This is a genomic window from Pseudomonas trutticola BRTCR10 (assembly GCF_056155105.1).
Genome location: NZ_CM149552.1, coordinates 1 through 112,127 on the forward strand (window position 1 = coordinate 1; position 112,127 = coordinate 112,127).

General features: G+C 59.4%; 104 protein-coding genes and 1 pseudogene (1 of these 105 running past the window's edge). 50 read left to right on the forward strand and 55 right to left on the reverse strand.

Going from position 1 to position 112,127, the window contains the following annotated elements; translation table 11 throughout:
• Positions 1-200: 200 nt before the first annotated feature.
• From dnaA to ACVVH8_RS00025, 5 genes are all read left to right on the forward strand, one after another.
• Positions 201-1,724 (forward strand): chromosomal replication initiator protein DnaA, encoded by a 1,524-nt coding sequence (dnaA, locus tag ACVVH8_RS00005; RefSeq protein WP_103302870.1) that lies wholly within the window; start codon positions 201-203, stop codon positions 1,722-1,724.
• A 39-nt stretch (positions 1,725-1,763) separates the two neighbouring features.
• Positions 1,764-2,867: a DNA polymerase III subunit beta gene (dnaN, locus tag ACVVH8_RS00010; RefSeq protein WP_007911887.1), complete on the forward strand. Its 1,104-nt coding sequence runs from the start codon at positions 1,764-1,766 to the stop codon at positions 2,865-2,867.
• A 14-nt stretch (positions 2,868-2,881) separates the two neighbouring features.
• Entirely contained in the window at positions 2,882-3,985 is a 1,104-nt protein-coding gene (recF, locus tag ACVVH8_RS00015; RefSeq protein WP_007911886.1) for a DNA replication/repair protein RecF, read from the forward strand.
• A gap of 5 nt (positions 3,986-3,990) precedes the next feature.
• The gene (gene gyrB, locus ACVVH8_RS00020; protein WP_103302957.1) at positions 3,991-6,408 is read left to right on the forward strand and encodes a DNA topoisomerase (ATP-hydrolyzing) subunit B; all 2,418 of its coding nucleotides are present in this window, start codon (positions 3,991-3,993) and stop codon (positions 6,406-6,408) included.
• Positions 6,409-6,554: 146 nt separating this feature from the next.
• The gene (locus ACVVH8_RS00025; protein WP_475227866.1) at positions 6,555-8,666 is read left to right on the forward strand and encodes a DUF6311 domain-containing protein; all 2,112 of its coding nucleotides are present in this window, start codon (positions 6,555-6,557) and stop codon (positions 8,664-8,666) included.
• 72 nt (positions 8,667-8,738) lie between these two features.
• On the opposite strand, the gene ACVVH8_RS00030 is transcribed toward ACVVH8_RS00025, so the two are convergent.
• Positions 8,739-9,458, reverse strand: a complete 720-nt coding sequence (locus ACVVH8_RS00030) for a response regulator transcription factor (protein WP_103302872.1) — start codon at positions 9,456-9,458, stop codon at positions 8,739-8,741.
• 167 nt (positions 9,459-9,625) lie between these two features.
• On the opposite strand from ACVVH8_RS00030, the gene ACVVH8_RS00035 reads away from it, so the two are divergent.
• Positions 9,626-11,158, forward strand: coding sequence for a sensor histidine kinase (locus ACVVH8_RS00035; protein WP_475227869.1), 1,533 nt, complete (start codon positions 9,626-9,628; stop codon positions 11,156-11,158).
• A 168-nt stretch (positions 11,159-11,326) separates the two neighbouring features.
• Here ACVVH8_RS00035 and ACVVH8_RS00040 read toward each other — a convergent pair whose 3' ends face one another.
• The 4 genes from ACVVH8_RS00040 to glyQ all read right to left on the reverse strand — a co-directional run bounded on the left by ACVVH8_RS00040 (position 11,327) and on the right by glyQ (position 15,737).
• Entirely contained in the window at positions 11,327-12,106 is a 780-nt protein-coding gene (locus ACVVH8_RS00040; RefSeq protein WP_475227871.1) for a lysophospholipid acyltransferase family protein, read from the reverse strand.
• An 82-nt stretch (positions 12,107-12,188) separates the two neighbouring features.
• Positions 12,189-12,728 carry a D-glycero-beta-D-manno-heptose 1,7-bisphosphate 7-phosphatase gene (gene gmhB / locus ACVVH8_RS00045; protein ID WP_177431363.1) on the reverse strand — a complete coding sequence of 180 codons (540 nt, stop codon included), beginning with the start codon at positions 12,726-12,728 and terminating at the stop codon, positions 12,189-12,191.
• Positions 12,729-12,732: 4 nt separating this feature from the next.
• The gene (gene glyS, locus ACVVH8_RS00050) at positions 12,733-14,787 is read right to left on the reverse strand and encodes a glycine--tRNA ligase subunit beta (protein ID WP_315444905.1); all 2,055 of its coding nucleotides are present in this window, start codon (positions 14,785-14,787) and stop codon (positions 12,733-12,735) included.
• Positions 14,784-15,737, reverse strand: coding sequence for a glycine--tRNA ligase subunit alpha (glyQ, locus tag ACVVH8_RS00055; protein WP_025112261.1), 954 nt, complete (start codon positions 15,735-15,737; stop codon positions 14,784-14,786). Before glyQ ends, glyS begins: the two co-directional genes overlap by 4 nt.
• Positions 15,738-15,818: 81 nt before the next feature.
• Between glyQ and ACVVH8_RS00060 the strand changes: the two genes are divergently transcribed.
• From ACVVH8_RS00060 to ACVVH8_RS00070, 3 genes are all read left to right on the forward strand, one after another.
• Positions 15,819-16,376 carry a DNA-3-methyladenine glycosylase I gene (locus ACVVH8_RS00060; RefSeq protein WP_475227874.1) on the forward strand — a complete coding sequence of 186 codons (558 nt, stop codon included), beginning with the start codon at positions 15,819-15,821 and terminating at the stop codon, positions 16,374-16,376.
• A gap of 40 nt (positions 16,377-16,416) precedes the next feature.
• A complete protein-coding gene (locus ACVVH8_RS00065) occupies positions 16,417-17,304 on the forward strand; it encodes a lysophospholipid acyltransferase (RefSeq protein ID WP_213027097.1) in 888 nt (295 codons plus the stop codon).
• Between the two features lie 107 nt (positions 17,305-17,411).
• Positions 17,412-17,651 (forward strand): PilZ domain-containing protein, encoded by a 240-nt coding sequence (locus ACVVH8_RS00070; protein WP_475227876.1) that lies wholly within the window; start codon positions 17,412-17,414, stop codon positions 17,649-17,651.
• 224 nt (positions 17,652-17,875) lie between these two features.
• Here ACVVH8_RS00070 and ACVVH8_RS00075 read toward each other — a convergent pair whose 3' ends face one another.
• From ACVVH8_RS00075 to def, 8 genes and pseudogenes are all read right to left on the reverse strand, one after another.
• Entirely contained in the window at positions 17,876-18,460 is a 585-nt protein-coding gene (locus tag ACVVH8_RS00075; protein WP_475231252.1) for a restriction endonuclease subunit S, read from the reverse strand.
• Between the two features lie 96 nt (positions 18,461-18,556).
• Positions 18,557-19,273, reverse strand: a pseudogene (locus tag ACVVH8_RS00080) (HsdM family class I SAM-dependent methyltransferase); the annotation flags it as partial.
• A gap of 24 nt (positions 19,274-19,297) precedes the next feature.
• Entirely contained in the window at positions 19,298-20,263 is a 966-nt protein-coding gene (locus ACVVH8_RS00085) for a hypothetical protein (protein WP_475227878.1), read from the reverse strand.
• Between the two features lie 391 nt (positions 20,264-20,654).
• Entirely contained in the window at positions 20,655-20,969 is a 315-nt protein-coding gene (locus tag ACVVH8_RS00090) for a tetratricopeptide repeat protein (protein ID WP_475227881.1), read from the reverse strand.
• Between the two features lie 97 nt (positions 20,970-21,066).
• Positions 21,067-22,443 (reverse strand): Trk system potassium transporter TrkA, encoded by a 1,377-nt coding sequence (gene trkA / locus ACVVH8_RS00095; protein WP_103302880.1) that lies wholly within the window; start codon positions 22,441-22,443, stop codon positions 21,067-21,069.
• A gap of 22 nt (positions 22,444-22,465) precedes the next feature.
• Complete coding sequence (gene rsmB, locus ACVVH8_RS00100) at positions 22,466-23,776, reverse strand: 16S rRNA (cytosine(967)-C(5))-methyltransferase RsmB (RefSeq protein WP_475227883.1); 1,311 nt, start codon at positions 23,774-23,776, stop codon at positions 22,466-22,468.
• Entirely contained in the window at positions 23,773-24,732 is a 960-nt protein-coding gene (gene fmt / locus ACVVH8_RS00105) for a methionyl-tRNA formyltransferase (RefSeq protein WP_475227886.1), read from the reverse strand. The genes rsmB and fmt overlap by 4 nt, the downstream gene beginning before the upstream one ends.
• Before the next feature lie 56 nt (positions 24,733-24,788).
• Positions 24,789-25,295 (reverse strand): peptide deformylase, encoded by a 507-nt coding sequence (gene def / locus ACVVH8_RS00110; protein WP_095191107.1) that lies wholly within the window; start codon positions 25,293-25,295, stop codon positions 24,789-24,791.
• Positions 25,296-25,453: 158 nt separating this feature from the next.
• Between def and ACVVH8_RS00115 the strand changes: the two genes are divergently transcribed.
• From ACVVH8_RS00115 to ACVVH8_RS00150, 8 genes are all read left to right on the forward strand, one after another.
• On the forward strand, positions 25,454-26,479 hold the full coding sequence (locus tag ACVVH8_RS00115) for a LysM peptidoglycan-binding domain-containing protein (RefSeq protein ID WP_103302883.1): 1,026 nt from the start codon (positions 25,454-25,456) through the stop codon (positions 26,477-26,479).
• A gap of 80 nt (positions 26,480-26,559) precedes the next feature.
• Positions 26,560-27,660, forward strand: a complete 1,101-nt coding sequence (gene dprA / locus ACVVH8_RS00120; protein ID WP_475227889.1) for a DNA-processing protein DprA — start codon at positions 26,560-26,562, stop codon at positions 27,658-27,660.
• A 55-nt stretch (positions 27,661-27,715) separates the two neighbouring features.
• Entirely contained in the window at positions 27,716-28,273 is a 558-nt protein-coding gene (gene tsaC, locus ACVVH8_RS00125) for an L-threonylcarbamoyladenylate synthase type 1 TsaC (protein ID WP_103302885.1), read from the forward strand.
• 297 nt (positions 28,274-28,570) lie between these two features.
• Entirely contained in the window at positions 28,571-29,215 is a 645-nt protein-coding gene (locus tag ACVVH8_RS00130; protein ID WP_475227892.1) for a hypothetical protein, read from the forward strand.
• Entirely contained in the window at positions 29,193-29,927 is a 735-nt protein-coding gene (locus tag ACVVH8_RS00135; RefSeq protein WP_475227894.1) for an iron-containing redox enzyme family protein, read from the forward strand. Before ACVVH8_RS00130 ends, ACVVH8_RS00135 begins: the two co-directional genes overlap by 23 nt.
• Positions 29,928-29,969: 42 nt before the next feature.
• Positions 29,970-31,064 carry a DUF3419 family protein gene (locus tag ACVVH8_RS00140; protein WP_475227897.1) on the forward strand — a complete coding sequence of 365 codons (1,095 nt, stop codon included), beginning with the start codon at positions 29,970-29,972 and terminating at the stop codon, positions 31,062-31,064.
• Positions 31,061-32,329, forward strand: a complete 1,269-nt coding sequence (locus tag ACVVH8_RS00145) for an aminotransferase class I/II-fold pyridoxal phosphate-dependent enzyme (protein WP_213027103.1) — start codon at positions 31,061-31,063, stop codon at positions 32,327-32,329. Before ACVVH8_RS00140 ends, ACVVH8_RS00145 begins: the two co-directional genes overlap by 4 nt.
• A complete protein-coding gene (locus tag ACVVH8_RS00150; protein ID WP_475227900.1) occupies positions 32,286-33,617 on the forward strand; it encodes a phenylacetate--CoA ligase family protein in 1,332 nt (443 codons plus the stop codon). Before ACVVH8_RS00145 ends, ACVVH8_RS00150 begins: the two co-directional genes overlap by 44 nt.
• A gap of 7 nt (positions 33,618-33,624) precedes the next feature.
• On the opposite strand, the gene ACVVH8_RS00155 is transcribed toward ACVVH8_RS00150, so the two are convergent.
• Positions 33,625-34,602 (reverse strand): NADPH:quinone reductase, encoded by a 978-nt coding sequence (locus tag ACVVH8_RS00155; RefSeq protein ID WP_475227902.1) that lies wholly within the window; start codon positions 34,600-34,602, stop codon positions 33,625-33,627.
• Positions 34,603-34,764: 162 nt separating this feature from the next.
• On the opposite strand from ACVVH8_RS00155, the gene hemF reads away from it, so the two are divergent.
• Complete coding sequence (hemF, locus tag ACVVH8_RS00160) at positions 34,765-35,679, forward strand: oxygen-dependent coproporphyrinogen oxidase (RefSeq protein ID WP_475227904.1); 915 nt, start codon at positions 34,765-34,767, stop codon at positions 35,677-35,679.
• A 9-nt stretch (positions 35,680-35,688) separates the two neighbouring features.
• The gene (gene aroE, locus ACVVH8_RS00165; RefSeq protein WP_475227907.1) at positions 35,689-36,510 is read left to right on the forward strand and encodes a shikimate dehydrogenase; all 822 of its coding nucleotides are present in this window, start codon (positions 35,689-35,691) and stop codon (positions 36,508-36,510) included.
• Between the two features lie 91 nt (positions 36,511-36,601).
• On the opposite strand, the gene ACVVH8_RS00170 is transcribed toward aroE, so the two are convergent.
• The 3 genes from ACVVH8_RS00170 to betC all read right to left on the reverse strand — a co-directional run bounded on the left by ACVVH8_RS00170 (position 36,602) and on the right by betC (position 40,792).
• Complete coding sequence (locus tag ACVVH8_RS00170) at positions 36,602-38,170, reverse strand: SulP family inorganic anion transporter (protein ID WP_475227908.1); 1,569 nt, start codon at positions 38,168-38,170, stop codon at positions 36,602-36,604.
• A 170-nt stretch (positions 38,171-38,340) separates the two neighbouring features.
• A complete protein-coding gene (gene choX, locus ACVVH8_RS00175) occupies positions 38,341-39,261 on the reverse strand; it encodes a choline ABC transporter substrate-binding protein (RefSeq protein WP_475227910.1) in 921 nt (306 codons plus the stop codon).
• Between the two features lie 16 nt (positions 39,262-39,277).
• Positions 39,278-40,792, reverse strand: coding sequence for a choline-sulfatase (betC, locus tag ACVVH8_RS00180; RefSeq protein ID WP_475227913.1), 1,515 nt, complete (start codon positions 40,790-40,792; stop codon positions 39,278-39,280).
• Between the two features lie 114 nt (positions 40,793-40,906).
• On the opposite strand from betC, the gene ACVVH8_RS00185 reads away from it, so the two are divergent.
• A complete protein-coding gene (locus ACVVH8_RS00185) occupies positions 40,907-41,857 on the forward strand; it encodes a choline sulfate utilization transcriptional regulator (RefSeq protein WP_103302896.1) in 951 nt (316 codons plus the stop codon).
• A gap of 4 nt (positions 41,858-41,861) precedes the next feature.
• Here ACVVH8_RS00185 and ACVVH8_RS00190 read toward each other — a convergent pair whose 3' ends face one another.
• Positions 41,862-42,524 carry an NAD(P)-dependent oxidoreductase gene (locus tag ACVVH8_RS00190; protein ID WP_103302897.1) on the reverse strand — a complete coding sequence of 221 codons (663 nt, stop codon included), beginning with the start codon at positions 42,522-42,524 and terminating at the stop codon, positions 41,862-41,864.
• 84 nt (positions 42,525-42,608) lie between these two features.
• On the opposite strand from ACVVH8_RS00190, the gene ACVVH8_RS00195 reads away from it, so the two are divergent.
• Positions 42,609-42,935: a DOPA 4,5-dioxygenase family protein gene (locus ACVVH8_RS00195; protein WP_103302898.1), complete on the forward strand. Its 327-nt coding sequence runs from the start codon at positions 42,609-42,611 to the stop codon at positions 42,933-42,935.
• A 16-nt stretch (positions 42,936-42,951) separates the two neighbouring features.
• On the opposite strand, the gene ACVVH8_RS00200 is transcribed toward ACVVH8_RS00195, so the two are convergent.
• A complete protein-coding gene (locus tag ACVVH8_RS00200; RefSeq protein ID WP_475227915.1) occupies positions 42,952-43,353 on the reverse strand; it encodes a GFA family protein in 402 nt (133 codons plus the stop codon).
• 319 nt (positions 43,354-43,672) lie between these two features.
• On the opposite strand from ACVVH8_RS00200, the gene ACVVH8_RS00205 reads away from it, so the two are divergent.
• From ACVVH8_RS00205 to ACVVH8_RS00245, 9 genes are all read left to right on the forward strand, one after another.
• Complete coding sequence (locus ACVVH8_RS00205) at positions 43,673-44,980, forward strand: CitMHS family transporter (RefSeq protein ID WP_103302900.1); 1,308 nt, start codon at positions 43,673-43,675, stop codon at positions 44,978-44,980.
• Between the two features lie 85 nt (positions 44,981-45,065).
• Entirely contained in the window at positions 45,066-45,833 is a 768-nt protein-coding gene (locus tag ACVVH8_RS00210) for a TerC family protein (protein WP_103302901.1), read from the forward strand.
• A 564-nt stretch (positions 45,834-46,397) separates the two neighbouring features.
• On the forward strand, positions 46,398-48,056 hold the full coding sequence (locus tag ACVVH8_RS00215) for a Na/Pi cotransporter family protein (protein ID WP_475227917.1): 1,659 nt from the start codon (positions 46,398-46,400) through the stop codon (positions 48,054-48,056).
• A 177-nt stretch (positions 48,057-48,233) separates the two neighbouring features.
• Entirely contained in the window at positions 48,234-49,643 is a 1,410-nt protein-coding gene (locus ACVVH8_RS00220; protein ID WP_475227920.1) for a M16 family metallopeptidase, read from the forward strand.
• A 225-nt stretch (positions 49,644-49,868) separates the two neighbouring features.
• Positions 49,869-50,897, forward strand: a complete 1,029-nt coding sequence (locus tag ACVVH8_RS00225; RefSeq protein ID WP_103302905.1) for a DUF5924 family protein — start codon at positions 49,869-49,871, stop codon at positions 50,895-50,897.
• A 55-nt stretch (positions 50,898-50,952) separates the two neighbouring features.
• Positions 50,953-52,101, forward strand: coding sequence for an ABC transporter permease (locus ACVVH8_RS00230; protein WP_475227922.1), 1,149 nt, complete (start codon positions 50,953-50,955; stop codon positions 52,099-52,101).
• Complete coding sequence (locus ACVVH8_RS00235; RefSeq protein ID WP_103302907.1) at positions 52,098-52,901, forward strand: ABC transporter ATP-binding protein; 804 nt, start codon at positions 52,098-52,100, stop codon at positions 52,899-52,901. The genes ACVVH8_RS00230 and ACVVH8_RS00235 overlap by 4 nt, the downstream gene beginning before the upstream one ends.
• A gap of 1 nt (position 52,902) precedes the next feature.
• Positions 52,903-53,841, forward strand: coding sequence for an MlaD family protein (locus tag ACVVH8_RS00240; RefSeq protein WP_103302908.1), 939 nt, complete (start codon positions 52,903-52,905; stop codon positions 53,839-53,841).
• The gene (locus ACVVH8_RS00245; RefSeq protein WP_475227924.1) at positions 53,838-54,461 is read left to right on the forward strand and encodes an ABC-type transport auxiliary lipoprotein family protein; all 624 of its coding nucleotides are present in this window, start codon (positions 53,838-53,840) and stop codon (positions 54,459-54,461) included. The genes ACVVH8_RS00240 and ACVVH8_RS00245 overlap by 4 nt, the downstream gene beginning before the upstream one ends.
• A 115-nt stretch (positions 54,462-54,576) precedes the next feature.
• On the opposite strand, the gene ACVVH8_RS00250 is transcribed toward ACVVH8_RS00245, so the two are convergent.
• From ACVVH8_RS00250 to ACVVH8_RS00270, 5 genes are all read right to left on the reverse strand, one after another.
• Positions 54,577-55,806, reverse strand: coding sequence for a nucleoside recognition domain-containing protein (locus ACVVH8_RS00250; RefSeq protein WP_103302910.1), 1,230 nt, complete (start codon positions 55,804-55,806; stop codon positions 54,577-54,579).
• A gap of 203 nt (positions 55,807-56,009) precedes the next feature.
• Complete coding sequence (gene gltP / locus ACVVH8_RS00255; protein ID WP_103302911.1) at positions 56,010-57,341, reverse strand: glutamate/aspartate:proton symporter GltP; 1,332 nt, start codon at positions 57,339-57,341, stop codon at positions 56,010-56,012.
• Positions 57,342-58,044: 703 nt separating this feature from the next.
• Positions 58,045-58,509: an inhibitor of vertebrate lysozyme family protein gene (locus ACVVH8_RS00260; RefSeq protein ID WP_103302912.1), complete on the reverse strand. Its 465-nt coding sequence runs from the start codon at positions 58,507-58,509 to the stop codon at positions 58,045-58,047.
• Positions 58,510-58,511: 2 nt separating this feature from the next.
• Entirely contained in the window at positions 58,512-58,676 is a 165-nt protein-coding gene (locus ACVVH8_RS00265) for a DUF1328 domain-containing protein (protein WP_003177151.1), read from the reverse strand.
• 73 nt (positions 58,677-58,749) lie between these two features.
• Complete coding sequence (locus ACVVH8_RS00270; RefSeq protein ID WP_103302913.1) at positions 58,750-59,034, reverse strand: hypothetical protein; 285 nt, start codon at positions 59,032-59,034, stop codon at positions 58,750-58,752.
• A gap of 427 nt (positions 59,035-59,461) precedes the next feature.
• On the opposite strand from ACVVH8_RS00270, the gene algB reads away from it, so the two are divergent.
• The gene (gene algB, locus ACVVH8_RS00275) at positions 59,462-60,808 is read left to right on the forward strand and encodes a sigma-54-dependent response regulator transcription factor AlgB (RefSeq protein ID WP_025112294.1); all 1,347 of its coding nucleotides are present in this window, start codon (positions 59,462-59,464) and stop codon (positions 60,806-60,808) included.
• Between the two features lie 10 nt (positions 60,809-60,818).
• Positions 60,819-62,609: a KinB sensor domain-containing domain gene (locus ACVVH8_RS00280; RefSeq protein WP_475227927.1), complete on the forward strand. Its 1,791-nt coding sequence runs from the start codon at positions 60,819-60,821 to the stop codon at positions 62,607-62,609.
• On the opposite strand, the gene ACVVH8_RS00285 is transcribed toward ACVVH8_RS00280, so the two are convergent.
• The 7 genes from ACVVH8_RS00285 to ACVVH8_RS00315 form a co-directional block, all read right to left on the reverse strand.
• Positions 62,606-64,222, reverse strand: coding sequence for an EAL domain-containing protein (locus ACVVH8_RS00285; RefSeq protein ID WP_315444882.1), 1,617 nt, complete (start codon positions 64,220-64,222; stop codon positions 62,606-62,608). The genes ACVVH8_RS00280 and ACVVH8_RS00285 overlap by 4 nt on opposite strands.
• Before the next feature lie 73 nt (positions 64,223-64,295).
• Positions 64,296-65,078 carry an N-acetylmuramoyl-L-alanine amidase gene (locus ACVVH8_RS00290; RefSeq protein ID WP_103302916.1) on the reverse strand — a complete coding sequence of 261 codons (783 nt, stop codon included), beginning with the start codon at positions 65,076-65,078 and terminating at the stop codon, positions 64,296-64,298.
• Between the two features lie 101 nt (positions 65,079-65,179).
• Positions 65,180-67,255 (reverse strand): GGDEF domain-containing protein, encoded by a 2,076-nt coding sequence (locus ACVVH8_RS00295; protein ID WP_475227929.1) that lies wholly within the window; start codon positions 67,253-67,255, stop codon positions 65,180-65,182.
• On the reverse strand, positions 67,252-68,130 hold the full coding sequence (locus ACVVH8_RS00300; RefSeq protein WP_103302918.1) for an endonuclease/exonuclease/phosphatase family protein: 879 nt from the start codon (positions 68,128-68,130) through the stop codon (positions 67,252-67,254). Before ACVVH8_RS00300 ends, ACVVH8_RS00295 begins: the two co-directional genes overlap by 4 nt.
• 14 nt (positions 68,131-68,144) lie before the next feature.
• Positions 68,145-68,786 carry a thiol:disulfide interchange protein DsbA/DsbL gene (locus ACVVH8_RS00305; RefSeq protein WP_103302919.1) on the reverse strand — a complete coding sequence of 214 codons (642 nt, stop codon included), beginning with the start codon at positions 68,784-68,786 and terminating at the stop codon, positions 68,145-68,147.
• Between the two features lie 200 nt (positions 68,787-68,986).
• Positions 68,987-69,598, reverse strand: coding sequence for a c-type cytochrome (locus ACVVH8_RS00310; RefSeq protein ID WP_103302921.1), 612 nt, complete (start codon positions 69,596-69,598; stop codon positions 68,987-68,989).
• Between the two features lie 32 nt (positions 69,599-69,630).
• Entirely contained in the window at positions 69,631-69,936 is a 306-nt protein-coding gene (locus ACVVH8_RS00315; protein ID WP_103302922.1) for a c-type cytochrome, read from the reverse strand.
• 191 nt (positions 69,937-70,127) lie between these two features.
• On the opposite strand from ACVVH8_RS00315, the gene yihA reads away from it, so the two are divergent.
• Positions 70,128-70,772, forward strand: a complete 645-nt coding sequence (gene yihA, locus ACVVH8_RS00320) for a ribosome biogenesis GTP-binding protein YihA/YsxC (protein ID WP_103302923.1) — start codon at positions 70,128-70,130, stop codon at positions 70,770-70,772.
• Between the two features lie 408 nt (positions 70,773-71,180).
• On the opposite strand, the gene polA is transcribed toward yihA, so the two are convergent.
• On the reverse strand, positions 71,181-73,985 hold the full coding sequence (gene polA, locus ACVVH8_RS00325) for a DNA polymerase I (protein ID WP_475227931.1): 2,805 nt from the start codon (positions 73,983-73,985) through the stop codon (positions 71,181-71,183).
• 74 nt (positions 73,986-74,059) lie between these two features.
• Here polA and ACVVH8_RS00330 point away from each other — a divergent pair, with 74 nt between their 5' ends.
• Positions 74,060-74,356, forward strand: a complete 297-nt coding sequence (locus ACVVH8_RS00330; protein WP_213027124.1) for a DUF2782 domain-containing protein — start codon at positions 74,060-74,062, stop codon at positions 74,354-74,356.
• A 61-nt stretch (positions 74,357-74,417) separates the two neighbouring features.
• Entirely contained in the window at positions 74,418-75,371 is a 954-nt protein-coding gene (locus ACVVH8_RS00335; RefSeq protein ID WP_475227934.1) for a homoserine kinase, read from the forward strand.
• Positions 75,372-75,498: 127 nt separating this feature from the next.
• Here ACVVH8_RS00335 and ACVVH8_RS00340 read toward each other — a convergent pair whose 3' ends face one another.
• Positions 75,499-76,419: a zinc ABC transporter substrate-binding protein gene (locus ACVVH8_RS00340; RefSeq protein WP_475227937.1), complete on the reverse strand. Its 921-nt coding sequence runs from the start codon at positions 76,417-76,419 to the stop codon at positions 75,499-75,501.
• Between the two features lie 66 nt (positions 76,420-76,485).
• Here ACVVH8_RS00340 and ACVVH8_RS00345 point away from each other — a divergent pair, with 66 nt between their 5' ends.
• From ACVVH8_RS00345 to ACVVH8_RS00360, 4 genes are read left to right on the forward strand one after another with little or no spacing between them, the layout of a single operon-like run.
• Positions 76,486-76,968, forward strand: coding sequence for a Fur family transcriptional regulator (locus ACVVH8_RS00345; protein ID WP_007911760.1), 483 nt, complete (start codon positions 76,486-76,488; stop codon positions 76,966-76,968).
• Positions 76,968-77,753, forward strand: coding sequence for a zinc ABC transporter ATP-binding protein ZnuC (gene znuC, locus ACVVH8_RS00350; protein ID WP_103302927.1), 786 nt, complete (start codon positions 76,968-76,970; stop codon positions 77,751-77,753). Before ACVVH8_RS00345 ends, znuC begins: the two co-directional genes overlap by 1 nt.
• Positions 77,746-78,534, forward strand: a complete 789-nt coding sequence (gene znuB / locus ACVVH8_RS00355) for a zinc ABC transporter permease subunit ZnuB (RefSeq protein WP_103302928.1) — start codon at positions 77,746-77,748, stop codon at positions 78,532-78,534. The genes znuC and znuB overlap by 8 nt, the downstream gene beginning before the upstream one ends.
• A 37-nt stretch (positions 78,535-78,571) precedes the next feature.
• Complete coding sequence (locus tag ACVVH8_RS00360) at positions 78,572-79,285, forward strand: PA5502 family lipoprotein (protein WP_103302929.1); 714 nt, start codon at positions 78,572-78,574, stop codon at positions 79,283-79,285.
• A 92-nt stretch (positions 79,286-79,377) separates the two neighbouring features.
• Here ACVVH8_RS00360 and katE read toward each other — a convergent pair whose 3' ends face one another.
• Positions 79,378-81,519 carry a catalase HPII gene (katE, locus tag ACVVH8_RS00365; protein WP_475227940.1) on the reverse strand — a complete coding sequence of 714 codons (2,142 nt, stop codon included), beginning with the start codon at positions 81,517-81,519 and terminating at the stop codon, positions 79,378-79,380.
• A gap of 260 nt (positions 81,520-81,779) precedes the next feature.
• On the opposite strand from katE, the gene ACVVH8_RS00370 reads away from it, so the two are divergent.
• The 3 genes from ACVVH8_RS00370 (at position 81,780) to ACVVH8_RS00380 (ending at position 84,309) form a co-directional block, all read left to right on the forward strand.
• Positions 81,780-82,787, forward strand: coding sequence for a methionine ABC transporter ATP-binding protein (locus ACVVH8_RS00370; RefSeq protein ID WP_103302931.1), 1,008 nt, complete (start codon positions 81,780-81,782; stop codon positions 82,785-82,787).
• On the forward strand, positions 82,787-83,461 hold the full coding sequence (locus ACVVH8_RS00375) for a methionine ABC transporter permease (protein WP_103302932.1): 675 nt from the start codon (positions 82,787-82,789) through the stop codon (positions 83,459-83,461). The genes ACVVH8_RS00370 and ACVVH8_RS00375 overlap by 1 nt, the downstream gene beginning before the upstream one ends.
• Positions 83,462-83,538: 77 nt before the next feature.
• The gene (locus tag ACVVH8_RS00380; RefSeq protein ID WP_475227942.1) at positions 83,539-84,309 is read left to right on the forward strand and encodes a MetQ/NlpA family ABC transporter substrate-binding protein; all 771 of its coding nucleotides are present in this window, start codon (positions 83,539-83,541) and stop codon (positions 84,307-84,309) included.
• Positions 84,310-84,588: 279 nt separating this feature from the next.
• On the opposite strand, the gene ACVVH8_RS00385 is transcribed toward ACVVH8_RS00380, so the two are convergent.
• From ACVVH8_RS00385 to ACVVH8_RS00405, 5 genes are read right to left on the reverse strand one after another with little or no spacing between them, the layout of a single operon-like run.
• Positions 84,589-85,224 carry an SCO family protein gene (locus ACVVH8_RS00385; RefSeq protein WP_213027129.1) on the reverse strand — a complete coding sequence of 212 codons (636 nt, stop codon included), beginning with the start codon at positions 85,222-85,224 and terminating at the stop codon, positions 84,589-84,591.
• Entirely contained in the window at positions 85,221-86,120 is a 900-nt protein-coding gene (cyoE, locus tag ACVVH8_RS00390; RefSeq protein ID WP_475227944.1) for a heme o synthase, read from the reverse strand. The genes ACVVH8_RS00385 and cyoE overlap by 4 nt, the downstream gene beginning before the upstream one ends.
• A complete protein-coding gene (locus ACVVH8_RS00395) occupies positions 86,108-87,187 on the reverse strand; it encodes a COX15/CtaA family protein (protein WP_103302937.1) in 1,080 nt (359 codons plus the stop codon). The genes cyoE and ACVVH8_RS00395 overlap by 13 nt, the downstream gene beginning before the upstream one ends.
• A 10-nt stretch (positions 87,188-87,197) precedes the next feature.
• Positions 87,198-87,791, reverse strand: a complete 594-nt coding sequence (locus ACVVH8_RS00400) for a hypothetical protein (RefSeq protein ID WP_103302938.1) — start codon at positions 87,789-87,791, stop codon at positions 87,198-87,200.
• A complete protein-coding gene (locus tag ACVVH8_RS00405) occupies positions 87,757-88,497 on the reverse strand; it encodes an SURF1 family protein (RefSeq protein WP_475227947.1) in 741 nt (246 codons plus the stop codon). Before ACVVH8_RS00405 ends, ACVVH8_RS00400 begins: the two co-directional genes overlap by 35 nt.
• Before the next feature lie 70 nt (positions 88,498-88,567).
• Between ACVVH8_RS00405 and ACVVH8_RS00410 the strand changes: the two genes are divergently transcribed.
• Positions 88,568-88,771 (forward strand): twin transmembrane helix small protein, encoded by a 204-nt coding sequence (locus ACVVH8_RS00410; RefSeq protein WP_041073718.1) that lies wholly within the window; start codon positions 88,568-88,570, stop codon positions 88,769-88,771.
• Positions 88,772-88,780: 9 nt separating this feature from the next.
• Here the strand turns inward: ACVVH8_RS00410 and ACVVH8_RS00415 are convergent, their stop codons facing one another.
• The 4 genes from ACVVH8_RS00415 to coxB all read right to left on the reverse strand — a co-directional run bounded on the left by ACVVH8_RS00415 (position 88,781) and on the right by coxB (position 93,171).
• The gene (locus ACVVH8_RS00415) at positions 88,781-89,668 is read right to left on the reverse strand and encodes a cytochrome c oxidase subunit 3 (protein ID WP_213027132.1); all 888 of its coding nucleotides are present in this window, start codon (positions 89,666-89,668) and stop codon (positions 88,781-88,783) included.
• Positions 89,669-89,693: 25 nt separating this feature from the next.
• Entirely contained in the window at positions 89,694-90,245 is a 552-nt protein-coding gene (locus ACVVH8_RS00420; protein ID WP_475227949.1) for a cytochrome c oxidase assembly protein, read from the reverse strand.
• 129 nt (positions 90,246-90,374) lie between these two features.
• The gene (gene ctaD / locus ACVVH8_RS00425; protein WP_315448762.1) at positions 90,375-91,961 is read right to left on the reverse strand and encodes a cytochrome c oxidase subunit I; all 1,587 of its coding nucleotides are present in this window, start codon (positions 91,959-91,961) and stop codon (positions 90,375-90,377) included.
• Positions 91,962-92,043: 82 nt separating this feature from the next.
• Positions 92,044-93,171 carry a cytochrome c oxidase subunit II gene (gene coxB, locus ACVVH8_RS00430; protein WP_475227951.1) on the reverse strand — a complete coding sequence of 376 codons (1,128 nt, stop codon included), beginning with the start codon at positions 93,169-93,171 and terminating at the stop codon, positions 92,044-92,046.
• A gap of 369 nt (positions 93,172-93,540) precedes the next feature.
• Between coxB and ACVVH8_RS00435 the strand changes: the two genes are divergently transcribed.
• On the forward strand, positions 93,541-94,173 hold the full coding sequence (locus ACVVH8_RS00435) for a hypothetical protein (RefSeq protein ID WP_103302944.1): 633 nt from the start codon (positions 93,541-93,543) through the stop codon (positions 94,171-94,173).
• A 119-nt stretch (positions 94,174-94,292) separates the two neighbouring features.
• Here ACVVH8_RS00435 and ACVVH8_RS00440 read toward each other — a convergent pair whose 3' ends face one another.
• The 3 genes from ACVVH8_RS00440 to ACVVH8_RS00450 form a co-directional block, all read right to left on the reverse strand.
• The gene (locus ACVVH8_RS00440; protein WP_103306456.1) at positions 94,293-95,819 is read right to left on the reverse strand and encodes a SulP family inorganic anion transporter; all 1,527 of its coding nucleotides are present in this window, start codon (positions 95,817-95,819) and stop codon (positions 94,293-94,295) included.
• Between the two features lie 90 nt (positions 95,820-95,909).
• Entirely contained in the window at positions 95,910-96,638 is a 729-nt protein-coding gene (locus ACVVH8_RS00445; protein WP_064116616.1) for a carbonic anhydrase, read from the reverse strand.
• A gap of 236 nt (positions 96,639-96,874) precedes the next feature.
• Positions 96,875-97,933: a PA0069 family radical SAM protein gene (locus ACVVH8_RS00450; RefSeq protein ID WP_475227953.1), complete on the reverse strand. Its 1,059-nt coding sequence runs from the start codon at positions 97,931-97,933 to the stop codon at positions 96,875-96,877.
• A gap of 220 nt (positions 97,934-98,153) precedes the next feature.
• On the opposite strand from ACVVH8_RS00450, the gene ACVVH8_RS00455 reads away from it, so the two are divergent.
• Positions 98,154-98,456 (forward strand): hypothetical protein, encoded by a 303-nt coding sequence (locus ACVVH8_RS00455; RefSeq protein WP_475227956.1) that lies wholly within the window; start codon positions 98,154-98,156, stop codon positions 98,454-98,456.
• Positions 98,457-98,524: 68 nt separating this feature from the next.
• Here the strand turns inward: ACVVH8_RS00455 and ACVVH8_RS00460 are convergent, their stop codons facing one another.
• The 3 genes from ACVVH8_RS00460 to ACVVH8_RS00470 are packed head-to-tail and all read right to left on the reverse strand — an operon-like array spanning position 98,525 to position 102,372.
• Positions 98,525-99,826, reverse strand: a complete 1,302-nt coding sequence (locus tag ACVVH8_RS00460; RefSeq protein ID WP_475227958.1) for a c-type cytochrome — start codon at positions 99,824-99,826, stop codon at positions 98,525-98,527.
• A 12-nt stretch (positions 99,827-99,838) separates the two neighbouring features.
• A complete protein-coding gene (locus ACVVH8_RS00465) occupies positions 99,839-101,623 on the reverse strand; it encodes a GMC family oxidoreductase (RefSeq protein ID WP_016983441.1) in 1,785 nt (594 codons plus the stop codon).
• Between the two features lie 2 nt (positions 101,624-101,625).
• On the reverse strand, positions 101,626-102,372 hold the full coding sequence (locus ACVVH8_RS00470) for a gluconate 2-dehydrogenase subunit 3 family protein (protein ID WP_475227961.1): 747 nt from the start codon (positions 102,370-102,372) through the stop codon (positions 101,626-101,628).
• Between the two features lie 305 nt (positions 102,373-102,677).
• Between ACVVH8_RS00470 and ACVVH8_RS00475 the strand changes: the two genes are divergently transcribed.
• Positions 102,678-103,322, forward strand: coding sequence for a phosphatase domain-containing protein (locus ACVVH8_RS00475; RefSeq protein WP_475227963.1), 645 nt, complete (start codon positions 102,678-102,680; stop codon positions 103,320-103,322).
• Between the two features lie 9 nt (positions 103,323-103,331).
• Here the strand turns inward: ACVVH8_RS00475 and ACVVH8_RS00480 are convergent, their stop codons facing one another.
• From ACVVH8_RS00480 to prlC, 3 genes are all read right to left on the reverse strand, one after another.
• Positions 103,332-105,362: a M3 family metallopeptidase gene (locus ACVVH8_RS00480; protein ID WP_475227965.1), complete on the reverse strand. Its 2,031-nt coding sequence runs from the start codon at positions 105,360-105,362 to the stop codon at positions 103,332-103,334.
• A gap of 112 nt (positions 105,363-105,474) precedes the next feature.
• The gene (locus ACVVH8_RS00485; RefSeq protein WP_103306464.1) at positions 105,475-105,765 is read right to left on the reverse strand and encodes a YheV family putative zinc ribbon protein; all 291 of its coding nucleotides are present in this window, start codon (positions 105,763-105,765) and stop codon (positions 105,475-105,477) included.
• Entirely contained in the window at positions 105,762-107,840 is a 2,079-nt protein-coding gene (gene prlC, locus ACVVH8_RS00490; RefSeq protein WP_475227968.1) for an oligopeptidase A, read from the reverse strand. Before prlC ends, ACVVH8_RS00485 begins: the two co-directional genes overlap by 4 nt.
• A gap of 62 nt (positions 107,841-107,902) precedes the next feature.
• Between prlC and ACVVH8_RS00495 the strand changes: the two genes are divergently transcribed.
• On the forward strand, positions 107,903-108,448 hold the full coding sequence (locus ACVVH8_RS00495) for a gamma carbonic anhydrase family protein (RefSeq protein WP_103306465.1): 546 nt from the start codon (positions 107,903-107,905) through the stop codon (positions 108,446-108,448).
• Between the two features lie 28 nt (positions 108,449-108,476).
• Positions 108,477-109,127, forward strand: a complete 651-nt coding sequence (locus ACVVH8_RS00500; protein ID WP_103306466.1) for an HAD family hydrolase — start codon at positions 108,477-108,479, stop codon at positions 109,125-109,127.
• A 100-nt stretch (positions 109,128-109,227) separates the two neighbouring features.
• Here ACVVH8_RS00500 and ACVVH8_RS00505 read toward each other — a convergent pair whose 3' ends face one another.
• Positions 109,228-110,319: an aminopeptidase gene (locus tag ACVVH8_RS00505; RefSeq protein ID WP_475227970.1), complete on the reverse strand. Its 1,092-nt coding sequence runs from the start codon at positions 110,317-110,319 to the stop codon at positions 109,228-109,230.
• A gap of 58 nt (positions 110,320-110,377) precedes the next feature.
• Here ACVVH8_RS00505 and ACVVH8_RS00510 point away from each other — a divergent pair, with 58 nt between their 5' ends.
• Positions 110,378-110,800, forward strand: coding sequence for a PA0061/PA0062 family lipoprotein (locus ACVVH8_RS00510; RefSeq protein WP_103306468.1), 423 nt, complete (start codon positions 110,378-110,380; stop codon positions 110,798-110,800).
• Between the two features lie 40 nt (positions 110,801-110,840).
• Positions 110,841-111,260, forward strand: coding sequence for a PA0061/PA0062 family lipoprotein (locus ACVVH8_RS00515; protein WP_103306469.1), 420 nt, complete (start codon positions 110,841-110,843; stop codon positions 111,258-111,260).
• Between the two features lie 6 nt (positions 111,261-111,266).
• Here the strand turns inward: ACVVH8_RS00515 and ACVVH8_RS00520 are convergent, their stop codons facing one another.
• Both ACVVH8_RS00520 and ACVVH8_RS00525 read right to left on the reverse strand, forming a co-directional pair.
• Positions 111,267-111,506: a DUF1161 domain-containing protein gene (locus ACVVH8_RS00520; RefSeq protein WP_213027143.1), complete on the reverse strand. Its 240-nt coding sequence runs from the start codon at positions 111,504-111,506 to the stop codon at positions 111,267-111,269.
• A gap of 267 nt (positions 111,507-111,773) precedes the next feature.
• A protein-coding gene (locus ACVVH8_RS00525; protein WP_213027144.1) for an OsmC family protein crosses the window boundary here: on the reverse strand, positions 111,774-112,127 show its 3' portion. It continues 78 nt past the right edge of the window; the window shows 354 of its 432 coding nt (coding positions 79-432); the start codon falls outside the window, past its right edge — the gene reads right to left on this strand; the stop codon is at positions 111,774-111,776.

Here is a 112,127-nt window from a genome sequence, read left to right on the forward strand (position 1 = left end):
CGAGTTTCGCCCCCAGTTGTCCAGTGCCCTCAGAGGCGGTTATCCACAGAGCTTATTCACACACCGTTGGTCGCCTTTTTCCCGGTTAACGCATTGATAAATCATGGTGACCGCACAACCTGCATGTGGATAAGTGGGCGGCTCGCCGCTACAATGGCCGCTTGTTTTTGCCTCACCGGCTTTCAACTTAGGGGATATCCGTGTCAGTGGAACTTTGGCAGCAGTGCGTGGAGCTTTTGCGCGAGGAGCTGCCTGCCCAACAATTCAACACCTGGATCCGTCCACTACAGGTCGAAGCCGAAGGCGACGAGTTGCGCGTCTACGCACCGAACCGTTTTGTGCTGGACTGGGTCAACGAAAAGTACCTGGGCCGTGTCCTTGAACTGCTGGATGAGCACGGCAACGGCATGGCGCCGGCGCTTTCCTTATTAATAGGCAGCAAACGCAGTTCGGCTCCGCGTGCTGCACCGAACGCGCCGCTGGCTGCTGCGCAGGTGTCCCAGGCCCAGGCAAATGCCGCGCCTGTGAGTACGCCATCCGTTCAGTCGCCAGCACCGGCGGCCAAGCGCTCGACGCAGAAAAGCCCCGAAATCAGCGATGAACCGTCTCGCGACAGTTTCGACCCGATGTCCGGTGCCGCTTCGCAACAGGCACCGGTTCGCGCCGAACAGCGCACTGTTCAGGTTGAAGGCGCGCTCAAGCACACCAGTTACCTGAACCGCACTTTTACCTTTGAAAACTTCGTCGAAGGTAAATCCAACCAGCTCGCCCGCGCGGCGGCCTGGCAAGTGGCGGATAACCCCAAGCACGGCTACAACCCCCTCTTCCTTTATGGCGGCGTCGGCCTGGGTAAAACCCACTTGATGCACGCGGTGGGTAACCATCTATTAAAGAAGAACCCGAATGCCAAGGTCGTGTACCTGCATTCCGAGCGTTTCGTGGCCGACATGGTCAAGGCGCTGCAACTGAACGCGATCAATGAGTTCAAGCGTTTCTACCGTTCGGTGGATGCATTGCTCATCGACGATATTCAGTTCTTCGCCCGCAAGGAGCGTTCGCAGGAGGAGTTTTTCCACACCTTCAACGCCCTGCTTGAAGGTGGTCAGCAGGTCATTCTCACCAGTGACCGCTACCCGAAAGAAATTGAAGGCCTGGAAGAACGCCTCAAATCGCGTTTTGGCTGGGGTCTGACGGTTGCCGTCGAACCGCCGGAACTGGAAACCCGTGTCGCGATTCTGATGAAGAAGGCCGATCAGGCCAAAGTCGAGTTGCCACACGACGCCGCATTCTTCATTGCCCAGCGAATTCGCTCCAATGTCCGTGAGCTGGAAGGTGCGCTGAAACGCGTGATCGCCCACTCGCACTTCATGGGTCGCGACATCACCATCGAGTTGATTCGCGAATCCCTGAAAGACTTGTTGGCATTGCAGGACAAACTGGTCTCTGTGGATAACATTCAGCGAACCGTCGCCGAGTACTACAAGATCAAGATCTCGGACCTGTTGTCCAAGCGCCGTTCGCGCTCGGTGGCGCGTCCGCGTCAAGTGGCCATGGCCTTGTCCAAGGAACTGACCAACCACAGCCTGCCGGAAATCGGCGATGTGTTTGGCGGTCGCGACCACACGACGGTTTTGCACGCCTGCCGCAAGATCAACGAACTTAAGGAATCCGACGCGGACATCCGCGAGGACTACAAGAACCTGCTGCGTACACTGACCACTTGATGAACACCAGCGCAGCTTATTAAGGCAAGGGACTAGACCATGCATTTCACCATTCAACGCGAAGCCCTGTTGAAACCCCTGCAACTGGTCGCAGGCGTCGTCGAGCGCCGACAGACCTTGCCGGTACTCTCCAACGTGCTGTTGGTTGTCGAAGGCCAGCAATTGTCGCTGACCGGTACCGACCTGGAAGTCGAGCTGGTCGGTCGTGTGCAACTCGAAGAGCCGGCTGAAACAGGCTCCATCACCGTGCCTGCGCGCAAGCTGATGGACATCTGCAAAAGCCTGCCCAACGATGCGCTGATCGATATCAAGGTCGACGAGCAGAAGCTGGTCGTGAAGGCCGGTCGTAGCCGTTTCACCCTGTCCACTCTGCCGGCCAACGACTTCCCGACTGTCGAAGAAGGTCCGGGTTCGCTGACTTGCAGCCTGGAACAAAGCAAACTGCGTCGCCTGATCGAACGCACCAGCTTCGCCATGGCTCAGCAGGACGTGCGTTATTACCTCAACGGTATGCTGCTCGAAGTTTCCGAAGGCATTATCCGCGCTGTGGCTACCGACGGGCACCGTCTGGCCATGTGCTCGATGAAAGCCGATATCGGTCAGCCGGATCGTCACCAGGTCATTGTGCCGCGCAAAGGTATTCTCGAACTGGCGCGTCTGCTCACCGAGCCAGACGGTAACGTCAGCATCGTTCTGGGCCAGCACCACATCCGCGCTACCACCGGCGAATTCACCTTTACCTCGAAACTTGTCGACGGCAAGTTCCCGGATTACGAGCGCGTTCTGCCGAAGGGCGGCGACAAGCTGGTGCTCGGCGATCGTCAGGCTCTGCGTGAAGCGTTCAGCCGTACAGCGATTCTGTCCAACGAGAAGTACCGTGGTATTCGTCTGCAACTGGCCAGCGGTCAGTTGAAGATCCAGGCCAATAACCCGGAGCAGGAAGAAGCGGAAGAGGAAGTGGGCGTTGAATACAACGGCGGCTCCCTGGAAATCGGCTTCAACGTGAGCTACTTGCTCGACGTGCTGGGCGTGATGACCACCGAGCAGGTTCGCCTGATCCTGTCCGACTCCAACAGCAGTGCGCTGGTGCAAGAGTCCGACAATGACGACTCGGCTTACGTTGTCATGCCGATGCGTCTGTAATCAGCTGACCCTGGATGTCCTTAAGTCGTGTTTCGGTCACCGCGGTGCGCAATCTGCACCCGGTGACCTTCTCCCCCTCCCCCCGCATCAACATCCTTTACGGCGCCAACGGCAGCGGCAAAACCAGTGTTCTGGAAGCCATTCATCTGCTGGGGCTTGCCCGTTCGTTTCGTAGCACGCGCCTGTTGCCGGTCATCCAGTACGAGCAACTCGCCTGTACCGTGTTCGGTCAGGTCGAGCTGGCCGAGGGTGGCCACAGTGCATTGGGGATATCACGTGACCGTCAGGGCGAGTTTCAGATCCGCATCGACGGCCAGAATGCCCGCAGTGCTGCGCAGTTGGCGGAGATCCTGCCGCTGCAGTTGATAAACCCCGACAGCTTCCGCCTGCTGGAAGGTGCGCCGAAGATTCGCCGGCAGTTTCTCGATTGGGGCGTGTTCCACGTCGAACCGCGTTTTATGGCGACCTGGCAGCGTTTGCAGAAGGCCTTGCGCCAGAGAAACTCCTGGCTGCGGCATGGTACACTTGACGCCGTTTCGCAAGCGGTTTGGGACAGGGAACTGTGCCAGGCCAGCGCTGAAATCGATGAATACCGCCGCGCTTACATCAAAGCCTTGAAACCAGTCTTTGAACAAACCTTGAGCGAACTGGTTGAGCTTGAAGGTTTGACGCTCAGCTATTACCGAGGCTGGGACAAAGACCGGGAATTGAGCGCCGTATTGGCCGGGTCCCTGCAACGGGATCAGCAAATGGGTCATACCCAGGCCGGACCGCAACGGGCTGATTTGCGTCTTAGATTGGGCGCACACAACGCCGCGGACATCTTGTCCCGGGGTCAGCAGAAGTTGGTGGTCTGTGCATTGCGGATTGCCCAGGGGCATCTGGTCAGCCAGGCCCGACGCGGTCAGTGTATTTATCTGGTGGATGACTTGCCGTCCGAACTGGACGAGAGCCACCGTCGCGCGCTGTGCCGCTTGCTGGAAGACTTACGCTGCCAGGTGTTCATCACCTGTGTAGATCACGAATTATTGAGGGAAGGCTGGCAGACGGAAACGCCAGTCGCTCTGTTCCACGTGGAACAGGGCCGTATCACCCAGACCCACGACCATCGGGAGTGAAGGCATTGAGCGAAGAAAATACGTACGACTCAACGAGCATTAAAGTGCTGAAAGGCCTGGATGCCGTACGCAAACGTCCCGGTATGTACATTGGTGACACCGACGATGGCAGCGGTCTGCACCACATGGTGTTCGAGGTGGTCGACAACTCGATCGACGAAGCCCTCGCCGGCCATTGCGACGACATCAGCATCATCATCCACCCGGACGAGTCCATCACCGTTAAAGACAACGGTCGTGGCATCCCGGTAGACGTGCACAAAGAGGAAGGCGTTTCCGCCGCCGAGGTCATCATGACCGTCCTCCACGCTGGCGGTAAGTTCGACGACAACTCCTACAAAGTATCCGGCGGTCTGCACGGTGTAGGTGTGTCGGTAGTGAACGCACTGTCTGAAGAACTGGTACTGACCGTTCGCCGCAGCGGCAAGATCTGGGAACAGACCTACGTCCACGGCGTACCTCAGGCACCGATGGCGATCGTTGGCGACAGCGAAACCACCGGCACTCAGATTCACTTCAAGGCTTCCAGCGAAACCTTCAAGAACATTCACTTCAGCTGGGACATCCTCGCCAAACGCATTCGTGAACTGTCCTTCCTCAACTCCGGTGTTGGCATCGTCCTCAAGGATGAGCGCAGCGGCAAGGAAGAACTGTTCAAGTACGAAGGCGGCCTGCGGGCGTTCGTTGAATACCTGAACACCAACAAGACTCCGGTCAACCAGGTGTTCCACTTCAACATCCAGCGTGAAGACGGCATCGGCGTGGAAATCGCCCTGCAGTGGAACGACAGCTTCAACGAGAACCTGTTGTGTTTCACCAACAACATTCCGCAGCGCGACGGCGGTACTCACCTGGTGGGCTTCCGTTCGGCACTGACACGTAACCTGAACAACTACATCGAGCAGGAAGGTCTGGCGAAGAAGCACAAAGTCGCCACCACCGGTGACGATGCCCGTGAAGGCCTGACCGCGATCATCTCGGTGAAAGTACCGGACCCGAAGTTCAGCTCGCAGACCAAAGACAAGCTGGTGTCTTCCGAAGTGAAGACCGCGGTCGAGCAGGAGATGGGCAAGTACTTCTCCGACTTCCTGCTGGAAAACCCGAACGAAGCCAAACTGGTTGTCGGCAAGATGATCGACGCGGCCCGTGCCCGTGAAGCGGCGCGCAAGGCCCGTGAGATGACCCGCCGTAAAGGCGCGCTGGACATCGCCGGCCTGCCGGGCAAGCTCGCTGACTGCCAGGAAAAAGATCCTGCGCTGTCCGAACTGTACCTCGTGGAAGGTGACTCCGCGGGCGGCTCTGCCAAGCAGGGACGTAACCGCAAGACCCAGGCGATCCTGCCGCTGAAAGGCAAGATCCTCAACGTCGAGAAAGCACGCTTCGACAAGATGATCTCGTCCCAGGAAGTGGGCACGCTGATCACTGCACTGGGCTGCGGCATTGGTCGCGAAGAGTACAACATCGACAAGCTGCGTTATCACAACATCATCATCATGACCGATGCTGACGTCGACGGTTCGCACATCCGTACCCTGCTGCTGACCTTCTTCTTCCGTCAGTTGCCGGAGCTGATCGAGCGCGGCTACATCTACATCGCCCAGCCGCCGTTGTACAAGGTCAAGAAAGGCAAGCAAGAGCAATACATCAAAGACGACGACGCCATGGAAGAGTACATGACGCAGTCGGCCCTGGAAGATGCGAGCCTGCACCTGAACGAAGAGGCCCCGGGCATTTCCGGTGAGGCGCTGGAACGTCTGGTGAACGACTTCCGCATGGTGATGAAGACCCTCAAGCGCCTGTCGCGCCTGTACCCGCAGGAGTTGACCGAACACTTCATCTATCTGCCGGCCGTGAGCCTGGAAATGCTTGGCGACCACGCCAAGATGCAGGACTGGCTGGCCCAGTACGAAGTCCGCCTGCGCACCAACGAGAAGTCCGGCCTGGTCTACAAAGCCAGCCTGCGTGAAGATCGTGAACGTGGCGTGTGGCTGCCAGAAGTCGAACTGATCTCCCACGGCCTGTCGAACTACGTGACGTTCAACCGTGACTTCTTCGGCAGCAACGACTACAAAACCGTCGTCACCCTCGGCGCTCAACTGAGCACCCTGCTCGACGAAGGCGCGTACATCCAGCGTGGCGAGCGCAAGAAAGCGGTCACCGAGTTCAAGGAAGCTTTGGACTGGCTGATGGCCGAAAGCACCAAGCGTCACACCATCCAGCGATACAAAGGTCTGGGCGAAATGAACCCGGATCAGCTGTGGGAAACCACCATGGACCCAAGCGTGCGCCGCATGCTGAAAGTCACCATCGAAGACGCCATTGGCGCAGACCAGATCTTCAACACCCTGATGGGTGATGCGGTCGAACCTCGCCGTGACTTCATCGAGAGCAATGCCCTGGCGGTGTCCAATCTGGATTTCTGATCCGGTACACCCGTGACGGTTCGGCCACCCCAAAGGGTTGGCCGGCCAAGCCAGAAGAAGGCCCGCGCAAGCGGGCTTTTTTTTGCGTACGATGCAGCCTCGATTCCAGCCTCTGATGTTGGCGCATGACGAATGGACGTGTATCGATGAAGGATCTGCTTAAACGCTTGCCGGTTAATCTCTTGCCTTTGCTGATGGGCGTTCTGGCATTTTTTATCGTCGTGGGGCCAAGGGCGCTAAACCCGGAAAACATTGCATGGCTGGGCCACAGTGATCCGGCGACGCATTACCTGGGGTGGGCGTTTTTCAGGCATGCACCCTGGTCGATTCCGCTGGGGCTCAATCCTTCCTATGGATTGGAGCTGGGCAGCGCGATCATCTTCTCGGATTCCAATCCGCTGTTTGCCTTTATCTTCAAACCGTTCGCTTCGCTGCTTCCCGAGCCGTTCCAGTACTTCGGGCTTTGGTTGCTGACGTGTTTTGTGCTGCAGAGCTGGTTTGCCTGGAAACTGATGGGGCTGGCCACAAGCAATGTGACAGTGCGTCTGTTGGGCGCGGCATTGTTTCTCTTCAACCCGGCGATGATTGCGCGCATGGGTGTCCATTTATCCCTTTCCGGACATTTCCTGATCCTCGCCGCGTTATACCTGACGCTACGCCGTGGAAATGACAAGCGCGTTCTGGCCTGGGGAGCCCTGCTGGCTGCATCGGCTCTGGTCCATGCTTATCTGCTGGTCATGATTGCGTTGATCTGGTTCGCCGATCTTCTGTACCGAACCCTCAAAAACCAACTGAGATCGGGCAAGGCAGTTGCCGAGTTGTTCGGCCTCTTGTTGTTGACGGGATTGTGCTGCTGGCAGGCGGGCTACTTCACGATCAAGGGAGCTGGTCTGGCCTCCGTCGGGTTTGGGCTGTTCCGGGCGAATGCGTTGACCTTCTTCAACCCTGGCGGGTGGTCGTATGTTCTGAGGGATTTCCCCGGAGTGCCCGGCGATGGAGATGGCATGGCCTTCCCGGGGCTGGGGGTGATGTTACTCCTCGTTTGCGCGTTGCCGCTCATGTTGTCCGGCAAGAACAACGGAGTGATGGCCGCCATACACGAGCGCTGGATATTGATGCTCGCGCTGGTCGGGTTGATGATTTTTGCGCTCTCCAACAAGGTCGGGATCGCGTCATACGAATTCGACTATTGGTTGCCGGACGCCTTCATTGAAATGGCGGGTATCTTCCGCGCATCGGGTCGGATGATCTGGCCGGTCATGTACGTGGCGATTTTCGCGGTGGTTTTCTTGGTGGCCCGAGGAACCAGACCGCATGCGGCGATCGTATTGTTGGCGCTGGCGGTGGTCGCTCAAGTGGCCGATACCCGTGCAGGCTGGGCAAACACGCGCAGCCATCTGATGATGGCTTCGCCGAGCAAGGAATGGAAAACCCCGTTAGTCGATCCTTTCTGGCGCAGCGCGGCGTCGCATTATCAGAACGTGCGATGGGTGAGTCCGCAAAACTTTTCCGTCCATTGGATGACACTGGCCGACTATGCAGGCAAATATCATCTGGCAACGGATGCCGTTTATCTGGGACGGGTCAGCGCGGTGGCGCAGGAAGCTGCTCAGCGTGCCGCAGAAAGGACCGTCGAGTCCGGAAAGTATGATGCCGACACCCTGTATGTACTGGACCAGCGGTCGGCGCTGCAAGCAACGGTCAAGCTGGATCGCACTGCCGATATCCTGGCCAGAATTGACGATTTTTATGTTTTGGCACCGGGTTGGAAGCGTTGTGCCGACTGTCCCGCCATCAAGGCAGTACAACCTCAAGAGCTGATCCCGACTTTCCAGCCGGGTGAAAAAATTCAGTTCACCGACAGCAGTTCGGGGGCCGCCGGTCTGGGTACAGGCTGGTGGGTTTCTGATGCCTGGGGTACCGGGTCTGTGGGTTCAGATGCGGAAATCATTCTGAGACCCGCCGGTCGTGTGACCTCGCTGTCGCTGGAAGCCAACGCCTTCCTGGCGCAATCACATCCGCGCCAGGTGGTGGATATCCGCATCAATGATGTTGCGGTGCTCTCCACCAGCCTGACCCAAGCCAGCGCGAACAAGATCGATGTCGTGCTCCCGCCGCAGGTGCAGCAGCTCGTTGCGCAGCAAGGTGTCTTGCGCATCCAGTTTCATTTTCCATTGGCGATCAGCCCACACGAACTGGGGATGAGTGTGGATGAACGAAAGCTGGCGATCGGGTTGCTCGGGTTGACGTTTCATTGATCAGTAAAAAGAGATAGCAGCGCCTGCATTGATCTCGTGCAGGAGCTGCCGGAGGCTGCGATCTTTTGATCTTCATTCTTGTGCAGTCGCCACACTCTCCAACCGATACCCGTACCCATAAATTGTCAGCAACTGCCATCCGCGATCGGCCGTCAGCCCCAGCTTGTTACGCAGCCGGTAGATATGCGTATCCAGTGGCCGTGACGAGGCCATCTCTTCATGGGGCCAGAAGCGCTCATACAAGTAATCCCGTGATAACGGTCGGCCAAGATTGCTGAACAGGCAGCGCGCCAGTCGATATTCACGCTCGGTCATCACGATGGGTTTGCCCTCGCGGGTGACCGTCAGTTCGGCGTCGTCGAACGTCAGGTCATTGAAGCTCAGCACCTCGGTCGCGGCGCTGCGTGACAGATTGTGCCGACGCAATACTGCAGCGACTCGCGCTTTCAGCTCATTGGGCCGGAACGGTTTGCTCACGTAGTCGTCGGCGCCGGCATTCAGCGCCTGGACGATATCGCTTTCGCCATCGCGGCTGGTGAGCATGATCGCTGCGGGAGGCGCTTCCATGTGTTCGCGGGTCCAGCGCAGCAACGCCAGACCGGTGAGATCAGGCAATTGCCAGTCGAGGATCAGCAGGTCGAAGGTTTCCCGGCGCAGTTGTCGCAGCAGGTCTTCACCGCGCTCGAAGCTGTGCAGCGACCATGGCTGTTCGGAGGCTTCGACCATTTGCTGCAGAGTCTGCTCGACCCGGCGCAGTTCGGCGGGTTCGTCGTCCAGTATCGCAACGCGCATACGCGGTGGTTCCTTGTTGCTGGGGCATCTGGCCGTAAACCTTAGTCGCTCGGGCCTAGCCATGAAAGTAAGCGGCCCGCCGTTGGTCGACGTCCGCTATGATTCTTCGGGTCATGTCTCAGACCAGTGACCCATGAAACCATTCACATTGCCCTGCCCTTTTTCCCATGAATGACCGCAGACGGCACGAAAGCCGCGAACCAAGCCAGGTGCAGCGACTGTTCCGCCAGTTGGTGCGCGAGTGGTTGTGGATAAGTCTAGTGCTGTTACCGCTGACTGCGCTGTTGTCGTACCGGGCGCAGGTCAATCTGCATGACGCGTCACCGGGGTTGGGCGCCGTGCTTTCCGTGGGTTTGGTGACGTGCGTTCTCGGGCTATTGTTATGGCGCCCGCGTCTGGCACTTTGGGTGACGCTGATCGGTATGGCTTGTGTGCTGATGACCAGTGCTGGATTGGCGGAGATGCGGCGGTGGTGGTCACCGACGCCAGCCGTGCTGGGCATGCTGTTCGGCTACCTGATCTGGAACTGGCGACGCCTCAGCGTGGTGCTGACCTACTTTGGCTGGGAGTTGGCACGGCTGGACAATGAACCGAAAGTCTTCCCGGAACGCCGTCGCGCGCAGTTCACGGGCGCTGATCGCCTGCAGGGACAGATCATGGCGCTTGAACAAGCGATGAGCCGCACCCGTGATACGCGGCGTTTTATCGCTGACGGTCTGGAATACCTGCCGGTCGCCACGCTGATCAGCGACCCCAAAGGGCAGATTCTGTTAGGCAATCGCAAGGCGCGAAACCTGTTTGATAACCCTCTGGTGGGCGACGATGTGCTCGATCAGTTGGCGCAACTCGGCTACCCCGAATTGTCCACTGCCGCCCGCCCGTCGTTATCCGCCCTGCCCCTGCTGGAGTTCCGCGATCACAAGGAACGCAGCCTGCGCCTGGAGCGCGCGGCGTTGTTGCCGGTGGACGGCGATACGCCCATCGGCTGGTTGCTGAGTCTGACCGACCTCAGTGCCGAGCGTGCGGCCGAAGAGCAACGCAGCGTTTTGCTGCGCTTTCTTTCCCATGATCTGCGCGCCCCCCATTCGGCCATCCTCGCGTTGCTCGATGTCCATCGCCATCAGGCTGGCGCGGATGCGCCGCTGTTCGAACAGATCGAACGCCAGGTGCGCCGCGCACTGTCGCTGACCGATGGCTTCGTATTGCTGGCGCGGGCGGAGTCCGAGACTTACCAGTTTCAGCCAAGCCTGTTTGCGATGCTGGTACTCGATGTGCTGGATCAGGCGTTGCCGATTGCCCAACAGAAAAGCATCGAGCTGCTGCACGACATGGATGAACCTTCTCAAGAGCGCCTAGTGCTGGCTGATCAAGGACTGCTGACCCGGGCGCTGTTCAATCTGCTGGAAAACGCGATCAAGTACAGCGGACCTCACACCACGATTCACCTGCAGGTCCGCTGCGATGGCAACGTGTTGCGCGTTGAACTGAGTGATCAGGGCAAAGGCATTGCCGCCGAAGAGCTGCCCGATCTGTTTATTCAATACCGGCGGTTTTCCTCAGCCCAAGGCATCGATGGCGTCGGCTTGGGCCTGTCGATGGTCAAAGCTGTGGTCGATCACCATGGCGGCCGGATCGAGTGCCGCAGCGTGGTCGATCAAGGCACAACGTTCGTGCTTGAGCTGCCGTTGATTGCCGAGTAAGCAGGCACAAAAAAACCGGCTATATCAGCCGGTTTTTTTACTTCCGAAAAAAACTTATGCACCTTTTACGGTGTTTTATGAGCTTGAGAAATATATAAGCAATTCAATCACTTAATTTCAATATTCAAGCCTTTTCAACAAAACCGTACACAGGTTATCCACAAAATCTCAGACAGCGATCTGATCATTTGCGGCCGGTGCCTGCGGGGCTGGTGGCAGCGAACCCATTTCGCGCTGAGTCTTCTCGTTCCAGGCTTGCACCCGGTCATTCAGCTCGGCGATAGCGCGAGGCCCAGTGCCTTCGGCGTACATCGGTTCACCGATGACCACGGTGATCACACCGGACTTCTTGCCCCAGCCGATTTTCGGCCAGAACTTGCCGGCATTGTGTGCAATCGGCAGTACCGGAAGCGCCGCATTCACCGCCAAAGCGCTACCACTGCGGGAGAACTTGCCGACAGTGCCGTAGGGCACGCGTGTACCTTCGGGGAAGATCAGTACCCAAACGTTATCCTTGAGCAGCTCATCACCCTTGGCCGCGACCTGTTTCAGCGCAGCTTTCGGGTTATCGCGGTCAATGGCAATCGGCCGCAGCATGGCCATGGCCCAGCCGAAGAACGGCACATAGAGCAATTCGCGCTTGAGCACCTGGCTCAACGGCGAGAAATAAGCGGAGAGAAAAAATGTCTCCCAAGTGCTCTGGTGGTTCGACTGAATCACGCAGGGCCGGTCAGGCACGTTTTGCGCGCCTTTGATTTCGTAACGGATACCCAGAAACACCTTGGTCAACCACAAGGCGCAACGGCACCAGTACACGTTGATAAAACGATATCGCGCCTTGAACGGCAGAAAGGGCGCGATGAAAAAGCTCAGGCTGCACCACAGCAAGGACGTGGTGCCCAGCAGCAGGTAAAAAAGGAAAATTCTGAAGGCCCGCAGTATCGACATGGCGACGTTTACCGTTACGGGGCAATGCCCGACTGTTCAAGCGCACTCCCGATCAATCCTGGTCAGGAATGTCAGAAGTACTCTAGTTGTGGATAAGTTCTGCGGCAATCGCCGCCAGATCGTCAAAAATCAGAGTGCCAACCGGCAGGGTTTTGCCCTGAGTCTTTTCGCCTTTCCCGGTCTTTACCAAAACTGGCTGTGAATCGACGGCTTTGGCGGCCTCCAGGTCACCAAGGCTGTCGCCGACGAACCAGACATTCTCAAGCGTCACGTTGTAATGCGCCGCGATGGTTTTCAACATGCCCGGTTTCGGTTTGCGGCAATCGCAACCTTCATCCGGCCCATGCGGGCAATACACGATCAGCCCGACTTCACCGCCCTGCTCCGCCACCAGCTCGCGCAGGCGCGCGTGCATGGCATCGAGGGTGGCGAGGTCGTAGTAGCCGCGAGCAATGCCCGACTGGTTGGTAGCCACTGCCACCGTCCAGCCGGCCTTGCTCAACTGCGCAATCGCCTCGATCGAGCCGGGCAACGGAATCCACTCCGACACTGACTTGATGTAAGCGTCGGAGTCGTAATTGATCACTCCGTCCCGATCGAGAATCAGCAGTTTCAACAGCAATCCCTCAACCCAGCAGCGAAATGTCGGCAACGCCGAGGAACAAGCCACGCAGACGCGCCAGCAGCGCGTAACGGTTGGCTCGAACCTTGGCATCTTCGGCATTGACCATCACCGCGTCGAAGAACGCATCGACCGGCTCACGCAATGCCGCCAGGCGTGCCAGCGATTCGTTGTACTGACGCGCTGCGGCCATAGGCTGCACTGCCTGATCCGCTTGCTGGATCGCCGAGTACAGCGAGAACTCGTTGGCGTTGTCGAAGTATTTGGCTTCAACCACAGTCGGCACCGAGCCTTCAACTTTGCTCAACAGGTTCGAAACACGCTTGTTCACCGCCGCCAGCGCTGCCGCTTCCGGCAGTTTGCGGAAGGCCTGAACCGCTTGCACACGCTGGTCGAAGTCCAGCGCCGAACCTGGTTTCAGGGCACGAACCGACAGGTAAGTGGCGACATCGACGCCTTCATCTTCGTAACGCGCACGCAGACGGTCGAAGATGAATTCCAGTACTGCTTCGTTGAGACCGGCCGCCTTGACCTTGGCACCGAACGCATTCACGGCGAAAGCCACGGCGTCGTTCAGGTCCAGATCCAGTTTCTTCTCGATCAGGATGCGCAGCACGCCCAGTGCCGCACGGCGCAGGGCATACGGGTCTTTGCTGCCGGTTGGCAGCATGCCGATACCGAAGATCCCGACCAACGTGTCGAGCTTGTCAGCGATCGCAACGGCTGCACCGGTCAGGGTCGCTGGCAGTTCGGCGCCGGCACCACGAGGCATGTACTGCTCGTTGAGCGCCAGCGCGACGTCTTCCGGCTCGCCGTCATTGAGGGCGTAGTAGTAACCGGCAACACCTTGCATCTCCGGGAACTCGCCAACCATTTCGGTGGCCAGGTCGCACTTCGACAGCAGGCCTGCGCGGGCAGCCCACGAGGCGTTGCCGCCGATGCGTGCGGCGATGTACGCAGCCAGTCGGGAAACGCGTTCGGCCTTGTCGTAGACGCTGCCGAGTTTTTCCTGGAACACCACGTTCTGCAGGCGATCGTTGAAGGCTTCGAGCTTCTGCTTCTTGTCTTGCTTGAAGAAGAACTCGGCGTCGGTCAGACGTGGGCGAACCACTTTCTCGTTACCGGCGATGATCTGCTGCGGATCTTTGCTTTCGATGTTGGCCACAGTGATGAAACGTGGCAGCAACTTGCCGTCGGCATCCAGCAGGCAGAAGTACTTCTGGTTGTCCTGCATGGTGGTGATCAGCGCTTCCTGCGGTACGTCGAGGAAACGTTCCTCGAACGAGCACACCAGCGGCACCGGCCATTCGACCAGCGCGGTCACTTCGTCGAGCAGCGCTGGCGGAACGATTGCCGTGCCTTCCTGACGGGTGGCCAGCTCTTCGGTGCGCTTGCTGATGATCTCGCGACGCTCGTTGGCATCGGCCAGTACATAAGCGGCACGCAGGTCAGCCAGGTAGCTCGACGGCGAACCGATGCGTACGCTTTGCGGGTGATGGAAGCGGTGACCGCGCGAATCACGGCCAGCCTTCTGCGCGAGGATGGTGCAATCGATGACCTGGTCACCGAGCAACATCACCAGCCACTGGGTCGGACGCACGAACTCTTCCTTGCGCGCACCCCAACGCATGCGTTTCGGGATCGGCAGGTCGTTCAGCGAATCTTCGACGATGGTCGGCAGCAGACTTGCGGTCGGCTTGCCGGCGATGCTTTGGCTGTAGCGCAGTTTCGGACCGCTCTGGTCGATTTCGCTCAGCTCGACGCCGCACTTCTTGGCGAAACCCAATGCAGCTTGAGTCGGGTTGCCGTCAGCGTCGAACGCCGCCTGACGTGGCGGGCCGTCGAGGTTGATGCTGCGATCCGGTTGCTGGGTAGCCAGCGCAGTGATCAGCACAGCCAGACGACGCGGTGCGGCGTAGACGGTTTTAGTCTCGTAGCTCAGGCCAGCCGCTTGCAGGCCCTTGTCGATACCGGCGAGGAACGCTTCAGCCAGAGTGTTCAAGGCTTTGGGTGGCAGTTCTTCAGTGCCCAGTTCAACCAGAAAATCTTGCGCACTCATTGTGCAGCCTCCAGCTTGGCCAGTACTTCGTCACGCAGGTCCGGGGTCGCCATCGGGAAGCCCAGCTTGGCGCGGGCCAGCAGGTAGGCTTGCGCAACGGAACGCGCCAGAGTGCGCACGCGCAGAATGTATTGCTGACGCGCAGTCACCGAGATCGCCCGGCGCGCATCCAGCAGGTTGAAGGTGTGCGACGCCTTCAGGACCATTTCGTAGCTTGGCAACGGCAGCGGCTGGTCGAGTTCGATCAGACGCTTGGCTTCGCTTTCATAGAAGTCGAACAGTTCGAACAGCTTGTCGACGTTGGCGTGTTCGAAGTTGTAAGTGGACTGCTCCACTTCGTTCTGGTGGAACACGTCGCCGTAGGTGACTTTGCCCATCGGGCCGTCAGCCCAGACCAGGTCGTAGACCGAGTCCACGCCTTGCAGGTACATCGCCAGACGCTCGAGACCGTAGGTGATCTCGCCGGTTACCGGGTAGCACTCGATGCCGCCGGCCTGCTGGAAGTAAGTGAACTGCGTCACTTCCATGCCGTTGAGCCAGACTTCCCAGCCCAGACCCCAGGCGCCGAGGGTCGGCGATTCCCAGTTGTCTTCGACGAAGCGAATGTCGTGGACCAGCGGGTCGAGGCCGACATGCTTGAGGGAGCCCAGATACAGTTCCTGGAAGTTGTCCGGGTTCGGCTTCAGGACTACCTGGAACTGATAGTAGTGCTGCAGACGGTTCGGGTTCTCGCCGTAACGGCCGTCAGTCGGACGGCGGCTTGGCTGCACGTAGGCGGCGTTCCAGGTTTCCGGGCCGATGGCGCGCAGGAATGTCGCGGTGTGGAAAGTGCCGGCGCCTACTTCCATATCGTAGGGCTGAAGTACCACACAACCTTGCTCGGCCCAGTATTGCTGGAGCGCGAGGATCAAGTCTTGGAAGGTACGCACGGCTGGCGTAGGCTGGCTCACGAAATTCACCTGTTTCTTGGGCTGCGATTTAAAGAGCGGGAGTATACCCGATTCAGTCGCACCTCCACCCCCTGGAGCCTTATGCCACGCTGCTTTTGGTGTACCGAAGATCCGCTGTACATGGCTTATCACGATCAGGAGTGGGGCACGCCGCTACGCGATGCGCAGGGTTTGTTCGAGTTGCTTTTGCTCGAAGGGTTCCAGGCCGGGCTGTCGTGGATCACCGTGTTGCGTAAACGCGAGCGCTATCGCGAGGTGTTGTTCGGCTTCGACGTACAGCGCGTGGCGCAGATGAGCGACGCCGAAATCGACGAATTGATGCTCGATCCGGGGATCATCCGCAACCGTCTCAAACTCAACGCCGCCCGGCGCAATGCCCAGGCCTGGCTGGCGCTGGAGGATCCGGTGGCGTTCCTCTGGTCGTTCGTCGGCGACCGACCGATCATCAATCATTTCAAGGATCGCAGCGAAGTCCCGGCGATCACCCCCGAAGCGCTGGCGATGAGCAAATCCCTGAAAAAGGTCGGTTTCACCTTCGTCGGCCCGACCATTTGCTACGCGTTGATGCAGGCCTCGGGCATGGTCATGGATCACACGCAGGATTGCGACCGCTACGCGCAGCTCGCCAACGGCGGTTAGAATGGCCGCCTCGCGCACAGCACAAGATCAGGAGTGACCTGTGGAAAAGTTTAAAGGCGCCTTGCTGGTAGGCGCTCTGCGGCTGTTTGCCCTGCTGCCATGGCGGGCTGTACAGGCCGTGGGTTCGGCGATCGGCTGGATCATGTGGAAAACCCCCAACCGTTCCCGCGACGTGGTGCGGATCAACCTCGCCAAATGTTTTCCACAGATGGACCCGGTCGAGCGTGAACGTCTGGTCGGGCAGAGCCTGAAAGACATCGGCAAGTCGCTGACCGAAAGCGCCTGCGCGTGGATCTGGCCGGCACAGCGCTCGATCGATCTGGTGCGCGAAGTCGAAGGCCTCGACATCCTCAAGGATGCGCTGGCCTCGGGCAAAGGCGTGGTCGGCATCACCAGCCACCTGGGTAACTGGGAAGTGCTCAACCACTTCTATTGCAGCCAGTGCAAACCGATCATTTTCTATCGCCCGCCAAAGTTGAAGGCTGTGGATGAATTGCTGCGCAAACAGCGCGTGCAACTGGGCAACAAAGTCGCTGCCTCCACCAAGGAAGGCATCCTCAGCGTCATCAAGGAAGTGCGCAAAGGTGGTGCAGTGGGCATTCCCGCTGACCCGGAACCGGCCGAATCCGCCGGGATCTTCGTGCCGTTCTTCGCCACTCAGGCACTGACCAGCAAATTCGTGCCGAACATGTTGGCCGGTGGCAAAGCCGTCGGCGTGTTCCTCCACGCACTGCGCCTGCCCGATGGTTCCGGCTACAAAGTGATCCTCGAAGCGGCGCCCGAGGCCATGTACAGCACCGATACCGCCGAGTCATGCGCCGCGATGAGTAAAGTCGTCGAGCGCTATGTGGCGGCGTATCCGAGCCAGTACATGTGGAGCATGAAGCGCTTCAAGAAACGTCCGCCGGGCGAAGAGCGCTGGTACTGACCCACTTGGCACACTCTGTGGATAACCTGTAAGAGCTGCCGCAGGCGCGATCTCTTGATCTGGATTCTGCGGTTATCCACACCCCGTTCATCGAAGGGCGCAGAAAGATGTCCGAACAACGCAAATCCTTCCGCATCAAGATCAGCCACGACAGCTTCGGCGAATGTCTCGGGCAGACGCGCAATCTGACGCCTGTCGGGGTATATGTGCAGCACCCGCGTCTGGCGGCGTTGCCCAAGGGCGCAGTGGTTTATGGCCAGGTGCAGGGTTTACCCACAGGTGCGCCACGGGTGCGGATGGAAGTGGTGACGGTGGATGCCGACGGCATCGGTCTTCAGTTTTTGTGAAAAACCCACAGGACTGAATTGCTGAAATTTTTAAGTTTGTACACAGAGGCCAACGCGCTTAAGTTGTAATAAACCATACATTGTTTAAAGCTAGATTTCACAGATTTTTTAGAGAAAAATCACTAAAAAGTTTGATAGTAAACAGACGGAGAGTTGAGATTAATAAATGCTTCCAAGCACCATTTAGTTAGTGCTTGGAATTAATAAATAAATTCTTGTCGTTTTTAGGTTATCTGATCGCTAAACGGCATGCCTTCGATATATTCCTGCATAAACAAAAAGTCCGGATCGCCATTAGCATCTGTTGGTAAGTATATTTCTGATTCACGCATGCGTTCTAAGTGCCACTTTCGACCATAGCTGAATCTGTATTTTTCTCGTCTGATCAATGTCGAGATAAATATACCTACAGCCGGCGACATTTCAAAATTAGGATACAAAACATTTACATCATCTGATGCGCAAAATGGTTCCGGTTGGTAAAAAGCTTCCGCTACCGACCCATTATAGTTAACAGTTATTGTACCGGCAGGATGTAGTGCTGTTTGACCTATGTAATTCGATACGCCATTATTAGATTCAATTGCTCCAATAAACGGTGTATCGCCATCTGTCATATTGGCCTTTGTTAATCTTTTTCCTTTCTTTAGCTCGAAGAGACTACCCAGTTTGAACGGAATCCAACCTGATTCTTCAGGGAATAAATCGTGTCCTGTGTGCTGAACGATTCTAGATAATTTGTAGGAAGCAAGCTCGCGCACGGCATTCGAAAAATCAGTTGATTTTATGGTGCCGTAATCCGTTGCCATATATGCTTCCGCACACCATTCGTCGTCCGCAGTGACTTTTTGAAGCACACTTTCGCCAGGATGCACTTCACGGTTCCTGAATGACTCTACCCAATGATCCCGAATTTCCGGCCAGACTTCATTTAGATCTATTCGACCTTTATGTTTAGTTTTAATAAAACCGTCATTTTTCCAGTACCCGAACCAGGTTTTTCTATTTTCACTGGCATGAGGCTTATGAGCTGTAAAAACCATGATACATGTAACAGTTCCAACCGGATAGAAAAGCTGGTCTGGCATTGACATAACAGCTTCTAGTGTATGGAACTTCAGTATTTCTGCTCTCAGTTTGTTTGAGCCAAGCGCACAGCCCATAGGTACAATAGCGATCCCCGTTCCACCAGTAGTTAAACAGTCGAGCATGTTTTTTATAAAGCGTAATTCGTGTAGGTCGCTATCGCTTTGGCTATAGGGTGGATTTATCATCCCTACATCGCAGCGATGTTTTTTAATGGCTGTTACTATCGCGCTGTCAAAGCAACTACCTTGATACAGGTTAGCCTTACCGTCACCGCGTAAAATCATGTTTGATGCAGCCAGCGCAAACATGCTTGGTTGTTGCTCTACTCCAACCAAACCTTTACTTCTAATTTTATTACGTTCAGCGTCAGTCGTCGCACTTTTAAACATATGATGCATCGCGGAAATTAAGAATCCGCCCGTGCCAGCACAAATATCTAAGACCTTACTGTTCTTATTCACGTTTGCTAACAGCGCAAAAATCTCAGTGATGTGCCTAGGTGTTAGCACTATACCAAGCGCTTTTTTATCTCCACCGGTATATTTTAGGAATTCCCCTTAAAACTGCCCAACCACATCGAAATCATGATAAACACTAATAAATGGCCAAACTTTTTTGTTAAGTCTATCAATGAGTTCGTGTAATACACCTTTCGGATATACCTTATTTGACTTGCCTAGTTCGGGATGGACTCCTATGCTTGAATAAGGTTGAACCATATTGTCTTTTTTGGCTTGAGGAATATCAGCCGCCTGAATTTCTTCGTGGATGACCCGCATCCAATCTCTTTGCAGCTGTAATGGGGTTTGAACATCATAAGATGCTACAAAAGCTTTATTTCTCAGCGCGATCAATGTTCCGCTAACAAGTAAAGGTTTTTCGCTTTCTGTAAGTTTTGCATGGTCTCGCATGAACTCATGTAAGTCCGCAGCAAACGCCATCAATTCATCAAATCTTAATCGCTGTACAGCAGGATCAAAAGTCGCTGTCTCAATGTAATCATTCCAAGGAATAAAATGATTTAATGGTGCTCCAGCTTTCGCAGTTAACTCTTTGGGTTTTGTGCTATTTTTTGGCCAGAGATAAGTGGATATTAATGATGAGTCAAGAGTTTCGCCACTTATTCCAACGGCAATGACGTTAAATTTTTTTGAAAGAAAACGAGCATAGTGTAATACGCCATCAACAGCATACTTCTGTATTCTCTTGAATTTTATGTCTTCTGACTCTTTAATGGTTTCTCCGTTCAAGATAGATTTTACAAAATTGCTATGGTGGTCTTTAAGACTCGCTTTGCATTCAACTATCAAAATAAAATCAGGGGATTTAGCCGAGCTAATTATAAACTCTGGCGACCCTCGTCCTGCTCCCCCAGATTTGCTTGCGTTCTTCATTAGTTGACGGACAGAGTCAATCTCACTATTTTGCTCTTCAATAGTTAGTTCTGATTCGATGTCATAATATTTAAGGTCTCTCAATATATTACGAGCTATGTTTTCTGTTTTCTTTTCGTTCTTGAACATTGTCACACCGCGATAAAATTATGGCGCATTGTAACCGCTGGTTGTTTTTTTTTCTATGGGGGGGCGAAATATATAGTTTCTAATTCTATTAATGATTTTTGAAAAGTTTTGTTTTGATGTTAATGGGTTTTTTTGCACGACAGCATTGCGTATGCTTTTTAATGAAGCTTTAGAGTTGGATGCAATTAATAGTTGGTTTGTGAATGAAGCTCTATATTTTAGGCGTGGCGAGTGGTTAGCTTTAAGTAAAAAGCTATTCATCTATTTTGATCTTAACTAGTTTTTGTAAATAAGGTAGATATCCAATAGATCTTTTTTAAATAGTGACCTAGTGCTACGAATAAAGATGGATGGAATGGACAGACAGGGGGTGTATTGTTGTTAGTGAAGATCACTGCGCCTGACGCTCGAGCTTCTTCAGAAACACCGTCATTTCCTTTTCGGCCTGCTTGTCGCCATGGGCGCGCGCGGCTTCCAGACCGTGTTCCCATGCCTGCCGTGCGGCAGCGTGATCGCCCAGCGCGAGTTGCGCCTTGCCCAACAATTTCCACGCCGCTGAATACTTCGGATCAAAACCGACACAGCGTTCGAAGTGCTCGGCGGCCTTGGCGTTTTCGCCCAGATTTAGATAACCCTTGCCGAGGCCGAAGCGCAGCAGGGAGTTATCCACACCCTTGGCGAGCATTTTTTCCAGGGATTCGAGCATCGGTGGATTCCTTTTCTGGTGTTCCAGGGAAAATCTGTGGCGCCGCCATCGCTGGCTTGCCAGCGATGGGGCCAGTGCAGGCACTGAAAAATCCGGATCAGAAGAAGCTCAACCCAACATGGAACAGCTTCTCCACATCGCGAATATGCTTTTTATCCACAAGGAACAGAATCACATGGTCGCCCGCTTCGATCACCGTGTCGTCATGGGCGATGATCACTTGTGCATTGCGGATCACCGCGCCAATCGTGGTGCCCGGCGGCAAACCGATCTTCTCGATCGGCTTGCCGATGACCTTGCTCGATTTCGCATCACCGTGGGCAATCGCCTCGATGGCCTCCGCTGCGCCGCGGCGCAGTGAGTGCACGCTGACGATATCGCCACGACGTACGTGGGCCAGCAGCGTGCCGATGGTCGCCAGTTGCGGGCTGATGGCGATGTCGATGTCGCCGCCCTGGATCAGGTCGACGTAGGCCGGGTTGTTGATGATCGTCATGACCTTCTTCGCCCCCAGCCGTTTCGCCAGCAGCGACGACATGATGTTGGCTTCGTCATCGTTGGTCAGGGCGAGGAAGATGTCGGCATCGGCGATGTTCTCTTCCAGCAGCAGATCGCGATCCGAAGCGCTGCCCTGCAACACCACGGTGCTGTCGAGGGTATCGGAGAGATAGCGGCAACGTGCCGGGTTCATCTCGATGATCTTCACCTGGTAGCGGCTTTCGATGGCCTCGGCCAGACGTTCGCCGATCTGCCCGCCGCCGGCAATGACGATGCGCTTGTAGGTCTCGTCGAGACGACGCATTTCGCTCATCACCGCGCGAATATTCTCACGGGCAGCGATGAAGAAGACTTCGTCATCAGCCTCGATCACCGTGTCGCCCTGCGGCAGGATCGGCCGGTCGCGGCGGAAAATCGCGGCGACGCGGGTCTCGACATTCGGCATGTGCTCGCGTAGCTGGCGCAGTTGCTGGCCTACCAGTGGCCCGCCGTAATAGGCGCGCACTGCCACCAGTTGCGCCGCACCGTCGGCGAAGTCGATCACCTGCAAGGCGCCGGGATGCTGGATAAGGCGCTTGATGTAGTTGGTAACAACCTGCTCGGGACTGATCAGCACGTCGACCGGAATCGCTTCGTTCTGGAACAGCTGCTCTTCGCGATTGAGGTAGGACGCTTCGCGCACGCGGGCGATCTTGGTCGGCGTGTGGAAAAGCGTGTGGGCAACCTGGCAGGCGACCATGTTGGTTTCGTCGCTGTTGGTCACCGCGACCAGCATGTCGGCGTCGTCGGCGCCGGCCTGACGCAGCACCGATGGCAGCGAGCCACGGCCCTGCACGGTGCGGATATCGAGGCGGTCGCCGAGGTCGCGCAGGCGCTCGCCGTCGGTGTCGACCACGGTGATGTCGTTGGCTTCGCTGGCCAGATGTTCCGCCAGCGAACCGCCGACCTGCCCTGCACCGAGGATGATGATTTTCATCCAGTCACTCCATTGAATCCGTTTAGCCGCGCGCGGCAGCGATCTTGATCAGCTTGGCGTAGTAGAAACCGTCATGCCCGCCCTGCTGGGCCAGCAATTGGCGACCGTGGAGCTGTTTGATCCCGGCAGTCGTGGCCAGATCCAGCTCCCGGGCTCCTGGCGTGCGCTCAAGGAACGCGGCAATCACCTCGGTGTTCTCGGTCGGCAGCGTCGAGCAGGTGGCGTAAAGCAGGATGCCGCCCACTTCGAGGGTTTTCCACATGGCGTCGAGCAGCTCGCCTTGCAGTTGTGCGAGGGCGACGATGTCGTCTGGCTGACGGGTCAGCTTGATGTCCGGATGGCGACGGATCACGCCAGTGGCCGAGCATGGCGCGTCAAGCAGGATGCGCTGGAACGGTTTGCCGTCCCACCACTTTTCAGTATCGCGACCGTCGGCGGCGATCAGTTCGGCGTTGAGGCCGAGGCGCTCGAGGTTTTCCTTCACGCGCACCAGACGCTTGGCTTCCAGATCTACTGCCACCACACCGGCCAGCGCCGTTTCGGCTTCGAGGATGTGGCAGGTCTTGCCACCCGGCGCGCAGCAGGCGTCGAGCACGCGTTGCCCTGGCGCCAGATCGAGCAGGTCGGCGGCCAACTGCGCGGCCTCGTCCTGCACGCTGATCCAGCCCTCGGCGAAACCCGGCAGGCTGCGCACATCGGCAGCCGCTTCGAGAATGATGCCGTCGCGGCTGTAGACACATGGCGTTGCGGCGATTCCGGCGTCGGTCAGCAGACCGAGGTAGGCGTCGCGGCTGTGATGGCGGCGGTTGACCCGCAGGATCATCGGTGGATGCGCGTTATTCGCTGCACAAATCGCTTCCCACTGTTCCGGCCAAAACGCTTTGAGGGATTTTTGCAGCCAGCGCGGGTGGGCGGTGCGCACTACCGGATCGCGCTCCAGCTCGGCGAAAATCGTTTCGCTTTCGCGCTGGGCGTTGCGCAGCACGGCATTGAGCAGACCCTTGGCCCAAGGCTTTTTAAGCTTGTCGGCGCAACCCACGGTTTCGCCGATGGCGGCGTGGGCTGGCACACGGGTGTAGAGCAACTGGTAGAGGCCGACCAGCAGCAGCGCTTCGACGTCAGCATCTGCGGCTTTGAACGGCTTTTGCAGCAGCTTTTCCGCAAGTGCCGACAGGCGTGGCTGCCAGCGGGCGGTGCCGAAGGCAAGATCCTGAGTGAAGCCGCGATCGCGGTCCTCGACCTTGTCCAGTTGCGTCGGCAGGGAGCTGTTCAGCGAGGCTTTGCCGCTGAGCACGGCGGCGAGTGCCTTGGCGGCGGCCAGACGCGGATTCATTGCGCGTCCACCACTGCGCCGAGGACGGTGCCAACAGCGAATTTCTCGCGACGGCTGTTGAACAAGTCGCTGAAGTTCAGCGCCTTGCCGCCGGGCAATTGCAGGCGAGTCAGGCAAAGTGCTTGTTCGCCGCAGGCGACGATCAGGCCGTCCTTGCTGGCGCTGAGGATGGTGCCCGGCGCGCCTTTACCGTCGGCGATTGTCGCCGCCAGCACTTTCAGCGCCTCACCGTTGAGGGTGCTGTGGGTAATCGGCCATGGATTGAAGGCGCGGACCAGGCGTTCCAGCTCAACCGCCGGACGGCTCCAGTCGATGCGTGCTTCGTCTTTATTCAATTTGTGCGCGTAGGTCGCGAGTTCGTCATTCTGCACTTCGCCTTCCAGCGTCCCGGCTGCGAGGCCCGCAATCGCTTGCACCACGGCTGGCGGACCCATCTCGGCGAGACGGTCATGCAGGCTTCCGCCGGTATCTTCGGCACTGATTGGCGTAACGACTTTGAGCAGCATCGGCCCGGTGTCGAGACCGGCTTCCATGCGCATCACGGTCACGCCGCTTTCGGCGTCGCCCGCTTCCACGGCGCGCTGGATCGGCGCCGCACCGCGCCAGCGCGGCAGCAATGAGGCGTGACTGTTGATGCAGCCCAGACGCGGAATATCCAGCACCACTTGCGGCAGGATCAAGCCGTAGGCGACCACCACCATCAAATCCGGCTTCAGCGCAGCGAGCTCGGCTTGAGCGTCAGCGTTGCGCAGCGTCGGTGGCTGCAACACCTGGATATTATTTTCCAGCGCCAGTTGTTTAACCGGGCTCGGCATCAGTTTTTGCCCGCGCCCGGCCGGACGATCCGGTTGGGTATAGACCGCAACGATCTCGTAAGGGCTGTTCAGCAGGGCCTTGAGGTGTTCGGCGGCGAATTCCGGGGTGCCGGCAAAAACGATGCGCAGTGGCTCAGTCATGAAGGGGTCTCATAAAAAGAAAAAGGCTTGCCGCAGCAAGCCTTTGAAGGAGGGCATCAAGCGTTCTGGCGATGCAGCTTTTCCAGTTTCTTCTTGATCCGGTCGCGTTTGAGCGTGGACAGGTAATCGACGAACAGTTTGCCGTTGAGGTGGTCGCATTCATGCTGGATGCACACCGCGAGCAGGCCTTCGGCAATCAGTTCATAGGGCTTGCCGTCGCGGTCCAGCGCCTTGATCCTGACCTTCTGCGGGCGGTCGACGTTTTCGTAGAAACCCGGCACCGAGAGGCAGCCTTCCTGGTACTGATCCATCTCGTCGGTCAGCGATTCGAACTCGGGGTTGATGAACACACGGGGTTCGGTGCGGTCTTCGGAAAGGTCCATCACGACGATACGTTTGTGCACGTTGACCTGGGTCGCGGCGAGGCCGATGCCCGGCGCTTCATACATTGTTTCAAACATGTCATCGACCAACTGACGCACTTCGTCGTCCACTACAGCCACAGGCTTGGCGATAGTACGCAGACGCGGGTCCGGGAATTCGAGGATGTTTAAAATGGCCATAGGCTGATTGCTGCACGTATTGAGTAAAGTCGGGTCGATGGCCTGGCAGGTCCGAAGATGCAGGCTACCGTTGTGAAGCGTCGCTGCTGCAATTGCAGGAGCGAGCCACGGGGGCTCTGACGATTCACGCGAGTGCACATGATAAAGGGATTCACTGCATGAGGAAAACACTACTCGCCCTGCTGCTGTTGGCCTCGGCCGGCGCTGCGCAAGGGCAAGTGCAACTCAGGGATGGTTTTCCACAGCAATACACGGTGGTTTCGGGGGACACGCTCTGGGACATTTCCGGCAAATACCTGCGCGAGCCATGGCAGTGGCCACAACTGTGGCGGGCCAACCCGCAGATCGAAAACCCCAATCTGATCTATCCCGGCGACACGCTGACGCTCAGTTACGTCGATGGCCAGCCGCGCCTGACCGTCAATCGCGGCGAGTCACGCGGCACCATCAAGCTGTCGCCGCGTATTCGCACCAGCCCGGTGGCCGAGGCGATTCCGAGCATTCCGCTGAAATCGATCAACAGCTTTCTGCTGAGCAATCGCATCGTCGACAAGGTCGAGGATTTCGACAAGGCGCCGTACATCGTCGCCGGCGATGCCGAACGCGTGCTCAGCGGCACCGGCGACCGGATCTTCGCGCGTGGCCATTTCGACCCGAATCAGCCGGTCTACGGCATCTTCCGCCAGGGCAAGGTCTACACCGATCCGCAGACCAAGGAGTTCCTGGGGATCAACGCCGATGACATCGGTGGCGGTGAGATCGTTGCCACTGAAGGCGATGTCGCCACCCTCGCCCTGCAACGCACCACTCAGGAAGTGCGCCTCGGTGACCGCTTGTTCAGCGGCGAGGAGCGCTCGATCAATTCGACCTTCATGCCCAGCGCACCGACCAGCAATATCAACGGCGTGATCATCGACGTGCCACGCGGCGTCACCCAGATCGGCGTGATGGACGTAGTCACCCTGAACAAGGGCAAACGCGACGGGCTCGCCGAGGGCAATGTGCTGGTGGTCATGAAAACCGGCGAAACCGTCCGCGACCGGGTCACCGGCCAACCGCTGAAAATCCCCGACGAACGGGCAGGATTGCTGATGGTGTTCCGCACCTACGACAAACTCAGTTACGGCCTCGTGCTCAATGCATCGCGCTCGCTGGCGGTGCTCGACAAGGTGCGAAATCCGTAAGCATGCTTCACAAGTTACCAACAGAGTTATCCACAGCTTGTTCCGAATAGTTCGGGGCTTATAACGATCAAGGATGATCCATGACGCTGTCTGTCTGTACGCCGGTTTCCCCTGCGGAACTGGAAGCGCGCCTGCGCCTGCATCGCTTGCCGGAAATCGGTCCGAAGCGATTTGCCAAATTGCTCGAAGCCTTCGGCTCGGCGTCAAAAGCCATCAGCGCGCCGGCGAGCGCCTGGCGCTCACTGGGTTTACCGGCGGTGTCAGCCGAAGCGCGGCGCAGCCCCGAGGTGCGCGACGGCGCCAGCCATGCAATGCGCTGGCTAGAGCGGCCGGGACAACATTTGCTGATGTGGGATCAGGCGGATTATCCGGCGCTGCTGGCGCAGATTGCCGATCCGCCACCGCTGCTGTTCGTGGCCGGAGATCCGCTGATTCTGGAAAAGCCGCAACTGGCAATGGTCGGCAGCCGCAGTGCTTCGCGTCCGGGAATGGACACCGCCGCAGCGTTTTCCCGCAGCCTGGCAGGGGCCGGTTTTGTCATCACCAGCGGCCTGGCCTTGGGGATTGATGCGGCGGCGCACCAGGCGGCGCTGGATGTCGGCGGGCTCACGGTCGGAGTGTTGGGCACCGGTCTGGAAAAGTTTTATCCACAGCGCAATCGGCGGCTGGCTGACGCGATGATCGCCTCCGGCAGCGCGGTGCTTTCAGAGTTTCCGCTGGACGCCGGGCCGAGCGCGAGCAACTTTCCGCGACGCAACCGGATCATCAGTGGTTTGTCCCTTGGTGTGCTGGTGGTTGAGGCGAGTGTTGCCAGTGGCTCGTTGATCACCGCACGGCTGGCGGCCGAACAGGGGCGAGAGGTTTACGCCATTCCCGGGTCGATCCATCACCCCGGCGCGCGAGGTTGCCACCAGTTGATCCGCGACGGCGCGGTGCTGGTGGAAACCATCGAACATATCCTCGAAGCCCTGCGTGGCTGGCAGCATCTGCCACACTGCGCAGAAACTTCGAAACCCGATCATCCGTTGCTTGCTCTGCTTCACGCGGCGCCGCACACCAGTGAGGCATTGGCCGACAGCAGTGGCTGGTCTTTGCCCAAAGTCCTGGCGGCCCTTACCGAACTGGAAATGGATGGCCGCGCCGCGAGTGAAAACGGCCGCTGGTTTGCGCGGGTGAGCTAGGTTTTACAAGGAAGATCGGTAAACTGCGCGAAACCTGTTTGTGGAGAGTTTTTTCATGGTCAACAGTTGGCGTGTGCAACAAGCCGCACGAGAGATTCGCGCCGGGGCGGTGATTGCCTATCCAACCGAAGCCGTCTGGGGGCTGGGTTGCGACCCGTGGAACGAAGACGCGGTGGATCGGCTGCTGGCGATCAAGAATCGCTCGGTCGACAAGGGACTGATTCTGGTCGCCGACAACATTCGCCAGTTCGACTTCCTGTTCGAAGACTTCCCGCAAGAGTGGATCGACCGCATGGCCAGCACCTGGCCGGGGCCGAATACCTGGCTGGTGCCCCATCAGAACCTGCTGCCGGAGTGGGTCACCGGAGTGCACGATACCGTGGCGCTGCGAGTCAGTGATCACCCGCAGGTGCGAGATTTGTGCTCGATGGTCGGGCCGTTGATCTCCACGTCGGCCAACCCGCAGGGGCGGCCGGCGGCGCGTACGCGCTTGCGGGTCGAGCAGTATTTCCGTGGACAGATCGATTTGATCCTGGGTGGCCAGTTGGGCGGTCGCAAGAATCCCAGTGTCATCCGTGATCTGGCCACCGGTAATGTCATTCGTCCCGACTGACATCACTTAGAACTTCATATATTGAGTGCTCTTCGGCTTTTATAGCGAGGAGTACTACGCATGTCTGCGATTTATCCTTCAAGTAATTAACCGAGTTAAACAACTTCGTTGTTTTGTTCTTCTCTATGCGCGTAAGAATAATCGGTAAGTATTCATTTTCAGTAACTTTTCCCACGTCATTATCAGAAGTCGCGCAGTGGCGATATTTCTAAAAGCATCCATTATTCCAATGCGCCAAGGAAACTTCGATAAGTCAACGTCTGCGGAGAAGGAATGGATACTACGGATTTGCAACTCATGGATTATCTGCAGTCACTTCAGGCAACCTTGAGCAGTCGCCATGAAGATTGTCGCGTCGTTACTTTTGATGCGGGTTCAGACACGCAAGAGTTTGAACGATTCATTGGTCGGCAGTTTCGCCTGCGATTGCAACATTACATGCTGACCTCCCGGGCCCGGATGCTTGAAAAGCGGCTCGGGATCACGTCGCGCAGTACGCACTTCCTGCTTTATCAGCATGACCACCTTGTGGCGGTATTAAGGGTAACGCCTGCGCCGTTCGAGTGGGCGTCACTGGCGCATCGGCATGTTTCTCCCACCGTGGCGTTGTCGCGCCATGTCGAGTTCAGCCGCTTGATTACTCACTCGCGAACCCATCTGCCCGTGCCGATCAACTGCCTGCTGGCAGCCGCCACAGCGTGGGCAATCAACCATGGATATCAAGGCGTCACTGCCTTGTGCCGAACGCCGCAACGGCGACTGTTCCAGCGATTCGGCCTGACACCGATCACCTCCGACGCCCTGCGAATCGAGCAACGCGCTCGCGGTGGCTACTGGCTGCTGTCCGCGCAATGGCAGCAGATCCTTGCGGCTGTACAACAACCCGACCACGCCACCGTAGACCAACCGGAGCACCACGATGAATGCGCCACTAAGCTTTGAACAACAGTTGATCCAGCTTGATAACCGAATCGAAAAAGCATGGGCCGAGATACTCAATGGTTCTCGCTTGGTGAAAGCCATACGTGAGGGTCGTGTGTCCAAAGCCTTATATGCGATTTACATGATCGAAACCTTTCACTACACCGCGCACAATGCGCGAAACCAGGGACTGGTCGGTGTGCGTCATGCCGATAACCCGGTCTATGCAAAGTTCTGTTTTGAGCACGCAGCGCAAGAAGTAGGTCATGAAAAAATGGCCCTGCATGATGTCATGAGTCTTGGACTCAAGAATGAGAGTTTCGATATACCCCCGGCACTTCCGGCAACCGAAGTATTGATTGCCTATTTGTACTGGATATCGTTCACCGGTAATCCACTACAACGCCTCGGATACAGTTATTGGGCGGAAAATGCCTATCAATTCATCACGCCGCTAATCAATAAACTGAGCGAAACGCTGTCATTGAAAGCGGCGCAATTGACGTTCTTCGTTGCTCACTCCGATATTGATGTCGAACACTTCAACGAAATAAAAGTCATCCTGCAACGTACGTGCAAGCGCCAGTGCGACTGGGACGCCATTGCCAATGTGATGGAAACCAGCTTGCGCCTGACCGGCAATATGCTTGAAGCCGTTTATGAGCAATATGAGGCCTGGCAAAACGACCTCGCGCCGCGTTATGACTTTCTCCATGCACTGGCCGACTCATGAGGCTCCTGCGGCGATTTCCCCGATGGGTGCCGGGAGGCAGGCATGGCTGACTACTTCCAGCAACTGAACTACGCACTGGGGGATGAAGACTCCGCGCTGGAATACGCGATCCTGCCCGCACGTGCCAGGCACGTGATGGGCATCGCCGGGAGTGGCGGACGGCTGTTGCCGCTGTTGGCCCGCAGTCCGGCGCGCATGACCTGTACCGATATCAGCGCGCCGCAGCTGGCGTTCACGCGGTTACGATTTGCCCTGCTGGAACAGACCGATCACGAAACGTTCATGGATTTCATGGGCTACCGGGCGGGGACGCTGGTGTCACGACGCCAATCCATCCTGCAGCAACTCAACGTACCGCGAGCCGATCGGCGCTGGCTGGCGGAGTTGTTCCAGGCCCGACAATGGCAAGCGCCGATCTACATGGGGGCGTTCGAGCAAACCCTACAGCGGTTGGCGAAGATCAACCGGCTATTTACTGGCAAGGCGGGTCGGGAGATTTTTCAGTGCCGGGACCTCGACGAGCAAACGAACTATTACCGAACCCGTTTCCCCCTGAAGCGCTGGCGGGCGGTGATTGCGTTGTTGGGCAACGCAGCGGTGCTCAACTCGCTCCTGTACAAGGGCTCGTTTCCCCGCAACAACCTGGGTATCAGTTCTCGTGAGGTGTACCTGGGGATTTTCCATGCCCTGTTCACCACGCAAGTCGTGCGTGAGAGCTTTTTCCTGCAAATGCTGTTTTTCGGTGAACTGCGCGACCCGCAAGGTTTCCCGCTGGAGTGCGAGCCGGAAATTTTCCACAAGGCCCGTGAAGCTCTTCAACAGTGCGAGTTGCGGGTGGTGCAGGCCGACATCCTCGATTGCGCCGCCAACCACACGGATATCGATTTCGTCTCGCTCTCGGACGTGCCTTCCTTCATGCCCAAGGCCACCGGTGCCAGCGTCTTGCAGCGCTTGCGCCCGTCATTGGCCGAGGAAGCGCTGACGGTCATCCGTGCCCATTTGCATGTTGTCCGGCCCGATTGTGCAGGTTTCTGCGATACCACCGCCGAATACCAGGCAGCAATCGCACGAGAGAAAACCCAGCTCTGGCGTGTGCAAGTCTATCGCCGGACGACATCTTTGCAGGCATCCCGATGAATACTCAGCAACCGACCGTCAATTGGGTAAAAAACCGTGTCAGACAGGCGCGCGCCGATCAGCAGCAGTTGTTCGATTCCGGGCTCAACGGCTTGGAGCTGGTCAGGCGCGAGGGCAAGGACATTGAGTTGAGCAGCGGAGAACGGCTGACCGAGTTCCTCTCATGCTCTTACCTGGGACTGGAGTGTGATCCACGCCTGATTCACAGTGCGGTGAGCGCCGTGAAATCCTTTGGTGTGCAGTTTGCCGCCGCACGCACCCGAGCCCTGCTGCCGCCCATGCTTGAGCTGGATGAGCAGTTGAACCAGATATTTCAGGGGCACACGGTCACCTTCAACTCGGTGGGCAGTGCGCATCTGGGCTGTCTGCCTTTGCTGGGTTCTGGCGAGTTGCCGTCCTACCCGTTACGGCGTGGTCCTTGCTGGATCGTCGACCGGGCGGCGCATGCCTCGATGCAAGTGCTGCAAGGGATTCTGTGGCAGTTCGGGCCCGTCCAGCGTTGCGATTGCAGTGATGTGGAGCAAGTCGAGCAGGCCTGCTCCACTGCGGTAGCCGCTGGCAATACCCCGATCATCCTGACCGACAGCATTGGCTCGATGCGGGGTGTGTATCCGATCAATCGACTGCTGCAACTGGCTGAGCGCTTTGAGGGATATCTGTATGCGGATGATGCTCACGGCACCTCGATCCACGGCACGTCAGGGGGTGGTTATGCACTCGCCGCGGCCGATGCGCGACTGCGTCATCGCTTGATCCTTCTGTCCTCGCTGTCCAAGGCGTTTGGTGCGACGGGCGGGGCGATTACCGTGCTGACCGCCGCCGATGCCGAGATGATCAGACGCCATGCGTCGACCTATACCTTCGGCGGGCCACTGTCGATGGGCGGCGTTGGCGCGGCGGTCGCCTCCGGGGACATTCACCTGTCGCCTGAGCTGGGGCTGTTACAGGCGGCCCTGTGGCGAAATGTGGCCGTGATCGACGCTTTGCTAGGCCCGGTGCTGGGTAACCATGAAGTCGCCTCGCCTATTCGTTTTGTCCGTGTCGGCGCCGAGCGCGATGCGATCAATCTGGCGCTGCACCTGCGGCGGCAGGGCATTGCGGTCACCACCGCACTGTTTCCGGTGGTAGCCAAAGGTGAGGCGATTCTGCGTCTGGCCATCAGTGCGATCCACAGTCAGACCCAGTTGGAATGTCTGGCCAATGCCATCACGGACGGATTCGATGAGTTGGGCATTCGTCAGGGAGGGCGCGGCGATGAACATTGATCCGACAGTCCCGCCCGATCAGGCCTTTGCGCGCAAACTTGCCGATGCGCGGTCACTGCCGTGGTTCTGTAAATTGTGTCCGCAGATCCTGCAGGTGCAGACCCGGGAAGACCTGCATCGCCTGCCGATCCAAGCCGTGGAAGATGAACACGGTGGTGTGTTGTTTTCCGCGCTGGGCGAGGCTTCGCACCGTGCGCCGGGTGGCGGGCTGACCCTGACGTCGGGAGGCAGCACCGGCAACCGTAAACACATCACCCATTCCTGGGCATTCAACGCGAGCATCGTGCCTTTGGGTGCGAGGATGTTCGGTGTGGCGGATGAACGCCCCGGAGTGGTCATCAACTGCCTGACCGCCGGCGAGATGCAGGGCGCTTTTCAGTACGCCGCAGCCATCGTCGAGCACATCGGTGCGCGCCTGTTGCCCGCTGGAGCATTGATGGGCGTTCAGCGGATTGCCGAGCTGATTCAGTCGCAAGCGGCCGATGCGTTGATGTGCACCCCTTCCTTTGCGGCGGCTCTTTTCAACCGCGACGATATTGATACAGAGCAATTGGCCAGTCTGCGATGGCTCTACTACATCGGGGAGCCATGCAGTCAGCGGCTGCGCGATCAATTGGCGCGGGACTGGCCCACCATAAAGGTACGGTCGCTGGGCTACAGCTCGACGGAGACCGGCCCCATCGGCTTTCAGTGCGCTCATCTTGAGCACGGGTTCTATCATCTGCACGCCGACGCCATGCTGCTCGAAGTGGTTGATCCACTGACCCTGCAAGCAGTGGCCGAAGGTGAGCGCGGCGAGTTTTTGCTGACATCCCTGCTGCCAGATCACGTGCCGCTGTTGCGGTATCGGATTGGTGATCGTGGGCGGGTGCTGCGTAATGTGGCGAAGTGTGCCTGTGGCAGCACACTGCCCGTGCTGCAACTCGAGGGGAGGGTCGAAACCACGATCAAACTGGGCGGCGCGATCGTCACGCAGCGGCAGGTCATGAGCGTACTCGCCCGGGCTCTGCCTGACCTGGACACTAGCGACGTTCAGGTACAGATCAATCGGCAGGCCAATGGTGCCCGCATGCGACTGGTGATCGCTCAGGACAAACTGCCTGCCCGTGCAGAAGTCGCCCTCGAACAGGCGTTGCAAAGCGAAGCGCAAGCCAGCGCTCTGCTCAGATTGCCTGGCGTGTTGGGATTGCGGGTACAGCGTCTTGACCGCAGTGGTTTCGAAACAACCTCTGCCGGCAAGACGCCGTTTTTTGTCGAGCTGGGCATTACCCCGGACTCAACGGGGTAGCGTGGTGTCACGGCAGCAGGACGGTCGAGCCGGTGGTGCGCCGAGCCGACAACTCGGTCTGCGCCTTCGCTGCGTCAGCCAGTGGATAACGCTGGCTGATATCAACCTTGAGTTTGCCGCTGATGATCATTTCGAACAGCTCATCGGCCATGCGCTGCAGGTTTTCGGCGTTGTTGGCGTAGGTCGCCAGGGTCGGACGGGTCACGTAGAGCGAGCCCTTCGCCGAAAGGATGCCCAGATTCACGCCGTCCACTGCGCCAGAGGCATTACCGAAACTCACGACCAGACCGCGCGGCGACACGCTGTCCAGCGACGTCAGCCAGGTGTCTTTGCCGACGCCGTCGTAGACCACCGGGACTTTCTTGCCGTCGGTCAACTCCAGTACGCGTTCGGCAACATTTTCGTGGCTGTAGTCGATGGTTGCCCAGGCCCCGTTGGCCTTGGCCAAGTCGGCTTTTTCTTTCGAACTCACGGTGCCGATCAGCTTCACGCCCAACGCCTTGGCCCATTGGCAGGCCAACGAGCCGACGCCCCCGGCAGCGGCGTGGAACAGGATGGTTTCGCCACCCTTGAGTTCGTAGGTCTGGCGCAGCAGGTATTGTACGGTCAGGCCCTTGAGCATCACCCCGGCGGCGGTTTCAAAACTGATCTCGTCCGGCAGCTTCACCAGATTGGCTTCAGGCAAGACGTGCAATTCGCTGTAGGCGCCCAACGGGCCACTGCCGTACGCCACACGATCACCGACCTTGAAACGGGTGACGTCGCTGCCGACCGCATCAACGATGCCGGCGCCTTCAGCGCCCAGGCCAGACGGCAGGGCTGGCGGTGCATAGAGGCCGCTGCGGAAATAGGTGTCGATGAAGTTCAGGCCGATGGCCTTGTTGGCCACACGTACTTGATTGGGGCCGGGTACCGCGGGTTGGTAGTCAACATATTCGAGCACTTCGGGACCGCCGTGGGCGCGGAACTGGATACGCTTTGCCATCTGCCTGCTCTCCTTGGGTCTTTTGCGAGGTCCCTATCCAACTCTCATGCTTGATCTTCGTCAACTGCGGCGCGCTTGCCTGCGGTGGTATGCTACGCGCCCATTTGCGCCGACCCCCGCCTGCGGGGCGCCGCGTAGTTATGCCCCGTTCAAGGTGAAGCCATGACGACCCGCACCGACGCCGTAAAGGCCTATCTGCTCGACCTGCAAGACCGCATCTGCGCCGCACTCGAAAACGAGGACGGCGGCACGCGTTTCGTCGAAGACACCTGGACCCGGCCTGCCGGCGGTGGTGGTCGCACCCGCGTGATCGAGAACGGCACGCTGATCGAAAAGGGCGGCGTCAACTTTTCCCACGTCTTTGGCAGCGGTCTGCCACCCTCGGCCAGCGCCCATCGTCCGGAACTGGCCGGCCGTGGCTTCGAAGCCCTGGGTGTGTCGCTGGTGATTCACCCGCACAACCCACACGTGCCAACGTCCCACGCCAACGTGCGCTTTTTCATCGCCGAGAAGGAGGGCGAAGAGCCGGTCTGGTGGTTTGGCGGCGGCTTCGACCTGACCCCGTATTACGGCAATGAAGAAGACTGCATTCACTGGCACCGCGTCGCCGAGCAAGCCTGCGCGCCGTTCGGCCCGGACGTGTATCCGCGCTACAAGGCGTGGTGCGATACCTACTTCCACATCAAGCATCGCCACGAACCGCGCGGCATCGGCGGCCTGTTTTTCGATGACCTGAACGAGTGGGATTTCGACACCAGTTTCGCTTTCATGCGTGCCATCGGTGATGCCTACATCGACGCTTATCTGCCGATTGTGCAGCGCCGCAAGAACGATGCGTTCACCGCCCAGCAGCGCGAGTTCCAGGAATTCCGCCGTGGCCGTTACGTCGAGTTCAACCTGGTTTACGACCGTGGCACGCTGTTCGGTCTGCAATCGGGCGGGCGCACCGAGTCGATCCTCATGTCGCTGCCGCCGCAAGTGCGTTGGGGCTACGACTGGAAGGCCGAGCCTGGTAGCGAAGAGGCGCGCCTGACTGAATATTTCCTGCAAGACCGCGACTGGCTGGCCCAGGCCTGAGGACATCTGATGGATCGTTACGTCGTTTTCGGTAACCCGATCGGTCACAGCAAGTCGCCGATGATTCACAAACTGTTCGCTGAACAAACCGGGCAGAGCCTCGACTACAGCACCTTGCTGGCGCCGCTCGACGACTTCGCCGGTTGCGCCACGGCGTTTTTCCAGGAAGGTCGCGGCGCCAACGTCACCGTGCCGTTCAAGGAAGACGCTTACCGCCTGGCCAACAGCCTGACGGCCCGGGCGCAACGCGCCGGCGCGGTGAACACCTTGAGCAAACTGGCTGACGGCTCGCTGCTCGGCGACAACACCGATGGCGCCGGACTGGTGCGTGATCTGACGGTGAATGCCGGGTTCAGTCTGACCGGTAAACGCATCTTGCTGCTCGGTGCTGGTGGCGCGGTGCGTGGGGCGCTGGAGCCGTTGCTCGCGGAGAAACCGGCGTCGGTGATCATCGCCAATCGCACGGTGGATAAAGCCGAGCTGCTGGCGGAACTGTTCTGCGATCTGGGCCCGGTGTCGGCCAGCGGCTTCGACTGGTTGCAGGAGCCGGTGGACGTGATCATCAACGCCACCTCCGCCAGCCTCACCGGTGAGGTGCCGCCGATTTCACCGAGCCTGATCGAGCCGGGCAAGACTCTGTGCTACGACATGATGTACGGCAAGGAACCGACTGCGTTCTGCCGCTGGGCCAGCGAGCATGGCGCGGCGGTGTCGATGGATGGTTTGGGGATGTTGGCTGAGCAGGCTGCCGAGGCGTTTTATCTGTGGCGCGGTGTGCGTCCGGACACTGCGCCGGTACTCGCCGAGTTACGCCGCCAGTTGGCCCTTTAAGAGCATCGCTGGCAAGCCAGCTCCCACAAGGATCACCTGAATCCCTGTGGGAGCTGGCTTGCCAGCGATTGAGGTCGACACGGATATCAGATCAATCCTCAAACCTGATCGGACATTTCTCTGGCCCTTCAAGCTTCCTCAACTCCTCCACCACCTGCGGCCGCGCCCGGCGCAAGGTAAGGCTGCGATCCTGGCTCAGCAAGCGCCGCGCTTCCTGGTGCAGCATCTCAACGCCTGAATAGTCGATGAAGTTGATCTGCTGCGCCTCGATCACCACCCGCGCGCCGTGCAGGCGTTGCAGGCGCACTTGCAGGTAATGGCTGGCGCCGAAAAAGATCGAGCCGCCGACGCGCAACACATCGTCCTCGCCATCGCGCCAATGCTGCACCCGTGGCTGCGAAGTGCGCTTGAGGTAAAAGAACAACGACGCCAGCACCCCGGCATAAATCGCCGTCTGCAATTCCAGCAGCAATGTGGCCAGACACGTCAGGGCCATCACCACGAACTCGGCGCGGCTGACACGCAACAGTGCACGGATGCCGCGATGATCCACCAGCCCCCAGGCGATCAACAGAATGCTGCCGGCCATGGCCGGGATCGGGATGTGCGCGATCAACCCGGCGCCGAAAATTGCGAACAGCGCGACCCAGATCGCCGAAAACATCCCGGCCAGCGGCGAGCACGCACCCGCCTCGTAACTCAACCCCGAGCGGGTAAATGATCCGGCGGACAACGATCCGGAAAAAAACGCCCCGACGATATTCGAGAAACCTTGCGCGCGAACTTCCTGATTGGCATCGAGCAACTGCTGCGATCGCACAGCAATCGAACGGGCAATCGACAGACTGGTGACCAGTCCGAGCATGCCCACCGCGATCGCACTCGGCAGCAGGCGCAGAATCATGTCGAGATCCAGCGGCAATCCACTGAACGGCGGCAACCGCCCCACAAAAGCACTGACCAGATGCACATGGCCGAACATCGCCGGCCATAGCCACACCACCAGACTGGCCAGCACTAACGTGATCAGCAGGGTCGGCCAGCGTGGCAGCAATTGTTTCAGCACCACACCGACGAACACAGTTGCCACGCCCAGCAGCAATGAAGGTTTATCCACAGCCCGCCAATGCCCCAGCAGATCCATCAGGCTGGCGAGCGCCGTGGCTTTCGATGGCAACTCAAGCCCCAGCAGATTCGGCAACTGCCCGATGGCAATCACCACTGCCGCGCCAAGGGTGAAACCGAGCACCACTGAATGCGAGACGAAATTCACCAGTGCGCCGAAGCGCAGCAAGCCGAGCAACCACTGGAAAATCCCGGCGAGAAAGGTCAGCAGCAGAATCAGGGTGATGTAGTCCTGGGAGGCCGGCACGGCCAACGGACTGACGCTGGCATACAGCACAATCGAAATCGCCGCCGTCGGGCCGCAGATCAGGTGCCACGAGGAGCCCCACAGACAGGCGATCAGCACCGGAATGATGGCGGCGTAGAGGCCGTATTCGGGTGGGAGACCGGCGATCAAGGCGTAGGCAATCGACTGCGGTAACGCGAGAATCGCACCGCTGAGGCCGACGATCAGATCCCGTCCGACGCTGGCGCGGGTTTGCCGGGGCAGCCAGGTCAGGAAGGGAAGCAGTGAGCGGCGACTGGGGAAGGCCATGGGTCCTCGCGGTTGAAATTTTAAACAGGGTATCAGCCCTTACGCCGATCATTCCCACGCTCTGCGTGGGAATGCAGCCCGGGACGCTCCGCGTCCCATTCAAAGCCGAACGCGGAGCGTCCGTTGAGGCATTCCCACGCGGAGCGTGGGAACGATCTGTGCGCGCTAAATTAAAGCTTCGCTTTCACAGCAGGCAACGCATCCTTGCCATCAGCCGTCTTCACTCCATCCAGCCATTTGTCCAGCACCGCCGGATTCGCCTTGATCCACGCCTTCGCCGCATCTGCATTGCTGACCTTCTTGTTCACCACCTCGGCCATGATGCTGTTCTCCATCTCCTGAGTGAACGAAAGATTGGTCAGCAATTTACCCACGTTCGGGCAGGCCTCGGCGTAACCCTTGCGCGTGAGAGTAAACACGCTACCGGTGTCACCGAAGTATTTCTCGCCGCCCTTCAGGTAATGCATTTTCAGCTGCACGTTCATCGGGTGCGGCGTCCAGCCGAGGAAGGTCACGAATTTCTGTTTCTTCACCGCCCGCGACACCTCGGCGAGCATCGCCTGTTCGCTGGACTCGATCAGCTTCCATTGACCCAGGTCGAAGTCGTTCTTCTTGATGATTTCCTGCAACGAGATGTTTGCCGGCGCGCCCGAACCGATGCCGTAGATCTTGCGTTCGAACTTGTCGGCGTATTTGTTCAGGTCGGCAAAGTCATGCACACCCGCGTCCCATACGTAGTCCGGCACCGCCAGGGTGAACTCGGTGCCGTCGAGGTTTTTCGCGAGTTGCGTGACATCCCCGGTCGCGACGAACTTGTCGTAGAAGCCCTGCTGCGCCGGCATCCAGTTGCCGAGGAACACATCGACCTGGCCATCCTTCAAACCGCCGAAGGTGATCGGCACCGCGAGGGTGTCGACCTTGGCCTTGTAACCCATGCCTTCCAGCAGAAACCCGGTGATGGCGTTGGTCGCGGCGATGTCGCTCCAGCCGGGGTCGGCCATTTTCACCGTCTCGCAGCTTTGCTCGGCGAATACCGATCCGCTGGCCAACGCCAATAAGCTGATCGTCATTGCTGTGGATAACTTGCGCATGGACTTCCCCTTAACATTATTGGTTTTGGCAGGGTTGTGGATAACGGGCCTTTCGTTCCAGATCGTCGAGGTCGATGTGGTTGCGCATGTACTGCTGACTGGCGTCGACCAGCGGCTGGTGATCCCAGCTCTTCAGCTTGCCGATGGTCAACGCATCGGCGACAAATCGGCGTCGGCGCTGGCTGGCGAGCACATCGCGGTGAATGGCCGGGATGTCCCACTTGGCTCGTGCTTCGGCGAGAAAATCGTCGAACAGCGAACGATGCTGCGGCGAATGGCTGAGTTCTTCCAGTTCACGCGGATCGTTGTGCACATCGAAGAGCAGGCAAGGGTCGCTTTCACTGTAGATAAATTTGTAGGCGCCGCGACGGATCATCATCAGCGGGCTGATCGTGCCTTCGGCCATGTATTCGCCGAAAACTTCGTCGTGGCCGCCCTGCCCTTGCAGATGCGGCATCAGCGAACGGCCATCCAGCGGCAAGCCCGGTTCCAGCGTGCCGCCGGCCAGTTCGACGAACGTGGGTAATAGATCGGCGGTGGATACGGCGGCGCTGATGCGGCCCGCTCCGAACTGCCCCGGCGCACTTATCAACAGGGGCACGCGGGCCGCCATTTCAAACCAGTGCATTTTGTACCAGAGACCTTTTTCGCCAAGCATGTCGCCGTGATCGCCGGAGAAAACGATGACGGTGTCGTCAATCAGCCCGGTTTCTTCGAGAGTTTGCAGAAGTTTGCCGACGTTGGCGTCGATGTAGCTGCACGCACCGAAGTACGCACGGCGCGCGTCGCGGATCTTATCCACAGGCAGCGGCTTGTCCCATAGGTCGTAGACTTTGAGCAAACGCTGGGAATGCGGATCGAGTTCGTGTTGATCCGGCGTCGTAGGCAAGGGGATATCGGCGTCGTCGTACAAATCCCAGAAAGCCTTGGGAATCGTGTACGGGTCGTGTGGGTGCGTCATCGACACCGTCAGGCAGAACGGTTGATCGCCGTCCTCGCGGATGTGATCGAACAGGTATTGCTGAGCCTTGAACACCACCTCCTCATCGAAGTCGAGCTGGTTGGTGCGTACGCACGGCCCGGCTTGCAGTACCGAAGACATGTTGTGATACCAGCTCGGCCGCACATCGGGCTCATCCCAGTTCACTGCCCAGCCGTAATCGGCCGGGTAGATGTCGCTGGTCAGGCGTTCCTCATAGCCGTGCAATTGATCCGGGCCGCAGAAATGCATCTTGCCCGACAGCGCGGTGCGGTAGCCGAGGCGGCGCAAGTAATGGGCATAGGTGGGAATGTCGGCGGGGAAATCGGCGGCATTGTCGTAGGCGCCGATCTTGCTCGGCAGCTGGCCGCTGACCAGGGTGAAGCGCGACGGTGCGCACAACGGGCTGTTGCAGTAAGCGGCGTCAAACACCACGCCTTGGGCGGCGAGGCGGGAAAGATTGGGCAGTTTGATCGGCGAAGGGCCGTAGATCGGCAACATTGGCGCGGCCATCTGATCGGCCATGATGAAAAGAATATTCTTGCGCTTCATGTGATCGCGGCATTCCATAGTGAATATTTATGCGACATTGCTGCGATCGAGCATGGAGCCCATGCTGTATCCGGTAAAGCCCGCGCCGAACAATGACTAGGATAAGCACAGCTTATGTATGAGGCACTTGGTGATCTGTCGCTCGACCTGCTACGCGCCTTCGAGGCCGCCGCTCGGCATCGCAGCTTTACTGCTGCGTCGGTAGAGCTTGGCACCACGCAACCGGCGATCAGTCAGCAGATCAAACGGTTGGAGGAACAGCTCGGCACTCGACTGTTTGATCGCATCTACAGAGGTATCGAGCTGACTGAAGTCGGGATAATCCTGTTCGAGCAAGTTACCCTCGGGTTGCAGAATATCGACGCAGGCTTGAGCGCAATCAGCGCACAGCAGCAACATGAGGTGCTGCAAGTCGCCACCGATTTCGCTTTCGCGGCCTACTGGCTGATGCCGCGCCTGCACCGCTTCCACGAAGCTAATCCTCACGTCGATGTCAGCCTGGTCACCAGTGAGCGCAACCACAATATGCTGCGCACCGATATCGATGTGGCGATTCTGTTTGGTGACGGGCGCTTCAAGCAGGGCGAAAGCCATTGGCTGTTCAGCGAGGAAGTGTTCCCGGTGTGCAGCCCGCAATTGCTCAAAAATCGCTCACTACCTCTGCCCGCTCAGGCCTTGCTGGAGTTTCCGCTACTGCACCTGCGCGGTGAAAACAGCAGCAACTGGTTCGACTGGAGTGGATTGTTTCGCGAACTCGGCATCACTACCCCGCCCGCCCCGGGTCAATTGCGTTTCGACAATTACACGCTGTTGATTCAAGCGGCGATTGGCGGCCAAGGCGTGGCGATTGGTTGGCGGCACCTTGTGGATAACTTATTGACCCAGGGTTTGTTATGTCGACCGATTGCCGAAACCACGTTGTCGCGGTTGGGCTATTACGTGGTGTTGCCCCAGCGCAAACGCCGGGGAGCATTGATCCAGCAGTTTGTCGATTGGTTGATGATGGAGCAGGCGAGCAGTGCCGAATCACTCAATGGACTCGCACTGCCTTCCATCGCCGTGTAGCGACCTATTCGCTAGCCGCGACGAAATTCACATGTTGGCCTACATGCAGATTCAGCCGCAGCTCATCGGCAATCCCCACAGCCACCCGATTCAAACGCTCCAGCGGCTCTGCCAGACCCGGTTCGAGATTGCTGCCGACTTGGCTGAAATGTTCAATCGTCAAACCTGCAACGCCGCGTGGTGCGTTGACCAGCGTCCAGTGCAGCGGGCTGCTTTGCAGTGCTTCGCGAATTTCCTCGGCGGCGTGGCGTTGCAGACGATCATCCAGATCCTGCTCGTCGAGCACGGCAAAATCACCCACCAGAAACAACCGCGAGACGTTGGCTGCCTGCAAACCATCGACCAATGAATCAACGGCCAATACCTGCTCCACGGGGCCCAGCAACACGGATCGTTCTATATGCTCGCTACTGAATGGCAGGCCCGGCGCATCAAGCAGACAGATCACTGCCGAACTGCCGGCCACGCTTTGATTGACCCGTTCGGAATCGAACAGATCGCCGCTTTTGGTACGTAAACCCGGACGCGGTGCGAGGGCGGTGAGGTCGTCGAGTATTGCGATCACTTCGTGCTGACGGCGCAGCAGTTCAGCCATCAACGCAGCGCCGAGGCTACTCATGGCACCATAGAGCACCACTTTTACCACCGGGGTTTCGGCATTTTTCATGGCTGATCCCTTTTTGTTTTCCCTTGTATGGCGTGTGACACACGCTCAACGTCGAGGGTTCGAACCGATTTGCGAGGCTTTCAGATGCAAGCGATCAAGGGCTATCACGCCCACGTTTATTTCGATGCCGGCACGCTTGAGCAGGCGCGGGCCTTGTGTGAGCAGGCAGCACAATTGTTTGCGTTGAAAATGGGCCGCGTTCACGAGCGCCCGGTCGGCCCGCACCCGGACTGGAGCTGCCAACTGGCCTTTGGCCCGGAGCTGATCGGCGAGGTGTTGCCGTGGCTGGCGCTCAATCGCAACGGCCTGGTGGTGTTCCTGCACCCGGACACCGGCGATGACTTGCTCGACCACACCGAGCACGCGATCTGGATGGGGGCGATGCGGCCGCTGGATCTGTCTATTTTTTGAGCACTCTTTAGTCCGGCTAAAGCGTTTCTTCCGGCTCGCCCGGCAGGTGTTCGTCCAGATGCAGCCAAGGCAGTTGGCTGTCGGTCCAGATATGCCGCTCGGCCGCTGCCTGCTCCGGGTGATCCAGCGTGGCAATGGTCACGTCGATGCTCGCAGGACTGAGCAACGTCACCAGCGCCAGTTGCGCGCCACAGTCCGGGCAGAAGAACCGCGCACAGCTACTCGACGAGTCATAGCGCGACGGCGTCCCGGCCAGCCATTGGAAATTCGCCGCCGGTACGGTGATCCACGTCGTGACGATACCGCCGCTGACCTTGCGGCAGATCGAACAGTGGCAGTGCGCGATGTCGTGCAGCGCACCGCTGAACTGATAACGAATGTGTCCGCAATGGCAGCCACCGCTGTGCAATTCGCTCATCCTCAAAGCCCTCCTCCCCGTGTTCATTGACTCTAGTTCGCATCCGACGATCGGTTGACCGTTCATTCAAAGCTTTCATCAGCGAAAGCTGGCTGAAAGCTTGCCCCATTAGGATCGCCTCACTTCCGGCAAAAGACCGGTTGGCCAACGCATGTGATTGCTCGCACGCCAGGCCCAATTAACAACAACAATGGTGATTCTGATGTCCTCTGTAGCCCGCCTCCTCGCTCCCACTCCGCCCGTACGTCTCGTGCTTCCCGTTCTGCGCTGATCGCCCGATCTGCTCATTCCCTAGCCGCGCTACGCCTGGAGTATTCCCATGCTGACTTTCCTTGGCTTCGCCATGGTCATCACGTTCATGTTCCTGATCATGACCAAGCGCCTGTCCGCGCTGATCGCCCTGATCATCATTCCGATCATCTTCGCCCTGTTTGGCGGTTTCGCGCCGAAGATCGGCCCGATGATGCTCGAAGGTATTACCAAGCTCGCGCCGACCGGCGTGATGTTGATGTTCGCCATTCTCTACTTTGCCTTGATGATCGACTCCGGCCTGTTCGACCCGGCCGTGCGCAAGATCCTCAAACTGGTCAAGGGCGATCCGCTGAAGGTGTCGGTCGGTACCGCTGTACTGGCGCTGGTGGTTTCCCTCGACGGTGACGGCGCGACCACTTACATGATCTGCGTCGCCGCCATGCTGCCGCTGTACAGCCGTATCGGCATGAGCCCGCGAATCATGGCCGGCCTGATCATTCTGGCCGGTGGCGTGATGAACATGACCCCATGGGGCGGCCCGACTGCCCGTGCGGCGAGTGCGCTGCATGTCGATCCGTCGGATATCTTCGTACCGATGATCCCGGCCATGGCCGCCGGTGTGGTGGCGATCCTGGTGATTGCCTACTTCTACGGCAAGCGTGAGCGTGCGCGTCTGGGTGAGTTGCACCTGGCGGGCGACGAGATCGATCACAGCGAAATCAGCGTCTCGCAATTCCCGGATGCACGTCGTCCGAAACTGATCTGGTTCAACGGCGCGTTGACCTTCGGCCTGATGTGCACGCTGATCGCCGGCCTGCTGCCGCTGCCGGTGCTGTTCATGGTCGCGTTCAGTATCGCGATGATCGTCAACTACCCGTGCCTGCAAATGCAGAAGGATCGCGTCGCCGCCCACGCCGGTAGCGTGCTGGCAGTGGTCGGGCTGATCTTTGCCGCCGGTATCTTCACCGGTATCCTGTCGGGCACCGGCATGGTTGATGCGATGTCGAAAAGCCTGTTGGCGGTGATCCCGGATTTCCTCGGCCCGTACCTGGCCGTGATCACGGCGCTGGTGAGCATGCCGTTCACCTTCTTCATGTCCAACGACGCTTTTTACTATGGCGTGTTGCCGGTGTTGGCCGAGGCTGCCAGCCACTACGGAATCACTGCAGTGGAAATGGCCCGTGCCTCGATCGTCGGTCAGCCCGTCCACTTGCTGAGCCCATTGGTGCCATCGACCTATCTGTTGGTGGCCCTGGCCGGCATCGATTTCGGTGACCACCAGCGTTTCACCCTGAAATGGGCGATTCTGGTTTGTATCTGCATCCTGATTGCTGCACTGCTGTTGGGGACTTTCCCGGTGTTCAGCACTCTATAACCCCAAGACTCACCGTTTCGGGTCCTGGCTTCGCGGTTTGAAGCCCGGACCTTTTTCGGTTTAACACTCGTACAAAGGAATACACATGGATTGGCTGACCAACCCCGAAATCTGGGTTGCCTTCTTTACCCTGACTGCCCTGGAGATCGTCCTCGGCATCGATAACATCATCATGATTTCGATCCTGGTCAGCCGCATGCCCAAGCACATGCAGCAGCGCACCCGGATCTTCGGTCTTGGCCTGGCCATGATCACGCGAATCCTGTTGCTGCTGTCGATCACTTGGGTCATGCGCCTCACCGCCGACCTCTTCGAGGTGTTCGGCCAGGGCATTTCCGGCCGCGACCTGATCCTGTTCTTCGGTGGTCTGTTCCTGCTGTGGAAGAGCTCGCAAGAGATGTACCACGCGCTGGAAGGCGAAGACGAAAGCGACGACACGCCTGGCGGCAAGGGCGGCAACTTCCTCTACACCATCATCCAGATCGCGATCATCGACATCGTCTTCTCGCTGGACTCGGTGATCACCGCGGTTGGCATGGTCTCCCATGTGCCAGTGATGATTGCAGCGATCATCGTTGCCGTGCTGGTGATGATGCTGGCGTCGGGCAAGATCAGCGAGTTCATCGACAAGCATCCGTCGCTGAAAATGTTGGCGCTGTCGTTCCTGCTGGTGGTCGGCACGGTGCTGATTGCCGAGTCGTTCGACGTGCATGTACCGAAAGGCTACGTCTACTTCGCGATGGCGTTCTCGCTGGCGGTTGAAGCGATCAACATCAAGCTGCGCGGCGCAATGGCCAAGAAGAAAAAGCAGCAGGATCCGGTAAAACTGCGCAAGGACATCCCGGGCCAGTAATCGGGATTTTCAGCAGCGAGTACAAAACCTGTGGGAGCTGGCTTGCCAGCGATAGCGCAGTGTCAGCGACATCGATGTCTGCTGAACGGACGCCATCGCTGGCAAGCCAGACTCCCACAGGTTTTTTCATGCACCGATAAATTTGCGTCAGTGCGCAAAACCTGTAGGAGTGAGCCTGCTCGCGATAGCGGTCTGTCAGTCAACAGCAATGTTGAGGCTGATGGCCCTATCGCGAGCAGGCTCACTCCTACATTTGTTTTGGGCAACATTCAAACACCGCGATCCCTGTGGGAGCTGGCTTGCCAGCGATAGTGGAGTGTCAGCGACGTCAATGTTTGCTGGACGGACGCCATCGCTGGCAAGCCAGCTCCCACAAGTGGCGGCGTTGATTTGGAAGGGGATGCATGAAGCTGTTTTCATGACACTTTTGTTTCAATCGGCACTTTAGCTGTGCAATGCTGGCGCCCAGTCCGTTCGCCAACTACAGCTTAAGTATCAGAACGTAGAAACCGTGCGGTACCGTCAACTTGCTCCTCTGGAGCGCTGCTATTACAGGGGGTCTGCATGCTCACCCTGCTCAATCTGCTTTCCGCCGTCGCCCTGCTGATCTGGGGCACGCACATTGTCCGAACCGGCATCCTGCGCGTGTACGGCACCAATCTGCGCCATGTGATTGGCCAGAACATGTCCAAACGCTGGCTGGCCTTTGTCGCCGGCATCGTCGTCACGGCGATGGTGCAGAGCAGCAACGCCACCGCCATGCTCGTTACTTCTTTTGTCGGCCAGGGCCTGATGGCGCTGACACCGGCGCTGGCAACCATGCTTGGTGCCGACGTCGGCACGGCGCTGATGGCGCGGGTGCTGACGTTTGACTTGTCGTGGCTGTCGCCGCTGCTGATTTTCCTCGGGGTGATTTTCTTTCTGTCGCGCAAACAGACGCGGCTCGGGCAGATGGGTCGGGTCAGCATCGGTCTGGGGCTGATCATTCTCGCGTTGCAGCTGATCGTCGAAGCCGCTGCGCCGATCACCCATGCACAGGGCGTGAAAGTGATTTTCGCCTCGCTCACCGGTGACATCCTTCTCGACGCCCTGGTCGGCGCGTTGTTCGCGATGATTTCCTACTCCAGCCTCGCTGCCGTGTTGCTCACCGCCACACTGGCCGGGGCCGCCGTGATCAGCCTGCCAGTGGCGATCGGTCTGGTCATCGGTGCCAACATCGGCAGCGGCGTGCTGGCGTTCATGAGCACCAGCATGCAGAACGCCGCCGGCCGGCAAGTGGCGTTGGGCAGCCTGTTGTACAAACTGATCGGCCTGCTGCTGATCATTCCGGTGCTCGATCCGTTGGTGCACTGGATCGACAGCCTCGATTTCAGCCCGCAGGAAATGGTCATCGGCTTCCATCTGCTCTACAACACCGCGCGCTGTCTGATTCTGCTGCCGAGTGTCGGGCCGATGGCGCGGCTCTGCGCCTGGCTGCTGCCGGAGCGACCGGAGGTCAACGGCACCGCCAAACCGCGCCACCTCGACGCCACCGCATTGGTCACGCCGAGCCTGGCCTTGGCCAACGCCGCGCGGGAAACCCTGCGCATGGGCGATCTGCTCGACAACATGCTCAATGCGACGCTTGATGTGCTGCGCGGCAAGCAGACCGCCGTCACCCAGGAAATGCGCCGGCTGACCGACGACGTCGAAGCGCTGTACAGCGCGATCAAGCTGTATCTGGCGCAGATGCCTCGCGAGGACCTCGGCGAGCACGACAGTCGACGCTGGGCCGAGATCATCGAACTGGCGATCAACCTGAAACTGGCCGCCGATCTCATCGAACGCATGCTGCGCAAGATCCAGCAGCAGAAGACTTCGCAGCGCCGCTCGTTTTCCGAAGAAGGCCTGGAGGATCTGGCCGGGCTGCAGCAGCAACTGATCGCCAACCTGCGTCTGGGCTTGTCGTTGTTTCTCAGCGGTGATCGCGAAAGTGCCCGGCAATTGCTCCGGGAGAAACGTCGCTTTCGCGCCCAGGAACGCCGTTTGGCCCATGCGCATGTCAGTCGTCTGCAACGCAAGATCGTGCAGAGTATCGAGACCAGTTCGCTGCATCTGGAGTTGATTGCGGACATGAAGCGGCTTAACTCGCTGTTTTGCGGCAGCGCGTATGTGGTGCTGGAAACGACGGATACCGGCGCACTGGCAGCGGATGATATTGCTGACATCACGCATTCGCCTTGAACGTCTGGGGCCAGGGTCAGTCAGTAACACAGAGTTCAGCCTCAAAGGCCCCATCGCTGGCAAGCCAGCTGCCACAGGGTTTTGTGAGCGCCGCAAATCCTTGTGGGAGCTGGCTTGCCAGCGATGGGGCCCTGACTGACGACACGGATCTCCAAATCAGCCGTATGGAAGCCTGTTATGCGTTGCCTGTTGTTCGCTTGTCTGTTGCTTGGTTCCCTGCCCGCCTTCGCCCTGGATCGTTTCCAGGTCGAAGGCTATGCGCTGCCCAACGGTTTGCAGTTGCTGCTCAAACCCGGCACGGAACGCGGGCATGTGGCGATCCGACTGGTGGTCGGCGTCGGTCTCGACGATTTCGATTGCGATGAAAAAGAGCTGCCGCACCTGCTTGAGCACTTGCTGTTCAGCGGCATCGACGCCACTGGCGAAGGTGGCCTCGAAGAACGCATGCAGGCGCTGGGCGGCGAGTGGAATGCCTTCACCAGCAACGCCGACACCACATTCGTGATCGAAGCGCCGGCGAAAAACCAGCGCAAGGTGCTCGACCTGTTGCTTGATCTGTTGACCCAGACCCGCATCGACGACAATGCCATCAACGCCGCCAAACGCGTGGTCGAGCGCGAGGACGGCGGCCATTACACCAAGTTGCAACGTTTTCTCGACCGTCAGGACCTGGGCCACACCGCGAGCAATCAACTGGCGGTGGAACTGGGCCTGAAATGCCCGCAGCGGGCTGAAGTCGGCCACCTGACTCAGGCGCAACTGGAGAAGGTACGCAAGGCCTGGTACGCGCCAAACAACATGACCCTGATCGTCGTCGGCGAACTCGACAAGCTGCTGCCGGCTTATCTGGAACGCACCTGGGGCGCCCTCGAAGCGGTTGACCCGAGCGAACACCGACCTTTGCCGGACATCCGCATCAGTGCCGCCCATGAACGCACCCTCACCCGTGGTTTTATCGGCGACAGCGCCAAGCTGCACTGGCTGGTGCCGGAGCCGGTGCTGGATGATCAATATGACGAGACCTTCGACATCCTCAAGGACTACCTCGACTGGGCGCTGTACCGGCAAATCCGCCTGAACCACGGTTTGTCGTACGGGCCATGGGCCGAACGTGAAGTGTTTGGTGGCGTCGGTTTCATGAGCCTGAATGCCGATCTGGATCGCGATGACGTCGACGAAGCCATCCAGGTGCTGGAAGACCTCAAGGCCGACCTGCTGAAAAACGGCCTCGACGCCGACACCTTCGCCCGGATCAAACAGGCCGCCATCGCCCATCAGGCCTGGGCGGTGCAAGGCAACAGCGCGCTGGCCGATTATTACTGGAGCGCGCTGGGGGATTACGAGGATGGCCGCTTCGCCAATCCGGCGCGGGAGCTGCAAGGCGTGACGCTGGAAACGGCGAACAAAGCCATGCGCGAGTTGCTGCTGCAACCGGGGTATCTGCGGATCGAGAAGCCGTTGATCAGTGATGATCAGGTGTTGTGGCTGGTGGCGGGCGGGCTCGGTGTAGTGCTGCTGATCCTGATCGGCTGGCGGTTGCGCCGCCGCTACAAATCTGCCCCGAGATCCAGACCCAGTGATGAATGAAACCTGTGAGGAAAATCTAGGATGAGAAGGTTCGTGTGGTGAGGGGATTTATCCCCGATGGGCTGCGCAGCGGCCCCTACCCCGATAAACCCATTCCTCCAGACAAAACGCATTCGCCGGATTTGCGACGGCTGCGCCGCCGATCGGGGATAAATCCCCTCGCCACAGGGGTTATGTGGCGGTAACCTTTCCGGGTTTTTTCCTACAGTGTCGTGACCCCCCAAAATGCCAAAACTGACCCTGCTGATCCAGCGCATTCTCGAACTGATGAAGCGCTACCCCGGGGTCATTGCGCTGGGTGGTTTCATCTCCGGGGTCGGCAGTTTCATTCTGGTCGACCGCCAGCAGGGTCTGGCGAGCTGGATCACCATCATCATGCTGCTGAGCTGGATCTGGCTGATGCTGGAAAACACCCTTACCGGCCTGTTCACCCGCGTGTTCAAACGGGAAATTCCCCAGCCGCTGCTGCGTTACGCGACGCAGATGATTCATCAGGAAAGCCTGTTTTTCGTTCTGCCGTTCTTCTTCATCACCACGACGTGGAACAGCGGCCAGTTGATTTTCACCGGCCTGCTCAGCGTCGCGGCGTTGATCTCGATCGTCGATCCGCTCTATTACAAATGGCTGGCGCCACGGCGCTGGGCGTTTCTCGCGTTGCACACGCTGACCCTGTTCGCCGCCCTGCTCACCGCGCTGCCGGTGATCATGCACCTGACCACCTCGCAGAGCTTCAAATGGGCGCTGGGCATTTCCGTGTTGTTGTCGTTCCCGAGTCTGGCGTCGATCTTCCCGATCCGCACTGTGCGTAACGCCCTGGCGATTCTGTGCATCACCGTCGGCATCGGCGGCGTCGGTTGGGTGCTGCGTTCGTGGGTGCCACCGGCGACGCTGTGGATGACCGACGTGGCGATCAGCACGCAATTGCAGGATCGCACCCCCGGCGCCAGCCTCGACGAGGTCAGCGCCGAGCAGATCCGCAACGGCGGGCTCTACGCCTACACCGCAATCAATGCGCCGCGTGGGCTCGATGAGCGGATTTATCACGTCTGGCAGTTCAACGGCAAAGAGGTCGACCGCATCGCCCTCGACATCCACGGTGGGCGCAAGGAAGGCTACCGGGCGTGGACGCACAAGCAGAATTTCCCAGGCAACCCGGCGGGCAAATGGCAAGTCCGGGTGCTCACCGAGGACGGCCAAGTGATCGGCGTGCTGCGTTTCGAAGTGACGGACAGCACAGCGACCAAAGAAAAGTAATCGGGTTCGTGCTATTACGTATGCCAGCGTATTTAGCCGATAAAGCACGGAGCTTATGACCAGCAGCTCGATGACAGGCAGTGCCCAACTGGACACGTCGATCAGCCCTGCCCGCCTGCGGGTGTCCGGGGACTGGACGCTTGCCCATTACGCCGAGCTCAAGCAACTGACCGAAAAGCTCCACGGCCAGTACGACACCGCTACCGCGATCGACCTCAACGATCTCGGCGCCCTCGACACCGCTGGCGCCTCCTTGCTGGTCGAGCTGCTCGGTTCCGAGCGCCTCGGCAAATCCGCCGAACACCCCGATTGCACGATTTCCCAGGCTGACCGCGCCCTGCTGCAAACCGTGTATCAGTCGATGACCGACTTCTGTGTGCCGATCAAAGAGCCGGAAGTCAGCGTCAGCGTGCAACTGCTGACGCGCATCGGCCGCGCCGTGGACACGGTCTGGCAGGACACCCTGCAAGTGCTGGGCTTCATCGGCCTGATCCTCGAAACCATCGCCCGTGGACTGTTCCGGCCCAAGCGCTGGCGGATCACGCCGATGATTGCCCACATTGAACAGACCGGCCTCGATGCCGCACCGATTGTGGCGTTGCTGACCTTTTTGGTCGGCGCCGTGGTGGCCTTCCTCGGCGCGACGGTGCTGGCCAGTTTCGGCGCGACGATTTTCACCGTGGACCTGGTGGGATTTTCGTTTTTACGCGAGTTCGGCGTGTTGCTGACGGCGATCCTGATGGCCGGGCGCACCGCCAGTGCCTTTACCGCGCAGATCGGCTCGATGAAGGCCAACGAAGAGATCGACGCGATTCGCACGCTGGGCCTCGACCCCGTCGAGTTGCTGGTGGTGCCACGGGTGCTGGCGATGCTGGTGGCGCTGCCGATGCTGACGTTCCTGGCGATGCTCTGCGGGATTATTGGCGGCGGCGTGGTCTGCGCGGTGTCGCTGGGAATTTCCCCGGCGATGTTCCTCTCGGTGCTGCAAGCCGACATCGGCATTCAGCACTTTCTGGTGGGTCTGGTGAAAGCCCCGGTCTTCGCCTTCCTTATCGCGACGATTGGCTGTCTGGAAGGCTTCAAGGTCAGCGGCAGCGCCGAATCGGTCGGTGCTCACACCACCTCGGCGGTGGTGCAGTCGATTTTCGTGGTGATCGTGCTTGATGCGGTGGCCGCGCTGTTCTTCATGGAGATGGGCTGGTGAGTCGTCTACCCCGCGCGCCCTCGGAGGCGGTGATTGAAGTCCGTGGCCTGTGCAATCGCTTCGGCAGCCAGAGCGTCCACGAGAACCTCGATCTGGATTTGTACAAAGGCGAGATTCTCGCCGTGGTCGGCGGCTCCGGCAGCGGCAAGTCGGTGCTGCTGCGCAGCATCGTCGGCCTGCGCCGGCCCAGCGAAGGTCTGGTCAAAGTGTTCGGGCAAAACCTGCCGAGCCTGTCCGAGCATGAGCGTTCGCTGGTCGAACGGCGTTTTGGCGTGCTGTTCCAGAAAGGCGCGCTGTTCTCTTCGCTGACCGTTACCGAGAACGTCGCCCTGCCCCTCATCGAACACGCCGGCCTCAGCCGCGAAGACGCCGAACATCTTGCGGCAGTCAAACTGGCGCTGGCCGGGCTGCCGCTGTCGGCGGCGGACAAGTACCCGGCCTCGCTGTCCGGCGGCATGATCAAACGTGCGGCGCTGGCCCGGGCGCTGGCGCTGGATCCGGACATCCTGTTTCTCGATGAACCCACCGCCGGCCTCGATCCGATCGGCGCGGCGCAGTTCGATCAACTGATCCTGACCCTGCGCGATGCGCTGGGCCTCAGCGTGTTTCTGGTGACCCACGACCTCGACACGCTCTACACCATCACCGACCGCGTGGCGGTGCTGGCGCAGAAGAAAGTACTGGTTGCCGGCCCGATCGACGTTGTTTCCGAAACCAACGACGCGTGGATTCACGAATACTTCCACGGCCCGCGCGGCCGCTCGGCGCTGGACGCCGCCAAATTGCTCAACGAGGTCTGACATGGAAACCCGAGCCCATCATGTGTTGATCGGCCTGTTCTCGGTTATTGTCGTGGCGGGCGCCCTGCTCTTCGGCCTGTGGCTGGCCAAGTCCAGCGTCGACACTGAGTTCAAGGATTACGAAATCGTCTTCAACGAGGCGGTCAGCGGCCTGTCCAAGGGCAGCCCGGTGCAGTACAGCGGGATCAAGGTCGGCGACGTGGTCAGCCTGCGCCTCGACCCCAAGGACCCGCGCCGGGTGCTGGCGCGGATTCGGCTGGGCGGCGACACGCCGGTCAAGGAAGACACCCAGGCCAAACTGGCGCTGGCCGGGATCACCGGCACCTCGATCATCCAGCTCAGCGGCGGCACGCCAGACAGTCCGCAACTACGTGGGCATGACGGCAAGCTGCCGATCATCGTCGCCTCGCCCTCGCCTATTTCGCGGCTGCTCAACGACAGCAACGACTTGATGAGCGGGATCAGTTCTTTGCTGGGCAACGCCAATCAGATGTTCTCCGCCGAGAACGTCGAGCGCGTGAGCAAAACCCTGGCGCATCTGGAGCAGACCACCGGCTCGATCAATGATCAGCGCGGCGATCTGCGTCAGGCCATGCAGCAACTGGCGGCAGTCGGCAAACAGGCCGGCAGCATGCTCGAACAGACCTCGGCGTTGATGCGCAACGCCAACGGCTTGCTCAACGATCAGGGCAAACAAGCGCTGGGCAGCGCCGAGCAGGCGATGAAATCGCTGGAACAGAGCAGCGCCACGATCAACACCTTGCTGAGCAAAAACCAGAACTCCCTCGACAACGGCATGCAGGGCCTCAATGGCCTGGCTCCGGCGATTCGCGAATTGCGCGAAACCCTGACCTCGCTGCGCGCCATCTCTCAACGCCTGGAGGCCAACCCGAGCGGTTACCTGCTGGGCAGTGACAAGAACAAGGAGTTCACGCCATGAAGCTGACTCGCCTCGCCCTCCTCGCCGGTTTTACGCTGATCGCGGCGTGCTCGATCCTGCCCAAGTCGGAACCAGCGGATGTTTATCGCCTGCCGATCACTCAGACGCCCGCCTCGACCAGTGCGGCGGCCACGCAACACTGGTCGCTGCGTTTGAACAAGTTGCAGGCCAGCGAAGCGCTGAACCGAGCGAACATCGCCGTCATCCCGCAAGGCGATGTGATCAGCAGCTACAAGGCTTCGCGCTGGAGCGATCCGGCACCGGTGCTGCTGCGCAATCGCTTGCTGGACGGCTTTGCCCGTGATGGTCGGGTGACGTTGCTGAGTACCGATGACAGCAATTTTGCGGCGGATCTGGAACTGGGCGGGAATTTGCAGGCGTTTCAGACGGAATATCAGGGGAATCAGGCCAGCGTGGTGGTGCGCCTTGATGCGTTGATCGTGCGTGGCTATGACCAGCGAATTCTCGCCAGTCGCCGCTTTGAAGAGCGTCAGCCACTGAGTGATGTGCAGGTGCCAGCGGTGGTCGCCGGGTTTGGTCAGGCCAGTGATCGCCTGACCGCGAAAGTCGTGGCGTGGGCCGTGGGCCAAGGCCAAAAATTGGCCCCGCAAAAGCCTTAAGACCAACACAATCCCTGTGGGAGCGGGCTTGCCCGCGATGGCGGTGTGTCAGTCACCAGAGGTTCTGGCTGTGCTGTCCTCATCGCTGGCAAGCCAGCTCCCACAGGGTTTTCTATTAGCCGAAGAACCAGTAGCAGACTGCAATGGCGCCAATTACGCCGGCAAGCTCCGCCAGCAACGCACACCCCACGGCATGCCGCGCCCGCTGAATCCCCACCGCGCCGAAATACACCGCCAGCACATAAAACGTGGTCTCGGTACTGCCCTGAATCGTCGCCGCCACCAGCGCCGGGAAGCTATCGACCCCCGACGTCTTCATGGTTTCAATCAGCATCGCCCTCGCGGCGCTGCCGGAGAACGGTTTGACCATCGCTGTCGGCAACGCATCGACAAATCGCGTGTCCCAACCGGCCCACTCGACCAGATGGCGAATCCCGTCCAGGCCAAAGTCCAGCGCCCCGGAGGCACGCAGCACGCCGATGGCGCAGAGCATCGCCACCAGATACGGCAAAAGGTTCTTGGCGACGTCGAAACCTTCCTTCGCGCCCTCGACGAATGCTTCGTAGACCTTGACCTTGCGCAGCGCACCGATCAGCAGAAACAGCATGATCAGGCCGAACAGCGTCAGGTTGCCAAGGATCGACGAAAGCCCCGCCAGCGCTGTCGCCGACATCGTCGCCAGCAACGCCATGAAGCCACCCAGGATCAGCGCGCCGGGAATCAGATAAGCCAGCACCACCGGATCCCAGATCCGCAGGCGCTGCATGAACGCCACCGAGAGGAAGCCGACGATGGTCGAGCAACTGGTCGCCAGCAGAATCGGCAGGAACACCAGCGTCGGGTCCGGCGCGCCTTGCTGGGCGCGGTACATGAAGATCGTCACCGGCAGCAGCGTCAGCGAGGAGGCGTTGAGCACCAGAAAGAGGATTTGCGCATTGCTGGCGATGGTGCTGCTGGGATTGAGCTCCTGCAGCGCCTTCATGGCTTTCAGGCCGATTGGCGTGGCGGCGTTGTCGAGGCCCAGACCGTTGGCAGCGAAGTTCAGGGTGATCAGGCCAAGGGCCGGGTGACCCGCCGGGACTTCCGGCATCAAGCGCAGAAACAGCGGCCCCAACACCTTGGCCAGCCATTCGACAATGCCGGCCTTTTCGGCAATGCGCAGAAAGCCCAGCCACAGGGTGAGGGTGCCGAACAGCAGCACCATGACCTCGACCGAGAGCTTGGCCATGGCAAAAATGCTTTCCACCATCGCCGCGAAGATTCCGGCGTTACCGCCGACCAGCCACTGCACCAGCGCAGATATTGCTGCCACGACAAAGAAGCCAAGCCACAGGCCATTAAGCATCAGTCAAATCCCCCGGAAGATGCGGCGAATGATAGCGGGGTCGCCAGAAACGACAAACCCCGGATTTCTCCGGGGTTCGTTTAGAACGGTTGGCAGCGATCACTGTGGGAGCGGGCTTGCCCGCGATGGCGGTGTGTCAGTCAACAAAGATGTTGAATGTGCTGACCTCATCGCTGGCAAGCCAGCTCCCACAGGGTCTGGGATTACTGCTTGGAAGTCTCGCCAGCCGGCAGTTTTTCCTTGCTGCGCCAGTGTGGCAGGGAGTTCCAGTAGCGCTGGCCCTTGGCATCGTCATACATGCCTTCCCAGCGTGCGATAACCAGCACGGCGAGGGCGTTGCCGATCACGTTCAGTGCGGTACGCGCCATGTCCATGATGCGGTCGACACCGGCGATGAACGCCAGACCTTCCAGCGGAATACCCACGCTGCCCAAAGTGGCCAGCAGCACCACGAAGGACACGCCCGGTACGCCGGCGATACCTTTGGAGGTAACCATCAGGGTCAGCACCAGCAGCAGTTGCTGGCTGATCGACAGGTCGATGCCGTACAGCTGGGCAATGAAGATCGCCGCGATGGACTGATACAGGGTCGAACCGTCGAGGTTGAACGAGTAACCGGTTGGCACCACGAAGCTGCAGATGGCTTTCGGCGCACCGTAGGCTTCCATCTTCTCGATCACCCGTGGCAGCACGGTTTCGGACGAAGCGGTGGAGTAGGCCAGCACCAGCTCATCCTTGAAGATGCGCATCAGCTTGAGCACCGAGAAGCCGAACAGCTTGGCGATCAGGCCCAGGACCACGAAGGCGAAGAAGGCGATGGCGACGTAAACCAGGATCACCAGCTTGGCCAGCGGCAGCAGCGAGGCGAAGCCGAAGTTGGCGACAGTCACCGCGATCAGAGCGAATACGCCGATCGGGGCGTAGTTCATGATCATGTGGGTGACTTTGAACATGCTCTCCGAAACGCCCTGGAACATCTTCACCAGCGGCTCGCGCAGGTCCGACTGCAGGCTCGACAGACCGAGACCGAACAGCACGGAGAAGAAGATGATCGGCAGCATTTCGCCGCGGGCCATGGCCGCGAAGATGTTCGACGGGATCAGGTTGAGGATGGTCTCGATGAACGCGTGTTCATGCTGTACTTCGGCGGCGGTCGCCTGGTACTTGGAGATGTCCACCGTGCCCAGGGTGCTCATGTCGATGCCGGTGCCCGGATGGAACAGGTTGGCCAGCAGGAGGCCGACAACAATGGCGATGGTGGTGACGATTTCGAAATAGATGATCGTCTTCAGGCCGATACGCCCGAGCTTCTTGGCGTCGCCCACGCCGGCGATGCCGACGATGAGGGAGGAGATGACGATCGGGATCACGATCATCTTGATCAGACGGATAAAGATATCGCCTGCCGGTTGCAGGACGTTGCTGATCCACCAGGCCTTCTCGGCACTGAAGTGATTGAGCAACGCACCAATTGCAATCCCTAGAACCAGACCGATGAGGATCTGCCAGGCGAGGCTGAGTTTTGCCTTCTTCATTATCTTTACCCTTACTTGCGTTTGACTCAGGCACATGCAGGAACTGGAACGCTCTTTAGCGGAAAAGTCTGTGCATCTGCCTCCGTATAAGGTGCCCCGAAGCGCGTATTTACGGCTCTTCGGCAGGCGAAAAAAGGCGCAACTATTCCGATGCGGGGTTGCGCCGTCTAATGCCGTAAACGCCTACCCTATGCCGAATCGGCATGAGCTTTTTTAAATGAAACTGACGTCCCAACCGGTTCGATTGCGACATTTCAGCCGGCATAAGTGCCGTGAACCGGCCATCACAGCGTAGATTGGTTATTTTCTGAACGAAAATTTTCGACGGAAATTTTAGGAAAAAGCCTACATAAAGGAGCGAGAAGTCCCACAGATAAAGTGGTCTCTTTGTCGATATACGGTCGCCACGAAACACCGCGTAATGTTTTCGCGCGCAGTGTGAGCGATAAAAAGAAGGGTTGAAACGCTCTGGATCAATGTTTTGATCGGTTTAAAGCTCAGCGCAAGTCCGTCGAACCGCTGTGGGCCGGCGAACCTGCGACGCAGCTTTTACCCTGACCCGGCCCTCATCGCAGGCACTCCCTGTACCCGTAGGTCACTCCGACCCTGAAACAGTCAGAACGTCCCGGCCCCCTGGTCATGCGCCTGCCTTCCTCAGGTGAGCGCAATGGAAGGCAGCAGGGCTGCTGCCTTCATGTTCGAATCAATACCACTTGGGATCTTTTTTCAGGGTTTCCATCAAAAGATCCTGCATGCCCTGATCAGGTTTGCCGAGGAAGCGGTAGGTGGCATGTCGCGTTGGCGACTTGTCGGCCGGCAGTCCTTCGGGCACATCGACGAGCATGGCGTAAGCGTCTTTCTTGTCGAAACTGAACGCGACGATCAAGCGATGGTTCAGGCACTTGTCTGCAGATTCACACAGGGGGCCGACCAGATACTTGTCGCCATCTTCAGTCACGGCATTCATCTGTTGGTCCGGCGTGCCGGACAGGTTCATCACCCATTCCGGCAGGCGTTCTTCCTTTTTCACCACGCCTTCCCAGGTCTCCCGGTATTGCGGGTCGGAACTCAACAACTCGTTGACTCGGGTCTGGCCATCATTGGCCGCCATCGCCATGGCACTACCGCCCAGAAGCAGGGCGGCTGCCAGTGTCTTTAAAGCGATCATCGTTAACCTCGGCCGCGACGGCCAAAGAAGAAGGAAGCGATGAACATCACCAGGAACACGACAAACAGAATCTTGGCGATACCCGTGGCGGTGCCCGCGATACCACCGAAGCCCAGTACTGCAGCGATGATGGCAATGATCAAGAATGTAATTGCCCAGCTCAACATGGTGATTCTCCTTACTTCTCTATTTAGGGATGCTGCTTGTTCCGGCGCATCGCGCCCGAATTTGTTCAATCAGTCAGAAAACCCAGCGCTCTTCACGTGGCATCTGGTCCAGTGGTTGCGCTTGGTCGACGTCCATCATGCGCATCGAGGCGCTCTCGGCCTGGCTGCTGCTGACGGCGCTGAAATGCTTCTGCGTGCTGTGCTGGATCGAGATCAGCGGCTCAGGCTTCTGGCTGTTTTCCCAGCTCAGGTATTGCTGGCACACGATCAGGGTGATCAACAGCGCAAGTACGCCAAACAGGCCTTGCTGGAGATGCAGTGGCGAGATACGCACTTGGGCGGCACGTTGGCGAGTCATCCTGGGTTCCTCACTCTTATTCGGTTGGGGCAGTGCTGATTTGCCCGGGCTGAATGAGGTATTGCAGGCTGCATGCCAATTTTTTAATTAAAAAATATTCAATAAAATCAATGGCTTATAAGCCGTTGAAAAACTGTCTGCGACGCATCCTGCACGATGGGTTATCCAGGGTCGTGCGGAATGCACGATTATTTCGTAGGAGAATTCATTCTTATGGAATTGAGAGCGGGGCGCGGATGTCAGAAAAGTACGCAGGGAATACCCTGCAAATCGGCTTTTGTTTAAAAAACCAACAAAATCAGTGAATTAGCCGTAAAGGCAGGAGAGAGCTACCCTCCTATGGCTGGCATCGTTCAGAATCAACCATGCAACTTGCCCGATTTCTCCGGGACTAACCCAAGACCAATCTTTATGGAGCGTAGGAAAAATGGAATCTGCCACTGAGCATCAAGGCCGCATTCTGCTGGTGGATGATGAATCCGCCATCCTGCGAACTTTCCGTTATTGCCTCGAAGACGAAGGTTATACGGTGGCCACCGCCAACAGCGCAGCGCAGGCCGACGCGCTGCTGCAGCGTCAGGTGTTCGATTTGTGCTTTCTGGATTTGCGTCTGGGCGAAGACAACGGCCTCGACGTATTGGCACAAATGCGCATTCAGGCGCCATGGATGCGGGTGGTGATCGTCACCGCCCACTCGGCGGTCGATACCGCTGTGGATGCCATCCAGGCAGGCGCCGCCGACTATCTGGTCAAGCCGTGCAGCCCCGATCAACTGCGTCTGGCGACGGCCAAGCAACTGGAAGTGCGTCAACTCTCGGCGCGTCTCGAAGCCCTTGAAGGTGAGATCCGCAAACCGAAAGACGGCCTCGACTCCCACAGCCCGGCGATGAAAGTCGTGCTGGAGACTGCCCGCCAAGTGGCGAGCACTGATGCCAACATTCTTATTCTCGGCGAGTCCGGTACCGGTAAAGGCGAGCTGGCCCGGGCGATTCACGGCTGGAGCAAGCGCGAGAAGAAATCCTGCGTGACCATCAACTGCCCGTCGTTGACTGCCGAACTGATGGAAAGCGAGCTGTTCGGCCACAGCCGTGGTGCGTTTACCGGCGCCAGCGAAAGTACGCTGGGCCGAGTCAACCAAGCCGATGGCGGCACGCTGTTTCTCGACGAGATCGGCGATTTTCCCTTGACGTTGCAACCAAAGTTGCTGCGTTTTATTCAGGACAAGGAATACGAGCGGGTAGGCGATCCGGTAACCCGTCGCGCCGATGTGCGTATTCTGGCGGCAACCAACCTCAATCTCGAAGACATGGTCCGTGACGGTCGCTTCCGTGAAGACCTGCTCTATCGCCTGAACGTCATCACCCTGCACCTGCCGCCGTTGCGCGAGCGTGCCGAGGACATCCTGACCCTGGCCGACCGCTTCCTCGCCCGCTTCGTCAAGGAGTACGCGCGCCCGGCGCGGGGCTTCAGTGACGAGGCTCGCGAGGCACTGCTCGGCTACCGCTGGCCCGGTAACATTCGTGAGCTGCGCAACGTGGTCGAGCGGGCGAGCATCATCTGCCCGCAGGAACGTGTCGAAATCAGCCACCTGGGTATGGCCGAACAACCGGCCAACAACGCGCCACGGGTCGGCGCAGCACTGAGCCTCGACGAGTTGGAAAAGGCCCACATCGGCGCCGTCCTCGCCACCGCTGGCACGCTGGATCAAGCCGCGAAAACCCTGGGCATCGACGCCTCGACCCTGTATCGCAAGCGCAAGCAGTACAACCTGTGAGCGCCCAACGATGAAACTGGCGATGAAGTTGCGGACCCGGTTGTTCCTGAGCATTTCCGCACTGATCACCGTGGCCTTGCTTGGGCTGTTGCTCGGGCTGGTCAGCGTGATGCAGATGGCCGGAACCCAGGAAGCGCTGGTGCGCAGCAACTTCGTCACCCTCGATCTGGGGCTCAAGCTGCGCCAGACCTTGGGCGATCAGCTGATCATCATGCTCGCGGAAAAGCCTGATGCCGTTGCATTCGAAGCCTCCAAGCAGCATTACTTTCAGCTCCTCGACGAAGGCATTGCCCAGGAGCAGAAGGGTGATGGCCGCTTGTATGGCTTCACTCAGGCCAAGGCGGATTACCTGAGTTTTCTGCAGGCGTTCGACCTGTCCCGTGATCCGGCCACGTCGTTGAGCAGCAATGCCGACTTCCGTGAGCGCTTCAACACCCTGCGCAACGGACTGATTACCGAACACAAGCACGCACTCGACAACATCAATCTGGTTCAACATGACGCCCGCGACCGGGCGCTGTTGGTGGCTGGTCTGCTTGGGTTGGTCGGGCTGGCGGTGTTGATCATCGGCTTCGTCACGGCACACGGTATTGCCCGTCGTTTTGGCGCGCCGATCGAGGCGCTGGCGCATGCGGCGGACAACATCGGCCAAGGCAATTTCGAAGTGACCCTGCCGATTTCCTCGGCGATGGAAATGAATCAACTGACCAAGCGGTTCGGGCTGATGGCCGAAGCGTTGCGCGAACATCAGGCGACCAACATCGACGAACTGCTGGCCGGCCAGCAACGCTTGCAAGCGGTGCTCGACAGCATCGACGACGGCTTGTTGATGATCGACCGCCAGGGACATCTGGAACACCTCAACCCGGTGGCCCAGCGCCAATTGGGCTGGGACGACGACCGTCTCGGTCAGGGTCTGGGCGCGGCCCTTGAACGACCGGAGCTGGATGCGCAGCTGCAACTGGTGCTGCGCGGCGGCACCCTGGAGCGGGCGCCGGAGGACCTGAGCATCGAAGTCGACGGCGAATCGCGCCTGCTGACGTACAGCCTGACGCCGGTCAGCCACACGCAGGGCCACATCCTCGGCGCGGTGATGGTGCTGCACGACGTGACTGAGCAGCGCGCTTTCGAGCGGGTCCGCAGCGAGTTCGTGCTACGTGCATCCCATGAGCTGCGCACGCCAGTTACCGGCATGCACATGGCGTTCGGTCTGTTCCGTGAGCGGGCGAAGTTTGCGCCTGAGTCACGCGAGGCGGACCTGCTCGACACGGTCAACGAAGAAATGCAGCGCCTGATGCAGTTGATCAACGACTTGCTCAACTTTTCGCGCTACCAGAACGGTTTGCAGAAGCTGACACTGGCGCCGTGCTCCATCGAGGACTTGCTGGAGCAGGCGCAGTCGCGCTTTGCCGAGACAGCAGCGGAGAGAGGCATCGCCCTGAAGGTGGAAGTGCAGGGGCCGCTGCCGCGCTTGCAGGCGGATCAGGCGCAACTGGATCGGGTACTCGACAATTTGATCGACAACGCCATGCGCCACACCGCCCGCGACGGCCAGATCCGTTTGCAGGCGCGTCGTCATGGCGAACGGGTGATCATCAGCGTCGAAGACAACGGCGAAGGCATTGCCTATGGCCAGCAAGGGCGGATCTTCGAACCGTTCGTGCAGGTCGGGCGCAAGAAGGGGGGTGCCGGGTTGGGACTGGCGTTGTGCAAGGAGATCGTCCAGTTGCATGGTGGGCGGATGGGCGTTTATTCGCGGCCGGGGCAGGGCACGCAGTTTTATATGGCGCTTGCCGTTTAAGCCTCGTCATCCATGCGGCGCCCTGCGAGGCGGCGCCCGCGAGTGATCAGCTCAATGAACTGCACTGCGCTCAGGGCATGGGCGAACAGCCAGCCCTGACCGAATTTCACCCCTTCACTGCTGAGCAATATAGCTTGCGACTCAAGCTCGATACCCTCGGCGATCACCTTCAGATCCAGTGCTTGGGCCATATGGATGATGTGCGGGGCGACGCCGCTGCTGGCGGCGTCATGGCCGAGCGCGTCGATGAACGCCTTGTCGATTTTCAGGCAATCTACCGGCAGCGTTTGCAGGTAGGCGAGGCTGCAATAGCCGGTGCCGAAGTCATCGATCAGCACCTGATGGCCGACATCGCGCAACGCTTGCAGGTTTTCCCGCGCCACCACCACATCAATCAAGCCGCGTTCGGTGACCTCGAAGGCAATCTGCTTGGCCGCGACTCTGTGCAGGCTCAGCAGCCGCGCCATGACTTGACCGATGCGCGGCACCATCACATCACAGGCGGCGAGGTTGACCGAGATGTACAACTGCGGATTGGCGCGCAGCACCGGCCCCAACTGCTCGAGTAAACGCTGGAGGACGAAGTCGGTCATCTGGCGGATCTGCCCGGTATTTTCCGCCAGCGGAATGAACAAGTCAGGGCTGGTCAATGTGCCGTCCGGGCGGCGCCAGCGCAGCAGCGCTTCGGCGCCTACACAGTTGCGGCTGTCGAGGTCGAAGATCGGTTGATAGAGCACCTGCAACTCACCGCGGCGGATGGCACCGTGCAGTTCGGCGTCCAGTGACTGGCGCTGGCGAACCAGGAGAAACACGACGAAACCGACGAAGGCGCCGAGCCCCAGACAGACCGGAACCATCCACCACCAGATGGCGGGGATGTGCATGCCGGTGCGTGGTGTGATCAGCACCAGCTGATATTCCGGGTTGTTGGTGGGCATACGGTAGATCAGCCGGGTCTGGGTGACTTGCAAGGCGTCGCGGCTTTTCGGTGGCCAGTGTTCGCTCGGTGGCCAGACCTGATCTGCACCGAGAACCGGAATCGCCCGGGTGCCGTGATCCAGCACCACCAGCAGACTGCTGCCGGGGGACAGGTCGACCATGTCAGTCAGATGCCCGCGCGAGGTGGCGACGCGGAAATTGCCGCGACCGAGCATCAGCGCGGCACGGTTTTCATCGGGTTCGGTGGTGGTGTTCAGCCAGTAACTGTAGGTCGGGCCTTTGATGTCGGGTGCGCGGACAACCGACATGCCTTCCTGACGCGGACGGTTGGAGCAAATCCGCGAGGCGTCCATGTAGGCGGCTTCATAGACGAAGCGATAGTTGAAGGTGACTTGCCGCAGCGTGGCGATCATTTCGTCATCGCAACTGCGCAGGGGCTGGGCCTCAAGGTCGTCGAGGCTTTCGCGCAGCTGGCCGAACAATTGCTCGAGGCGGGCGAGGAATCGCTCGCCCTGGGCATTCATGACCTGGCTTTCGCTTTGCTCGACCTGACGCATGGCCACGAACATCCCGCCGGCGATCAGCAGGCTGGCACTGAGGACAGCCGCGATCATCGCCAAAAACCACGGGCGATAAAACCAGCTACGCAGCGTCGCTCGGGTAGCAACCATCATGGAATATCCGAAGAATTACCAATGAGTTATAGCTGCTGATTGCAATCTCGCCCTGACCGTCGGGCGGGCGTCATTATTTTGTCTGATTGAGTACCAGCAGTAACGCGGCCGTTTGCGCATCTGGCGTTCCGTCGAAGCGCGAAGGGCGGAAGTGCATCTGGAACGCCGCGAGGACATGGCGGGTGGCGACATCCAGCTCGCCGGTCTGCGGTGTGTCGTAACCCAAATGCGCCAGTTGCGCCTGGAACCAGCCGATGCTGGGTAATTCGCTACTGTTGAACAGCGCTTGCTGGCGGGCCACGGCTTGCTCGTTCGGCCAGATACCCAAGCCTTCGGCGGCGAGACGCTTCCAGGGGAATAACGGCCCCGGATCGAGTTTGCGCAACGGTGCAATATCGCTGTGACCAATGATGTGGCGGGGGCTGATGCCGTTGCGCTGGCTGATGTCCTTGAGCAGGGCGATCAGCGCCTGAATCTGCGCTTCGCTGTAGGGATACCACAGGCGCCCGGTCGGCGTGTCCTTGAAGCCCGGGTTGACGATTTCAATACCGATCGAGCTGGAGTTGAGCCAGGTACGGCCCTGCCACTGGCTTTCGCCGGCGTGCCAGGCGCGCTGGTTTTCGTCCATCAGTTTGTAGACGGTGGCGCTCTTGTCGTCGCCGATCAGGTAATGGCTGCTGACCTCACCGTGGGTCAGCAACTGCAGCGAGCGCTCAAGCGACGCCGAGGTGTAATGCACGATCACGAACTGGATGCGGCTGTCGTGATTGGCGGAAGGATGGCTAGTGTCATAACGCGGGCCGCTGGCACAACCGGCCAGAACGAGCAGGGACGCGAGAAGGGCAAAAAATTTCATGGCAGAAGGCAGTACACGCAAGACAATAATGCAACAGTGTAACGTAATGCCTTGCGTGCAGACGGTCAGCGGGCGGATTTAAACAAAATCGAACAATTTCCTTAGCCCAGCTCGACCCGATTGCGTCCTGCGTTTTTAGCCCTGTACAGCGCCTGATCGGCTCTTTTAAGCACTAGATCGCTGTGTTCTCCCGCTCTGAATGAAGCCAGGCCCATGGAAATCGTAATGGTCACGCGCTCGCCCTTGAAGTGAAACGGGCAGGCCTCGATCGCCGCGCGCAGGGTTTCCAGCAATTTCGCCCCGACTGCGGGCGGCGTCACCGGCAGCAGCAGAACGAATTCTTCGCCGCCAAAACGGGCGATGAAATCGGAGCCGCGCAGGCGCTTGCGCAGCACGGTGGCGATGATCTTCAGGACCTTGTCACCCGCCAGGTGCCCGTAGTTGTCATTGATCCGTTTGAAATGATCGAGGTCGAGCATCGCCAGGCTCAACGTATTGCCATGTTGCTGCCATTGCTTGATCTCATGCTCCAGACGTTCGCTCCACGCCGCGCGGTTGGGCAGGCCGGTGAGGGGGTCGATCAGGGCTTTCTGGCGTTGTTCTTCAAGGTGTTCGCGGAAGCCTTGCGCCTCCTGTTCCATATGCGCGACGCGCTCGGACAGGCCTTTAAGTCGCGCCGCCACTTCTTGCTCGCGGGCATCGCGTTGTTTCTGGTGCTGGTCCATGGTGCCGAGCAGGCCTTCGAGATGGTTCTCCAGCACTTGCTTGAGGTCCTCCAGATCCGCCGCTTCCTGGACGCTGGTCTGCAAACCGTCGACCTGCTCGCGGATCTGCGTGTCCATCGCCCGCGCCGCCGAGCTGTTGTCGGCATGTCCTTCGCTGGCGGCCTGCAGATTGCTTTGAAACGCTTCGAGGCGTTCGTTGAGTTGTTGCAGATAGGCTTCGAACTCATGCTGGCCGCTGTCGGTGATCGCCAGCATCAACGTCGCCAGATCGTCGAGGATCGGGATCAGTTCGTACCAGTTCAAACCATGTTTTAGCCGTTCACGCATGGCTTCTGCTTGCGGACGGTGACGTTCGGGCAGCGTCAGGTCGTCGAGCAGGCCGATCAGTGTTTCTTCGATGTGTTTGGCTACAGAGCTGTAGGACGGCTCCGGAGAATCCGGCAGGGCAAAGAGGACGTCGTGCTCGGATTGCTCCGGGTCGATGGCCGCCAGTGCCTGAGCGATGGGCTCGGGCAGGGGCAGGCTGTCGAGGAACAGCGGGGCAGGATCGCCGGGGTGGATCAATTCGTCGGGGTTGAAAGCGACCGGTACGACTGGAGCCGGAGCTAGAGTGGGAGCTGCAACGGTTTCAGGTTCGGGCGCGGTGGCTTCCACTGCACTCGGGGAGGCCGCTTCAGTGGCGACGACCGGCGCAACGAAGGCAACCACGTCCGGTTCCGGCTGGGCTTGAGGCGCTGGCGCTTCCACTGCTGTGATGGGTGCAGTTTCTTTGATAACCGTAGCGGCCGCTGCCGGTTCAGCGATGGCGACAGGGGCTGCTTGCACGGGTTCGGATTCAGGCACGGGAGCGACAGGTATCTGTTCGACTGGCGCCACGTGCTCCGGCGCCGGCGCAGGTGCAGGTGCAGGTGCAGGCGCCTCGTCGCTGTCACGGCTACCAAACAGGCGCTGCAACAATCCCGGGCGTCCTGGCTCTGGCGGCGCTTCCAGTTGACTCAACGCCTTGCCCTGCAAGCCGCTCAGCTCACTCAGCAGCAGCGGCATTTCCCGGGCCTGACCGACACGGCTGTCCAGTTGCTTGGCGAATTTCTTCAGTGGCTGAGCGACTTCTCGCGGTAGCGGCAGCGCTTGCAACTGGGTCACCAGCGAGGTCAGCGCAGTGCTGACCTGATCAATGCGGGTCTCGCGGCGTTGCTCGGAATCGAGCACGGCTTTTTCCAGACGCGGCAACAGGGCGGCGAGGCCGGCATCCATGTCGTCGGTGCGCACCACGTCGCGCATCTCTTTCATGCATTGATCAACGACTTTATCGGTGCCCTCAGCGGCCAATGTGCTGCGCACCAGGCCGCGCCGCAACAAGTCGAGCCTGGCGGCCCAACGCCGTTCAAGCTTGTCCTGCTGTTCGATGCTTTTGAGGTATTTCTCTTTCCAGCGCTGGGCGTCGTCGCTCATTCAGGGGTTCCGCGAGGGGCAGGACTCAACGCGGGCAATGCATCGGCCGTGAGCGAACCCGGCAGACGAATCTCTACCGCGACCGGCAGGTGATCGGAAATCGGTTGGGCCAGCACTTCGACCTTTTCCAGGGTCAGGGTCGGGCTGAGCAAAATATGATCAAGGCAACGCTGAGGACGCCAGCTGGGGAATGTCGCTTCCACCTGCGGGGCCAGCAGGCCGAGATCGCGTAACGGAGAATGTTGTAGCAGATCGCTGGCATGGGTGTTCATGTCGCCCATCAACACCTGGTGTTTATAGCCGCCGATCAGATCACGGATATAGGCCAGTTGCAGCGTGCGCACACGTGCGCCGAGGGCCAGGTGCATCATCACCACCACCAGCGCTTCCGGGCCTTCGCCGAAACGCAATAGTATGGCGCCACGACCTTTCGGGCCGGGTAACGGGTGATCTTCGATCGCCCACGGGCGCAGACGGCTGAGCACGCCATTGCTGTGCTGAGCCAGTCGGCCGAGATTGCGATTGAGTTGTTGATACCAGTAGGGGAAGGCGCCGAGATGGGCCAAGTGTTCGACCTGATTGACGTAGCCCGAGCGCAGGCTGCCGCCATCGGCTTCCTGCAAGGCGACCAGATCGAAGTCGCCAAGCAGGTCGCCGATCTTCTGCAGATTGCCTGAGCGCCCGGTGTGCGGCAGCAGATGCTGCCAGCTGCGAGTCAGGTAATGCCGATAGCGCTCGGTGCTGATGCCGACCTGGATATTGAAACTGAGCAGGCGCAGACGCTGATCCGCTGGCAGGCCTGTGGACGCCAGGTGATGTTCGTTGACCTGCGGATCATGCAGGCCAACGATGCGTTCGGTCTTCCAGCGGCGCATGGCGATTGCCGCGCTTAGTTGGCAGCGGCCTTGTTGGTCGCTCGCTCTTTGGCCACCAGTTGGTCAGCCAGTTGCAAGGCTTGTTCGGCACCACCGGCAGAGCCGATGTCGAAGCGGTACTTGCCGTTGACGATCATGGTTGGAACGCCAGTGATCTGATATTTCTTGGCCAGTTCACGAGCTTTGACGATCTGGCCTTTGATGGCGAACGAGTCGAAGGTGGCGAGGAACTTGTCCTTGTCCACGCCTTGGGTGGCGAGGAAGTCAGCCATGTCGTTCTTGTCGGTCAGCTTCTTGTGTTCTTTCTGGATGGCATTGAACACGGCGTTGTGCACCTTGTGCTCGACACCCATGGCTTCCAGGGTCAGGAACATTTGACCGTGAGCGTCCCATGGGCCACCGAACATGGCAGGAATGCGCACGAAGTTGACGTCGGAAGGCAGTTTTTCGACCCATGGATTGATCACCGGCTCGAAGGCGTAGCAGTGCGGGCAGCCGTACCAGAACAGCTCGACCACTTCGATCTTGCCAGGCTCGGCAACCGGTACCGGGTTGGCCAGTTCTACGTAAGGAGCGGCAGGGGCTTCGGCGGCCTGGGCGGTCACGCCAAACAGGCTGGCAGCGACGAGAGCGGCGCTGATGATCAGATTACGCATGCTTTACTCCTGGACAATTTTGATCGCCTCGCGCGACCTGTTTTCAGACAGATCCTGGCGGGCATGAGTTCTGTAGTGTAACGGCAGCGGCCACAAAAAAGGGCGGCCAAAGCCACCCTTTTTATACTTGCTGCGCCGGATTAATCGAGCGTTAACGTTGCAGGAGATGTCCCTCGCCGGCAACGCTCTATCCGTGGGTCTTAGTGCAGGCCTTGAATGTAGCTGGAGACAGCGGCGATGTCTTCGTCGCTCAGGCGTTTGGCGATGGTCTGCATGGTCATGGTGTCGCCGTCGTTGGTGCGACCGCCTTCTTCCTTGCGGAAGTCGGTCAGCTGTTTGGCGATGTATTGCGCGTGTTGGCCACCCAGATGCGGGAAACCGGCAGCGGCGTTGCCAGCACCGTTCGGCGAGTGGCAACCGGTGCAGGCGGGCAGGCCTTTGGCGAGATTGCCGCCACGGAACAGGGCTTCACCGCGCGCGACGATCTTCGGATCGGCGGCGCCGACGCTGCCTTTCTGGCTGGCGAAGTAGGCGGCGATGTCGGCCAGATCCTGATCGCTCAGGTTGGTCAGCAGGCCCGTCATTTCCAGTACGGTGCGCTTGCCCGACTTGATGTCGTGCAGTTGCTTGGTCAGGTAGCGTTCACCTTGACCGGCCAGTTTTGGAAAGTTTGGCGCCATGCTGTTACCGTCCGGGCCATGGCAGGCTCCGCAGACGGCGGCTTTTGCCTGGCCTGCTGCGGCATCACCGGCAGCATGGGCGAGGCCTGAGATTCCCACGGTCAACAGCAGACTCACGATCAATTTGTTCATCAGCTAATCCAACTACGGCTAAGGGTTAAGAGTTATGGACCGGGTTTACTCTCGCTCATCCAAAGGATGATGGCCTGGTAATCCTCGGCACTGCAGTCCATGCACAAACCACGCGGCGGCATCGCCTTGAAACCCTGGGTCACGTGTTGCACCAGCGTCCCCATACCTTTCGCCAACCTCGGCGTCCAAGCTGCCTGATCGCCTCTTTCGGGCGCCATGGGTAGTTGGCCGGAATGACAGGCACCACAAACACGGTTGTACACAGCTTCCGGATCCTGTGTAGCCTGTGCGCTGTAAAGCGGCATCAAGACTCCGGCAGCCAGCAGCCATTTCGTCATAAAACGACCTTTTCAGGGTTGAGAGCGTTCTGCGTTCTAATGCGCAATCAAGGTCTGTCGCTCTCGTGAACTTCATCCTACGCTGGGACAAAGCACACACAAAATCTGCGGCATTATATACTGGCGTCACTGAAACGGAAGCGACACCGCGTTCCGCGCCCAATCCCGGCGCCGCCCACATCGGAAATCCCATGCAACTCAAGAATCCCATCCTCGGCCTGTGCCAACAGTCCACGTTCATGCTCAGTGCCGCCAAAGTCGATCAGTGCCCTGACGACGAGGGCTTTGAAGTGGCGTTCGCCGGTCGTTCCAACGCCGGTAAATCCAGCGCCCTGAACACTCTGACTCACGCCAGCCTGGCGCGGACCTCGAAAACTCCGGGTCGCACGCAGCTGTTGAACTTCTTCAAGCTAGACGATGATCGGCGTCTGGTCGACCTGCCGGGCTACGGTTATGCAAAAGTACCAATCCCGCTGAAGATGCACTGGCAGCGTCACCTTGAGGCTTACCTCGGTGGCCGCGAGAGTTTGAAGGGTTTGATTCTGATGATGGACATCCGTCATCCAATGACCGACTTCGACCTGCTGATGCTCGACTGGGCCGTTGCCGCCGGCATGCCGATGCACATTCTGTTAACCAAGGCCGACAAGCTGACCTACGGCGCAGCCAAGAACACCCTGCTCAAGGTGCAGTCGGAAATTCGCAAGGGTTGGGGCGATCTGGTCACCATCCAGCTGTTCTCCGCACCAAAACGCATGGGCCTGGAAGAGGCCTACACTGTTCTGGCAGGCTGGATGGAACTGGCGGACAAAGGCGCCGAGGCGACTGCCGAGTAAGACAATTTCAAAACTGTCTGTGGTGCTGGCAGGCAAGGCGAAAGCATCGCTAAAAAGCGGAGTTTAGGGGACCTAAATGAGCATTTTTAGCGGTGCTTTTAACGCAGCATGACGGCATCACAGCCAGTTTTGGGGCAAAAAAAGCCCCGGACTTCATTGGGGAGGGAGAAGTTCCGGGGTTTAAGTTCCGAACCGCTAGGGCGGGGTTCAGATATCTGCCAACACTTAACACAACATAGGAGCATCGAAGGGCTTCACCAGCCATTCAGTAACTCTGAGTAGTGTCCTTCCAGATTAGTTCAGATTTTTTTCAAAAAGCTTTGGAATAATCCCAAGCGCTTTTCGAAATAAGCAGGTTCTACCGGCTCTGCCGCGACGTTGTGTCGCGGCAGAACCATTTCAAATGGCTCAGTGAGCCTCATCCCAATTTTTGCCCACACCCACTTCGACCAGCAGCGGTACATCCAGTTTCGCCGCTTCGCTCATGTGCACGCGAATCTCGTTGCTGACCTGCTCGACCAGATCCTCGCGAACTTCCAGTACCAGTTCATCGTGTACCTGCAGGATGACTCTGGCGTCCAGCCCGGATGTCGCCAGCCAGTTATCCACCGCGACCATGGCTTTCTTGATGATGTCGGCAGCCGTGCCCTGCATCGGCGCGTTGATCGCCGTACGTTCAGCGGCGGCGCGTTCCTGCGGCTTGTTCGAATTGATCTCCGGCAAGTACAGGCGACGGCCGAAGAAGGTCTCGACATAGCCTTGATCCGCCGCCTGGGCGCGGGTGCGATCCATGTACTCGCGAACGCCTGGATAACGCGCGAAGTAGGTGTCGATGTAAGCCTTGGCAGTCTTGGTGTCGACGCCGATGTCCTTGCCGAGCTTCTGCGCGCCCATGCCGTAGATCAGGCCGAAGTTGATCGCCTTGGCGCCACGACGCTGGTCGGAAGTCACTTCGTTGAGTTCGACCTTGAACACTTCGGCAGCGGTGGCGGTGTGCACGTCCAGATTGTTGCGGAAGGCGTTCATCAGGCCTTCGTCCTTGGACAGGTGAGCCATGATCCGCAGCTCGATCTGCGAATAGTCCGCCGCCAGCAGTTTGTAACCTTTTGGCGCGACGAAGGCCTGACGGATACGCCGGCCTTCAGCGGTACGCACCGGAATGTTCTGCAGGTTCGGATCACTGGAGGACAAACGCCCGGTCGACGCTACCGCCTGGTGATACGAGGTATGTATGCGCCCGGTACGCGGGTTGATCTGCTCCGGCAGGCGATCGGTGTAGGTGCTTTTCAGCTTGCTCATCGAGCGGTGCTCCATCAGCACCTTCGGCAAGCGGTGATCGTCTTCAGCGAGCTTCGCCAGCACTTCTTCAGCGGTGGACGGCTGGCCCTTGGCGGTCTTCTTCAGCACTGGCAGGCCGAGTTTTTCGTAGAGAATCACGCCCAACTGCTTCGGTGACCCGAGGTTGAATTCTTCCCCGGCGATTTCGAAGGCTTCGCGCTCCAGCGCAACCATTTTGTTGCCCAACTCGATGCTCTGGATGCCGAGCAGCTCCGCGTCGACGAATGCGCCTTGGCGCTCGATACGTGCAAGAACGGGCACAAGTGGAATTTCGATGTCGGTCAGCACGCTGGCCAGACTCGGGATGGCACTGAGTTTTTCGAACAAGGTCTGGTGCAGACGCAGAGTGATGTCGGCGTCTTCGGCGGCATACGGCCCGGCCTGTTCCAGGGCGATCTGGTCGAAGGTCAGCTGCTTGGCGCCTTTGCCGGCGATGTCCTGAAAACTCACGGTGGTGTGATCCAGGTACTTTTGCGCGAGGCTGTCCATGTCGTGGCGGGTGGCGGTGGAGTTGAGCACGTAGGACTCAAGCATCGTGTCGAAGGCGATGCCACGCACCGTGATGCCTTGGCTCTGATCGCCGCCGATGGCGCAGTTGGCCAGGATATTCATATCGAACTTGGCGTGCTGGCCGACCTTGAGCTTGCTCGGATCTTCCAGGATCGGCTTTAGCGCGCGCAGCACGGTGTCGCGATCCAGTTGTTCCGGCACGCCGATGTAGGAGTGGGTCAGCGGAATGTACGCGGCTTCGTTGGCCTGTACAGCGAACGACAGACCGACCAGTTGCGCTTGCTGCGCGTCGATGCCGGTGGTTTCAGTGTCGAAGGCGAACAGCTTGGCGTTGTTGAGCTTTTCCAGCCAGACGTCGAAACGTGTCTGATCAAGGATGGTTTCGTACGCAGCTTCAGCGGGAGCGGCAGGCGCTTCTTCTGCTGGCGCGCTGAACAGATCACCCGCCGGCGCAGGCTCGGCGGCAGCGCTCAGTTCCAGACGTTTGGCGTCGCGATCCAGATCATTGATCCAGCTTTTGAATTCCAGCAGGGTGTACAGCTCGTAAAGCTTGGCCGGGTCTTCCGCGCCCATTTGCAGATCGTCGAGTTCGACGTCCAGCGGCACGTCGACCTTGATGGTCGCCAGTTGGTAGGAGAGGAATGCCATCTCCTTGTGCTCTTCGAGCTTGGCCGGCAGGGTTTTCGCGCCGCGAATCGGCAGGGTCGGCACGATGTCGAGATTGGCGTACAACTCGGTGAGGCCGCCGTTGACGCCGACCAGCAGGCCGGAAGCGGTCTTCGGGCCAATGCCCGGGACGCCCGGAATGTTGTCGGACGAATCGCCCATCAGCGCCAGATAATCGATGATCTGCTCCGGTGCGACGCCGAATTTCTCCTTCACGCCTTCCACATCCATCGAGCTACCGGACATGGTGTTGACCAAGGTAATGTGGCCATCGACCAGTTGCGCCATGTCCTTGTCGCCGGTCGAAATGATCACCGGTCGATCCGCCGCCGCGCTGCTGCGGGCGAGGGTGCCGATCACGTCGTCAGCCTCGACACCTTCCACGCACAACAAAGGGAATCCGAGGGCGATCACGCTCTGGTGCAGCGGCTCGATCTGCACGCGCATGTCGTCGGGCATGCTTGGGCGGTTGGCCTTGTATTCGGCGTACATCTCATCGCGAAAGGTCCCGCCCTTGGCGTCGAAGACCACGGCGAACGGGCTGTCCGGGTACTGCTTGCGCAGACTCTTGAGCATGTTCAGCACGCCTTTGACCGCACCGGTCGGCAGGCCTTTGGACGTGGTCAGCGGTGGCAGGGCGTGGAAAGCGCGGTACAGGTAAGACGAACCGTCCACCAGGACGAGGGGGGCTTGGCTCATGAGCAGAATCAACCTTTTCGGCGGGCCCGGCGCTAGAATAGCGGGACCGTTGACGACAAAGGGACAAGGTTATCATGCGTACGTTAAATCGCTTGCTGCTGGTCAGTCTGATTGCTGCCTCACCATTGGCCGCGATGGCGGCGGATGATGCGCCGGCCTCGGAGCCGGAAGTAACCATCAACACGCACACGGAAGGCGACAAGGTCATTCAGGAATACAGCCGCAGTGGCTTCGTGTATGCGATCAAGGTCACGCCGAAGGGCGGCAAACCGTATTTCCTGGTCCGCGCCGATGGTACGGATGCGAACTACATCCGATCTGATCAGCCGGATATGCTGATTCCGTCGTGGGAAATTTTTACCTGGAAGTAAGTTTCCCGACTTTTAATCGGCGCCGCGCGAAAGCGGCGCCAGAACTGAGCAGTTTTTAACCATGTCTGTGTTCACTCCCCTGGCTCGGCCCGAGCTGGAAACCTTTCTCGCCCCTTACGGGCTTGGCCGTCTGCTTGATTTCCAGGGGATCGCCGCCGGCAGTGAAAACACCAACTTCTTCATCAGTCTGGAGCAGGGCGAATTCGTCCTGACCCTGGTCGAGCGCGGCCCTGTTCAGGAAATGCCGTTCTTCATCGACCTGCTCGACGTCCTTCATGAAGCCGATCTGCCGGTGCCTTACGCACTGCGCACCACTGACGGCGTGGCATTGCGTGAACTCAAAGGCAAGCCGGCACTGCTGCAACCGCGTCTGTCCGGCAAGCACATCAAGGTCGCCAACGCTCAGCATTGCGCGCAAGTCGGCGAGTTGCAGGCGCATCTGCACCTGGCGACGCAGGGCGAGCGCATGATCAAGCGCAAGACCGATCGTGGCCTGGACTGGATGCTGGAGGAGGGCACCGAGTTTCTTTCGCATCTGAGCGATGAGCCGCGTGCCCTGCTGCAAAAGGCCCTGGATGAAATCACCGAGCGCAAAGACAAGATTCTTGCGCTGCCCCGGGCGAATATTCATGCCGACCTGTTTCGCGACAACGCGATGTTCGAAGGTACGCACCTGACCGGGCTGATCGACTTCTACAACGCCTGCTCGGGGCCGATGCTCTACGACGTGGCAATTGCCTTGAACGACTGGTGTTCGGACGATGACGGTCTGATCGATGGGCCGCGGGCGCGGGCGTTCCTCGGTGCCTATGCGACATTGCGTCCGTTCACGGCGGCAGAAGCCGAGCTATGGCCGACCATGCTGCGCGTGGCGTGTGTGCGGTTCTGGCTGTCGCGGTTGATCGCGGCAGAGCAGTTTGCCGGGCAGGATGTGCTGATTCACGATCCAAAAGAATTTGAAGAGCGCTTGGCGCAGCGGCAGGCGGTCAATACACCTTTACCCTTCGCCCTCTGAACTGTGGCGAGCGAGCTTGCTCGCGCTGGGCTGCGCAGCGGCCCCAAAATTCTGGCACTCAGCCAGATTTTTGTGAGTGCTGCGCACTCAAGCGGGAGCAAGCTCCCTCGCCACAGGTTTTGGGTTGTTACAACGATTCCAGGCAGCCGGCCAGATCATTGCCCAACTTTTCCAATACCTGTTCATAACCCTGGGCTGTCGCCGGGGTGTATCCGCCCAGTGCATCCAGCTCCGCCAGTTTCACCGGCAGGCCGGCCACTAATGTCTCTGCCAGACGCGGACGCAGCGGCGGCTCGCTGAACACACAGGTCTTGCCCACTTCCTGCAACCGCTTGCGCATCGCCGCGACATGCTGCGCGCCCGGCTGCACTTCGGCGGCCACACTGAAAACGCCGGTGTGCTTCAGGCCATAAGCCTCTTCAAAGTAATCGAACGCTTCGTGAAAGACGAAGTACGGCTTGCCTTCAACGCTGGCCAGACGCTGCTTCAAACGCTGATCCAGCGCATCCAGACGTTCGTCGAAAGCCTTGACATTGCTCTGATAACGCTCGGCATTCGCCGAGTCGGCAGCGCTCAAATCAGCTGCCATCTTGTCGGCAATTACCCGCGCGTTGACCGGCGATAGCCACAAATGTGCATCCAGCGTGCCCGGGCGGTGATCGTGGTCATGCTCGTCAGCCTCTTCGGCATGGGAATGGCTATCTTCAGCAAAACGACGCAACTTCATCCCCGGCAGATCCTGCACCGCCACGCTCGGCAGCGTCCGGCCGTTCAGCACGCGCGGCAGGAAACCTTCCATGTCCGGGCCGATCCAGTAGAGCAGATCCACCGACTGCACCTTCCGTACGTCGGATGGGCGCAGGGCGTAATTGTGCGGCGAGGCGCCGGGCGGCAGCAGCACTTCGGGAATCGCCACGCCGTCCTGCACAGCCGCTGCAATCAGCTGCAACGGCTTGATGCTGGTGAGGACTTTGACTTCGGCCTGAGCCGAACCGATCAGCAGAAAACTGGCGACAAACGCCACAAAAACAGAAAAAAGTCGGGACACGATGACCACTCAAGGAGGCGAGAACGGGTAACATAATAACGTCTCTATCAAAACTCGTCGCCGCCCATGCCTATTACACCGATTGCCAGCCGTCCCCACGACCACTCTCATTGCGTGCACAGCGCATTGTCCGAGGCCGATACCTTGTGCGCCCAGAAAGGCTTGCGCCTGACCGCGTTGCGCCGTCGGGTGCTGGAGCTGGTGTGGCAGAGCCACAAGCCGCTGGGCGCCTACGACATCCTCGCCGTGCTCAGCGAGCAGGACGGTCGCCGGGCTGCGCCGCCTACCGTGTATCGTGCGCTGGATTTCCTCCTGGAAAACGGCCTGGTGCATCGCATTTCCTCGCTCAACGCCTTCGTTGGCTGTGTGCACCCGGAGCACGCGCATCAGGGCCAGTTCCTGATCTGCCGCGACTGCCACGCCGCTATCGAACTTGAGCAGAAAGTGATCAGCGACGCGATCATCAACAGCGCCAAGGACGTTGGTTTCATCGTCGAGGCGCAGACCGTCGAAGTCGTCGGCCTCTGCTCCGGTTGCCAGGGGGCTTGATGAGCAACGCGCTGATCCGTCTGGAACAGGTCGCCGTGACGTTTGCCGGGCAGGCTGTGCTGGACAACATCGAGCTGAGCGTCGAGCCGGGGCAGATCGTCACCCTGATCGGCCCTAATGGCGCCGGCAAGACCACGCTGGTACGCGCCGTACTCGGGCTGTTGAAGCCAGACAGCGGCAGCGTCTGGCGCAAGCCGAAGCTGCGCGTCGGCTACATGCCGCAAAAACTTCACGTCGATCCGACCTTGCCGCTTTCGGTCCTGCGTTTTCTGCGACTGGTGCCGGGGGTTGATCGCCCGCGTGCGTTGGCGGCGTTGAAGGAAGTCGGCGCCGAACACGTGATCGACAGCCCGGTGCAAAGCGTTTCCGGTGGTGAAATGCAGCGTGTGCTGCTGGCCCGGGCGCTGCTGCGCGAACCGGAATTGCTGGTACTCGACGAGCCGGTGCAGGGCGTCGATGTCGCGGGCCAGGCCGAGCTCTACAGCCTGATCACCCGTCTGCGCGATCGCCACGGTTGCGGCGTGTTGATGGTGTCGCACGATTTGCATCTGGTGATGAGCACCACCGATCAGGTGGTGTGCCTGAACCGTCACGTCTGCTGCTCCGGGCATCCCGAGCAGGTCAGCGGCGACCCGGCGTTCGTCGAGCTGTTCGGCAAGAACGCACAGAGCCTGGCGATCTATCACCACCATCACGACCATGCTCACGACCTGCATGGCTCGGTAGTCAAAGGGCCGGTTATTGGCCAACCTCACGTTCACGGAGACAACTGCAAGCATGGCTGATTTTCTGTTGTATGCCCTGCTCGCAGGCTTGGCGTTGGCGGTGGTCGCAGGACCGCTCGGATCGTTTGTGGTCTGGCGGCGCATGGCCTATTTCGGCGATACCTTGTCCCACGCGGCATTGCTCGGCGTGGCGCTGGGCTTTTTGCTGGATGTCAGCCCGACGGTCGCGGTGACGGTCGGCTGCCTGCTGCTGGCGGTGCTGCTGGTAACGCTGCAACAGCGTCAACCGCTGGCGTCTGACACGTTGTTGGGAATTCTCGCGCCGAGCACGCTCTCTCTCGGGCTGGTGGTACTAAGCTTCATGCATGAAGTGCGGATTGACCTGATGGGCTATCTGTTCGGCGACCTGCTGGCGATCAGTCCGACCGATCTGGCGTGGATCCTTGGCGGCAGCGCGGCGGTGCTGGTTGTGCTGGTGGCGCTGTGGCGGCCATTGCTGGCGATCACCGTGCATGAAGAGCTGGCCAAGGTCGAGGGCTTGCCGGTGGCGGGTCTGCGTATGGCGCTGATGTTGTTGATTGCGGTGGTGATCGCGGTGGCGATGAAAATCGTCGGTGTGTTGCTGATTACTTCGCTGTTGATCATCCCGGCGGCTGCGGCACAGCGTCACGCCCGTTCGCCGGAGCAGATGGCCCTGGGCGCGAGCCTGCTGGGCATACTCGCCGTGTGTGGCGGGCTGGCGCTGTCATGGTTCAAGGACACCCCGGCCGGCCCGTCAATCGTTGTGACGGCGGCCGCACTGTTTCTGCTGAGTTTTGTTCTGCCCCGTCGAGGGGTGTAGACTTGCTCGCTTTTTGCGCAATTAGAGAGTCGCAGGAATGAAGCCGTTCGCCTCCCGTTATCTGCTCCTTGTCGCATTTTCCGTGCTGCTGGGCGCCTGCCAAAGCACGCCGCCGGTGGCCGAAGTCCCCGATGCGCGGGCTACGGCCATCGCACAGCTGGAGCAAAGCCTGGCCAGCAGCGAACTGGCCACCGCCGAAGACCAACTGGCCGCTTTGCAGGTCGAAACCCCCAACGATCAGTCCCTTGAGCAATACCAGCGGCAATTGGCCGAAGCGTATCTGCGCCGCAGCCAGATCGTGCTGCAGAAAGGTGATGTGAATGCAGCGGCTACGGCGCTGAGCCGGGCCCGCGCCTTGATGCCTAAAGCCCCGGCGCTGACCGGTGGCGTCAATGGTGCCATCACCGAAGCGCGCAAGGCTGAGCTGGAAAAGGCTGAAGCGGCGTTGCTCGCGGCCGAAGCCAAGCCCAAAGCCAAGGTGATCGACCCGACTGCCGAGAGCACCACGGTTGCACTGAATATCACCGATAGCCGCAAACTTCGCCGCCAACTGGATGCGATCGCCGCCGATGTGGTGAATTATGAGTGTGCAGTGACCATTCAGGCGCCGCGTACCAATGACTATCCATGGTTGTCGACGTTGCTGAGCAAGCGCGTGAAGAAGTTGAATCCGGATTTCGATCTGCAGATCCATAAGCAGATCGTGCGCACAGTCCCGGCGCAGATGGTTCTGATTCCGCGTAAACCGTAAAAGCATCGCGGGCAAGCCCGCTCCCACAGGTACAGTGTGATCCTGTGGGACCGGGCTTGCCCGCGATGACGTCTTACCAGTCGCCTAATTTCTTAGGCCGGAATGGCTTTCGCCTTAGGCTCCCGAGCCCAGACCCGATGCTGCCCGATCGCGGCAAAGAACGGCTTGGTCAGCGCGCCAACATCCTTGCCCTCCAGCAACCCGGCATCTGCCTCCAGCTTCAAAACATCCAACAACTGCTTGGCTTCGCCCTGAAGTGCAATCGCCTTCAGATGCTTGTATGCCTCCAGCATGTAATGCAGAGCCACGCCGTCACCGCTTAGTGCTTTGACGGACGCCGCACCACCTGGCACGAACACCGCATCGAAAATTACCGAAGGCATGCCTTCCATCGATGCATCCACTGGCAAGCTTTTACCGTCGGCAGTCTTCACTGGCGCCGAAGTCGGGCCAAGCAACTTGGCATGCGCACCTTCAGCGGCCAATGCCTTCTTCATTGCATCAATCGCCGCACCATCAACGCCGTTGGCAGCAAGAATCGCCACTTTTCGCGTCTTGATGTTCTCCGGTAACAGATTGGCCTGACTCAGCGAAGGCGAATTGTCGAAGGAGGTCTTGCGCACCTCCACCGTGCCTTTGGTTGGTGCCGGCAGACCCAGATTGGCCGCCACACGTTTGGCCAGTTCCAGATCGATGTTGGCGAGAATCTCGTTCACCTCACGTGCTCGGATGAACTCGCGCTCAACCTTGCCCAGCTCGAAGCTATAGGCGGCGATGATGTGCTCTTTCTCATGGGCACTCATGCTGTTGAAGAACAGCCGCGCTTGCGAGAAGTGATCGCTGAACGATTCGCTGCGCTGGCGGATCTTGGCGGCGTCGATGCGTTCCGGGTACGTCTCGAAACCACCGTCCTGCGCGGCCGGCGGGGTTTCTTTCGGCCAGCCACCGTCAATCGAGTTCGGCTCGTAAGACGCACGACCCTTGTCGATCACCGTGCGGTGCTGGGCATCACGCTGACCGTTGTGGAACGGCGCGACCGGGCGGTTGATCGGCAGCTCGTGAAAGTTCGGCCCGCCAAGTCGGCTGATCTGCGTATCGGTGTAGGAAAACAGACGACCTTGCAGCAGCGGGTCGTTGGAGAAGTCGATCCCCGGCACGATATGGCCCGGGCAGAACGCGACCTGCTCGGTCTCGGCAAAGAAGTTGTCCGGATTGCGATTGAGGGTCATCTTGCCCAGCGGCGTAATCGGCACGATTTCTTCGGGGATCAGCTTGGTCGGGTCGAGGATGTCGAAATCGAAGTCATGCTCGTTTTCCTCCTCGATGACCTGCACGCCCAGCTCCCATTCCGGGTAGTCGCCCATCTCGATGGCTTCCCAGAGGTCGCGACGGTGGTAGTCGGTGTCTTTACCGGCGAGTTTTTGCGCCTCGTCCCACACCAGCGAGCAAGTGCCGGCGGTAGGGCGCCAGTGGAATTTGACGAAGCGCGATTTGCCCTCGGCGTTGACCAGCCGGAAGGTATGCACGCCAAAGCCCTGCATGCTGCGCAGGCTTTTCGGGATCGCCCGGTCAGACATGGCCCAAATGACCATGTGCGCCGATTCCGGCACCAGCGAGACAAAGTCCCAGAATGTATCGTGAGCAGAGCCGCCGGTCGGGATTTCGTTGTGCGGTTCAGGTTTTACCGCGTGGACGAAGTCGGGAAACTTGATCGCATCCTGAATGAAGAACACCGGCATGTTGTTGCCGACCAGGTCGAAGTTACCTTCATCGGTGAAGAACTTCACCGCGAAACCGCGCACGTCACGTACGGTGTCGCCGGAGCCGCGGGGTCCTTGAACAGTGGAAAAGCGCACGAATACCGGGGTCTTTTTCCCCGGATCCTGTAGGAAGCCAGCCTTGGTCAGCGCGGCATGGTTCTCGTAAGCCTGAAAGAAACCGTGTGCGCCGGTGCCGCGGGCGTGGACGATGCGCTCCGGGATCCGCTCATGGTCAAAGTGCGTGATCTTTTCACGCATGATGAAGTCTTCCAGCAGCGATGGGCCGCGGGCGCCCACCTTGAGGGTGTTCTGGTTGTCGGCGATTTTCACGCCCTGGTTGGTGCGCAGGGCCTGGCCGGTGGCGTCGGAGCGAAATTTCTCCAGGCTGTCGAGTTTGGTATTGGTGTTGGCGCGATCCGGGGTATCGGTTCCAGCCAGTTCACTTTTGCCGGTGGTAGGTTTCTTGGTACTCATCAGACGTAAACTCCTCGTTTGACCCCTTTTCAACGGGGACTCTTGAGCGTTTCCGGGCACGGTTACCCAGGGTTTCAAGTCGCTTAACTAGTGACCGATGAGCAGGAACGGGCGTTCCTTTTTTATGACCTTTGATCTTGTTATTGCCAAATCGAAGGTTAATTGCGAAATAAATGCTAAGAACCTCTATACGGACAGGCTAAAATGCGCGCCCGGCTAACCGCTGATCCTTTTCTAACGCGCCCCACAAGGTTCGCTACGTGATCGAGTTTCAAAACGTCCACAAGACTTACCGCGTCGCCGGTAAGGACATTCCCGCCCTGCACCCGACCAGTCTGAAGATTGAGAACGGTCAGGTCTTCGGCCTGATCGGTCATTCCGGTGCGGGCAAAAGTACCCTGCTGCGTCTGATCAATCGCCTGGAACAATCCAGTGGCGGCAAGATCATCGTCGACGGCGAAGAAGTCACCGCGCTGGACGCCAACGGCCTGCGCCGTTTCCGCCAGCAAGTCGGGATGATCTTCCAGCACTTCAACCTGCTTGCCTCCAAGACCGTGGCCGACAACGTTGCGTTGCCGCTGACCCTGGCCGGTGAGTTGTCGAGCAGCGAAATCAACAAGCGCGTCGCCGAGCTGCTCAAGCGCGTCGGCCTGTCCGATCACGCCAAGAAGTACCCGGCGCAGTTGTCCGGCGGCCAGAAGCAGCGCGTCGGCATCGCCCGCGCCCTGGCGACCAAGCCGAAAATCCTGCTCTGCGACGAGGCCACCAGCGCTCTCGACCCGCAAACCACGGCGTCGGTTCTGCAACTGCTGGCCGAGATCAACCGCGAACTGAAGCTGACCATCGTGCTGATCACCCACGAGATGGATGTGATCCGCCGCGTCTGCGATCAGGTTGGCGTGATGGATGCCGGCGTGATCGTCGAGCAAGGTTCGGTGGCCGATGTGTTCCTGCATCCGCAGCACCCGACCACCAAGCGTTTCGTCCAGGAAAGCGAGCAGATCGACGAAAGCGAGCAGCGCGATGACTTCGCTCACGTGCCCGGCCGCATCGTGCGTCTGACCTTCCAGGGCGAAGCGACCTACGCGCCGTTGCTCGGTACCGTCGCCCGCGAAACTGGCGTCGACTACAGCATCCTCGCCGGTCGCATCGACCGCATCAAAGACATTCCGTACGGGCAATTGACCCTCGCCGTCACCGGTGGCGACATGGAAGCGGCGTTCGCCCGCTTCACCGCCGCTGACGTTCACATGGAGGTATTGCGCTAATGGAAGACCTGATCAGTTTCTTCACCAATATCGACTGGTACGAAATCTGGCTGGCCACCGGCGACACCATGCTGATGCTTGGCGGTTCGCTGCTGTTCACCGTGCTGCTCGGCCTGCCGCTGGGCGTGTTGCTGTTCCTCTGCAGCCCGCGTCAGCTTCTGGAAAACCGTGGCTTCTACGCGGTCATGTCGCTGGCGGTGAACATTCTGCGTTCGCTACCGTTCATTATTCTGCTGATCGTGATGATCCCGTTCACCGTGCTGATCACCGGTACGTCGCTGGGCGTGGCCGGTGCGATTCCGCCGCTGGTGGTCGGGGCCACGCCGTTCTTCGCGCGTCTGGTGGAAACCGCGCTGCGTGAAGTCGATCGCGGCATCATCGAAGCAACCCAGTCGATGGGCGCGACCACGCGGCAGATCATCATGAACGCCTTGCTGCCGGAAGCCCGTCCGGGCATCTTTGCAGCGATAACGGTGACGGCGATTACCTTGGTGTCCTATACGGCGATGGCCGGTGTGGTCGGCGCCGGTGGCCTGGGTGACCTGGCGATCCGTTTCGGTTATCAGCGTTTCCAGACCGACGTGATGATCGTCACCGTGGTCCTGCTGTTGATCCTGGTGCAAGTGTTGCAAATGGTCGGTGATCGACTGGTCGTACATTTCTCGCGCAAATAACCGGTTTTTGTAACTTAGAGATGAGCCGGCCATTCGCTGGCAGGCGCCAGACGGGCGCCTCAAAAGGAGTTAGCTGAATGAAAAAACTGATCGCTGCTTTCGCTGCCATTGCGGCATTCTCGGCCCACGCCGAAACCCTCACCGTTGCCGCCACTCCGGTGCCACACGCGGAAATTCTCGAGTTCGTGAAGCCGGCCCTGGCCAAAGAAGGCGTGGATCTGAAGGTCAAGGTCTTCACCGACTACATCCAGCCGAACGTACAGGTTGCCGAAAAGCGTCTGGACGCCAACTTCTTCCAGCACCAGCCGTACCTCGATGAGTTCAACAAGGCCAAGGGCACCAGCCTGGTGGCTGTGACTGGTGTGCACCTGGAACCGCTGGGCGCTTACTCGAGCAAGATCAAGGATCTGAAAGACCTGCCAAGCGGCGCCAACGTGGTGATCCCGAACGACGCCACCAACGGCGGCCGTGCGCTGTTGCTGCTGGCCAAGGCTGGCGTGATCACTCTGAAGGACCCGACCAACATTCTGTCGACCCTCAAAGACATCGCCCAAAACCCGAAAGATCTGAAAATCCGTGAACTGGAAGCCGCGACCATTCCGCGCGTGCTGACCCAGGTCGATCTGGCCCTGATCAACACCAACTACGCGCTGGAAGCCAAGCTCGATCCGTCCAAGGACGCGCTGGTGATCGAAGGCAACGATTCGCCTTACGTGAACATTCTCGTGTCCCGTGCGGACAACAAGGACAGCGACGCAATGAAGAAACTGGCTGCCGCCCTGCACAGCCCGGAAGTGAAGCAATTCATCACCGAGAAGTACAAAGGCGCGGTACTGCCGGCGTTCTGATTTAGATCGCTGCAACGAAAAAGGGGACGCAATGTGCGTCCCCTTTTTTGTGTCTGGTGTTTGGCTTTGGAGCTGCTGTGAAGCTTCCCCTCACCCCAGCCCTCTCCCGAGGGAGAGGGGGCCGACCGAGGTGTCTGGCGCTATGCATCGACCTGAAAGATTCATTCGATTATGGATTCGGCCAGCACTTTCACGTCGGCGTATTTCTTCAGCATCCCCCATTCAGTTCCCTCTCCCTCCGGGAGAGGTTTAGGGTGAGGGGCTTTTGCCTTTAGGCGGTTATTTGCGGTTAAGCATCACCGGCAGCTGCGCCACCAGTTTGGCGTTGTTCAACGGCGCACGGATAAAGCCACGCTGCGTCCCGTCCGGGCCAATTACCGCGAGATTCCCGCTGTGATCCACGGTGTAATTCGGCTTGCTGGTGTCCGCCGGAATAAACGGAATGCTCACCGCGTTGGCGACCTTTTGCAGTTCTTCGATTGAGCTCGGCGTAAGGCCAACGAACTGCGGATCAAAGTAACCCAGGTACTGCTTCAACTGCTTCGGGTTATCCCGATTCGGATCAACGCTGACCAATACGATCTGCAACTTATCCACAGCGTCTTTAGGCAGTTCGCTCTTGATCTGCCGCAGTTGCGCCAATGTGGTCGGGCAGATGTCCGGGCAGAAGGTGTAGCCGAAAAACAGCAGGCTCCACTTGCCCTTCAACTCGTCGATGGCGACCGGTTTGCCGTCCTGATCGGTCATCGTCACGTTCGGCAGGGTGCGGCTCTGCGGCAGCAGAATAATGCCGGCGTCGATCAACGCGGTCGGGTCGCCCTGGCCCTTGCCGCTCAGCACTTTGTTGACGGTAAGTCCCAGGATCAGCGCGATCACGGCGACGAGGATGAAGACGGTTTTCTGGGTTCGAGTCATAGGTTCAACAGTAAGTAGTGGTCTACGAGCAGGGCGATGAACAGCAGAAACAAGTACCAGATAGAGTACTTGAACGTGTTGATCGCCGCGTGCGGCCGAGTGCCACGGTACAGCACCACGGCCCATTGCAGAAACCTCGCGCCGAGGGCTAGGGCGCATATCAGGTAGAGCGTGCCGCTCATGTGGATCACGTACGGCAGCAGACTCACCGCCAGCAGCGCGAAGGTGTACAGCAGAATGTGCACCTTGGTGTAGTGCTCGCCGTGAGTGACCGGCAGCATCGGGATGTCGGCCTTGGCGTATTCCTCTTTGCGATGGATCGCCAGCGCCCAGAAGTGCGGCGGCGTCCAGGCGAAGATGATCAGCACCAGCAACAGCGGTTCGGCGCTGACGTGGCCGGTGGCGGCGGTCCAGCCGAGCAGCGGCGGTGCGGCGCCGGCGAGGCCGCCGATGACGATGTTCTGCGGCGTCGCGCGTTTAAGGAAACCGGTGTAGATCACCGCGTAACCGAGCAGCGAAGCCAGCGTCAGCCACGCTGTCAGCGCATTGGTGAAGGTCAGCAGCAACGCCTGACCGAGCAGCGCCAGCACCAGCGCAAAGGTCAGTGCAGCGGCAGGCGAAACCCGGCCCTCGGCCATTGGCCGTTTATGCGTGCGCGCCATCACCGCATCAATGCGCCGATCCACCACATGATTGACCGCCGCCGCACCGCCTGCACACAGCGCGATGCCCAGATTGCCGAACACCAGCACCGTCCACGGCACCCCGGCGCGGGTCGCGAGGAACATGCCGACCAGCGAGGTGATCAGCATCAGCACCACGACTTTTGGCTTGGTCAGCTCCAGATAGTCACGCCAGATCGCCTGATGCGGGCGTTCGCCAATCAGAATCGCCACGGCGTTTCTCCTTTTATTGTGATGGGCGCGGCCGCGTGTTTACGCGGGCTCAGGCGCCAGCGCGCGAGCACCGGTTGTTTGACCCGGACCAGACTGGTCCGCGCGTGGTAATTGACCAGCACCATGGTCATTAACAGCGCCGCACCGCCGGCGTTATGCGCCACGGCCACCGGCAGCGGCAGATGGAACAGCACGTTGCTGATGCCGAGGGTGATCTGTGCGCCGAGCGCGACCACGACCAATCCGGCCAACCGCGTCATCCCGACCACTTTCAATTGCCACGCCAGACCGAGCAGCACCAACGTCACCAACAACGCGCCGATGCGGTGGGTCAAATGAATCGCCGTGCGCGCATCGCTGTCGAGTTGTCCACCCAGATAATTCGGGCCGATGTGTTGAGTCAGGTGAAAGCCGTTGGCGAAGTCGGCGGGTGGCAGCCATTGGCCGTGGCAGGTCGGGAAGTCGATGCAGGCCACCGCCGCATAATTGGAACTGACCCAGCCACCGAGGGCGATCTGGCCGATCACCAGTAACAGGCCAGCGGTCGCCCAATACTGCAAACGCTTGGGCACGGTCAGCGCCGGCAGCACCCCGGACAATCGCAACGTCAGCAAAAACAGCAGGCTCAAGGTCGCAAAACCGCCAAGCAAATGCCCGGTGACCACTTGCGGCCAGAGCTTGAGCGTCACCGTCCACATGCCGAACGCCGCTTGCGCAAACACCACCGCCAACAGAAACAGCGGCAGTTTCAACGGCAGCCCCGGATGACGCCGATTGACCCAGGCACGCCCGGCCAGAATCGAAATGAGCAGGCCGAGGGTGCCGGCGAAGTAGCGGTGGATCATCTCGTTCCAGCCCTTGTGCGCCTCCACCGGCGAGTCGGGGTAATGCAGTTCGGCATGGGCCAGTTGGGCTTCGCTTTTTGGCACGCTGATAAAGCCGTAGCAGCCCGGCCAGTCCGGACAGCCCAGACCTGCGTGGGTCAGGCGGGTGTAGGCGCCGAGCAGCACCACAATCAGGGCCAGCAGGGTGGCAAACAGCGCGAGGCGAAATCCAGGTTTGGCCATGACGATGCCCTTATCCGATGTTCGACAGTTTCAGCAGGTGACGCAGGTCGTTGAGCAAGTCCTTGCCTTTGACGTTCGGGTCGTAGCGCAGCACCAGATTGCCGTGCGGGTCGATGATCCACAGTTGTGGGGTGGCTTTGTCGCCAGTGGTCTTGCTGAAGGTGGTGACATCCAAGGGATAGCGTTGAAGTTGCGGATATTCACGGGTCAATTTGGCTTCGTAGTCAGCACCCAAAGGCTGTGCGGCGGCCAGGGCGTGGCTGGCGCGGCTGGCATCACGACCGAGGCCGATCTGGATCTGCCGCGCCAGATACACCAACTGCTGGCAATCGACGGCGCAATCCTTGGGCGCGGTGACCAGCATCTGCCAGCGCTGCTCATCGGCGACCACGCCAAGGTCGGCGCGAGTCTGACCGTTGCCGATCAGTTCGCCGTGGTAGCTGCGACCCTCCGGCACCCAGAACTGCAACTTGTACATGCCGGTGGCGAGGATCATCGGACCGATCACGCCGAGCACAATCAGCAGTAGTTGAATGCGCCCACGCCGACGGGTGGCGGCAGGTTTCGCCTCAGACATGCTGGGTGGATTCATGGCCGTTCCCATGGTTTTTCTCCTTTGCGTTGTGCAAGCCCAAATAGAGGTAGAGGCCAAGCAGGGCTGTGGCCATGGCGAACCACTGCACGGCGTAACCGAGGTGTTTTTCCGGGCCCATGGCGACCACTGGCCAATCGGCCTCGTAGCTGGCCGGGCCTTGTTCTGCACGCACCTCGTAGGCGAAGCCGTCGCGGTCGAGGGTTTTCCACAACTTGGCCGGCTCGACGGCGGTGATGGTTTGCGGCCAGGTGCTGCTGACCGGATCGGCGTGCAACTGGAAGGTTGCGCCGGGGGCGACGTAGGCCCAGGCGTCGAGATTCAGCGCATCAGTGGGCGTGGTGAATTGCGGCGGCACGCGGCGATCCGGCCACGGCAGCCAACCGCGATTGACCAGCAGCCACAGGCCTGTGCGTTGATCCTGAAACGGTTGCAGCAGCTCCACGCCGACCTTGCCGTTACGCTGGCGGTTATCCAGCAGCAAGCTGTGCGCGGCATCGAACTGGCCATATAGATGCACGCGGCGATAGGCCGGGTCGGCGCTGTGCAGCAATTCGCTGCTGGCCATCGGCTCGGCGGCGCGACGTTCGGCATAACTGGCGAGCAGGGCGGTTTTCTCCGCGCCCCGGCCCAGTTGCCAGAAGCCCAGCGACACCAGCAGCGGCAGCAACAACGCCACCACCACGGTCGGTATCACGCCCGGACGAAAGCGCTTCATGGCTGCGCCACAAAGTCAGTCGTCGCGATCGCTATACTCAACTGCATCGCCTGTCCCCCGGAGTCTTCCCATGCTCAAAGCAGCCATCGTCGTGCTGCTGATTGCCACGGTGATCAGCCTGTTCAGCGGCCTGTTTTTCCTGGTCAAGGACGACAGCAGCTCGAATCGCCTGGTCATCGCCTTGAGTGTTCGGGTGGCATTGGCCGCGGCGACCGTCGGCTTGATCGCCTGGGGTTTCTACAGCGGCCAACTGGTGTCGCATGCGCCTTGGTAGCGTTGCTCCTCAGAGCACGTAAACGAAGATGAACAAGCCGATCCACACCACATCGACGAAGTGCCAATACCAGCTCGCCGCTTCGAAACCGAACTGATGGTCGGCGTCGAAGTGACCCTTCATGATGCGCATCAGCATCACAAACAGAATGATCGTGCCGATGGTGACGTGGGCGCCGTGGAAACCGGTGAGCATGAAGAATGTCGCGCCATAAATGCCCGAACCGAGGGTCAGCCCCAGTTCGTGGTAGGCGTGAATGTATTCCTCAGCCTGGAAACCGAGGAACGCGCAGCCGAGCAGCACGGTGATCGCCAGCCAGATTTTCAGCGCGCCGCGATGGCCCTTCTTCAGCGCATGGTGGGCGATGGTGATGGTCACACTGGAGCTGACCAGCAGAATCGTGTTGATCAGCGGCAGGCCCCACGGGCTGATGACTTCCTTCGGTGGCGGGAACAGTTTCGGATCCGGGGTATGCAGCAGCGGCCAGGTGAACTGGAAGTTCGGCCAGAGCATGTGGGCGATGCCTTTCGGGCCTTCGCCACCCAGCGCCGGGCCGGAGACGTGTCGCACGTAAAACAGCGCACCGAAGAACGCGGCGAAGAACATCACCTCGGAAAAGATGAACCAACTCATGCCCCAGCGAAACGAGCGATCCAGCTGCGGGCTGTACAGTCCCGAACGGCTTTCCTTGATCACCGTGCCGAACCAGCCGAACAGCATGTACGCCAGCAGCAGTCCGCCGACGAAAAAGATGTACGGCCCATGGGATTCCGGGCGTGCGGCTTTTAGATCGTTGAACCAGGTGGCGAGGCCGTACACGGTGATGGCCATGCCGAAGGTGGCGATGATCGGCCATTTGCTTTGGGCCGGAACGTAATAATGCTCATGAGTTGCCATTTATTGTTCTCCTTATCGGGCACGCTCAACCGCCAGTGTTTACAGCTACCGGAGGATGTCGGGCGGTGATATCGAACAGCGTGTAGGACAGCGTCAGGTGCTTCACATCCTTGGGCATGTCGCGGTCAACAATGAAGCGCACCGGCATCTCGATCTGCTGACCGGGCTGCAGCACCTGCTGGGTAAAACAAAAACATTCGGTCTTGTGGAAATACGCCGCCGCGTTGCTCGGCGCGATGCTCGGCACGGCTTGCGCACTCATCGGTTTGTCGGTGGGATTACGCGCGATGAAGATCATCTCGTTGACCGCGCCGGGGTTGGCGGTGAGTTCGTCTTGCTTGGGGTAGAAATCCCATGGCATGTCGGCGGTGTTGGTCGACAGAAACTGCACGCGCACCTGGCGCGAAGTGTCGACCACCTGCTCGCCCTCGTACTGCCCGGCGGTCTTGCCGTTGATGCCGAACGCTTTGCACATCACGTCGTAGATCGGCACCAGGGCAAAGCCGAAGACAAACATCGCCACCACCACCCCGAGCAGGCGGGTGACGAGTTTTTTCATCGAGATCGAGTCAGCCATGGTTCCAACCCTCTGCCGAGAACCCTGTGGGAGCTGGCTTGCCAGCGATGGCTGCCTGACTGACACACTGCAATGGCCCCATCGCTGGCAAGCCAGCTCCCACAATGTTTGTCACAGGGCGAAAAGTGTTCATTTCACTTCCGGCGGTGTGGTGAAGGTGTGATACGGCGCCGGGGACGGCACGCTCCATTCCAGGCCTTCAGCGCCATCCCACGGTTTGGCCGGTGCCGGCGGGCCGCCGCGAATGGTCTTGATCACGATGAACAGAAAGAACAGCTGCGTGGTGCCGAACATGAACGCGCCAATCGAGGAGACCATGTTGAAGTCGGCGAATTGCAGGTTGTAGTCCGGAATCCGTCGTGGCATCCCCGCCAGACCGACGAAGTGCATCGGGAAGAACGTCAGGTTCATGCCGACGAACGACAGCCAGAAATGCAGCTTGCCGAGGGTTTCGTCGTACATGTGGCCGGTCCATTTCGGCAGCCAGTAGTAGGTGGAGGCGAAGATCCCGAAGATCGCCCCCGGCACCAGCACGTAGTGGAAATGCGCGACCACGAAGTAGGTGTCCTGATACTGGAAGTCCGCCGGGGCGATGGCCAGCATCAGCCCGGAGAAACCGCCGATGGAGAACAGGATCACGAACGCCACGGCAAACAGCATTGGCGTTTCGAAGGTCAGTGAGCCCTGCCACATGGTGCTGGCCCAGTTGAACACCTTGACCCCGGTCGGCACGGCGATCAGTAGCGTGGCGTACATGAAAAACAGTTCGCCCACCAGCGGGATGCCCACCACGAACATGTGGTGCGCCCAGACGATAAATGACAGGAACGCGATGCTCGCCGTGGCGTAGACCATCGAGGTGTAGCCGAACAGCGGCTTGCGCGAAAACGTCGGGATGATCGAGCTGACGGCGCCGAACGCCGGCAGGATCATGATGTACACCTCGGGATGCCCGAAGAACCAGAACACATGCTGGAACAACACCGGGTCACCGCCACCGGCGGCACTGAAGAAGCTGGTGCCGAAGTGGATGTCCATCAGCATCATCGTCACGCACCCGGCCAGCACCGGCATCACCGCGATCAGCAGGAACGCGGTGATCAGCCAGGTCCAGACGAACAGCGGCATTTTCATCAGGGTCATGCCGGGGGCGCGCAGGTTGAGGATGGTGGCGACCACGTTGATCGCGCCCATGATCGAACTGATCCCCATCAGGTGGATGGCGAAAATGAAGTAGGTCACGCTTTCGGGGGCGTAGGTCGTCGACAGCGGTGCGTAGAACGTCCAGCCGAAATTCGGCCCGCCACCGGCGCTGAACAGGGTCGAAACCAGCAGGATGAAAGCTGCCGGCAGCAGCCAGAAGCTGAAGTTGTTCATCCGTGGCAAGGCCATGTCCGGCGCGCCGATCATCAACGGGATCATCCAGTTGGCGAGGCCGACGAAGGCCGGCATGACCGCACCGAAGACCATCACCAGACCGTGCATGGTGGTCATCTGGTTGAAGAACGCCGGCTCGACGATCTGCAGTCCCGGCTGAAACAGTTCGGCACGAATCACCATCGCGAACGTACCGCCGAGCAGGAACATGGAAAACGCAAACCACAGATACAGTGTGCCGATGTCCTTGTGGTTGGTGGTCAGCACCCAGCGCATCAGGCCTTTGGCGGGGCCGTGGGCGTGGTCGGCATGACCGTGGTCATCGATTACAGCGCTCATGGCCTGTCTCCTGTAAACGAGTGAGCTGGGCGGGCGGGGGCGCGATGCCCCGGCCGATGGATTGTCTGCGCGATAGACCGGGTCATTTGCTTTCCGCCTGTTTCAGCTCCAGCACTTCTTTTGGCGTGACCATGTCGCCCTTGTTGTTGCCCCAGGCGTTACGTTCATAGGTCACGACCGCCGCGATATCGACTTCCGACAGCTGCTTGCCGAACGCTGCCATGGCGGTGCCGGGCTTGCCGTGGAAGACAATGCTCAAATGGCCTTCTTTCGGTCCGGTGGCGATTTTCGAGCCTTTGAGTGCCGGGAACATTGGCGGCAGACCCTGGCCTTCGGCCTGGTGACAGGCGACGCAGGTGGTGTGATAGATCTTGTCGCCACGCTCCTTGAGTTCGTCGAGCGTCCATTCCTTGCTGGTCAACTCTTTGAGCTGCGCGGCTTCGGCTTTGCGGTCGGCGAGCCACTTGTCGTAATCGGTCTTCTCCTTGACCTCGACGACGATCGGCATGAAGCCGTGATCCTTGCCGCAGAGTTCGGCGCACTGGCCACGGTAAATGCCGGGCTTGTCGATGCGCGTCCACGCCTCGTTGACGAACCCCGGAATCGCATCGCGTTTTACCGCGAAGGCCGGCACCCACCACGAGTGGATAACGTCGGCGGAGGTTACAAGGAAGCGCACCTTGGCCCCGGTCGGCAGCACCAATGGCTTGTCGACTTCGAGCAGGTAATGCTCGCCCTTGGCTTCCTTGTTGTGGATCTGTTCGGCGGGGGTGGCCAGGTTGCTGAAGAACTCGACGTCCTGGCCCAGGTATTTGTAGTGCCACTTCCACTGATAACCGGTGATCTGGATATCGATATCCGGCTCACTGGTGTCGTACATCTTGATCAGGGTGGCGGTCGCCGGAACGGCCATCGCCACCAGTATCACGAACGGTACGATGGTCCAGAGGATTTCGACGGTGGTGCTTTCGTGGAATTTTGCGGCGACCTGCCCGGTAGAACGGCGGTGCACCATCATCGACCAGAACATGGCGCCGAAGACGATGATCCCGATCACCACACAGATCCAGAAAATGGTCATGTGCAGGTCGAATACTGCGTGACTGATTTCAGTCGCTCCAGGCGCCATATTCACAGTCCAGGCGGCATGCGCCGGACTGAAAATCGACCACAACAGGAGGCCCATCCAGACGTGTGGATGTCGCATCATTGCGGGTTCCCCTTATCGTTCTTGTTATCCCGCCGGCTTTCGCCTGCGGCAAGGGAGCGGCTGCATCAGACTACGAACTTGAATCGCCGGGCCTTGCTGCGGGTGCAGTCGGGCGTCATCAGCTAACTCCATTCATTGGCGAGTATAGACAGCGGCGGGAAATTGCAATGTGCACACGTAAATCAACTGAAACAGCGAAGGCTTGCGCTCAAGGGCACGAATGGAGAAGGATGCAGACGAGTGGTGGCAAACCGATATAACGCAGGCGCATCAAGGATGAAATAATTATGACAAATGCGTCTTAGCATTTTTCGTAAGCCAGCTAACTTATGTCTTCCCTATTTCATTGCCTTGTTTCCTGGAGTTTTCATGAACACCGCCGCATTGCGCGAGCAGATCCAAAAAGCCCGACAACACGAAAACGAAACCGGACGGTTGACCCGTCAACTGGAAGAACAACTGCCTCACCTGCACCCCTCTATCCAATTACCGGAGACGGATGCCAAGGCTGTATTGACGCGTTTTGTCGAAGCCTATATCGACGAAGTACCTGACCTGCTGGACGCAGCCAATGAAGTCGCCAGGGAAGCGGGAATCGAGTCACAGATCAAACCGGTGCTGAAAATCGCCGAACAGTATTTCCTCCAGCCTCCGGTTGGCCTGGAACATCTGCTGGACGAAGCCTATCTGGCGCACCGCTTTGTCGAAGAGGTCAACGACCTGTACATCAAGCATTTCGGCCAGCCACTGATCCCCTTGGACATGACGGTCGCCAACCTGATTGCTCACCAGTTGCTCGGTGAGAAATTTGCCAATGAACTGGATGAAGTCGTGCACCACGCCGTGGACAGCATGCTCGACGACGACAGCTTTGCGCTGGAGTCGGTAGAAGCCTACCGCGAAAAACTCAGCAGCCCTGATACTGGCGCCGCGTGGAAACGCTGGCCGTGCATGAGCCGCCGACTGGGTGTGGGCCTGGAGCTGGATCAACCCGCCGCGTAACTCCGCGTCACACCACAAATACCTGTGGGAGCTGGCTTGCCAGCGATTACGGTAGATCATCCAACATCTCTGTTGACTGACACACCGCTATCGCTGGCAAGCCAGCTCCCACAAGGTTTTTATCCGGCCGCACCGATTCCGGTATTGGTCCGAACCCTGCCCTCAAGCCGTCGCTTCAACCCCCGCGACTCAATCAACAGTTTCGACCCCTTCGCCGCATTTGCCCGGCCCCATTCTTCCAGCAACTCCAGACATGAATGGTCGATGTAGCTCAGGTTATTGAGCGGCACATGCACCGTCGTGCCTTCGGGAATCGTGTTCAACACCTGCGTCAACGCCGGCACCTTGAGGAACGTCCCCGCCCCGACCAGACGCAACTCCATCTCGCCGTCCTTCGGCAGATCGATCAGGCTGATCTTCAGGCGTGAAGCCTTGAACGCCAGTTTCACCAGGGTCAGACCGAAACCGACCAACACACCGGTCAGCAGATCCGTGAAGATGATTGCCAGCGCCGTTGCCGCGTAGGTGAACATCGGCATCCGCCCGTAGCGGCTCAGGCCACGGAAGGCTTTCAGGTCGACCAGTTTGAAACCGGTATAAACCAGCACCCCGGCCAGACTCGCCACCGGAATGCTTTGCAGCACGCTCGACAGCAACAACACGAACGCCAGCAGCCACAGGCCATGGAAGATCGTCGAATAACGCGTAGTCGCACCGGCCTGGACGTTGGCCGAACTGCGCACGATCACTCCGGTCATCGGCAACGCGCCGACCAGACCGCAGAGCATGTTGCCGACACCTTGCGCCGACAGCTCACGGTCGAAGTCCGAGCGTACGCCGCTGTGCATGCGATCTACCGCCGCGGCCGACAAAAGGGTTTCCGCGCTGGCAATGAAGGCCACGGCGAACGCGGCGATCAACAGCGTCGGATCGGCCAGACTGAGCAGGTCGGCAGGTTTCAACCAATCAATGGCCTCCGCCAGATTCGCCGGCACCTCGACGCGCTTGACCTGCAATGCCAGCAGCAGACTGGCACCCGTCGCCAGACCCACACCCAGCAATGCGCCGGGAACAAAACGCAGCGATTGCGGGCGGAATTTTTCCCATAGCCACATCACCGCAATCGTTGCCAGCCCGAGCAACCCGGCCTGCCAGCCGAACGACGGCAAGGCCTGCGCCACCGCGCCTGGGAATGCGGTGAGATTGTCCAGCCCGGACGGTTTCGGTGCGGCATCGAGCATTACATGCACCTGCGACAGCACGATCAAGACGCCGATCCCCGCGAGCATGCCGTACACCACCGCTGGCGCCGTCACCCGAAACCAGCAACCCAGCTTCAATCGCCCGGCCACCAGTTGCAGAAATCCGGCGAGCAACAGAATCGGCCCGAGCATCTCGATGCCGTGCTGGCGCACCAGTTCAAACACCAACACCGCCAGCCCCGCCGCCGGCCCACTGACCTGCAACGGCGAACCCGCCAGCCAGCCGACCACCAGACCGCCGATGATCCCGGTGATCAGGCCTTTGGCCGGGGGCAACCCTGACGCAATCGCAATGCCCATGCACAGCGGCAGGGCGACCAGAAACACAACCACTGAAGCCAGTAGCTCCCGTGGCAACACCGCTTTCAATTGAGCCGCACGCATGGCGATTCTCCCGAAGTTTTCTTCAGGCGTGGTGAGGCCGCGTCGCTGAAACAGCGACGGGCGTCAAACCACACAGATTTTTAGGAAGATTTAGAAGCGTGCTTTGGGCGTCGCCACCGGAATCGGATGGCTGCCGTCGAGCGGCAGGAAGCGTCCCTGGTCCGCGTCGTAAGCTTTGATTTCACTGGTTTCGATGTTGTAGACCCAGCCATGGATGAACAGATGACCGTTCGCCATGCGCGAGGCTACCGAAGGATGGGTACGCAAGTGCTGCAATTGGGCGATGACGTTTTCCTCGGTGAGGATCGGCATGCTTTCTTTTTCGTCGGCGCAATGACAGTTGTCATGCACCATGGTTTTCGCGACTTCGGCGTGGCGCAGCCAGGCTTTGACTGTCGGCATTTTTTCCAGGCTGTCCGGGTTGAGTACCGCACGCATGGCGCCGCAATCGGAATGGCCGCAAATGATGATGTGCTGCACGCCGAGGGCCAGCACCGCGTATTCGATCGCGGTGGAAACGCCGCCGTTCATCTGGCCGTACGGCGGAACGACGTTGCCGACGTTACGGGTCACGAACAGATCGCCCGGGGAGCTCTGGGTGATCAGCTCAGGGACGATGCGCGAGTCGGCGCACGTGATGAACATCGCTTTAGGCGCCTGGGCCGTGGCGAGTTTCTTGAAGAGTTCTTCCTGCTGCGGAAAAACCTCATGATGAAAATGCAAAAAGCCGTCTACGATCTGTCGCAGCGCTGCATCGGCGGATTCCGCTTCTGGGGTTTGCGCCGACGCAGCCAACGGCTGTTTATCCTTGTCACTCATGATTCATCCTCTTAGGCGGATTCAGGGAGTCTTCCCCGGTATTCCGGTATGAAGCCAGTGGCTGTTTAAACATCCGGGTCATCCAGACCCGTCAGTCACTCGATGAACAAGGTAGCCGCCGAAACTTAACTCAAACTGAATCAAACGCTCTAGAACGTGTGTTCCAGGTCACAAAAAACGTGACTGAGTGATCTCGGCGGAAGGTTTCCAACCCCTCAACCATAAGCCAATTGTCGCTAAATCAACGACATCTGGCGACCCGGCGGACAGAAGGCTGTGCAGTCGAGATTGTAGCCCTCGCGATGATTGAGCCCCAGGCGCTTGATCGCTTTGGCAAAACGTTGCGCGAGCAGGTCGGCAAACGGTCCTTCGCCGCGCATCCGCGCGCCGAAACGGCTGTCGTAGAGCTCGCCGCCACGGCTCTGGCGGATCAGGCTCAGCACATGTGCGGCGCGTTGCGGGTAGTGCGCGTTCAGCCACTCTTCGAACAGCGGCGCCACTTCCAGCGGCAAGCGCAACATCATGTACGCCGCACTTTGCGCACCGGCCGCGTGGGCCTCGGTGAGCAGGCTTTCGATTTCGCTGTCGTTGATCATCGGAATCATCGGCGAACACAACACGCCGACCGGAATTCCTGCTTCACGCATGACCCGAATAGCGCGCAATCGTGCCTTGGGTGCAGCGGCGCGCGGCTCAAGGATACGTTTGAGTTCATCGTCCAGCGTGGTCAGGCTGATCATCACCGCCACCAACCGATGCTGCGCCAGTTCGGCGAGCAAATCGAGATCGCGCAGGATCAGCGAACCCTTGGTGACGATGGTCACCGGATGCCGGTAGCGCAACAGCACTTCGAGGGTCTGGCGGGTGATTTTGTGTTCGCGCTCGATCGGCTGATACGGATCGGTGTTGGAGCCCAGATTGATCGGCGCGCATTCATAGCCACGCTTGCTCAACTGTTCTTCCAGCACCTGCGCAGCGTTGGTCTTGGCGATCAGCTTCGTTTCGAAGTCGAGCCCCGGCGACATGTCCCAATAGGCGTGGCTGGGCCGCGCATAGCAATAGATGCAACCGTGCTCGCAGCCGCGATAGGGATTGATCGAGCGATCGAAGGGCAGATCCGGTGAGGTGTTGCGAGTAATGATGGTTTTCGCCGTTTCGATCATCACTTCGGTGTTTTGCGTCTCGGGTACTTCCTGATACCAGCCGTCATCCTCGGCCACCGAGCGATTCGGTGCGAAGCGGTTGTGCGGGTTGGTCGCGGTGCCGCGTCCGCGAGGGGGGAGAGGGTTGATCATTGGGCAGGCTCCTGATCTGTATATACATACAGTACACGGGCAAGCCCGATGTGATCCAGTACCGCTCGGCGATGGGATACGTGCTGACTGGCAAAGTTTATATATAAGTGCAAAGTACAATCCGGGATACATATGTCCCGTTGTCGCGACAAATTATCGAATATAGTCTTGGCCAGTTCCAACGGCACTTGCCTGATAACTAATTAAAAGGATTTAATTCATGTCTTACCTCAATCAACGCGGCGTCTTTATGCAAATGATGCTGCCCAATGCATCGGAGCCCAATACCATTGTTTCGATGCAACTTGCGCGCAAGGAGCTGGGCTGGAACGCCGAGCAGGAGCTGTCCACCGAGACGCTGGTTGACTCGGCCTACGTGGTGGCGGTATCCAGCGACCGTGGCAAGACATTCACTGTTCGCACCAACAAGAACGATGTGGACGGTGATGGCGATATTGATAACGACGACAAGGCGAAGTTGATTGCGCTGGCCAAGGCTTATGTAAGTATCATTAATCCGTAAGATCGAAGTTGTCGCGATATACGTATAGTAAAAACCCTGCATGAACAGTTCATGCAGGGTTTCTGTTTTTAATGATGATCTGTTACTTGGCCAAGATCATCAGTGGACGTTGTTTTCATATCGTCGCTGCGTAAGCCGGCAACCTCCTTGGCACTGATCGGCGCACCCTTGTTACCCCAACTGCCACGGATAAAGCTCACCACGTCTGCCACTTCCTGATCCGACAGGCGCCAGGCGAAACCCGGCATGGTGAAGGTCGAAGGCGCGGTGTGCGTTGCTGGCAGCGTACCGCCCTTGAGCACAATGTGAATCAACGAAGTCGGATCTTCCGATTGCAGCACTGGATTACCCGCCAGCGCCGGGAACACTCGCGTGTAGCCGTGGCCGTCGGTGCGGTGGCACGCCGCGCAGTTGTCGATGTACACCGCTGCACCACGCTGGCTGTCGTCACCGTCCCACAAAGCCTTGGCGGCTTTCTCGTCGTACTGATGTGGCTGATCGTTCGGATCAGTGGCCGGCAGCGACTTGAGGTAGCGGGCAATCGCGGTCAGGTCGGCGTCGGTCATGTATTGCATGCTGTGGGTGACCACATCGCTCATGCCGCCAAACACCGCGCTGCGGTCGCTGCGCCCGGTCTTGAGGAATTGCACCAGTTGCTCTTCGCTCCAACTGCCGAGGCCGTCCTTGTGGTCGCCGCGCAGGCTCTTGGCGATCCAGCCTTCCAGCGGCGCACTGCCGGCCAGAAAAGTGCTGCCATCAGCGGCGCTGAGGGATTTTTCCTGCATGGTCAGGGCGCGTGGCGTATGGCAGGCACCGCAATGTCCGAGGCCTTCGACCAGATAGGCCCCACGATCAATGACGGCGTCGTCCGACGTGGCTTTGTAGTCCTCGACCTTCGGCGCAAACATCCAGCGCCAGCCCATCAGCGGCCAACGCATGCTCAACGGCCATGGAATATCACTGGCCTTGTTCTCCTGCGCGACCGGTTGCACGCCGTGCATGAAATACGCGTACAGCGCTTGCATGTCGGTTTCGCTGACACGGGCGTAGGACGGATACGGCATCGCCGGGTACAACGTACTGCCGTTTTTGGCGACGCCATGGCGCACGGCTTGATCGAAGTCCGCGAAGCTGTACTCACCAACGCCGGTTTTGTCGGGAGTGATGTTGGTCGAGTAGATCGTGCCGATCGGGGTTTCCATCGGCAGACCGCCGGCGAACGGCTTGCCGTCCTTCGCGGTGTGACACGCCACACAGTCGCCCGCGCGGGCGAGGTATTCGCCTTGCTTGATCAAAGCTTGATCAACTTCGGCCGCCTGCAAAGCAGCACTGCCGAGCAGCGCCAGGGTCGCGATAACAATAGTCTTCATGGTCATCGCTCCTTAAGCCTGAACCAGCGGGCCGGGGTTTTTCAGGTATTGCTCGCGGATCGCCTTCGCCGACCAATAGGTCAGCGCCGCTACCAGCCCGGTCGGGTTGTAACCCAGGCCTTGCGGGAACGCCGAAGCGCCCGGGACGAACACGTTGTGCACGTCCCAGCTCTGCAAGTAGCGGTTCAGTGCGCTTTTCTTCGGATCGGTGCCCATGATCGCGCCACCGTTGAGGTGGGTGGTCTGGTACGACGCAGTATTGAAGTGGTCGCCGACTTTCTTGCCGATCACCGCAATGGCTTTCGGCCCCATCGCTTCGGCAACCTTGCCCATTTTCTCGACCATGAAGCGGTTCATCTTGATGTCGTTTTCCTGCCAGTCGAACGTCATCCGCAGCAAGGGCAAGCCGTAGGCATCGCGATACACCGGGTCGAGATCGAGGTAATTGCCCCGGTAGGACTGATGCGCGCCGTGGGCGTCCATCGACACCTGATGGGTGTAGTAATCGGCGGTTGCGCGTTTCCACGCACTGCCCCAGGCCGGAGTGCCCGGTGGGTTGGAGGTGCCTGCAATCGGCCTGCTCCCGGCCTGGTTAACCCACATCGGCGAACCACCGACGAAGCCGTGCGGACCATGGTCGAAGTTGTCGGCGTTGAAATCGTCCAGCGCCACGCCGTTGCCGCCGGCGCCGATGAAGTTGTTGGTGTGGGTGTCCTTGTCGAAGAACGCCTTGATGGTCGCCATGTTCTGATAGGCGAAGTTACGCCCGACCACGCCTTCGCCGCTGATCGGGTCGTAGGGTTTGCCGATCCCGGAGAGCAGCATCAGGCGAACGTTGTGCAACTGGAACGCGCCGAGGATCACCAGGTCCGCCGGCTGCTCGATCTCGCGGCCCTGACCGTCGATGTAAGTGACACCCGTGGCTTTGCTTTTTGTGCTGTCGAGGTTGACCCGCAGCACATGGGAATTGGGCCGCAGCTCGAAATTCGGCAGCGGCTTGAGCGCCGGCAGAATGTTCACGTTCGGCGAGGCCTTGGAATACATGTAGCAAACGTAACCGCTGCAGAACCCGCAGAAGTTGCACGGGCCCATCTGCGCGCCGTAAGGGTTGGTGTAGGGCCCGGAGGTATTCGCTGACGGCAGGTTGTAGGGTTTGTAACCGACTTCTGTAGCCGCTTTGCCGAACAGCTGTGCGGAAACGGTGTTTTTCTGCGCTTCCAATGGGAACGGGTTGGAACGATCAGGCGCGTACGGGTTGCCACCCTTGCCCTGACCGACCAACTGACCTTTCACGGTCCAGGCCTGGCCCGAGGTGCCGAAGACTTTTTCGGCGAAATCGAAGAACGGCTCCAGCTCTTCATAGCTGACGCCGAAGTCCTGGATGGTCATGTCCTTGGGAATGAAGCTTTTGCCGTAGCGCTCTTCGTAGTGGCTGCGCATGCGCAACTCGATCGGATCGACGCGAAAGTGCACGCCCGACCAATGCAGCCCGGCGCCGCCGACGCCATTGCCCGGCAGGAATGCGCCCAACTGGCGGTTCGGCAGGGCGATGTCGTTGACGCTATGACGAATGGTAACGGTCTCTTTGGAGATGTCCTGAAAGAGTTTTTTGCGCACGCTGTAGGTGAGTTCGTCGATCACCTGCGGATAGTTGCCGTCGGGGTAGGTGTCCTGCATCGGCCCGCGCTCCAGCGCCAGCACATTGAGCCCCGCTTCGGTCAGCTCTTTGGCCATGATTGCGCCGGTCCAGCCGAAACCGACGATCACCGCGTCAACCTTCTTCATTACGGTTGCCATGCTCAAGCCCTCTCGCCGCGAATCGAAACTGCCGGGAAGGGGTATTGCTCGTTGCGTTCCACCCAATCCATGAAATCGGCGCGGGCGCCGGGGAAACCGATCATGGTCCAGCCGACCATGCCTTTATTGCCGCCGTGGATCGGGTCGCAGAAGAACCCTTCCTTGGTGTTTTGCAGCAGCAGGTTAAAGAAAATCTTCGCCGGAACGGCGTCAAATTGCGGTTTTCCAGCTTCGAGTTGTTTGAGCAAATCGTCTCGGGTAGCGCTGTCTTGCTCGGCAAATGTTTTACCGTTGAGGGATTTTGCCCACTGATCCGTGGCGGCGATGCCGAGGCGGTAGATCTCTTTGGGCACCAGTTTGCTCTGCCAGCCCATTTCGGGCGCGGCGTCGGCGTTGAACGGGCCTTGCATGTACCACAGGGCTCCGGCGGCGTAAGGGGTGTTCATCTGACGGTCGATGTATTCCGGCACACCGGCTTCGAACGCGCCTGGGCCTTGGGCGTCGTTGGGGATCAACTGCGCCACGGCGGCATTGATGAATGCCCATTCTTCGGCGGTGAAATAGTTCGGCTGATAAGCGCTGGTATCAGTGCGTGTCGGTTGTGGCGCAGGCGCGGCGAGAGTGGCTTCAGGCGCGGCTTGCAGGACACTGCTGCCGAGGCTGGTGCCTGCGAGGGTGACCACCGGAATCAAGGTCAGGGATTTGCGCAAAAACTCACGCCGCGGGTTGTCTCGATCTGCATCAGACATGGGGGGCACCTCATCAGGCATTGATGGTTGTCAGCCGTTTCTGCGAACGGCTCAAGAATTTTCGTTGCGACGTGACCGGTGATGGCCCGGAAAAGGGGGACACGTCTGCAACAAGATGTGACAAATGGTAGCAGCCTAAGCATCGGGATGAATCGATCAAGCAGAAAAAAGACTGAAATCAGCCGCTGAAACCGATGAAACGGTGTGCGTTCACAATTCTTTGACAACCGCCTCACAGGGCTTTGACCGGCAATCATCGAAGCTGCAACTCCTCTCTTGCAGAATCCCGACACGGTCAACCCAGCATGTCTCGAGTGCGTCTTTTCCCTGCTTTGTATTTGTCGCTTGTTGCCCTGTTGCACTTGATCCCGGCTCAGGCTGACGCGGCAACCACCGCTCGCCCCGCTGATTGGGCGCAACCGGTAGAGGTGCAATACAACCTGTTCCAGATGTCGCCGACGCTTTACCGCAGCGCCTTGCCCGACGACGGTGCCGTACCGTTGCTGAAGAACCTCAAGGTGGGCACGGTGATCAATTTTCTGCCGGAAGCGGACAGCAACTGGCTGTCCGAGCCGGGCATCAATCAGGTGCAACTGCCGTATCGCACCAACCACGTCGATGACAGCGATGTGCTCAAGACCCTGCGCGCCATCCAGGCCGGCGAGGCCAAGGGGCCGGTGCTGATGCATTGCAAGCACGGTTCCGACCGGACCGGATTGATGGCGGCGATGTATCGCGTGGTGGTGCAGGGCTGGAGCAAAGAGGACGCCTTGAGCGAAATGACTCAAGGTGGTTTCGGCGAGAGCGGCCACTTTCGCGACAGCGTGCGCTACGTGATGCAAGCGGATGTCGACAAGTTGCGCACAGCACTGGCCAACGGCGATTGCAGCACCAGTGCGTTCGCAACCTGCTCGATGAAGAGCTGGTTCCAGTCGGTCAATCTGAAATGAACGGTCGGTTCAATCGATCGGGGACGCCAACAGTCCCGGGTTGACCGGCCGGCCGAGAAACGCTGCGAGCGCATTCTGCATCGAGCGTGAGTCGCCGGGGGAAAAAAATGCCTCGCGAAAATCCCGACCGGTTTGCGGGTCGAACACCCCATCGCGCTGAAACCGCGTGAATACTTCGCTGGCCAGCACGCCAGACCATTTGTAGGCGTAGACCGACGCCTCGTAACCGGTCACCAGGTAGTCAAAACCATTGGCAAAACGATGATGACCTGACAGTTGCAGCTCAGGAATCTCGCGCTGCACATCCTCGAACACCTGCTCGATGCTGCGTCCATCGCCGTGGCTGCGGTGCAACTCCAAATCAAATAACGCACTCATCAGCAATACGCCGGTGGCCCGGCTGGTGTGGGCGCCAATGGCCGTCAGCGCGGTGTTGACGCGCTGCTCTGTCAGGCGTTCGCCGCTCTGGTAATGGGCGCCCAGCCACAGCAGAAACTCGGCTGACAGGCACCAGTGTTCAAACAGCTGCCCGGCGAATTCGGCGGTATCGCGGCCCAGTTGGGAAATCCCCGACAGGTTGCGATGGGGCGAGCGCGTCAACACATGCTGCAAGCCGTGACCGAACTCATGGAACAGCACGCGCAGATTTTCGCTGGAAAGCAGGCACGGATGATCCTCGGTGGCAGGGGTGAAGTTGCAGTACACGTGAGCAATCGGCAGCGAAGGGCGTCCCTCGGCGTTGATCCGGCGAATGCGCAGGGCTGAGGTGAAGGCGTAATCGGCAGCGTCTTCACGATGAAAGGGATCTACGTAGATATGCCCGATCACTTGCCCATGCTCGCTGACCTCCAGCAGCCGTACCGTTTCGTGCCAGTGGCTGAAGGACGTTTGCTCGACAATGGCGATGCCGAACAGGCGTTCACTGAACAGACAGAGCCGACGCAACGTGCCCTCCAGCCGGAAATACTGCCGCAAGCCTTTCAGCGCACCGTTCAATTGTTCGAGGCGCAGTTGCTCGGCGAGGAAGTCTTCATCCCAAGGTTGTATCTGCGCTATCCCGCGCGTGTTCGCGAATGCTTTCAAGGCCTTGGCATCGCGCTGCAAAGCTGGCCTATTCGCGACTATTTGCTGGCGCAAAAAGGCTGCGACGTGTTCTGTGGAAGCAGCCATGCGATTGGCGAGGCGCAACTGCACGAAATTCTCGAAGCCCAACAATTCGGCTTTCTCGTGGCGCAACGCGAGCAACACCGTCAGGACCGCAGCGTTATCCCGTTCATGCGCCTGTGGGCCAAGGTCGGACGCTCGATTCATCCATGCCGTGAAGCAATCCTCTCGCAGCGCCCGGTGGTGCGCGGTGCTCATGATCGACCGAAAAGTGTTCTGATCCAGCGTGAGCCGCCAGCCTTCAAGTCCCGCCTGGCGGGCATTGAGTGCCAGGCGCGTCTTCACTGCGGCGGACAGCCCTTCGAGCTGCGTGATGTCGTCAATGTGCTTGCTCCACGAGGCGTTGGCTTGTTCCAGATTGCTCTGAAACAACTGCTCCAGCTGGCGGATATCGCGGTTCAGACGGGCGAGCCTGTGCTGCTGTGCAGGCTGCAGTTCGATGCCGGACAAGCGGAACTTGCGCAGGATTTTCGCCAGCGAAGCTTTGCGCGGATCATCGAAGCTCGCGGCGACCGAGCTGTTCGCCAGCCGTTGATAGGTACGGTACAGCGCCGCATGCGTGTTTTTTTCGGCGGCGTACTGGGCGGCGGTCAGACTGCACAGCGCGCTTTCCCTGAGCCAGTCGACATCGTCGGGTTTGACCGTCGAAAGAATTTCGATGATGGCCATGGCTTCATCCAGACGCGCATCGGCCTCATCGACGGCCAGCACCAGATCGTCCCAGCCCGGATGCTCGGTCTGGCTGGCGATCACTTGGGCAATGACCTGGCGGTTTTCGGCAACGATCACGTTGATCGCCGGGACCAGATGCTCGGCGCGTATCGCCGACCACGGTGGCAGGGTCCAGTGCTGTAGCAGCGGATTGGTATCGGGCATGGCGTCTTCCTTGAGGCGTGGCTGAAAAGGGCCAGCCTAGGCAGGAAGCGCGGGGGAAGGGCGGTAGATAGTTACCACCTTCCACCGGCAAACGGTGGAAGGTGGTTGCGACTCAGTGTTGCTCGTCAGGCTTTTTTGCAAGCTTCGGATTGGGGAAGAACTGCACCGCCTGAACTGTCTTGTCCGGCGGCGGCTTGAGCGCGCTGGTGTTGACCCGCGTGCCCAGCTCTTTGGGTACCGACAGGCCTTGCTCGTTGAGTGTGTCGGAGTAACCGCACGCCACGCATTCGCGGTGCGGCACGCTGTCCTCGTTCCACATCATCAACTTGTCCGGCTCGCTGCACGCCGGGCAGACCGCCCCGGCGATAAAGCGCTTCTTGGTAATCACAGGCCCCTCACTCATGCTGCTGCGTCCTCACTCAGGCCGCTATGGCGCAAGAGTGCGTCAATCGACGGCTCACGGCCACGGAAGTCGACGAACAGCACCATCGGCGCCTGCGAACCGCCGCGCGCCAGAATCGCTTCGCGGAACGCGCGACCGGTGTCAGCGTTGAGCACGCCGTCTTCTTCGAACTTCGAGAAAGCATCGGCCGAGAGCACTTCTGCCCATTTGTAGCTGTAATAACCCGCCGCGTAACCGCCGGCGAAGATGTGCGCGAAGCTGTTGGGGAAGCGGTTGTAGGCCGGCGGACGCATTACCGACACCTCGTCACGCACGCCTTCGAGCACTTGTGCAACGCTGCGGCCATCGCCGTGGGTGGCGTGCAGTTCGAAGTCGAACAGCGAGAATTCCAGTTGACGGACCATCATCAGGCCGGACTGGAAGTTCTTCGCCGCGAGCATTTTTTCCAGCAGGTCCTGCGGCAGTGGTTCACCGGTTTCGTAATGCCCGGAAATCAGCGCGAGACCTTCCGGCTCCCAGCACCAGTTTTCCATGAACTGGCTCGGCAGCTCGACAGCATCCCACGCCACGCCGTTGATGCCGGATACGCCAGCATGTTCGACACGGGTCAGCAGGTGATGCAGGCCATGACCGAATTCGTGGAACAGGGTGGTCACTTCATCGTGGGTCAGCAGCGCAGGTTTGCCGCTGTCGGCCGGGGTGAAGTTGCACACTAGGTTGGCCACCGGGCTTTGCAGAACACCGTCGATAGTGCGGCGGCGGTCGCGGGCGCCATCCATCCACGCGCCGCCACGCTTGTTGGCGCGGGCATACAAGTCGAAGAAAAAGCGGCCGACGTGCTGGCCGTTTTCCTTGATCTCGAACAGGCGAACGTCCGGGTGCCAGGTGTCGAAGCCTTTCTGCTCGGCGATTTCGATGCCGTACAGACGCTGAACGATGGCGAACAGACCGCCGAGAACCTTGTCGATCGGGAAGTAGGCGCGCAGGGTTTCCTGGGCAACGCTGTAGCGCTGTTCACGCAGCTTTTCACCGTAGAAACCGCTGTCCCAGCTTTGCAGATCGGCGCAGCCCTGCTCGGCGGCGTAGGCGCGCAGCTGTTGCAGATCCTGCGCGGCGAACGGCTTGCTGCGCTTGGCCAGATCGCGCAGGAAGCTCAGCACCTGATCGCTGGATTCGGCCATTTTCGTGGCCAGGCTCAGTTCGGAGAAACTGGCGAAACCCAGCAGCTTGGCCAGTTCCTGACGCAGGTCGAGGATCTCTTCCATCACCGGGCCATTGTCATTCTGGCCGGCGTTCGGGCCTTGATCCGAGGCGCGGGTGCAGTAGGCCGCGTAGACTTCTTCACGCAGCGCACGGTCTTGCGCGTAGGTCATCACCGCGTAGTAGCTCGGGAATTCCAGGGTGATCAGCCAGCCATCAAGGCCTTTGGCCTGCGCGGCGGCAGCCATTTGCGCCTTGGCCGAATCGGTCAGGCCGGCGAGGGCGGCTTCGTCGCTGACGTGCTTGGTCCACGCCTGAGTGGCGTCGAGCAGTTGGTTGGAGAAGCGGCTGCCCAGCTCGGACAGTTTGCTTTGCACTTCGGCGTAGCGTTTCTGTTCGGCCTCCGGCAGGTCGATACCCGACAGGCGGAAGTCACGCAGGGCGTGTTCCAGAATAGTCTTTTGCGCCACGTCGAAACCGGCGGCTTCCGGGCTGTTGGCCAGAGCTTCATAGGCCTGGAACAGTTCGCGGTTCTGGCCCATCTCGGTGGAGTAGGCGCTCAGGGCTGGCAGGCACGACTCGTAGGCTTCGCGCAGTTCGGCGCTGTTGCACACGGCGTTGAGGTGGCTGACCGGGCTCCAGGCGGCGCCGAGGCGATCATTGAGTTCATCCATCGCCAATACCAGGCCGGCCCAGGTCGGGTTCCGGCCTTGGGTCTTGAGGATGTCGGCGATGGCGGCGCGGTTGTCGGCGAGGATGGTTTCAATCGCTGGCAGGACGTGTTCGGCACGGATCGTGGAGAACGGCGGCAGGTCGTAGGACTGCAAAAGAGGGTTGTTCACGCTCACGGTTGGCACCTTGGCTGGAAGAAACATGCGCCCATCTTAATTACAATCGACACTCACCGCAGCTATCGGCGACAGAGAGAGAACTAATCGTGCCCCTTCGCAAATACCAGAATCACACCCCGCAGTTAAGCAAAGGCGCGTTTGTCGACGGCTCGGCGGTGGTGATCGGCGACGTTGAAATCGGCGAAGACAGCTCGGTCTGGCCGCTGACCGTGATCCGTGGCGACATGCACCGCATCCGCATAGGTGCGCGCACCAGCGTGCAGGACGGCTGCGTGTTGCACATCACCCACGCTGGCCCGTTCAACCCGGACGGCTTCCCGCTGCTGATCGGCGACGACGTGACCATCGCCCACAAAGTGATGCTGCATGGCTGCACCGTCGGCAGCCGCGTGTTGATCGGCATGGGCAGCATCGTCATGGACGGCGCGGTGGTCGAGGACGATGTGATCATCGGCGCCGGCAGCCTGGTGCCGCCGGGCAAGCGCCTGCAAAGCGGTTTCCTGTATGTCGGTAGCCCGGTGAAGCAGGTCCGCCCGCTGACCGACAAGGAAAACGCCTTCTTCACCTACAGCGCGGCGAACTACGTGAAGCTCAAGGATCTGCACCTGGCCGAAGGCTACGACCAGATCTGAATCGACTTACACCTGCTCAGGATTTCTCATGCATTACCAGACCGTACTGTTCGACCTCGATGGCACCCTGACCGACCCGCGTGAGGGCATCACCCGTTCCATCCAGTTCGCCCTCGGCAAACTTGGCATCGACGAGCCGGACCTGACCAGACTCGAACACTTTATCGGCCCGCCGCTGTTACAGGCGTTCATGCAGTTTTACGGCTTTGACGAGGCCAAAGCCTGGGAAGCCGTGAATTTCTATCGTGAGCGCTTCAAGGTCACGGGGCTGTACGAGAACCGCGTGTTCGAAGGCGTCACGCCGTTGCTTGAAACGTTGAGCGGGCAAGGGCGGCAGCTGTATATCGCGACGTCAAAACCTTGGATATTCGCCCGCGAGATTGCCCGGCACTTCGACTTTGCCAAACACTTCAAGGTGATCTACGGCAGTGAACTGGATGGCACGCGGACCAACAAGGTTGAATTGATCGCGCATCTGGTGAAGGAGGAAGGGCTGGATCCTGCCAATACCTTGATGATCGGCGATCGCAAGCATGACCTGATCGGGGCGCGCAGCAATGGGCTCGACGCGGCGGCGGTGGGTTACGGATTTGGCAGTTTTGAAGAGTTGAACGCCGAGGCGCCGGCTTATCACTTCGAGACATTGGCCGAGTTACATCAGGCGTTTTTGCAGCGCTGATCAGTACGCCATCGCTGGCAAGCCAACTCCCACAGGTGAGCGGTGTACTCCGGTTCACGGCTGTCCCTGTGGGAGCTGGCTTGCCAGCGATGAGGTCAATTCAGCCACTAAGGGGCCGAGAGTCTGCCAAATCTTTTAACGCCGACTTGCGCGCATCCGCGGATAATTTCCCCAGTCTCTCCACCTCGGCATAAAACCGCAGCCAATCTCCGCCAACCTGCCCGAACAATGCCGCAAACGCCGGCACCCACTGGTCATACAGCCCGAATGGCAACAACCGTGCATTGTTCAGCGGCGCATTCACCCAGGCGTCATAACGCTTGTCCCCGGCCCACTGAGTGTCACGCATCAGCCGATAATCCCGGCGAAACTGCTCGAACTCCGCCGCTTTGCGTTCGCGCATCTGCTCAATGGGCAGCGGCTGGGCGTAGAGTTTTTCCAGTCGTGAACGTGTTTCCAGCACCAACTCGATGAATTGATCGCGCTGCTTGAGCTTTGAATCGTTATCTGCCGGCAATCCGCGAAACGCCCGCCACTGCCGTGTACCTTCCTGCTCGACAAACGTGGCAAAGGATTCGTTGAACTCGGTGTCGTCCTTCACATAAAAACGCTGATGGGCCAGCTCATGAAAGATCAGTGTGGCCAGACGCTCATCGCCCCAGCCCATCATTGAATTGAGAATCGGGTCGTTGAACCAGCCCAGCGTCGAATAGGCCTCGACGCCGCCAATCGACACGTCCATGCCCTGCAACCGCTGAATCGCCGCTTCACCCCGCGCCGCGCTCTGGCTGTAGTAGCCGCGATAAGCCACGCACCCGGCAATCGGGAAGCAATGGTTTTGCGGGCTCAGGGAAAACTCCGCAGTGGCGAACACATTCCACACCACAAATGGCCGGCCGATGTCGGCGTACAGGCGATAGCTCTGGTTGTCCGGCAGGTGCAGCTGTTCGCTGGCAAACGCGCGGGCCTTTTGCGACTGAGCCAGGTGCGTACGCAATTTTGCATCGCGGCTCGGATCGGCAATCACCTTGGTCACTGGTTCGCGCGCCCGCAGCAGTTGCAACTGACCGCTGGCCAACTGGCTGTAATAGCTGACGCTGGAACAACCGTTGAGCAACAAAAGCATCACACCCGGAAACAAAATCCGAAAAACGCGATCAAGTAACCCATGGCTTGGAAGCGGCCTGATCAAAATAAGAAACCTCTGGAAAGTCTGCCCGCAAGACTATCCCGCCCATTGGAGCTTCGCTATGCGCATGTTGATACTGACAGGAAGCCTGCTGACGCTGGCCGGTTGTGCCGGATTCGGAATGCCCGATCCAGACCCTTCGCAAGCCTGGATCGATCTCAATGCCCGGCAACAGGACACGGCGCTGCAAGCGCTGCAAGTCGACAGCAAGACTGCCGTCGATAAACGCTACTTCGAGGTGCAGCCCGGCAGTCATGAACTGAAGGTGCGTTACCAGTTCCCCGTGGAGGCCACCAACATCGGTCCGGACGCCGAACCCCTCTGGCGCGATTGCCAGTTGAGTGTGAAATTCAAAGATTTCAACGCCGGTCAGCGTTATCAGTTGCAGGCCGGCAGTATCGGTTTCCGCCCTTGGGCCAAGCTCTATGACGAGCAGCGCAACGTCGTGGGTCAGGGCATTCCGGCGGGCTGTCAGAAAACCTGATCGGCGTTATGCTGGATGTCCATTTCAAGGGACATTGATCATGCGCAGGTTGACGTTGTTGCTTGCTGCAAGTGTGCTGGCCGGCTGCCAGACACCGGTGCCGGCGGCTGACCCCGGCAAGGCCTGGGTCGACTTTGCCATGCCCTCGCCTGGCGGCAAGGTGCTGATGGCCGAACGGCTGGACAATGTGCGCCTGCAGGATGGCCGGTTTTTCCAGGTTGCGCCGGGCAGCCACGAGTTGACGGTGCGCTTTGATTTCGAGATTTTCGGTGGTGGCCAGGGGATGGACACCGATCCGCAGGAGCGGCTGTGTTACATGACTGTTCGTTACGACCATTTCGAGGCCGGTCAGCGTTACCGGCTCGAAGCGCGGTCGCTGGCCTTTACGCCAAGCGCCCGGCTGATCAATCGGCAAGGTCAGATCGTTGCCGAGGAACGGCAGATCAACTGCGTGCCCTGAGCAATATCAGTCGCTGTTCTTTTGATAGACGATTGCTTTACTGCCGTTCTCGCAAGAACCGACAACCATGGCGATGTCATGTTTCGCGGCTTCTTCCTTGGTGACGATTTCCAGTGTGTAGGACGGCACGGCTTTAGCCTGGATCTTGATTTCGATCTCTTTCCTGAGTTCTTCGCAGTCTTTAGGGGCTGCAATTACCGAAGTGGCCAGTGCACTGCAGAGGATCGCCAAGCCAATACGTTTCATCAATGTAGCTCCTTGAGGCAGCGCGCACGGGCGTGCGCTGAAGCTGCGGTCATGTATTCGACCACACTTTCAGAAAGCGAGTTCTGACTTCGCTCACAAGTTGTGCTGCGGTGTTAACGAAATATCAGGTGCTCTGAAATCCCGGTGGGAGTCTGGCTTGCCAGCGATGACGTCGGCACCTCAACCATTGAGGTCGCCGGGCACACCGCAATCGCTGGCAAGCCAGCTCCAACAGGGCTTACGTTGCTGCTACTGGACCGCGTCGAATCAACTGATCAACGAAGCCTCAAGGGTGATCTTCGCATTCAGCACCTTGGACACCGGGCATCCTTCCTTCGCCTTGTTGCTTAACTCTTCAAACTGAGCCTGCGTAGCCCCCGGGATTTTTGCCTTGAGGATCAGCTTCACCGCAGTGATCGCGAAGCCCCCGTCCACCTGGTCGAGGGTGACTTCAGCGTTGGTGTCGATGCTGTCGGCCGTCAGGCCTGCATCGCCGAGAATCATCGAGAACGCCATGGAAAAACAACCGGCGTGCGCTGCACCGATCAGTTCTTCCGGGTTGGTGCCCTTGCCGCCTTCGAAACGGGCTTTGAAGCCGTAGGGTGCTTCTCTGAGGATACC

Bases quoted from the DNA above. Each gene is read 5' to 3' on its own strand.
- dnaN (WP_007911887.1), top strand. From the start codon at position 1,764: ATGCATTTCACCATTCAACGCGAAGCCCTGTTGAAACCCCTGCAACTG.
- recF (WP_007911886.1), top strand. From the start codon at position 2,882: ATGTCCTTAAGTCGTGTTTCGGTCACCGCGGTGCGCAATCTGCACCCG.
- ACVVH8_RS00025 (WP_475227866.1), top strand. From the start codon at position 6,555: ATGAAGGATCTGCTTAAACGCTTGCCGGTTAATCTCTTGCCTTTGCTG.
- ACVVH8_RS00030 (WP_103302872.1), bottom strand. From the start codon at position 9,458: ATGCGCGTTGCGATACTGGACGACGAACCCGCCGAACTGCGCCGGGTC.
- ACVVH8_RS00035 (WP_475227869.1), top strand. From the start codon at position 9,626: ATGAATGACCGCAGACGGCACGAAAGCCGCGAACCAAGCCAGGTGCAG.
- ACVVH8_RS00040 (WP_475227871.1), bottom strand. From the start codon at position 12,106: ATGTCGATACTGCGGGCCTTCAGAATTTTCCTTTTTTACCTGCTGCTG.
- glyS (WP_315444905.1), bottom strand. From the start codon at position 14,787: ATGAGTGCGCAAGATTTTCTGGTTGAACTGGGCACTGAAGAACTGCCA.
- ACVVH8_RS00060 (WP_475227874.1), top strand. From the start codon at position 15,819: ATGCCACGCTGCTTTTGGTGTACCGAAGATCCGCTGTACATGGCTTAT.
- ACVVH8_RS00070 (WP_475227876.1), top strand. From the start codon at position 17,412: ATGTCCGAACAACGCAAATCCTTCCGCATCAAGATCAGCCACGACAGC.
- ACVVH8_RS00075 (WP_475231252.1), bottom strand. From the start codon at position 18,460: ATGGCAACGGATTACGGCACCATAAAATCAACTGATTTTTCGAATGCC.
- ACVVH8_RS00085 (WP_475227878.1), bottom strand. From the start codon at position 20,263: ATGTTCAAGAACGAAAAGAAAACAGAAAACATAGCTCGTAATATATTG.
- ACVVH8_RS00090 (WP_475227881.1), bottom strand. From the start codon at position 20,969: ATGCTCGAATCCCTGGAAAAAATGCTCGCCAAGGGTGTGGATAACTCC.
- trkA (WP_103302880.1), bottom strand. From the start codon at position 22,443: ATGAAAATCATCATCCTCGGTGCAGGGCAGGTCGGCGGTTCGCTGGCG.
- rsmB (WP_475227883.1), bottom strand. From the start codon at position 23,776: ATGAATCCGCGTCTGGCCGCCGCCAAGGCACTCGCCGCCGTGCTCAGC.
- fmt (WP_475227886.1), bottom strand. From the start codon at position 24,732: ATGACTGAGCCACTGCGCATCGTTTTTGCCGGCACCCCGGAATTCGCC.
- def (WP_095191107.1), bottom strand. From the start codon at position 25,295: ATGGCCATTTTAAACATCCTCGAATTCCCGGACCCGCGTCTGCGTACT.
- ACVVH8_RS00115 (WP_103302883.1), top strand. From the start codon at position 25,454: ATGAGGAAAACACTACTCGCCCTGCTGCTGTTGGCCTCGGCCGGCGCT.
- dprA (WP_475227889.1), top strand. From the start codon at position 26,560: ATGACGCTGTCTGTCTGTACGCCGGTTTCCCCTGCGGAACTGGAAGCG.
- tsaC (WP_103302885.1), top strand. From the start codon at position 27,716: ATGGTCAACAGTTGGCGTGTGCAACAAGCCGCACGAGAGATTCGCGCC.
- ACVVH8_RS00130 (WP_475227892.1), top strand. From the start codon at position 28,571: ATGGATTATCTGCAGTCACTTCAGGCAACCTTGAGCAGTCGCCATGAA.
- ACVVH8_RS00135 (WP_475227894.1), top strand. From the start codon at position 29,193: ATGAATGCGCCACTAAGCTTTGAACAACAGTTGATCCAGCTTGATAAC.
- ACVVH8_RS00140 (WP_475227897.1), top strand. From the start codon at position 29,970: ATGGCTGACTACTTCCAGCAACTGAACTACGCACTGGGGGATGAAGAC.
- ACVVH8_RS00145 (WP_213027103.1), top strand. From the start codon at position 31,061: ATGAATACTCAGCAACCGACCGTCAATTGGGTAAAAAACCGTGTCAGA.
- ACVVH8_RS00150 (WP_475227900.1), top strand. From the start codon at position 32,286: ATGAGTTGGGCATTCGTCAGGGAGGGCGCGGCGATGAACATTGATCCG.
- ACVVH8_RS00155 (WP_475227902.1), bottom strand. From the start codon at position 34,602: ATGGCAAAGCGTATCCAGTTCCGCGCCCACGGCGGTCCCGAAGTGCTC.
- hemF (WP_475227904.1), top strand. From the start codon at position 34,765: ATGACGACCCGCACCGACGCCGTAAAGGCCTATCTGCTCGACCTGCAA.
- aroE (WP_475227907.1), top strand. From the start codon at position 35,689: ATGGATCGTTACGTCGTTTTCGGTAACCCGATCGGTCACAGCAAGTCG.
- ACVVH8_RS00170 (WP_475227908.1), bottom strand. From the start codon at position 38,170: ATGGCCTTCCCCAGTCGCCGCTCACTGCTTCCCTTCCTGACCTGGCTG.
- choX (WP_475227910.1), bottom strand. From the start codon at position 39,261: ATGCGCAAGTTATCCACAGCAATGACGATCAGCTTATTGGCGTTGGCC.
- betC (WP_475227913.1), bottom strand. From the start codon at position 40,792: ATGAAGCGCAAGAATATTCTTTTCATCATGGCCGATCAGATGGCCGCG.
- ACVVH8_RS00185 (WP_103302896.1), top strand. From the start codon at position 40,907: ATGTATGAGGCACTTGGTGATCTGTCGCTCGACCTGCTACGCGCCTTC.
- ACVVH8_RS00190 (WP_103302897.1), bottom strand. From the start codon at position 42,524: ATGAAAAATGCCGAAACCCCGGTGGTAAAAGTGGTGCTCTATGGTGCC.
- ACVVH8_RS00195 (WP_103302898.1), top strand. From the start codon at position 42,609: ATGCAAGCGATCAAGGGCTATCACGCCCACGTTTATTTCGATGCCGGC.
- ACVVH8_RS00200 (WP_475227915.1), bottom strand. From the start codon at position 43,353: ATGAGCGAATTGCACAGCGGTGGCTGCCATTGCGGACACATTCGTTAT.
- ACVVH8_RS00205 (WP_103302900.1), top strand. From the start codon at position 43,673: ATGCTGACTTTCCTTGGCTTCGCCATGGTCATCACGTTCATGTTCCTG.
- ACVVH8_RS00210 (WP_103302901.1), top strand. From the start codon at position 45,066: ATGGATTGGCTGACCAACCCCGAAATCTGGGTTGCCTTCTTTACCCTG.
- ACVVH8_RS00215 (WP_475227917.1), top strand. From the start codon at position 46,398: ATGCTCACCCTGCTCAATCTGCTTTCCGCCGTCGCCCTGCTGATCTGG.
- ACVVH8_RS00220 (WP_475227920.1), top strand. From the start codon at position 48,234: ATGCGTTGCCTGTTGTTCGCTTGTCTGTTGCTTGGTTCCCTGCCCGCC.
- ACVVH8_RS00225 (WP_103302905.1), top strand. From the start codon at position 49,869: ATGCCAAAACTGACCCTGCTGATCCAGCGCATTCTCGAACTGATGAAG.
- ACVVH8_RS00230 (WP_475227922.1), top strand. From the start codon at position 50,953: ATGACCAGCAGCTCGATGACAGGCAGTGCCCAACTGGACACGTCGATC.
- ACVVH8_RS00240 (WP_103302908.1), top strand. From the start codon at position 52,903: ATGGAAACCCGAGCCCATCATGTGTTGATCGGCCTGTTCTCGGTTATT.
- ACVVH8_RS00245 (WP_475227924.1), top strand. From the start codon at position 53,838: ATGAAGCTGACTCGCCTCGCCCTCCTCGCCGGTTTTACGCTGATCGCG.
- ACVVH8_RS00250 (WP_103302910.1), bottom strand. From the start codon at position 55,806: ATGCTTAATGGCCTGTGGCTTGGCTTCTTTGTCGTGGCAGCAATATCT.
- gltP (WP_103302911.1), bottom strand. From the start codon at position 57,341: ATGAAGAAGGCAAAACTCAGCCTCGCCTGGCAGATCCTCATCGGTCTG.
- ACVVH8_RS00260 (WP_103302912.1), bottom strand. From the start codon at position 58,509: ATGATCGCTTTAAAGACACTGGCAGCCGCCCTGCTTCTGGGCGGTAGT.
- ACVVH8_RS00265 (WP_003177151.1), bottom strand. From the start codon at position 58,676: ATGTTGAGCTGGGCAATTACATTCTTGATCATTGCCATCATCGCTGCA.
- ACVVH8_RS00270 (WP_103302913.1), bottom strand. From the start codon at position 59,034: ATGACTCGCCAACGTGCCGCCCAAGTGCGTATCTCGCCACTGCATCTC.
- algB (WP_025112294.1), top strand. From the start codon at position 59,462: ATGGAATCTGCCACTGAGCATCAAGGCCGCATTCTGCTGGTGGATGAT.
- ACVVH8_RS00280 (WP_475227927.1), top strand. From the start codon at position 60,819: ATGAAACTGGCGATGAAGTTGCGGACCCGGTTGTTCCTGAGCATTTCC.
- ACVVH8_RS00285 (WP_315444882.1), bottom strand. From the start codon at position 64,222: ATGATGGTTGCTACCCGAGCGACGCTGCGTAGCTGGTTTTATCGCCCG.
- ACVVH8_RS00290 (WP_103302916.1), bottom strand. From the start codon at position 65,078: ATGAAATTTTTTGCCCTTCTCGCGTCCCTGCTCGTTCTGGCCGGTTGT.
- ACVVH8_RS00295 (WP_475227929.1), bottom strand. From the start codon at position 67,255: ATGAGCGACGACGCCCAGCGCTGGAAAGAGAAATACCTCAAAAGCATC.
- ACVVH8_RS00300 (WP_103302918.1), bottom strand. From the start codon at position 68,130: ATGCGCCGCTGGAAGACCGAACGCATCGTTGGCCTGCATGATCCGCAG.
- ACVVH8_RS00305 (WP_103302919.1), bottom strand. From the start codon at position 68,786: ATGCGTAATCTGATCATCAGCGCCGCTCTCGTCGCTGCCAGCCTGTTT.
- ACVVH8_RS00310 (WP_103302921.1), bottom strand. From the start codon at position 69,598: ATGAACAAATTGATCGTGAGTCTGCTGTTGACCGTGGGAATCTCAGGC.
- ACVVH8_RS00315 (WP_103302922.1), bottom strand. From the start codon at position 69,936: ATGACGAAATGGCTGCTGGCTGCCGGAGTCTTGATGCCGCTTTACAGC.
- yihA (WP_103302923.1), top strand. From the start codon at position 70,128: ATGCAACTCAAGAATCCCATCCTCGGCCTGTGCCAACAGTCCACGTTC.
- polA (WP_475227931.1), bottom strand. From the start codon at position 73,985: ATGAGCCAAGCCCCCCTCGTCCTGGTGGACGGTTCGTCTTACCTGTAC.
- ACVVH8_RS00330 (WP_213027124.1), top strand. From the start codon at position 74,060: ATGCGTACGTTAAATCGCTTGCTGCTGGTCAGTCTGATTGCTGCCTCA.
- ACVVH8_RS00335 (WP_475227934.1), top strand. From the start codon at position 74,418: ATGTCTGTGTTCACTCCCCTGGCTCGGCCCGAGCTGGAAACCTTTCTC.
- ACVVH8_RS00345 (WP_007911760.1), top strand. From the start codon at position 76,486: ATGCCTATTACACCGATTGCCAGCCGTCCCCACGACCACTCTCATTGC.
- znuC (WP_103302927.1), top strand. From the start codon at position 76,968: ATGAGCAACGCGCTGATCCGTCTGGAACAGGTCGCCGTGACGTTTGCC.
- znuB (WP_103302928.1), top strand. From the start codon at position 77,746: ATGGCTGATTTTCTGTTGTATGCCCTGCTCGCAGGCTTGGCGTTGGCG.
- ACVVH8_RS00360 (WP_103302929.1), top strand. From the start codon at position 78,572: ATGAAGCCGTTCGCCTCCCGTTATCTGCTCCTTGTCGCATTTTCCGTG.
- katE (WP_475227940.1), bottom strand. From the start codon at position 81,519: ATGAGTACCAAGAAACCTACCACCGGCAAAAGTGAACTGGCTGGAACC.
- ACVVH8_RS00375 (WP_103302932.1), top strand. From the start codon at position 82,787: ATGGAAGACCTGATCAGTTTCTTCACCAATATCGACTGGTACGAAATC.
- ACVVH8_RS00380 (WP_475227942.1), top strand. From the start codon at position 83,539: ATGAAAAAACTGATCGCTGCTTTCGCTGCCATTGCGGCATTCTCGGCC.
- ACVVH8_RS00385 (WP_213027129.1), bottom strand. From the start codon at position 85,224: ATGACTCGAACCCAGAAAACCGTCTTCATCCTCGTCGCCGTGATCGCG.
- ACVVH8_RS00395 (WP_103302937.1), bottom strand. From the start codon at position 87,187: ATGGCCAAACCTGGATTTCGCCTCGCGCTGTTTGCCACCCTGCTGGCC.
- ACVVH8_RS00400 (WP_103302938.1), bottom strand. From the start codon at position 87,791: ATGGGAACGGCCATGAATCCACCCAGCATGTCTGAGGCGAAACCTGCC.
- ACVVH8_RS00405 (WP_475227947.1), bottom strand. From the start codon at position 88,497: ATGAAGCGCTTTCGTCCGGGCGTGATACCGACCGTGGTGGTGGCGTTG.
- ACVVH8_RS00410 (WP_041073718.1), top strand. From the start codon at position 88,568: ATGCTCAAAGCAGCCATCGTCGTGCTGCTGATTGCCACGGTGATCAGC.
- ACVVH8_RS00415 (WP_213027132.1), bottom strand. From the start codon at position 89,668: ATGGCAACTCATGAGCATTATTACGTTCCGGCCCAAAGCAAATGGCCG.
- ACVVH8_RS00420 (WP_475227949.1), bottom strand. From the start codon at position 90,245: ATGGCTGACTCGATCTCGATGAAAAAACTCGTCACCCGCCTGCTCGGG.
- ctaD (WP_315448762.1), bottom strand. From the start codon at position 91,961: ATGAGCGCTGTAATCGATGACCACGGTCATGCCGACCACGCCCACGGC.
- coxB (WP_475227951.1), bottom strand. From the start codon at position 93,171: ATGATGCGACATCCACACGTCTGGATGGGCCTCCTGTTGTGGTCGATT.
- ACVVH8_RS00435 (WP_103302944.1), top strand. From the start codon at position 93,541: ATGAACACCGCCGCATTGCGCGAGCAGATCCAAAAAGCCCGACAACAC.
- ACVVH8_RS00440 (WP_103306456.1), bottom strand. From the start codon at position 95,819: ATGCGTGCGGCTCAATTGAAAGCGGTGTTGCCACGGGAGCTACTGGCT.
- ACVVH8_RS00445 (WP_064116616.1), bottom strand. From the start codon at position 96,638: ATGAGTGACAAGGATAAACAGCCGTTGGCTGCGTCGGCGCAAACCCCA.
- ACVVH8_RS00450 (WP_475227953.1), bottom strand. From the start codon at position 97,933: ATGATCAACCCTCTCCCCCCTCGCGGACGCGGCACCGCGACCAACCCG.
- ACVVH8_RS00455 (WP_475227956.1), top strand. From the start codon at position 98,154: ATGTCTTACCTCAATCAACGCGGCGTCTTTATGCAAATGATGCTGCCC.
- ACVVH8_RS00460 (WP_475227958.1), bottom strand. From the start codon at position 99,826: ATGAAGACTATTGTTATCGCGACCCTGGCGCTGCTCGGCAGTGCTGCT.
- ACVVH8_RS00465 (WP_016983441.1), bottom strand. From the start codon at position 101,623: ATGGCAACCGTAATGAAGAAGGTTGACGCGGTGATCGTCGGTTTCGGC.
- ACVVH8_RS00470 (WP_475227961.1), bottom strand. From the start codon at position 102,372: ATGTCTGATGCAGATCGAGACAACCCGCGGCGTGAGTTTTTGCGCAAA.
- ACVVH8_RS00475 (WP_475227963.1), top strand. From the start codon at position 102,678: ATGTCTCGAGTGCGTCTTTTCCCTGCTTTGTATTTGTCGCTTGTTGCC.
- ACVVH8_RS00480 (WP_475227965.1), bottom strand. From the start codon at position 105,362: ATGCCCGATACCAATCCGCTGCTACAGCACTGGACCCTGCCACCGTGG.
- ACVVH8_RS00485 (WP_103306464.1), bottom strand. From the start codon at position 105,765: ATGAGTGAGGGGCCTGTGATTACCAAGAAGCGCTTTATCGCCGGGGCG.
- prlC (WP_475227968.1), bottom strand. From the start codon at position 107,840: ATGTTTCTTCCAGCCAAGGTGCCAACCGTGAGCGTGAACAACCCTCTT.
- ACVVH8_RS00500 (WP_103306466.1), top strand. From the start codon at position 108,477: ATGCATTACCAGACCGTACTGTTCGACCTCGATGGCACCCTGACCGAC.
- ACVVH8_RS00510 (WP_103306468.1), top strand. From the start codon at position 110,378: ATGCGCATGTTGATACTGACAGGAAGCCTGCTGACGCTGGCCGGTTGT.
- ACVVH8_RS00515 (WP_103306469.1), top strand. From the start codon at position 110,841: ATGCGCAGGTTGACGTTGTTGCTTGCTGCAAGTGTGCTGGCCGGCTGC.
- ACVVH8_RS00520 (WP_213027143.1), bottom strand. From the start codon at position 111,506: ATGAAACGTATTGGCTTGGCGATCCTCTGCAGTGCACTGGCCACTTCG.